At 65.6% G+C, this 113,064-nt stretch carries 99 protein-coding genes and 18 pseudogenes (2 of these 117 running past the window's edge); 41 read left to right on the top strand and 76 right to left on the bottom strand.

Going from position 1 to position 113,064, the window contains the following annotated elements; genetic code table 11:
* Nucleotides 1-914 carry the 3' portion of a c-type cytochrome gene (locus tag ACFQE0_RS23695; RefSeq protein WP_378974007.1) on the top strand. The gene continues 16 nt to the left of window position 1, outside the view, so the window shows 914 of its 930 coding nt (coding positions 17-930); its start codon lies off the left edge, out of view; the stop codon is at nt 912-914.
* A 26-nt stretch (nt 915-940) separates the two neighbouring features.
* Nucleotides 941-1,951 carry a hypothetical protein gene (locus ACFQE0_RS23690; protein WP_378974004.1) on the top strand — a complete coding sequence of 337 codons (1,011 nt, stop codon included), beginning with the start codon at nt 941-943 and terminating at the stop codon, nt 1,949-1,951.
* Between the two features lie 76 nt (nt 1,952-2,027).
* Here the strand turns inward: ACFQE0_RS23690 and ACFQE0_RS23685 are convergent, their stop codons facing one another.
* Both ACFQE0_RS23685 and ACFQE0_RS23680 read right to left on the bottom strand, forming a co-directional pair.
* The gene (locus ACFQE0_RS23685; RefSeq protein WP_378975662.1) at nt 2,028-2,528 is read right to left on the bottom strand and encodes an ureidoglycolate lyase; all 501 of its coding nucleotides are present in this window, start codon (nt 2,526-2,528) and stop codon (nt 2,028-2,030) included.
* A gap of 21 nt (nt 2,529-2,549) precedes the next feature.
* Nucleotides 2,550-3,365: pseudogene (locus ACFQE0_RS23680) on the bottom strand (bifunctional allantoicase/(S)-ureidoglycine aminohydrolase); the annotation flags it as partial.
* 142 nt (nt 3,366-3,507) lie between these two features.
* On the opposite strand from ACFQE0_RS23680, the gene ACFQE0_RS23675 reads away from it, so the two are divergent.
* Complete coding sequence (locus tag ACFQE0_RS23675; RefSeq protein ID WP_378974001.1) at nt 3,508-4,437, top strand: LysR family transcriptional regulator; 930 nt, start codon at nt 3,508-3,510, stop codon at nt 4,435-4,437.
* Nucleotides 4,438-4,445: 8 nt separating this feature from the next.
* On the opposite strand, the gene uraD is transcribed toward ACFQE0_RS23675, so the two are convergent.
* The 3 genes from uraD to ACFQE0_RS23660 are packed head-to-tail and all read right to left on the bottom strand — an operon-like array spanning nt 4,446 to nt 7,181.
* A complete protein-coding gene (uraD, locus tag ACFQE0_RS23670) occupies nt 4,446-4,955 on the bottom strand; it encodes a 2-oxo-4-hydroxy-4-carboxy-5-ureidoimidazoline decarboxylase (RefSeq protein ID WP_378973999.1) in 510 nt (169 codons plus the stop codon).
* Nucleotides 4,956-4,969: 14 nt separating this feature from the next.
* Nucleotides 4,970-5,890 carry an allantoinase PuuE gene (puuE, locus tag ACFQE0_RS23665; RefSeq protein ID WP_378973997.1) on the bottom strand — a complete coding sequence of 307 codons (921 nt, stop codon included), beginning with the start codon at nt 5,888-5,890 and terminating at the stop codon, nt 4,970-4,972.
* Between the two features lie 43 nt (nt 5,891-5,933).
* Nucleotides 5,934-7,181: a urate hydroxylase PuuD gene (locus tag ACFQE0_RS23660; protein ID WP_378973994.1), complete on the bottom strand. Its 1,248-nt coding sequence runs from the start codon at nt 7,179-7,181 to the stop codon at nt 5,934-5,936.
* A 276-nt stretch (nt 7,182-7,457) separates the two neighbouring features.
* Between ACFQE0_RS23660 and uraH the strand changes: the two genes are divergently transcribed.
* Nucleotides 7,458-7,811 (top strand): hydroxyisourate hydrolase, encoded by a 354-nt coding sequence (gene uraH, locus ACFQE0_RS23655; RefSeq protein WP_378973991.1) that lies wholly within the window; start codon nt 7,458-7,460, stop codon nt 7,809-7,811.
* A gap of 30 nt (nt 7,812-7,841) precedes the next feature.
* Here uraH and ACFQE0_RS23650 read toward each other — a convergent pair whose 3' ends face one another.
* Together ACFQE0_RS23650 and ACFQE0_RS23645 are read right to left on the bottom strand one after the other, a co-directional pair.
* Nucleotides 7,842-8,996 carry a GNAT family N-acetyltransferase gene (locus ACFQE0_RS23650; RefSeq protein WP_378973989.1) on the bottom strand — a complete coding sequence of 385 codons (1,155 nt, stop codon included), beginning with the start codon at nt 8,994-8,996 and terminating at the stop codon, nt 7,842-7,844.
* 102 nt (nt 8,997-9,098) lie between these two features.
* Entirely contained in the window at nt 9,099-9,668 is a 570-nt protein-coding gene (locus ACFQE0_RS23645; RefSeq protein ID WP_378975660.1) for a hypothetical protein, read from the bottom strand.
* A gap of 303 nt (nt 9,669-9,971) precedes the next feature.
* On the opposite strand from ACFQE0_RS23645, the gene ACFQE0_RS23640 reads away from it, so the two are divergent.
* Together ACFQE0_RS23640 and ACFQE0_RS23635 are read left to right on the top strand one after the other, a co-directional pair.
* A complete protein-coding gene (locus ACFQE0_RS23640; protein WP_378973986.1) occupies nt 9,972-10,226 on the top strand; it encodes a hypothetical protein in 255 nt (84 codons plus the stop codon).
* A 144-nt stretch (nt 10,227-10,370) separates the two neighbouring features.
* Nucleotides 10,371-10,622 carry a hypothetical protein gene (locus ACFQE0_RS23635; protein ID WP_378973984.1) on the top strand — a complete coding sequence of 84 codons (252 nt, stop codon included), beginning with the start codon at nt 10,371-10,373 and terminating at the stop codon, nt 10,620-10,622.
* Nucleotides 10,623-10,627: 5 nt separating this feature from the next.
* On the opposite strand, the gene ACFQE0_RS23630 is transcribed toward ACFQE0_RS23635, so the two are convergent.
* A complete protein-coding gene (locus ACFQE0_RS23630; RefSeq protein WP_378973982.1) occupies nt 10,628-11,536 on the bottom strand; it encodes a DNA-3-methyladenine glycosylase family protein in 909 nt (302 codons plus the stop codon).
* Nucleotides 11,537-11,563: 27 nt separating this feature from the next.
* Nucleotides 11,564-12,007: a PACE efflux transporter gene (locus ACFQE0_RS23625; RefSeq protein ID WP_378973979.1), complete on the bottom strand. Its 444-nt coding sequence runs from the start codon at nt 12,005-12,007 to the stop codon at nt 11,564-11,566.
* Nucleotides 12,008-12,096: 89 nt separating this feature from the next.
* Between ACFQE0_RS23625 and ACFQE0_RS23620 the strand changes: the two genes are divergently transcribed.
* From ACFQE0_RS23620 to ACFQE0_RS23600, 5 genes and pseudogenes are all read left to right on the top strand, one after another.
* Complete coding sequence (locus ACFQE0_RS23620; RefSeq protein WP_378973977.1) at nt 12,097-12,996, top strand: LysR family transcriptional regulator; 900 nt, start codon at nt 12,097-12,099, stop codon at nt 12,994-12,996.
* A 140-nt stretch (nt 12,997-13,136) separates the two neighbouring features.
* Complete coding sequence (locus ACFQE0_RS23615; RefSeq protein WP_378973974.1) at nt 13,137-13,580, top strand: hypothetical protein; 444 nt, start codon at nt 13,137-13,139, stop codon at nt 13,578-13,580.
* A gap of 570 nt (nt 13,581-14,150) precedes the next feature.
* Nucleotides 14,151-16,309 (top strand): annotated as a pseudogene (locus tag ACFQE0_RS23610) (sensor domain-containing protein); the annotation flags it as partial.
* Between the two features lie 57 nt (nt 16,310-16,366).
* Nucleotides 16,367-17,170, top strand: coding sequence for a putative bifunctional diguanylate cyclase/phosphodiesterase (locus ACFQE0_RS23605; RefSeq protein WP_378975658.1), 804 nt, complete (start codon nt 16,367-16,369; stop codon nt 17,168-17,170).
* 29 nt (nt 17,171-17,199) lie between these two features.
* Complete coding sequence (locus tag ACFQE0_RS23600; RefSeq protein WP_378973972.1) at nt 17,200-17,754, top strand: pilus assembly protein PilZ; 555 nt, start codon at nt 17,200-17,202, stop codon at nt 17,752-17,754.
* A 47-nt stretch (nt 17,755-17,801) separates the two neighbouring features.
* Here the strand turns inward: ACFQE0_RS23600 and ACFQE0_RS23595 are convergent, their stop codons facing one another.
* The 6 genes and pseudogenes from ACFQE0_RS23595 to ACFQE0_RS23570 form a co-directional block, all read right to left on the bottom strand.
* Nucleotides 17,802-18,263, bottom strand: coding sequence for an AMP-binding enzyme (locus ACFQE0_RS23595; protein WP_378973969.1), 462 nt, complete (start codon nt 18,261-18,263; stop codon nt 17,802-17,804).
* Nucleotides 18,264-18,364: 101 nt separating this feature from the next.
* Nucleotides 18,365-19,408: pseudogene (locus ACFQE0_RS23590) on the bottom strand (AMP-binding protein); the annotation flags it as partial.
* 14 nt (nt 19,409-19,422) lie between these two features.
* Complete coding sequence (locus tag ACFQE0_RS23585; protein ID WP_378973967.1) at nt 19,423-20,811, bottom strand: hypothetical protein; 1,389 nt, start codon at nt 20,809-20,811, stop codon at nt 19,423-19,425.
* Nucleotides 20,812-20,835: 24 nt separating this feature from the next.
* A complete protein-coding gene (locus tag ACFQE0_RS23580) occupies nt 20,836-21,567 on the bottom strand; it encodes a Coq4 family protein (RefSeq protein WP_378973964.1) in 732 nt (243 codons plus the stop codon).
* A gap of 13 nt (nt 21,568-21,580) precedes the next feature.
* On the bottom strand, nt 21,581-23,146 hold the full coding sequence (locus tag ACFQE0_RS23575) for an oligosaccharide flippase family protein (protein ID WP_378973962.1): 1,566 nt from the start codon (nt 23,144-23,146) through the stop codon (nt 21,581-21,583).
* A gap of 3 nt (nt 23,147-23,149) precedes the next feature.
* Complete coding sequence (locus ACFQE0_RS23570; RefSeq protein WP_378973959.1) at nt 23,150-24,127, bottom strand: thioesterase domain-containing protein; 978 nt, start codon at nt 24,125-24,127, stop codon at nt 23,150-23,152.
* 330 nt (nt 24,128-24,457) lie between these two features.
* On the opposite strand from ACFQE0_RS23570, the gene ACFQE0_RS23565 reads away from it, so the two are divergent.
* The gene (locus ACFQE0_RS23565; protein ID WP_378973956.1) at nt 24,458-24,676 is read left to right on the top strand and encodes a hypothetical protein; all 219 of its coding nucleotides are present in this window, start codon (nt 24,458-24,460) and stop codon (nt 24,674-24,676) included.
* A gap of 30 nt (nt 24,677-24,706) precedes the next feature.
* Here ACFQE0_RS23565 and ACFQE0_RS23560 read toward each other — a convergent pair whose 3' ends face one another.
* The 3 genes from ACFQE0_RS23560 to ACFQE0_RS23550 all read right to left on the bottom strand — a co-directional run bounded on the left by ACFQE0_RS23560 (nt 24,707) and on the right by ACFQE0_RS23550 (nt 27,390).
* A complete protein-coding gene (locus tag ACFQE0_RS23560; RefSeq protein ID WP_378973953.1) occupies nt 24,707-25,045 on the bottom strand; it encodes a hypothetical protein in 339 nt (112 codons plus the stop codon).
* Between the two features lie 226 nt (nt 25,046-25,271).
* Nucleotides 25,272-26,690, bottom strand: a complete 1,419-nt coding sequence (locus tag ACFQE0_RS23555; protein WP_378973951.1) for a TadE/TadG family type IV pilus assembly protein — start codon at nt 26,688-26,690, stop codon at nt 25,272-25,274.
* A 229-nt stretch (nt 26,691-26,919) separates the two neighbouring features.
* Nucleotides 26,920-27,390, bottom strand: a complete 471-nt coding sequence (locus ACFQE0_RS23550) for a PAS domain-containing protein (RefSeq protein WP_378973948.1) — start codon at nt 27,388-27,390, stop codon at nt 26,920-26,922.
* Nucleotides 27,391-27,612: 222 nt separating this feature from the next.
* Between ACFQE0_RS23550 and ACFQE0_RS23545 the strand changes: the two genes are divergently transcribed.
* Entirely contained in the window at nt 27,613-29,094 is a 1,482-nt protein-coding gene (locus tag ACFQE0_RS23545; RefSeq protein ID WP_378973945.1) for a methyl-accepting chemotaxis protein, read from the top strand.
* 159 nt (nt 29,095-29,253) lie between these two features.
* On the top strand, nt 29,254-29,409 hold the full coding sequence (locus tag ACFQE0_RS23540) for a hypothetical protein (protein ID WP_378973943.1): 156 nt from the start codon (nt 29,254-29,256) through the stop codon (nt 29,407-29,409).
* Nucleotides 29,410-29,447: 38 nt separating this feature from the next.
* Here the strand turns inward: ACFQE0_RS23540 and ACFQE0_RS23535 are convergent, their stop codons facing one another.
* Entirely contained in the window at nt 29,448-30,233 is a 786-nt protein-coding gene (locus tag ACFQE0_RS23535; RefSeq protein ID WP_378973941.1) for an SDR family NAD(P)-dependent oxidoreductase, read from the bottom strand.
* A gap of 105 nt (nt 30,234-30,338) precedes the next feature.
* On the opposite strand from ACFQE0_RS23535, the gene ACFQE0_RS23530 reads away from it, so the two are divergent.
* Nucleotides 30,339-31,235 carry a LysR substrate-binding domain-containing protein gene (locus tag ACFQE0_RS23530; protein ID WP_378973938.1) on the top strand — a complete coding sequence of 299 codons (897 nt, stop codon included), beginning with the start codon at nt 30,339-30,341 and terminating at the stop codon, nt 31,233-31,235.
* A gap of 6 nt (nt 31,236-31,241) precedes the next feature.
* Here ACFQE0_RS23530 and ACFQE0_RS23525 read toward each other — a convergent pair whose 3' ends face one another.
* Genes ACFQE0_RS23525 through mdoH form a run of 3 tightly spaced genes read right to left on the bottom strand, consistent with a single transcriptional unit; the run spans nt 31,242 to nt 33,012 of the window.
* On the bottom strand, nt 31,242-31,547 hold the full coding sequence (locus ACFQE0_RS23525; protein ID WP_378973936.1) for a hypothetical protein: 306 nt from the start codon (nt 31,545-31,547) through the stop codon (nt 31,242-31,244).
* Nucleotides 31,548-31,555: 8 nt separating this feature from the next.
* On the bottom strand, nt 31,556-31,822 hold the full coding sequence (locus ACFQE0_RS23520; RefSeq protein WP_378973933.1) for a hypothetical protein: 267 nt from the start codon (nt 31,820-31,822) through the stop codon (nt 31,556-31,558).
* An 8-nt stretch (nt 31,823-31,830) separates the two neighbouring features.
* Entirely contained in the window at nt 31,831-33,012 is a 1,182-nt protein-coding gene (gene mdoH, locus ACFQE0_RS23515) for a glucans biosynthesis glucosyltransferase MdoH (RefSeq protein WP_378973931.1), read from the bottom strand.
* A 78-nt stretch (nt 33,013-33,090) separates the two neighbouring features.
* On the opposite strand from mdoH, the gene ACFQE0_RS23510 reads away from it, so the two are divergent.
* From ACFQE0_RS23510 to ACFQE0_RS23495, 4 genes and pseudogenes are all read left to right on the top strand, one after another.
* The gene (locus ACFQE0_RS23510) at nt 33,091-34,017 is read left to right on the top strand and encodes a zinc-dependent alcohol dehydrogenase (RefSeq protein ID WP_378975656.1); all 927 of its coding nucleotides are present in this window, start codon (nt 33,091-33,093) and stop codon (nt 34,015-34,017) included.
* A 28-nt stretch (nt 34,018-34,045) separates the two neighbouring features.
* Nucleotides 34,046-34,449 (top strand): annotated as a pseudogene (locus tag ACFQE0_RS23505) (6-pyruvoyl trahydropterin synthase family protein).
* Nucleotides 34,446-35,498 carry a glycosyltransferase family 4 protein gene (locus tag ACFQE0_RS23500; protein WP_378973928.1) on the top strand — a complete coding sequence of 351 codons (1,053 nt, stop codon included), beginning with the start codon at nt 34,446-34,448 and terminating at the stop codon, nt 35,496-35,498. Before ACFQE0_RS23505 ends, ACFQE0_RS23500 begins: the two are co-directional and overlap by 4 nt.
* Nucleotides 35,495-36,373 (top strand): class I SAM-dependent methyltransferase, encoded by an 879-nt coding sequence (locus ACFQE0_RS23495; protein ID WP_378973926.1) that lies wholly within the window; start codon nt 35,495-35,497, stop codon nt 36,371-36,373. Before ACFQE0_RS23500 ends, ACFQE0_RS23495 begins: the two co-directional genes overlap by 4 nt.
* Here ACFQE0_RS23495 and ACFQE0_RS23490 read toward each other — a convergent pair.
* The 4 genes and pseudogenes from ACFQE0_RS23490 to oxlT form a co-directional block, all read right to left on the bottom strand.
* Nucleotides 36,347-36,883 (bottom strand): cytochrome b, encoded by a 537-nt coding sequence (locus tag ACFQE0_RS23490; RefSeq protein WP_378973923.1) that lies wholly within the window; start codon nt 36,881-36,883, stop codon nt 36,347-36,349. The genes ACFQE0_RS23495 and ACFQE0_RS23490 overlap by 27 nt on opposite strands.
* A complete protein-coding gene (locus ACFQE0_RS23485) occupies nt 36,880-37,671 on the bottom strand; it encodes a RibD family protein (RefSeq protein WP_378973920.1) in 792 nt (263 codons plus the stop codon). The genes ACFQE0_RS23490 and ACFQE0_RS23485 overlap by 4 nt, the downstream gene beginning before the upstream one ends.
* Nucleotides 37,672-37,867: 196 nt before the next feature.
* The gene (locus ACFQE0_RS23480) at nt 37,868-38,050 is read right to left on the bottom strand and encodes a hypothetical protein (RefSeq protein ID WP_378973918.1); all 183 of its coding nucleotides are present in this window, start codon (nt 38,048-38,050) and stop codon (nt 37,868-37,870) included.
* Nucleotides 38,051-38,153: 103 nt separating this feature from the next.
* Nucleotides 38,154-39,471: pseudogene (gene oxlT / locus ACFQE0_RS23475) on the bottom strand (oxalate/formate MFS antiporter).
* 715 nt (nt 39,472-40,186) lie between these two features.
* Between oxlT and ACFQE0_RS23470 the strand changes: the two are divergent.
* On the top strand, nt 40,187-40,450 hold the full coding sequence (locus ACFQE0_RS23470) for a hypothetical protein (RefSeq protein ID WP_378973916.1): 264 nt from the start codon (nt 40,187-40,189) through the stop codon (nt 40,448-40,450).
* A 51-nt stretch (nt 40,451-40,501) separates the two neighbouring features.
* On the opposite strand, the gene ACFQE0_RS23465 is transcribed toward ACFQE0_RS23470, so the two are convergent.
* Complete coding sequence (locus ACFQE0_RS23465) at nt 40,502-40,711, bottom strand: hypothetical protein (protein ID WP_378973913.1); 210 nt, start codon at nt 40,709-40,711, stop codon at nt 40,502-40,504.
* A 210-nt stretch (nt 40,712-40,921) separates the two neighbouring features.
* Here ACFQE0_RS23465 and ACFQE0_RS23460 point away from each other — a divergent pair, with 210 nt between their 5' ends.
* The 5 genes and pseudogenes from ACFQE0_RS23460 to ACFQE0_RS23440 form a co-directional block, all read left to right on the top strand.
* Nucleotides 40,922-41,572 (top strand): NAD(P)-dependent oxidoreductase, encoded by a 651-nt coding sequence (locus ACFQE0_RS23460; RefSeq protein WP_378973910.1) that lies wholly within the window; start codon nt 40,922-40,924, stop codon nt 41,570-41,572.
* Nucleotides 41,573-41,631: 59 nt separating this feature from the next.
* Nucleotides 41,632-42,096 carry a hypothetical protein gene (locus ACFQE0_RS23455; protein ID WP_378973908.1) on the top strand — a complete coding sequence of 155 codons (465 nt, stop codon included), beginning with the start codon at nt 41,632-41,634 and terminating at the stop codon, nt 42,094-42,096.
* An 81-nt stretch (nt 42,097-42,177) separates the two neighbouring features.
* Complete coding sequence (locus ACFQE0_RS23450; protein ID WP_378973905.1) at nt 42,178-42,588, top strand: FixH family protein; 411 nt, start codon at nt 42,178-42,180, stop codon at nt 42,586-42,588.
* A pseudogene (locus ACFQE0_RS23445) lies at nt 42,585-44,049 on the top strand (efflux RND transporter periplasmic adaptor subunit). Before ACFQE0_RS23450 ends, ACFQE0_RS23445 begins: the two are co-directional and overlap by 4 nt.
* Nucleotides 44,046-46,615 (top strand): annotated as a pseudogene (locus ACFQE0_RS23440) (efflux RND transporter permease subunit); the annotation flags it as partial. The pseudogenes ACFQE0_RS23445 and ACFQE0_RS23440, both read left to right, overlap by 4 nt.
* Nucleotides 46,616-46,761: 146 nt before the next feature.
* On the opposite strand, the gene ACFQE0_RS23435 reads toward ACFQE0_RS23440, so the two are convergent.
* The 4 genes from ACFQE0_RS23435 to ACFQE0_RS23420 form a co-directional block, all read right to left on the bottom strand.
* Nucleotides 46,762-48,105 carry an IS1380 family transposase gene (locus tag ACFQE0_RS23435; RefSeq protein WP_378968723.1) on the bottom strand — a complete coding sequence of 448 codons (1,344 nt, stop codon included), beginning with the start codon at nt 48,103-48,105 and terminating at the stop codon, nt 46,762-46,764.
* A 72-nt stretch (nt 48,106-48,177) separates the two neighbouring features.
* Nucleotides 48,178-48,798: a dihydrofolate reductase family protein gene (locus tag ACFQE0_RS23430; protein ID WP_378968789.1), complete on the bottom strand. Its 621-nt coding sequence runs from the start codon at nt 48,796-48,798 to the stop codon at nt 48,178-48,180.
* Between the two features lie 5 nt (nt 48,799-48,803).
* A complete protein-coding gene (locus tag ACFQE0_RS23425) occupies nt 48,804-49,340 on the bottom strand; it encodes an SRPBCC domain-containing protein (protein WP_378973903.1) in 537 nt (178 codons plus the stop codon).
* A 13-nt stretch (nt 49,341-49,353) separates the two neighbouring features.
* Nucleotides 49,354-50,145 (bottom strand): VOC family protein, encoded by a 792-nt coding sequence (locus tag ACFQE0_RS23420; RefSeq protein ID WP_378968785.1) that lies wholly within the window; start codon nt 50,143-50,145, stop codon nt 49,354-49,356.
* Here ACFQE0_RS23420 and ACFQE0_RS23415 point away from each other — a divergent pair.
* Complete coding sequence (locus ACFQE0_RS23415) at nt 50,145-50,939, top strand: winged helix-turn-helix transcriptional regulator (protein WP_378968782.1); 795 nt, start codon at nt 50,145-50,147, stop codon at nt 50,937-50,939. The genes ACFQE0_RS23420 and ACFQE0_RS23415 overlap by 1 nt on opposite strands.
* Before the next feature lie 189 nt (nt 50,940-51,128).
* Here the strand turns inward: ACFQE0_RS23415 and ACFQE0_RS23410 are convergent, their stop codons facing one another.
* From ACFQE0_RS23410 to ACFQE0_RS23365, 10 genes are all read right to left on the bottom strand, one after another.
* Complete coding sequence (locus ACFQE0_RS23410) at nt 51,129-52,106, bottom strand: 5'-methylthioadenosine/S-adenosylhomocysteine nucleosidase (protein ID WP_378968780.1); 978 nt, start codon at nt 52,104-52,106, stop codon at nt 51,129-51,131.
* Between the two features lie 680 nt (nt 52,107-52,786).
* A complete protein-coding gene (locus ACFQE0_RS23405; protein ID WP_378968778.1) occupies nt 52,787-54,523 on the bottom strand; it encodes a patatin-like phospholipase family protein in 1,737 nt (578 codons plus the stop codon).
* The gene (locus ACFQE0_RS23400; RefSeq protein ID WP_378968775.1) at nt 54,520-55,704 is read right to left on the bottom strand and encodes a DUF3095 domain-containing protein; all 1,185 of its coding nucleotides are present in this window, start codon (nt 55,702-55,704) and stop codon (nt 54,520-54,522) included. The genes ACFQE0_RS23405 and ACFQE0_RS23400 overlap by 4 nt, the downstream gene beginning before the upstream one ends.
* Before the next feature lie 82 nt (nt 55,705-55,786).
* Nucleotides 55,787-56,086 (bottom strand): hypothetical protein, encoded by a 300-nt coding sequence (locus tag ACFQE0_RS23395; protein WP_378973901.1) that lies wholly within the window; start codon nt 56,084-56,086, stop codon nt 55,787-55,789.
* Nucleotides 56,087-56,590: 504 nt separating this feature from the next.
* Nucleotides 56,591-57,844: a cytochrome P450 gene (locus ACFQE0_RS23390; RefSeq protein WP_378968771.1), complete on the bottom strand. Its 1,254-nt coding sequence runs from the start codon at nt 57,842-57,844 to the stop codon at nt 56,591-56,593.
* Complete coding sequence (locus ACFQE0_RS23385; RefSeq protein WP_378968769.1) at nt 57,837-59,156, bottom strand: NAD(P)/FAD-dependent oxidoreductase; 1,320 nt, start codon at nt 59,154-59,156, stop codon at nt 57,837-57,839. The genes ACFQE0_RS23390 and ACFQE0_RS23385 overlap by 8 nt, the downstream gene beginning before the upstream one ends.
* Nucleotides 59,153-59,359, bottom strand: a complete 207-nt coding sequence (locus ACFQE0_RS23380) for a ferredoxin (RefSeq protein ID WP_378975379.1) — start codon at nt 59,357-59,359, stop codon at nt 59,153-59,155. The genes ACFQE0_RS23385 and ACFQE0_RS23380 overlap by 4 nt, the downstream gene beginning before the upstream one ends.
* A 62-nt stretch (nt 59,360-59,421) precedes the next feature.
* Nucleotides 59,422-59,610 (bottom strand): hypothetical protein, encoded by a 189-nt coding sequence (locus ACFQE0_RS23375; RefSeq protein WP_378968767.1) that lies wholly within the window; start codon nt 59,608-59,610, stop codon nt 59,422-59,424.
* Nucleotides 59,607-60,896 (bottom strand): glycosyltransferase, encoded by a 1,290-nt coding sequence (locus ACFQE0_RS23370; protein ID WP_378968764.1) that lies wholly within the window; start codon nt 60,894-60,896, stop codon nt 59,607-59,609. The genes ACFQE0_RS23375 and ACFQE0_RS23370 overlap by 4 nt, the downstream gene beginning before the upstream one ends.
* A gap of 735 nt (nt 60,897-61,631) precedes the next feature.
* Entirely contained in the window at nt 61,632-63,005 is a 1,374-nt protein-coding gene (locus ACFQE0_RS23365; protein WP_378968762.1) for an IS701 family transposase, read from the bottom strand.
* Between the two features lie 278 nt (nt 63,006-63,283).
* On the opposite strand from ACFQE0_RS23365, the gene ACFQE0_RS23360 reads away from it, so the two are divergent.
* A complete protein-coding gene (locus ACFQE0_RS23360; protein WP_378968760.1) occupies nt 63,284-63,553 on the top strand; it encodes a hypothetical protein in 270 nt (89 codons plus the stop codon).
* 156 nt (nt 63,554-63,709) lie between these two features.
* The gene (locus ACFQE0_RS23355) at nt 63,710-64,636 is read left to right on the top strand and encodes a LysR family transcriptional regulator (protein WP_378968758.1); all 927 of its coding nucleotides are present in this window, start codon (nt 63,710-63,712) and stop codon (nt 64,634-64,636) included.
* Between the two features lie 30 nt (nt 64,637-64,666).
* Here the strand turns inward: ACFQE0_RS23355 and ACFQE0_RS23350 are convergent, their stop codons facing one another.
* From ACFQE0_RS23350 to ACFQE0_RS23315, 8 genes are all read right to left on the bottom strand, one after another.
* Nucleotides 64,667-65,803 (bottom strand): aminotransferase class I/II-fold pyridoxal phosphate-dependent enzyme, encoded by a 1,137-nt coding sequence (locus tag ACFQE0_RS23350; RefSeq protein ID WP_378973898.1) that lies wholly within the window; start codon nt 65,801-65,803, stop codon nt 64,667-64,669.
* Complete coding sequence (locus ACFQE0_RS23345; protein WP_378973895.1) at nt 65,800-66,270, bottom strand: glycosyltransferase family protein; 471 nt, start codon at nt 66,268-66,270, stop codon at nt 65,800-65,802. The genes ACFQE0_RS23350 and ACFQE0_RS23345 overlap by 4 nt, the downstream gene beginning before the upstream one ends.
* Nucleotides 66,237-66,512, bottom strand: a complete 276-nt coding sequence (locus tag ACFQE0_RS23340; protein ID WP_378973893.1) for a glycosyltransferase — start codon at nt 66,510-66,512, stop codon at nt 66,237-66,239. The genes ACFQE0_RS23345 and ACFQE0_RS23340 overlap by 34 nt, the downstream gene beginning before the upstream one ends.
* Entirely contained in the window at nt 66,500-67,555 is a 1,056-nt protein-coding gene (locus tag ACFQE0_RS23335) for a radical SAM protein (protein ID WP_378973891.1), read from the bottom strand. The genes ACFQE0_RS23340 and ACFQE0_RS23335 overlap by 13 nt, the downstream gene beginning before the upstream one ends.
* Complete coding sequence (locus tag ACFQE0_RS23330; RefSeq protein WP_378968745.1) at nt 67,555-68,898, bottom strand: MptA/MptB family glycosyltransferase; 1,344 nt, start codon at nt 68,896-68,898, stop codon at nt 67,555-67,557. Before ACFQE0_RS23330 ends, ACFQE0_RS23335 begins: the two co-directional genes overlap by 1 nt.
* A 94-nt stretch (nt 68,899-68,992) precedes the next feature.
* The gene (locus tag ACFQE0_RS23325; RefSeq protein WP_378973889.1) at nt 68,993-69,661 is read right to left on the bottom strand and encodes a TIGR04282 family arsenosugar biosynthesis glycosyltransferase; all 669 of its coding nucleotides are present in this window, start codon (nt 69,659-69,661) and stop codon (nt 68,993-68,995) included.
* Nucleotides 69,658-70,431 (bottom strand): molybdopterin-dependent oxidoreductase, encoded by a 774-nt coding sequence (locus tag ACFQE0_RS23320; protein WP_378973887.1) that lies wholly within the window; start codon nt 70,429-70,431, stop codon nt 69,658-69,660. The genes ACFQE0_RS23325 and ACFQE0_RS23320 overlap by 4 nt, the downstream gene beginning before the upstream one ends.
* On the bottom strand, nt 70,428-71,102 hold the full coding sequence (locus ACFQE0_RS23315; RefSeq protein ID WP_378968740.1) for a cytochrome b/b6 domain-containing protein: 675 nt from the start codon (nt 71,100-71,102) through the stop codon (nt 70,428-70,430). Before ACFQE0_RS23315 ends, ACFQE0_RS23320 begins: the two co-directional genes overlap by 4 nt.
* Nucleotides 71,103-71,307: 205 nt before the next feature.
* On the opposite strand from ACFQE0_RS23315, the gene ACFQE0_RS23310 reads away from it, so the two are divergent.
* The 8 genes and pseudogenes from ACFQE0_RS23310 to ACFQE0_RS23275 form a co-directional block, all read left to right on the top strand.
* On the top strand, nt 71,308-71,745 hold the full coding sequence (locus ACFQE0_RS23310) for a hypothetical protein (protein WP_378968738.1): 438 nt from the start codon (nt 71,308-71,310) through the stop codon (nt 71,743-71,745).
* Between the two features lie 73 nt (nt 71,746-71,818).
* Nucleotides 71,819-72,523, top strand: coding sequence for a hypothetical protein (locus ACFQE0_RS23305; protein WP_378968736.1), 705 nt, complete (start codon nt 71,819-71,821; stop codon nt 72,521-72,523).
* A gap of 347 nt (nt 72,524-72,870) precedes the next feature.
* Nucleotides 72,871-73,371, top strand: coding sequence for a hypothetical protein (locus ACFQE0_RS23300; RefSeq protein ID WP_378968733.1), 501 nt, complete (start codon nt 72,871-72,873; stop codon nt 73,369-73,371).
* A 370-nt stretch (nt 73,372-73,741) separates the two neighbouring features.
* Nucleotides 73,742-74,380: a hypothetical protein gene (locus ACFQE0_RS23295; protein WP_378973885.1), complete on the top strand. Its 639-nt coding sequence runs from the start codon at nt 73,742-73,744 to the stop codon at nt 74,378-74,380.
* Nucleotides 74,380-75,522, top strand: a complete 1,143-nt coding sequence (locus ACFQE0_RS23290) for a phospholipase effector Tle1 domain-containing protein (RefSeq protein ID WP_378968728.1) — start codon at nt 74,380-74,382, stop codon at nt 75,520-75,522. Before ACFQE0_RS23295 ends, ACFQE0_RS23290 begins: the two co-directional genes overlap by 1 nt.
* A 132-nt stretch (nt 75,523-75,654) precedes the next feature.
* Nucleotides 75,655-76,350: a hypothetical protein gene (locus tag ACFQE0_RS23285; RefSeq protein ID WP_378968725.1), complete on the top strand. Its 696-nt coding sequence runs from the start codon at nt 75,655-75,657 to the stop codon at nt 76,348-76,350.
* Between the two features lie 489 nt (nt 76,351-76,839).
* Nucleotides 76,840-78,183, top strand: a complete 1,344-nt coding sequence (locus ACFQE0_RS23280; RefSeq protein ID WP_378968723.1) for an IS1380 family transposase — start codon at nt 76,840-76,842, stop codon at nt 78,181-78,183.
* A 151-nt stretch (nt 78,184-78,334) separates the two neighbouring features.
* Nucleotides 78,335-78,967 (top strand): annotated as a pseudogene (locus ACFQE0_RS23275) (efflux RND transporter permease subunit); the annotation flags it as partial.
* 36 nt (nt 78,968-79,003) lie between these two features.
* Here the strand turns inward: ACFQE0_RS23275 and ACFQE0_RS23270 are convergent.
* The 4 genes and pseudogenes from ACFQE0_RS23270 to ACFQE0_RS23255 all read right to left on the bottom strand — a co-directional run bounded on the left by ACFQE0_RS23270 (nt 79,004) and on the right by ACFQE0_RS23255 (nt 83,444).
* Nucleotides 79,004-79,378, bottom strand: coding sequence for a response regulator (locus ACFQE0_RS23270; protein WP_378973883.1), 375 nt, complete (start codon nt 79,376-79,378; stop codon nt 79,004-79,006).
* The gene (locus ACFQE0_RS23265; protein ID WP_378975654.1) at nt 79,366-80,649 is read right to left on the bottom strand and encodes an ATP-binding protein; all 1,284 of its coding nucleotides are present in this window, start codon (nt 80,647-80,649) and stop codon (nt 79,366-79,368) included. Before ACFQE0_RS23265 ends, ACFQE0_RS23270 begins: the two co-directional genes overlap by 13 nt.
* A gap of 77 nt (nt 80,650-80,726) precedes the next feature.
* A pseudogene (locus ACFQE0_RS23260) lies at nt 80,727-81,189 on the bottom strand (response regulator).
* A 4-nt stretch (nt 81,190-81,193) separates the two neighbouring features.
* Nucleotides 81,194-83,444 (bottom strand): annotated as a pseudogene (locus ACFQE0_RS23255) (ATP-binding protein).
* Nucleotides 83,445-83,912: 468 nt separating this feature from the next.
* Here ACFQE0_RS23255 and ACFQE0_RS23250 point away from each other — a divergent pair.
* Nucleotides 83,913-85,391 carry a hypothetical protein gene (locus tag ACFQE0_RS23250; protein WP_378973881.1) on the top strand — a complete coding sequence of 493 codons (1,479 nt, stop codon included), beginning with the start codon at nt 83,913-83,915 and terminating at the stop codon, nt 85,389-85,391.
* Between the two features lie 174 nt (nt 85,392-85,565).
* Here the strand turns inward: ACFQE0_RS23250 and ACFQE0_RS23245 are convergent, their stop codons facing one another.
* The 10 genes and pseudogenes from ACFQE0_RS23245 to solA all read right to left on the bottom strand — a co-directional run bounded on the left by ACFQE0_RS23245 (nt 85,566) and on the right by solA (nt 93,128).
* Complete coding sequence (locus tag ACFQE0_RS23245) at nt 85,566-85,802, bottom strand: hypothetical protein (RefSeq protein ID WP_378973879.1); 237 nt, start codon at nt 85,800-85,802, stop codon at nt 85,566-85,568.
* On the bottom strand, nt 85,799-87,208 hold the full coding sequence (locus ACFQE0_RS23240; protein ID WP_378973877.1) for a sensor domain-containing diguanylate cyclase: 1,410 nt from the start codon (nt 87,206-87,208) through the stop codon (nt 85,799-85,801). The genes ACFQE0_RS23245 and ACFQE0_RS23240 overlap by 4 nt, the downstream gene beginning before the upstream one ends.
* Before the next feature lie 295 nt (nt 87,209-87,503).
* Nucleotides 87,504-87,709: pseudogene (locus tag ACFQE0_RS23235) on the bottom strand (IS110 family transposase); the annotation flags it as partial.
* 171 nt (nt 87,710-87,880) lie between these two features.
* Complete coding sequence (locus tag ACFQE0_RS23230) at nt 87,881-88,429, bottom strand: formaldehyde-activating enzyme (RefSeq protein ID WP_378973875.1); 549 nt, start codon at nt 88,427-88,429, stop codon at nt 87,881-87,883.
* A 185-nt stretch (nt 88,430-88,614) separates the two neighbouring features.
* Nucleotides 88,615-89,367, bottom strand: a complete 753-nt coding sequence (locus ACFQE0_RS23225; RefSeq protein WP_378975652.1) for an amino acid ABC transporter ATP-binding protein — start codon at nt 89,365-89,367, stop codon at nt 88,615-88,617.
* Nucleotides 89,368-89,380: 13 nt separating this feature from the next.
* Nucleotides 89,381-90,226 (bottom strand): amino acid ABC transporter permease, encoded by an 846-nt coding sequence (locus tag ACFQE0_RS23220; protein ID WP_378973873.1) that lies wholly within the window; start codon nt 90,224-90,226, stop codon nt 89,381-89,383.
* Nucleotides 90,223-90,639 carry an ABC transporter permease subunit gene (locus ACFQE0_RS23215; RefSeq protein ID WP_378973871.1) on the bottom strand — a complete coding sequence of 139 codons (417 nt, stop codon included), beginning with the start codon at nt 90,637-90,639 and terminating at the stop codon, nt 90,223-90,225. The genes ACFQE0_RS23220 and ACFQE0_RS23215 overlap by 4 nt, the downstream gene beginning before the upstream one ends.
* Before the next feature lie 8 nt (nt 90,640-90,647).
* Entirely contained in the window at nt 90,648-90,968 is a 321-nt protein-coding gene (locus ACFQE0_RS23210) for an ABC transporter permease subunit (protein ID WP_378973869.1), read from the bottom strand.
* A gap of 90 nt (nt 90,969-91,058) precedes the next feature.
* Nucleotides 91,059-91,874, bottom strand: a complete 816-nt coding sequence (locus ACFQE0_RS23205) for a transporter substrate-binding domain-containing protein (protein ID WP_378973867.1) — start codon at nt 91,872-91,874, stop codon at nt 91,059-91,061.
* An 84-nt stretch (nt 91,875-91,958) separates the two neighbouring features.
* Entirely contained in the window at nt 91,959-93,128 is a 1,170-nt protein-coding gene (gene solA, locus ACFQE0_RS23200; RefSeq protein WP_378973865.1) for an N-methyl-L-tryptophan oxidase, read from the bottom strand.
* A gap of 129 nt (nt 93,129-93,257) precedes the next feature.
* Here solA and ACFQE0_RS23195 point away from each other — a divergent pair, with 129 nt between their 5' ends.
* Nucleotides 93,258-94,208: a LysR family transcriptional regulator gene (locus ACFQE0_RS23195; RefSeq protein WP_378973863.1), complete on the top strand. Its 951-nt coding sequence runs from the start codon at nt 93,258-93,260 to the stop codon at nt 94,206-94,208.
* A gap of 514 nt (nt 94,209-94,722) precedes the next feature.
* On the opposite strand, the pseudogene ACFQE0_RS23190 reads toward ACFQE0_RS23195, so the two are convergent.
* From ACFQE0_RS23190 to ACFQE0_RS23145, 10 genes and pseudogenes are all read right to left on the bottom strand, one after another.
* Nucleotides 94,723-95,013, bottom strand: a pseudogene (locus ACFQE0_RS23190) (site-specific integrase); the annotation flags it as partial.
* 98 nt (nt 95,014-95,111) lie between these two features.
* Nucleotides 95,112-97,129: pseudogene (locus ACFQE0_RS23185) on the bottom strand (glycosyltransferase family 2 protein).
* On the bottom strand, nt 97,111-98,358 hold the full coding sequence (locus ACFQE0_RS23180; RefSeq protein WP_378973861.1) for an HlyD family secretion protein: 1,248 nt from the start codon (nt 98,356-98,358) through the stop codon (nt 97,111-97,113). Before ACFQE0_RS23180 ends, ACFQE0_RS23185 begins: the two are co-directional and overlap by 19 nt.
* A 516-nt stretch (nt 98,359-98,874) precedes the next feature.
* Nucleotides 98,875-100,877: pseudogene (locus ACFQE0_RS23175) on the bottom strand (family 2A encapsulin nanocompartment cargo protein cysteine desulfurase).
* A pseudogene (locus ACFQE0_RS23170) lies at nt 100,864-102,254 on the bottom strand (family 2B encapsulin nanocompartment shell protein). The pseudogenes ACFQE0_RS23175 and ACFQE0_RS23170 overlap by 14 nt, the downstream one beginning before the upstream one ends.
* 420 nt (nt 102,255-102,674) lie before the next feature.
* The gene (cysE, locus tag ACFQE0_RS23165; RefSeq protein WP_378973859.1) at nt 102,675-103,523 is read right to left on the bottom strand and encodes a serine O-acetyltransferase; all 849 of its coding nucleotides are present in this window, start codon (nt 103,521-103,523) and stop codon (nt 102,675-102,677) included.
* Between the two features lie 8 nt (nt 103,524-103,531).
* Nucleotides 103,532-103,738 carry a hypothetical protein gene (locus tag ACFQE0_RS23160; RefSeq protein ID WP_378973857.1) on the bottom strand — a complete coding sequence of 69 codons (207 nt, stop codon included), beginning with the start codon at nt 103,736-103,738 and terminating at the stop codon, nt 103,532-103,534.
* A 345-nt stretch (nt 103,739-104,083) separates the two neighbouring features.
* A complete protein-coding gene (locus ACFQE0_RS23155) occupies nt 104,084-105,421 on the bottom strand; it encodes an LLM class flavin-dependent oxidoreductase (RefSeq protein WP_378973855.1) in 1,338 nt (445 codons plus the stop codon).
* 14 nt (nt 105,422-105,435) lie between these two features.
* Nucleotides 105,436-106,479 (bottom strand): LLM class flavin-dependent oxidoreductase, encoded by a 1,044-nt coding sequence (locus ACFQE0_RS23150; RefSeq protein ID WP_378973853.1) that lies wholly within the window; start codon nt 106,477-106,479, stop codon nt 105,436-105,438.
* A 4-nt stretch (nt 106,480-106,483) separates the two neighbouring features.
* Complete coding sequence (locus ACFQE0_RS23145; RefSeq protein ID WP_378975650.1) at nt 106,484-107,458, bottom strand: ABC transporter substrate-binding protein; 975 nt, start codon at nt 107,456-107,458, stop codon at nt 106,484-106,486.
* 428 nt (nt 107,459-107,886) lie between these two features.
* Here ACFQE0_RS23145 and ACFQE0_RS23140 point away from each other — a divergent pair.
* The 3 genes and pseudogenes from ACFQE0_RS23140 (at nt 107,887) to ACFQE0_RS23130 (ending at nt 110,888) form a co-directional block, all read left to right on the top strand.
* Nucleotides 107,887-109,108 (top strand): annotated as a pseudogene (locus ACFQE0_RS23140) (acyl-CoA dehydrogenase family protein).
* Nucleotides 109,109-109,117: 9 nt separating this feature from the next.
* Entirely contained in the window at nt 109,118-110,359 is a 1,242-nt protein-coding gene (soxC, locus tag ACFQE0_RS23135; RefSeq protein WP_378973851.1) for a sulfite dehydrogenase, read from the top strand.
* Entirely contained in the window at nt 110,346-110,888 is a 543-nt protein-coding gene (locus tag ACFQE0_RS23130) for a c-type cytochrome (RefSeq protein WP_378973849.1), read from the top strand. Before soxC ends, ACFQE0_RS23130 begins: the two co-directional genes overlap by 14 nt.
* A gap of 126 nt (nt 110,889-111,014) precedes the next feature.
* Here ACFQE0_RS23130 and ACFQE0_RS23125 read toward each other — a convergent pair.
* The 3 genes and pseudogenes from ACFQE0_RS23125 to ACFQE0_RS23115 all read right to left on the bottom strand — a co-directional run.
* Nucleotides 111,015-111,173, bottom strand: a pseudogene (locus tag ACFQE0_RS23125) (TauD/TfdA family dioxygenase); the annotation flags it as partial.
* Nucleotides 111,174-111,228: 55 nt separating this feature from the next.
* Nucleotides 111,229-111,537, bottom strand: a pseudogene (locus ACFQE0_RS23120) (diacylglycerol/lipid kinase family protein); the annotation flags it as partial.
* 74 nt (nt 111,538-111,611) lie between these two features.
* Nucleotides 111,612-113,064, bottom strand: the 3' portion of a protein-coding gene (locus tag ACFQE0_RS23115) for a hypothetical protein (RefSeq protein ID WP_378973847.1). It continues 236 nt past the right edge of the window; only the last 1,453 of its 1,689 coding nucleotides appear in the window; its start codon lies beyond the right edge, outside the window — the gene reads right to left on this strand; its stop codon occupies nt 111,612-111,614.

Genomic DNA, 113,064 nt, shown 5'->3' with positions numbered 1-113,064 from the left:
ACCGGGGCCTCTCGACGGAGGATGTGGACGCGCTCTACGCCTACCTGATGACCCGCACGCCCATGGCGGTGGCGAACAAGGCGAACACGCTCGGCTTCCCCTTCGATCAGCGCTGGACGCTGGCGGCCTGGAACGTCCTGAGCCTGCTCGCAAAGGTGGCTGAGCCCGATCCGAACCGGTCGGACGTGTGGAATCGCGGACGCTATGTCGCCGAGGCCCTCGGCCATTGCGGCGAGTGCCATACGCCCCGCAACCTGATCCAGGCGATGCGCGCTGACGCCAGCTATCGCGGCGCGACGATCGAGGGAGTCGAGGCGCCGGACATCACGCCGGACGGCCTGCGCCGGATGGGATTCGACCCGCACGGGCTCGCGCAGTTCATGCGGCTCGGCCTGTCGGCCCAGGGCGGGGCGACACACCAGATGTTCGACGTGGTGCATTTCTCGACGCAGCACATGGATGAGGCGGACCTGACCGCCCTGTCGGCCTATCTCTTCGATCGCGACGCCCTGCCGAGCGAGCCGGAGAAGCCGGTCGCACCGACGCCCGTCGCGGTTCCGCAGGCCGTGGCGTCCCGCGCCCAGGCGACCTATGCCGGGCTCTGCGCCGGATGCCATGGGCAGGCGGGGGAGGGTATTCCCCACGTCTCCGTGCCCCTTCGGACCAACGCGCTGATGCGCGTGGCGAGCGGCAGCGGGCTCGTGCGAGCGACCCTGCACGGGCTGCCCGCGCAACGCTTCCCCGGCAACGAGCGGATGGAGGCCATGCCGCCCTTCGCGAACCTTCTCGATGACACGGCGCTCGCGGAGCTCGGAACGTGGATGCGGGCCGAGTGGGGCGGGCAGAGCGCGCCGGTCTCCGCGGAAGAGGTGGCGCGCCAGCGCGCGGGGTTAAGGGCCGACGCTTCGAAGTGAAGGCGGCCGGTGGAATGGGGGCGACAATGAAGTTGGTTCGTCGATGGGTGGCGGCTCTGGTGCCGCTCGGAATGTCCTACGCGGTCCACGCGACCGAGATCGGAGCGTCTTCCACGGCGCCGGTCACCCCGGCGGAGAAGCCGGTCGATGCGCCGTTCTTCCTCTTCGCGGATACGCAGATCAGCTACCGCTACCAGTTCCCCACCGTCTCGCCGGGCGTCCAGATCCAGCGGGCCGATGGCAGCTTCGTCTCCCGCGAGGCACCCAAGCAGATCCTCAACATCTCCCACGCCGACGCCTGGGCCTACGGCACCAACTTCTTCTCCCTCGACATCCTCAAGTCCGGCTCGCAGTTTCCCGCAGGCACGACCAATCCCCCCGGAACGATCGCCAACCCGTTCTTCGCCGATTACGGCAACACCGAAGCCTACGGCCTGTATCGCGGCACGCTCAGCCTCAACGCCCTGTCCGGCACCAAGGCCTTCACCATCCCCGGCCTCGTCAAGGACGTGTCCCTGGCCTTCGGCTTCGACGCCAACTCGCAGAACGACGCCTTCGGCTCGAAGAAACGCGACGTGGTCGGCGGCCTGAACTTCGCCTTCGACGTGCCCGCCGGGTTCCTCAACCTCTCCGTCCACGCCTACAAGGAGTGGAACCGCAACGGCTTCAACGTCCAGCCCGATCGCGACCAGAGCTTCGACACGGTGCCCGAGTTCGAGGTGGTCTACAGCTTCCCGCTGACCTTCACCGGCCTGCCGCTCAGCATCACGGGCTTCAACAACATCGTCCTGCCCAAGGGCCGAGGCGTGCAGAACGTGGCGGCCTTCCCGTTCAACCCGCCGCGCGGCCTGGAATTCCTGTCGCGGACCAACCTCGTCCTCGACCTCGGCAAGCTCGTCTACGACCAGCCCAACCGGGTCGATGTGTTCATCGGCTTCCAGTACTGGCTGAACAAGTTCGGCAACGTCGAGACCGCAAACTTCAAGGGCACGGAAGAGAAGAGCTTCCTCGCCGGTGTCGCCTTCCACGTGTTCTGATGGCCGATCGTCATTGCGAGCACACGCGAAGCGATCACCCGGGATTACTTCGCTGCACTCGCAATGACGGCAGCTATCACTCTGGCAGCGAGACCGTCCAAGGCTCGTCGTAGGTGAACTCTTCCAGGTTCACGCCGCCTCCGGCGCGGTCCACGACGACGAAGTTCTGCGCCTGTCCGAACGGCGTCAGCACGCCGTGCCACGTATTGGGGGCGTAACAGACGCCCTGCCACGGCGCCGTGAGGAACGCCTGCGGGCGGCCCGGCCGCCCCTCCTCGTCAAGGCACGTGATCACGAGGAACGGCGCCGCGCTCATGGGGATGAAGGCCTGGCTGCCGAAGGGATGCCGCTCCACCAGGGAGAAGACCAGCGGGACGGGATAAGGCTCGGCCTCCACGAGGCCGACCACCGCACGGGCCTCCTCGCCGGAGACGAGGATCTCGGCGAGGTCATGGAAGCGGCGCGCCTTGCCCGCGTTCATCGGGCGCGGCGAAACGGTTTTCGTGTCGATGACCGTTCCGAAGGGCGCGAAGCTTTCGGCAGTCAGGGGCCGCGCGGTCAGCAGACGATCACTCAACGAACACCTCCCCTGGACGCGCAGCGCAGGATGCCGGTTAACGTCCTTATAGAGCAGATACCGGAACGGGCCGGGGCCGCCCGCGTAGCAGGCCTGAGGGCAGAAGGCGCGCAGCCACATGAAGTCGCCCGCTTCGACCTCGACCCAGTCGCGGTTCAGCCGGTACACGGCCTTGCCCTCCAGCACGAACAGGCCGTGCTCCATCACGTGGGTCTCCTCGAAGGGGATCGAGGCGCCGGGGCGCAGCGTCACGATGTTCACGTGCATGTCGTGGCGCAGATCGTCCGGCGAGACGAAGCGCGTCGTCGCCCAGGCGCCGCCCGTACCAACCATGCCCAGGGGCTCGACCGCCGATTCATGGGTGACGAAGGTGGTCGGCGCCTCAAGGCCCTGCACCGGTTCGAACGCCTTGCGCACCCAGTGGAAGCGCAGGGCCGCGCCGCCGTCATTGCGCAGCGTCCAGGCCGTGCCGGGGGCGAGATAGGCATAGCTGCCCGCCCGCAGCGGATGTGTCCCCCCATCGGCCGTGAGGGTGCCCTGTCCCTCGACCACGAACACCACGCCCTCGGCCTGGGGATCCGGCTCCGGCCGGTCACTCCCGCCACCGGGGGCAACCTCCATCAGGTATTGCGCGAAGGTCTCGGAGAAGCCCGAGAGCGGGCGCGACAGGATCCACGCCTTGGTGCCGGTCCAGAAGGGCAGGGCGCTGGTGACGATGTCGCTCATCACCCCGTGCGGGATCACGGCATAGGCTTCCGTGAACACGGCGCGGCCGGTCATCAACTGGGTCTGGCCGGGGAGGCCGCCGCTCGGCGGATTATAGGGGGAATGCGCCATGGTCCGATCCGTCGAAGGTTGGTCCGCCCGCTTGAGGCAAGGTCGAACGGGTGCTGACAGGACCGCAGCTTAGCGGCGTAAACCGCAGGATGTGCGGGGAAATTTCGTTGACAGTTTCAAACGCCTTCTGAAGATCCTGCCTATGATCTCGCTCGAGAGCATCCGCATCTTCATGCGCTCGGCCGAGAGCGGCAGCTTCTCGGCAGCGGGACGCTCATTGAGGCTCTCGCCCTCGGTGATCAGCTACCGCATCCAGACGCTGGAAGAGCATCTCGGCTGCCTCCTGCTCACCCGCACGACCCGGCGCATGAGCCTGACCGAGGCCGGCCGCATCTTCTACGATCGCTGCCTCGACATCACGGCGGCCGTCGAACAGGCGGAAAAGAGCGTGGAGACGGCGGGTGCGGCCCCGCGCGGCGTCCTGAAGGTCACGGCGCCGATCGGCCTCGGCCGCCGGGTGGTGGCGCCGCTCGTTCCGCTCTTCCGCGAGCGGCATGGGGAGACGGATGTCCGCCTGCGCCTGTCCGAGCATCTGCTCGACCTCGTGCAGGAGGCGGTCGACGTGGCGATCCGCCTGTCGCAGATGCGCGATTCCACCTTCACCCTGCGGAAGGTGGCCGAGATCGAGCGCATCCTCTGCGCGGCGCCGTCCTACCTCGATCGCAATCCGGCGCCCGCCGAGCCGTCGGATCTGCTGCAGCACGATTGTTTGTTGCTGCGCTTCCCCGGCTCCGAGCAATTCCGCTGGACGCTGGTCGATGGCGACGAGACCGTGACGCTGCCGATCTCGGGCCATATCGACGCCGATGACGGCGACACCCTTACCGAATGGGCGCTGGCGGGAGAGGGCATCGTGATGAAGCCGCTCTTCGAGGTCGCAGCCCACATCGCGGAGGGGCGCCTCGTCCCGGTGCTCGAAGGGACACCCCCAACCTCCGCGACGCTCGGCTTGCTCTACCCCTCGCGCAAGATGCTGTCCGCGCGGACCAAGACCTTCGTGGACATGACGCATGAGGCCTTGCGCGCCCATGTCACCGGCGAGCTCGCGCGCGTGGGCAAGCGACCGGCCTGAGCACCGGCTCAGCCCTCGATCAGGGCTTCCAGACGCAACGCCGCGATGCGCCCGACCTGCCGGAGGGCTTCCGCCCGCTCGGCCTCGGCATCGTTCTCGAGTCGCTCTTCGAGCCGCGCGAGGATCGTCTCGCGGTCGAGCCCTTTCACGGCGATGATGAAGGGGAAGCCGAACTGGTCGGAATAGGCGCGGTTCAGGGACTGCATCCGCGCCACCGCATCGACCGGCGCGGCAAGCAGTCCGCTGCCGTCCTGCTCGCTGCGGGAATGGGCGGTCAGTTCGCCGCGCTGGGCCGCGCGCCCGGCGAGTTCCGGGTGGGCGCGCAGCAGGGCGAGCTTCCTGTCCTCGTCGGCCCCCGCGACCACCGCCTCCATCGCGCCGTGCAGCGCCTCGCGCGAGGCGAAGGGCCGTTTCGCGCACGCCGCTTCGGCGACCCACGGCGAATGTTCGTAGATCTCGGCGAGACGCGCCACGAAGGCGTCCTGAGGCAGCGCATTGAGTTCGGACAGGGCGGTCATGGACGCAAGCGTTCCTACGCGGTCGCGGGGTGGTGGGTCGCCCAATGGCGGGCGATGTCGATGCGGCGGGCGACCCAGACGTCGGGATGGCTCAGCACATGGTCGATGAAGCGGGCGAGGGCGGGGAGGCGCGCGGGCCGCCCGACGAGCCGACAATGCAGGCCGATCGACAGCATCTTCGGGGCGTATGCGCCCTCCGCGTAGAGACAATCGAACGCGTCCCTGAGATGCGCGAAGAACTGCTCGCCGGAGGGGAAGCCGCCTGGAATGGAGAAGCGCATGTCGTTCGTATCGAGGGTGTAGGGCACCACGAGGTGGTCATTGCCCCCGACGCGGACCCAATAGGGCAGGTCGTCGGCGTAGCTGTCGGAATCGTAGAGGAAGCCGCCCTGCTCGACCACGAGACGGCGGGTGTTCGGGCTGTCGCGCCCGGTATACCAGCCGAGCAGCGTCTGCCCGGTCAGGCCCTGGATGGTCTCGACCGCGCGGGCGAGATGCTCTCGCTCAAGCTCTTCCGGCACGTCCTGGTAGGGCAGCCAGCGCCAGCCGTGCCCGGCGATCTCGTGCTCGTCACGCAGGAAGGCGTCCATCACCGCCGGGTTGCGCGCCAGCGCCTGGGCTACGCCGAAGACGGTGAGGGGCAAGCCGCGATCCCGGAACAGGCGCAGGATCCGCCACACCCCCGCGCGGGAGCCGTATTCGTACAGGCTCTCCATGCTCATGTGGCGGCTCGGGAAGGGCAGGGCGCCCGCGATCTCCGAGAGGAAGATCTCCGCATGGGGGTCGCCATCGAGGACGGAGCGCTCGCCGCCCTCCTCGTAATTCAGGACGAATTGCACCGCGACGCGGGCGCCGCCGGGCCAGCGGACGGTCGGCGGGTTCTCGCCGTAGCCGAGGAAGTCGCGCGGCAGGTCATCGAATGGCTTGTCGGTCACGGTTTTGGATCCTGTAACGCTCGAACGGGGCCCGAGCGGGATATCACTGCGCGGCGAGCCAGCGGGCCAGTTCCTGCCGCTCCTCGGGTTGCATGTCGGTGATGTTGTTCGGCGGCATCGCGTGGGTGAGCACGGCCTGGGTGCGGATGGCGGAGGCGAAGCGCGCCACATGCTCCGGCGTATCGAGCAGCACGCCCTTCGGCGGGGCGGCGAGATCCGGCCAGAGCGGCTCGGGAGCGTGGCACATGGAGCAGCGCGAGCCGATCACGCCCATCACCGTGTCGTCGACCAGGGCCACCTTCGAGGGCGTGACGCTGGCGGTCTGGGTCGGGGAGGCCGTGGTCGCCTCCCGCTCGACAGCGAGGCCGACCCGCTCGCGGACGCCGGGCGAGGTCAGGACGCTGATCGCCACCGCCGCCGCGACGCAGGCGCTCGCCACGCCCCAGGTCCACCAGCGGTCGCCGCCGCCCGCATTCCGCACGTTGAAGAAATGGCGCACGACGCCGCCCGCGATCACCACGAGGCCGACGATCATCCAGCTGAGGGAGGACGACCACGCCAGCGGGTAATGGCCCGAGAGCATGAAGAACAGGACCGGCAGGGTCAGGTAATTGTTGTGGGACGACCGGTTCTTGGCCTGCTTGCCCCAGGCAGGGTTGGGCACGCGGCCCGCCACCAGCTCGGCGATCGCCTTGCGCTGGTTGGGCATGATCACGAAGAACACGTTGCCCGTCATCCAGGTGGCGATGACCGCGCCGGTATGCAGCATCGCCGCCCGGCCGGAGAAGACCTGCTGAAAGCCGTAGGCGAAAGCGACGACGGTCGCGAACACGGCGCTCGCCAGGATGAGCGGGCGGTTCGCCAGCGCCGAGCGGTTCAGCCCGTCATAGATGAGCCAGCCGAGGGCGAGGGCGCCGAGGCCGATGAACGCGCCCGTGGCCGGGGTGATGACCCGCACGGCCGGGTCGATCAGGTAAAGGTCGGCCTGCCCATAGTAGACCCAGCAGAGCAGGAAGAAGCCCGACAGCCAGGTCGAGTAGGATTGCCATTTGTGCCAGATCAGGTGCTCGGGCATCCGGTCGGGTGCCACGAGGTACTTGCGCACCTGATAGAAGCCGCCGCCATGCACCTCCCAGGCCTCGCCGCCCTTGCCCGCGGGAATGGCCGGGATGGCGCGCAGGCTGGCATCGAGGTGCATGAAATAGAACGACGCGCCGATCCAGGCGATCGCGGCGACGACATGGGTCCATCGAATGAGGAACCCGCCCCATTCATGCAGGATCGGATACATGGGACGGATATCCTCCGTTATCTGTCGCCGGGGCCGGGGTCGGCCGCGCCGTCGGCTCATGGTTGGGCCTGAGCCGCAGCAATAGATGTGCCTCGAACCGGGCCGGCCCGCGAGCCGCCCCCGCGCCAAGGACCTTCAAAATGGTTCGGAAAATGCGGGGCGCTTTTCGGGTTGCCGGAGCCCCCGGCGCATGGTCGTCTCGCGTGGCTTCACAGGCCCGGCAGAGATCACCCCACGAGGGCGACAGGTGCGGGCGTTTCCACTCCAGAGGGCGCCATGGGCCATCTCTCGACACATGTCCTCGACACCGCCTCCGGGAAGCCGGCGGCCGGCATCGCCATCGAACTCCGGCGCCTCGCGGATGACGGCACGGGCGAGACGATCGCCTCGGACGTGACCAATGCCGACGGCCGTACCGACGCCCCCCTGCTCGCGGGCGAGGCCCTGACGGCCGGGACCTACGAACTCATCTTCGCGATCGGCCCGTATTTCGCCAAGGCGGGCCTGACCGCCGGGCAGCCGTTCCTCGACCGGGTGCCGGTGCGGTTCGGCGTCTCGGATCCTGAAGCGAAGTACCACGTGCCGCTGCTCATCACCCCGTGGAGCTATTCGACCTATCGCGGGAGCTGAGCCCAAGCGCCACCGTCGCGGGGGGCGAACTCAGCCGGGGGAGGGTTCTCCGCGCGCCGGGGTGGCGCTCGCTTCCCCGTCCCGGCCGGGACGGCGCACAAGGTGGCGCATTCGCGACAGGGTCTTGCGCAGGGCATCGATCGCGGCGCCCCGCTGCGTGATCGTCAGGCGGAAGGAGAGGATGTCGTGGCAAGCGCCCCGGCTCCAGAACCTCTTGTTGATCTCCGCGCCGCGTCCGAGTTCCACCGTCAGCCCGCGCTCGTGAGCCCAGCGCAGGCCATGCTCGTTCAGTACGAGGCCCGGGGAATGATGGCTCCAGGCAGGATCATAGCCCGCGATGATCCAGTCCATGTGCCGGGTGCTCATGCTGGTCAGCATCGCGGCGACCACCTCGCCGTTCACCGATAGGGCGAATACGATGCAGTCCGTCGCGGAGGAATCCCCTGCCAGGTCACGCAGGAAGCCGTCATAGGCCGCAGCCGTCAGCCAAGGGCCGTGCTTGCCGGTCTTGTCCGCCCAGTGACGCTTCTGTTCCAGGATCCAGCGGGCGAGACTCGCCCTCCGCTGCGGGTCGGTTTCCGCCGCGAACGTCACCTCGCCGGCTTTGGCGAGGGCCCTGTGCTTCTTGCCGAGGGTCCTGCGCGTGTTGGCACTGAGAGACGCATAGTATTCGTCGAAGCCCATCGTCTCGGGCCAGCGCACGTAAGGGGCGATGTCCGGGTTGATGCCCACCCCGCCGATCCGCCGTGAATCGGTAGTTACGACCTGATGAAGCGGCGAGCCGAGCTTGATGTAGTCGAGCCAGACGATGTCGGCGCGGGAGGTCCGCTTCATGAACGCCCAGGCCGCTGCCGTTCGTGGCACCGCTTCCGGCCCCGGCTCCGTCAGCACGGAGGTCAGCTCCCCGGCCTGAGGCCCGAGCTGGGTTACCATGGACCACAGGCCATGCCGCCGCCGGACGACGAGGGGCCAGAGGAAGACGAGGCGCCCCTCCCGCCGACCGGCAATGGCGTGGAGGCGGCGCGGGGAGGGGTCCCCGTCGTTGTTCCAGGCATGGAAGCAGGCGCGCTCCGTCTGGACGTGATCGCCGTCGGCGGCGCGCCAGAGGGCATCCCAATCTGGTTTCAGGCGCCACAGCTCGGCGGGGTCCGTGACGGCTTCCCAGACGAGAGGCGACGTGTCCATCGTCGAAGTCTCACACGAGCGGTTGGCAACCCGATTATTGGCCAAACTAAAGACGATGGGCGTTGAGGATTCATTGCGACACGCCTGCGGGGCAGGCGGCCTCTACGGCGTGCGGCACTCCATCGCCGCCGCCGCCTCGATCACGCTGAGAGCCCGGCGCCGGACCTCCAGCGAGGCCTTCGGGCTGTCCGAGACGAGGGTAGCTTCCCGTTTGAGCGTCGCGTCACAGGCGCATGAACTGTATCCGGCCGTGTCATAGCAGGCATCGTGGCGCATGCAGGCGGCGTCGAGATCGTCGGTCGGAGGCAACCCCTCGCCGCGCTGTCCCTTCCCGCAATAGTTGCCGTGGAACAGTTCCTTGCCCGCGACGACTTGGCCGAGGTCGCCCTTCGGCGGAGCCGGCTCCTCAACGCGCCCGCTGGGGTTGGGCTCGTTGGCTGGTCCGCCCGCCCGGGAGCCCGACGAGCGCAAAGCCTTGGGGATGCCGGAGCGTTCGCCGGGCTCGCCCAGGGACTCGCCCGCGCGTCCGTTGGGGTCCGAGAGATCGGGCAGGGGAGGCGGCGGGCCGGGGCGAGGCTCGCTGTCCTCGACCGCCTGCGGCTCGACCGAATTCTGTGCGAGCGCGCCGTGCGCGGACAGCAGGGCAGTGGCCAGCAAGACCAGACTCAACACGCGCACCATGGACGATTCCCCGCAGCGGCTCCGCTTCGGGCCATTACGGCGTACGGCCCGAAACCGTTCCGCGCGGGACTACGCGGCTGTGTTGTCTCCCATTCGGCTCTTCGATGCGATTGAGCCACCTAGAGAACGCCAAGATGAAGCTCGGCTCCAATACGACACGCAGATGAAGTCAGGCGCCACCGCTCGCCAGATGAACTTCACATGAACGCAAATTAAGTGACAATGATCATTGAATTTGGAACAATATCATTCCTGTAAGCATTGATCGCTCAAATTCGTAATTGGAGACTGAGCATGAAGAAATTCGTCATGACCTTGGCTGCCGGTGCCGCGCTCCTGGGCGCGGCCTCCTCCGCCCAGGCCCACGAGTGGGGCAGCGGGTACGGCTACGGTGTTGCGCCGGGCTACGGTCACTCGCGGGTCATCGTGCGCGAGGGTTATCGGGACGGCTACCGCGGCGCGCGCTTCCGGGACCATGATTGGGACCGTCCCGCCGTGCGCGTGATCGAGCGCCGCAGCCACCGTCATTACAACGATTGGGACGACTGATCCCGGTTCGAACCGGATTAAGGCTCGAGGGGCGCCCTTCCAAAGGCGCCCCTTTTTTGTGGGCCTGACAGCCTCTCAGCGTGCAACGCTTTCCCGCCCCTCCGGCTTTCTGCCCCGTTCATCGATATGAGGAGGGGCGCCATCATGCTGGTACGTTCGATCACGACCGCGCTGTTTCTGTCTGCGACGACCATTTCCGCCCTCGCCGCCCCGATGTCGGCCGACGACAAGGCCGCGCTTCAGCAGCAATGCATGGGCGATTTCACCACCTTCTGCGGAGACATGCCGCCTGAGGAGGGCCCCGAGACGCAGGCCTGTTTCGAGAAGAACATGGCCAAGCTCTCGCCCGGCTGTCAGGGCGCGATCCAGAGCTTCAAGCAGGGCAAGAAGGGCTGAACGGCTCAGGCCGCCGGTCCCTTGAGAGCCGTGCTGTGGAGCCGGGCGGCGTCATGCGCCCAGAGGTGCAGCACGGCATAGGCACGCCACGGCCGCCAAGCCTCGGATCGCGCGTCCAGGGCCTTGGCGGTCGGGCGGCCGGCCTCATTTTCGAGCGCGCGGAGCAGGCCGATATCCCCCGTGGGGAGGGCATCCGCTTCGCGTAAGGCACGCATGGCGATGTACTGCGCTGTCCAATCGCCGATGCCGCGCAACGCCTTCAGGCGGGTAACGGCCTGAGCGAGACCTTGGCCGGGATCGAACAGGTCCGGTTCCGCAAGAATCGCGGCGGCCAGCGCACGGATGGCAGCTCCTCGCGCCCTGGGCATGTTGAGCGCCAGCGCGACATCGGCCTCAACGAGGGAGGAGGGTGGCGGGAAGAGATGGCTCAACCCCGGCTCGGAGACGCCATCCAGCGGCGTGCCGAAGGCCGCGACCAGCTTCCCCGCCAGACGGGTCGCGGCTGCGACCGAGACCTGCTGCCCGAGGATGGCACGAACCGCGAGTTCGAACCCGTCCCAGGCCCCCGGCACCCGCAAGCCGGGACGGGCCGCGACCAGCCCGGCCATGAACGGATCGCTCGACAACGCCCGCCCGATCGCCTCCGGATCGGCTTCGAGATCGAGCAGACCCGCGGCCCGCGCGGGAGCATCGCAAGCCGGCCCCGTCACCGTCAGAAGGACGGCATTCCCGTCCGTGAGCGCGATCCTGACGACGCCGTGCGTCCCGCCCGAGGCGAAGGTGCGGGCGTAGAAACCGGGGCCCGCGAGTTCCACGCCCGGAATGGCGCGGGCGGCGAGATAGCCCTGCACCCCGTCCCAGTCGTAGGGCGCCTTGAACGGGAGACGGATGCTCTCGGTCGCGTTGGGCTGCATGGCTCCTTCGTTAGCGCAGAACCCACCTCAATGGGACGGCTTCGCCTCGATCTCGTTCCAGCTGGGAAGCGGGAATGTCCAATCGTAGGCGAGATTGAACACGAAGGCGTAGGCCACGTAGAAGGCGGCGATCGCCAGATCCATGAAGAACGCCTCGACCAGGCCGATGCCGAGGTACCACGCGATCGGCGGCATCAGGATCATCAGCAACCCCGCCTCGAACAACACCGCATGGGCGACCCTCAGGACGAGGCTCTTGCGGGTGTGCCCGATCAACCGCTGCATCGTCCGGTCGAAGCCGAGATTGTAGACGTAGTTCCAACTCGTCGCGACAAGGGCGCTGCCGACGCCAATGACGCCCATGTCGGAGGCGTGCAGGCCGAACACCGCACTCCCCAGGGGAATGATCAGAAGGAGGCCCACCACCTCGAACAGGATGGCGTGCCGGATTCGGTCTCGCGTGCTGCGCATGGTCTCGCTCTGGAAAGCTGGATTTGTTGGCCGCTTTCTATCTGCGATAACCCGATCAGCAAGTTGGGACGTATCTGAGAAACAGATAGATGGCGATCTCGCTGGATCAGCTTCAAGCGTTCGTGGCAGCCGCCGAGGCTGGATCCTTTTCCGGGGCGGCGCGGGCCTTGCGGAAGGCACAATCGGCGGTCAGCACGCAGATCGCCAACCTCGAGACGGATCTCGGCCTCGTCCTGTTCGATCGGACGGGCCGGAATCCGGTCCTCACCCCGGCGGGGGAGCGGCTACTGCTGGAAGCGCGCGTGGTGCTCGACCGGCGGGAGCACCTGATCGGCGTCGCGAGCAGCCTCGAGCAGGGGATCGAGAACCGGCTGGTCGTCGCCATCGACGAACTCTATCCGGAGCATGCCCTGGGCGCCCTCTTCGCCGATTTCGCCCAGGTCTTCCCCTTCGTGGAACTGGAGTTGCTCTTTCCGCTGATGGAGGATGTCAGCCGGATGGTGCAATCCGGCGCCGCCGACCTCGGCGTGATGTGGCGACAGGAGGTCCTGCCCACGGAACTCGGCTTCCAGACCATCGGCTGGGTGCCCCTGAAGTTCGTTTGCGGCCGCGATCATCCGCTCGCGAAGGAGCGGGTGGAGTGGGAGGAGTTGAAGCGCCACCGGCAGATCCTCGTGGCCGCGCGCGGCGACGGGCCGGAGAAGCGGCGCCTTCGGGTGGCTGCCGAGGTGTGGTGGGTGGAAAGCCACTGGGTCATCCTGGAAATGGTGAAGCATGGCATCGGCTGGGCCTTCGTCACCGACCACGTGATCGCCGCATCCCTCACGGCGCCGTATCTCGTCACGCCGGAGCTTCGGTTCGATCAGGGCGACTGGCCCATCGCCCTTGAACTGGTCTGGCACAAGCAACGCCCCTGCGGCCCTGCCGCAGCCTGGCTTCGCGAACGCTTTGCGGCGCAGAGGATCGGCGCACAGCCGGGGGAGGGTTGACCGGAACTCGGGCCGGGGGGATGCGCCTCGTCTCGCCCCGGTGCGGCCTCAACCACCCGGAACGTCCCCGTCTCCGCACTCTTGAAGCTGCGCCGGAGCCTTTCCTGGCACCGCATGATCGTCCGCAAGAGGGAACCCGGATGAAGGTCACGACCTGCGCAATCCTGGCATGCTTGGTGGCATCCGGTGCCGCCGCCCAGTCTGCGGGCCAGCCCATCGCCAGCGAGGGAGACTGGATCCTCAGGAAATCAGACGACGCCTCGACCTGTATCGTCACACCCAAAGCGCAATCTCGGATCCAAGTCACGCAAGACCGGCTCGAAGTGACGGGACTTCCGAAGAAATCGATCTTCAACTATCAGTTCAGGATCAATGATCAGTCCGTGTCCAACTTCATGATACCTACGGCGGACATGCAGGATGCTGGTCTCGTCGCGCTGGATGGCGAAGCCTTCAAAGCGATCCTCGACGGGCAGCGTTTCAGAATTCGCATTCTGGACAAGTGGCACGAAGCGATCACGGAGGATGTCGGCCTCGCGGGGTTGCGTAGCCTTCATCGGAAAATCGCGAGCGACTGCCGCTGAGGACAGCGCCGGTAGCCAAGCAAACTTCATCCGCGCCGGCTGCACAGACAGATCGTCGCAGCGGATGCGCAGCTTATGTCCGAAACAATACTTGGGCAATCACAACATAAGTCAGCTATTGTACAAAAATCGCCATTTCCACGGGACGGAGCTAGTTCATCGACACCGCCCTAGTAGAAACGCATCATAGTAGAAATTATGTATTCACTTCTTTACAGCAAGCCTATCCTGCCACGTTAACGGTCGTTCAATTGTCGACGACCAAGATCAACGTCAGGTTTTAGATGCCGGGAACGTGTCCCGGGCCACCTAGGGCCGGGTTCTCGACGGTAGCATCCAAAACAATTTCGGATTCGAAGGGCCATCATGCCGAAGCCGGATCGAGGTCTCCTGGTCAGGCTCTTGGTCCGTGTCGGCGCACGTATGGCCTCGATAGTCCGGACAATCGCGGGCGGCGTCTCCGCTCAATTCGTCGAGCCGTTCAGGCTCGACAGCTTCGATAATCGTGTCCGGCCATAAGGCACCAACCGGACCGGTTCACGTCGCAATCGGCGACACAGACGACGACTGATGACGGGTCTGACGATGGACGACTTCCGCGCTCCGACGATACCGGATGGCACAGCACACCGACCGGAATCGGCGCCGACGGCGAGACGGGACGGCCGTCTCGATACCATCTGCCGGATCGCCGCCAAGCTGTTCGGAACGCGGTACGCTTTCGTCGGCTGGTACGATGCGGGACGACACCTCATCATCGGCCACGCGGACTTGGCACCGGACGGCTCTCAGGACGTCAGCCACGACTGGCCCGGAGCGGAAGACGCGGCTGAGCGCCCCCTCGTCATCCTCGATACGCAGGGAGATCCACGCTTCCTCGCCGGTATCCCTGCGGGGCTGACCGGGCAGGGCCATAGGGCCATCCTCTGGATCGCCGATGTGAAGCCATGGGCTCGTTTCGAGGCCGAGCAAATCCGCCAACTGAGCGAGATCGCGACGCTGGTCGCCGGCCATCTGAGCCTGAGCGATCTGCACGAGCGGCTCGCCAGCAAGGTTCAGGTGCTGCTCGACATGGGCGTGCGCCACGCCATCGATGAAGCCGTGCGCGACAGCGAGGCACGCCACCGCGCGCTGGCCGAGGCACTGCCGCAGATGATCCTGATCAGCAGCGTGGCGACCGGAGAGACGACCTACGTCAACCGGAACTTCGAGGAGTATCACGGCCCGATCGGCTCTTCCCGGGAGGCCCGGCTCACGCTCGTCCATCCCGATGACCTCATGAGCCTGAACCGGGTCTGGGGTGAGGCGCAGACCAGGGAGGTTCGGTCCGAAATCGAGGTGCGGCTGCGCCGCTGGGACGCAACCTACCGCTGGCACAAGGTCGTGGTGGCGCCGATCCTTCTCAAGGGGAACATCGTCTCGGTGCTCGGCACCGCCCTCGACATCGACGAGAGCGTGAAGGCGCGGCGTGACCTCGAGCAAACGACGGAGCGTCTACGGCTGACCCATGTCGCTGCGGGCGCAGGCGAGTACGTCTGGGACATGCGCACCGGCCTCGTCAGCCTGTCGCCGGTGAGCGCGCGGCTGCATGGCCTGCCGGTCCCCGACGATGCACAGGATGCACCCGTGATCGTCTCGATGGCGCAACTGAAGACCCGCATCCTCGCCGCAGATCTGCCCCGGGTCCGGCGGGCGATCAAGCGCGCCGAGGCGGGACAGGCGACGAACATCACCGAGTACCGGACCCGGACAAGCGATGCTGCCGGAGGGCAACGCTGGATTGAATCGCATGGGCGCGCCATCGCCGAGGGGAACGAAGACAAGCCCCTTCGCTTCGTCGGGCTGCATCTCGACGTGACTGACCGCCATCGCGCCGAGGAGGCGTTGCGCGCGAGTCGCGAGCACCTGCGCATCAGTGAGGAGCGTCTGGCGCTCGCCCTGAACAGCGGCGGGGATGGCCTGTTCGACTGGAATCTGACGACCGACGCGCTCTGGACCTCCCGGGGCTGGCTGTCGAAGCTCGGCTACGACAGCGACGAATCCACCGGATCCGGCGGCTTCTACCTGTCGACCGTCCACCCCGACGATCGGGAGGCCGTGAGGGCCCAGCTCGTTGCGCATCTCAAGGGCCAGATCCCCGCCGTGGAGACCGAATACCGGTACCTGAGAGCGGAGGGAGGTTTCGTCTGGGTGCTCAACCGGGCCCGCGTGGCGGCGCGCGACGCGGCGGGCCGTGCCCTGCGTCTCGTCGGCACCTTGATCGATATCTCGCGCCGCAAGGAGGCCGAGATGCACATCGCCCATCTGGCCCACCACGATGCTCTGACGGACCTGCCCAATCGCACCCTCTTCCGGCAGAACCTCGACCGGATGCTGGCGCAGACGGAACACGGGCGCGACCACTTCGCCGTGCTCGCCTGCGATCTCGACGGGTTCAAGACCATCAACGACACGCTCGGCCACCTTATCGGCGATGCGGTCCTGCGGATCGTCGCTAGCCGTCTCTGCGCGATGGTTCGGGCGAACGACACGGTTTCCCGGCAGGGGGCGACGAGTTTGCGGTCATCCTCGGCAACATCGACGGCGAGGCCGAGGCCTGCGCCGTCTGCCAGCGGATCATCGCAGCCATCGATGAACCGATCCAGGTCGATGGCCTCTCGATCGACCTCACGATCAGCATCGGCGTCGTTCTGGTCTCCGGCGCGGAGGTTTCGGCCAAGGATGTCCTGACACGGGCCGATACGGCGCTGTACCGGGCCAAGGCCCTGGGCCGGAACACTTACAGCTTGTTCGAGGCAACGGCGCATGCGCGCACCGCCACACGCAACCTGCTGGCCCTGGACATGAAGGAGGCGATCCGCCGGGGTGATTTCTTCCTCGTCTACCAGCCGGTCATCGATATCGCGAGCGGCGCCGTCACCAGTTTCGAGGCGCTGATGCGCTGGCAGCATCCGGTCCACGGCATGATCTCGCCGGCCGACTTCATCCCGGTGGCCGAGGAAACCGGGATGATCGTCCCCCTCGGTGCCTGGGCGCTGCAGGAGGCCTGCCGCGAAGCGCAGACTTGGCCGGAGCAGGTGCGGGTGGGCGTCAACGTCTCTCCGGTCCAGTTCCGCGGCGGCCTGGAGGAGCACGTGAAGACGGCGCTGGTCAATGCGGCCATGCCGGCTCAGCGGCTGAAGCTGGAGGTCACCGAAAGCGTGCTGATGCGCGATGCGGACGACGCCTTGGCTTGCCTTCACCGGCTGCGTGCCCTGGGCGTGCGGATCGCCCTCGACGATTTCGGCACGGGGTATTCGTCGCTCAGCTACCTGCGCCGTTTCCCGTTCGACAAGCTCAAGATCGACCGCACCTTCATCCGCGACATCGCCGACCCGGACGCGGCGGCGATCGTCCGGGCCGTGGCCGGGCTCGGCGAACGGCTAGGGATGGTGATCGTTGCGGAAGGGGTCGAGACCGAGGAGCAACTCGCCCTCGTTCGCCGGGAAGGATGCACCGAGGTTCAGGGCTTCCTGTTCAGCAAGCCGCTTCCGGCGGAAGAGGCGCGGGCTTTCCTGAGGTCGCGGCGCTGTGAGCAGGATGCGGCATGAACGTGATCGACCCTGCGGAGTCCTCCCCCATGAAGCCGGTGAGAGTCGCCGGACGGCTGTCGCTCGACGGCGGAGGCGATCATCCCTGTCAGGCTGACATCACCTCGCCCGAGCGCGTGGTGATCACGGCGGCGGAGCCGGGCCGCGGCGGCGAGGCCGTCCTGTGCCGCCTCGATGGAATCGGCCTCATTGCCGGCCATGTCGCATCCCCGACAGGGACGGGCTTCACCCTGATTCCCGACCTGTGCGAAGCCCGCCGGGACCGCGTGGCGGCGCGCCTGATGTGGCTGCGGAACGGCATCGATCAGCGGGCCGCGCCGCGTATCGTGCCGTTGCACCGGACGGTCGTGATCCGCTCGGCTCACGACATGATCGCCGAAGGCGAGATCGACGATCTGTCGAAGTCCGGGGCGAGGATCCGTCTCCTGTCCCCGCCCGCGAGCCACCGTCTCTGGATGCAGGGCCTGCCGGTCGCGGTCGGCAAGCGTTTCTCCGTCATCGTGCGGACGGAGCCGGGCCGGATCGCGGTTCGCTTCCACCTGCCGTTCAGCGACGAGACCTTCAATCCCAGCGTGATCCTGTAGCAGGCCTCGATAGTCGCCGGCGCGACCTTGCCCGAACGCGGCCGGTTCTACCCCACCGTGCGGGCGAGCTTGACCAGATCGGCTTTGAAATTCGCAAGGCGCGGTATCTCGTCGACGTAGACGATCCTGGACGGGACCATGTGTTCCGCCGTCGCGGCGGCGATGGCGGAACGGATGACCTCCTGAGACGGACGGGACGGGCCGCCCGCCTTGACGTAGACGGCAATCGAATCGGCCTCTTCCTGGCCTGCCGTCGCGACGGCCACGGCTTCATCGATGCCCTCGATGCCATGCATCGCCAGTTCGATCTCGCCGAGATCGGCCCACAGGCCGCGAACCTTGATCCGCCTGTCGATCCGGCCGACATACTCGTAGAGCCCATCGGGGCGCCGCCGCACGAGGTCGCCCATCGGATAGATCCGCGACGACGGATCTTCGTGATCTTCCAGGAACGGCCCGCTGGCGATGCGCCCGTTCTGCCAAGCCCCCAGCGCCATGGCGCCGCGCACGAGGAGCTGACCGGCGGCCTCATCGCCCCCGCCTCGGCGGCCGGCAACAGCGCAACTTGGCGGCCGGGCAGGAGATAGCCGACAGGGACCGTCTCGCCCTCGATCTTGCCGTCCTCGACGAACCAGCTGAACACCGCGCCCGCTTCCACCGACCCCATGGTGACGCTGATATGGCAGGTGGGGGGCAGCTTCTTCCGGAACAGGACGATGTCGCTCGCCAGGATCCGTTCTCCGTGCAGGTCGAGCACGCGGAGCGACCGGAAGGCCTGCTCGATGCCGTCGATTGCCAGGATCATGCGCAACGCGGACGGCACGAAGCTGAGGATCGTGACCTGTTCGCGGGCGATGATCTGCACGAGCTGTGCGATCCCGCCATGGACGTCCAGAAGCCGGATCTTCGCGCCCGTGCCGAGGGCGGCGAACGCATCGCGGCTACCACCGGTGCTGAGGGACGCCAGCCCCAGAATCACGTCGTCCTGATTGACGTGGAACATGTCGATGAACTGCCGCAGCGCCTGTCCGCCATAGCGACCGCCGCTGACGATGCCCTTGGGACGCCCGGTGCTTCCCGACGTGAAGCTGACGAAGAGGGGCGCATCCGGATCGTGGCGGTGGTCCGGTCGCGGCGCGTCAGCCTTCTCGTTCAGTTCGACGCGGACGACCGGCAGACCCGACGCGGCGTAGAGGTCGGGGAGGGGCGCCTGCTCGGGGAGCAGGATGAGCGCCGCACCGGATTGGTCGAAGATGGCCTTCTGCCGCTCGATCGGATGACCCGCGTCGATCGGGACCAGGATGCGGCCCGACATGGCCACCGCCATGATGATGACGGTCGATGCGCAGGTGTGGCCGCAGACGGACACGACCACGTCGCTCGGCTTCGTCGCGTCGAGGATCCGGTGGCACAGGGCGTACACGTTGTGCAGGAACACGCGATACGTGAGCGAGCGCGTGCCGTCATCGACCGCGATCTTATCCGGATAGCGGGCCGCTACCGTCTCGATCACGGCAATGCCGCCGATGTCCGGGAATGCGGCGGCCAAGGCGGCGTCGTAGGCCCGCTCCTCCGGCCCGGCATGATCGAGGGGCTTCGCGCCGCCCTTCTCCCACGCAAGTTCGCTGGCCGGAGTGGAGGTGTCGGATCGCATCTGAATGTCCTGAATCAGGCTGAGCCCGATGAGAGGGGAAGACCGCCCGCCTGTGCGGCGCCCACCTGAGCGTCCTGGGCTTGGCGCGCGCCCCACGGCCGGAGGGTGCGGGCCTTCGGCAGCGGTGTGCCGGCCATTCCGGCGGCATCGTCCAGAGGCTCCCCGGCATGGAGGCACCGGACCTCGGCCTGTACATGCAGAGAGCGGAGCAGGGCCGTGAGCGCGTTGGCCCGTGCCGTCTCGGACAAACGGCTCGTGAGGCTGATCGACAAGCCGTCATCATCGAGATGAGCCGAAACGTGCGTTCCCCGGGATGCCGCGAAGCATGCGACATCCCGCACGCCGGAATGGCCACCGAGGGAGGCCGGCCGCGATTTCCATGAGACGGTGAGCGCCGGATCGCAGGTTTCCCGTCGCTTGAGCCATGCCATCGCATGGTGCCTGCGCGGGTCACGCCCGATCAGCCGGTTGAGATTGCCGTCCCAATCCTCGTCGGCGAGGCGCCGCGCGCGGGCCGAGATCGTCCTCGCCATGGCGTAGGGATCGTCCGTCTCCGTCACCCGCACCGGCATCATGATCGATCCGGCGCCGAAGCCGAAGCCGTTGAGGGCCTCGAGACGGCTGCGCAGAACCTGAAGGTTCAAGAGGACGGGGGAGGCGAAGGGATCCGGGCTCGTGCGCGCGATGGCGAGGCTCGCCGCCGCCGCCAACAGGCTGCCGAACCCGCCTCCCTCCACACGCGCCGCGTTCAGGAGTCGAGCCGCCTCGGGCAGGGGTATTGTCGTCCCGGTGATGCCCGGCCCATGCGCCTCGATCGCGGAGGTCGAGAAGCCCCGAAACTGAAGGGCCAGGAATCCCGGAAGCCACGAGTGGAAACTCCGGGGCATCGAAGCCTGACGGGGCGTAGGCTGCGCGGGTTCGTGGGACGAGCCCTTGAGATACCGGGCCAGGTTCCCGACGAAATGGAGCATCGAGTAGCCGTCGGCGATGGCGTGGGCGAAGACGGCCTTGAACAGGACATCCTCTCCCACCGTCTCCAGCGCATAGGACCAGGGCCGCCCCTCGGGCCCGACCTTGAAGACCAGCGAGAAGCCCGCGTCGCAGGCGGGTCGCGGCGATAGGGAAGCATCGCCCACGGACCAGACGCGTCCATCCCGCCAAGCCAGATGCCGACACAGCAGGGGATAGTCGAGCGAGGCACGCCGGATTGCGGCCTCGACCTCGGCAATCCCGTGGCCCTCGAACCGCGCGATGATTCCGCAGGGCATGCCCACGCCCGCCGCATCCAGCGCCGCGTGCATGGAGGAGAGCGGGCCCAATGTGTCGAGCAGGCAGAGATCGTTCGTCTCAAGCCGGTCGCACGCGCGATGGCCATTGGACGCCGTGGCGACCATGGCGATCACGCGATCCCCCTGGCTGCGCGGTGGTCATAGCGGCTGTCTGTAGTCCTGGGTGAATTCGGGGAAGGCGTAGAAGCGCGGCGGAGCGATCGCGAGTTGCGCGCGGATCTCCGCAAGCGACTGATTGAGGCGGCCCTCCCAGGGGAGAAGGTCGAGCAGGCGCGAGGCCTTTCCCCGGCGATACGCCTCTTGTACCGCACGCCATGCGGGCACCTCGCCGTTGCGGCGCGGATGCAGCAGCCCGAGCAGCGCGAGAGCGCCGATGCCGAGATGGCCGGTCTGGCCGTAGCGGAACGCGAGGAGGCAGATCTCGCCGAGTTCGTCCGGCCCGTAGCCGGTCAGGACGTGGCGCAGATCGTGGCAGCAGTTCCAGCGCTCGCGGAACCACGCCTTGTCGCCGGTTTCCCCGGGACGCTTCAGCGTGGCGTTGACCTTGAGGTAGATGCCCTCGTCGAAGGCGTGCCTCTGCATGAATTCGAGATAACGCCGCCCGAGCGATCCCTCGGGGCAGCTCGCCAGCTTGGCACGATCCGCCAGCAGACCGATGCTCTGCGGCTGGCTTTGCAGCAAATCACGGCCTTCTGCCGTAGCCGCGAACTTGTTGTACATGGTGCGGAACGTGTTGCCCTCGGTGGCGAGGATGAAGCACGATCCATTGAAGAGGCGCCGCTTCGGGCTGACGACCAACAGCGCGAAATACTTCACGGAATCGATGGCGTTCCGGTGCCATGCCACCTCGGCGAAGGTGCCTGTGCTCATCCCGTCCTCTGAACTACGGAGACGTTGTCCCCCTCTGACGAACATCAGTTCCATTAAACATTCTGATTTTTAGCGTCAATGATTGGCGAAGATTTGACAGATCCGCAGCCAATTCATCCTTAAAAATCGTCGCTACGATCTTATGATGGTGGATTGCAACGAATACAAATGCAGACATGAGTGCGGCGTAGGAAATTACGCCGACCACGAACATAATCGTCGCCTGCCACCAATACGATGAAAAACTTTCAATCACGGCAGGCTTGATGATCATGAGCGCCGCCAGCATCACGGCTGTTGAAATCAACGCCGGAAGGGCGATCAAAACAAGAATTTTCGGATCAAGAGCCACATCCCGCAACATCCACCGCCATGTGAGCGGTATCAGAAGATAGACGCGCAAAGATCCGGCGGCAGCGATGCCGATGATCCCAAAATTGCTACCGATCGCTCCGACGACGATTGTCGCGATCAGCTCAAAGATCGAAATCTTGAGCAAGAGATCGTTTCTATCACTGCCGAAGAAGGCGGCGGACATGATCACATGGTAGTAGAGCGCGGGGGCGATCAAGCTCATGAACGGGAGGATCGCGGCCAGCGAATTCCACTTCTCGCCGAGCACAGCCGGAAGAACGACATCGGCCAGGGCAAACAACCCTGCGAAGATCGGAAAGAGCAAGGTCGAGCACAACAGTGCGGCGACCATCAATTCTGCCTTGAACCGGTCGGGCTGGCCGCGCAGCCGGGGCAAGACTGCGTAGGCGACCGCCAGTATCGGCCCGATCGTCACCTGGATCAGCAGCAGGACGATCTGCCCGCCAATTCGCAAAGCCGCCAGCGCCGCCGGACCGAGGCTGAGCCCGGCGATGAAGTCGAAGCCGCGATTGTTCAGGAAACCGACGATGCCGCTCATCCAGAGCCGGAAGGACCGCGGTCCGATCCTCTTCCATTCGTCGCCGCTCGGACGAGGCCGGGGACGGTAAGGTGCCAACACCCATGAGAGGCCGCCGACGAGGCAGGCCTGGACGAGAGCCGAAAGGACGAGGGCATAGTCCGGGCTTCCCTGCCGAATCGCGCCGAAGCCGACACCGGACGCTGCGACGGCGGTCGCGACGGTCCTGGCCGCGATGAGGCGGAAGCGCTTGCGCCGCTGAAGCAGCGCGTCGGACACCTGCCCGAGACCGGTGACGACGGGAACGATTGCGAGCAGCCGGAGCAGGGGCTCGATCCGCGGCTCGCCCATCAGGGAGGCCAGCGGGCTCGCGAAGGCGAGCATCACGGCGGCGATGACGAAGCCGTTGCAGGCCGCCAGCGTGAAGGCCGTATCGACGGTGGCACGGCGCAACCGCTTCTCCTGAAGCAGGCTGCGATGGAACCCGAGATCGGTCAGGGTCTGGACCAGTTCGGTGACCAGCAGGGCCAGGAGAGCCACGCCGAGGCCCGAGGGGCCCGCCGCCCAACCCGTGATGGTCAGGAGCAGGAAGCGCAGCATCCGGTCGATATAGGTGGCCCCGATCATGGCCAGGGTCACCGGGATCGGGCGCGCCCAGCGATGCCGGGACATCCTCACGCGCATCATCGCCTAGGCCCTACCGAGCTCTGCGCCGCGATGCGTGGCCTTAAGGAACAGCGCCCGGAGCGTCGGGACATGCTCGGGCATGAAGAGGGAGAAGTGATCCGCCTCGATAGGCTCTACTGTCAGATGGGGACACAGGGCGCGCCAACGTTCGAGGGACGATTGTGCGGTGAAATCCGTACCCGCGATGATTGTCGTCGGCACGTCGCAGACGCCGCCGGACCAGCGCCGGATCGCCCTGCCGCGGGCAATCGCGAAATACTCGCGCGTCCGCTGGATGATCCATTCGGGATCGCGCCTCCCGTAGGCTCCGATGATGAAGTCGCGCGCGCGCCGGTAGGCCCCGACGCCCATCAGGCCAAAGAACGTCAGTGTCGCCAGCCTCTCGCCCGGCGCGACGGCGCGCGGCGTCCCCGCACCCGCCATCGGCCCGGTTCGACGCCCGGCGGATCGCAGGGCTCGTTCGGCCGCGCGCTTGAGCGGGGCGATCCTTGAGGGGGCGAGCAGAGGGTCGATCAGGATCAGGGTTCGGACGGACTGGCCCCGCTCCATCAGTTTCCGGGCGATCTCGTGAGCGAGGACGGCTCCGTAACTCACCCCCGCGAGGGTCAGATCCCCCTGTACGCCCCGCTCCATGATCTGCTGCACCAGATGTCGAGCAACGGCGTCGATATCCGTTTGTAATTCGCAATCCGCCTCGATGCCAGGCAGCGGCTCCGAAGAAAACCGGGTCGTGTCCGGGAGGTCGTCGAGAAAGGCGAGGAAGGTGAGCTCCTCACCGAACAGCCCGGAGAGGATGATGCGCGTATGGCGAGAGGCCTCAGGGCCGGGAATGGGCTTGGCGCCGCCCGCCAGATTTTCGATCACGTCTGAGATCGTGCTCGTGGCGCCGATCTTGGCCAAGTTTATACTCATGCCGAGGGCCATCTCGAGCTTGAAGAACATCTCCATTGCTTTGAGCGAGGTGACACCCGCCTCAAGCAATGTTGAGTCCTCACGAAAATGATATCCCGGCATGCATTCGGACCAGATCCTCCGAAAAGCTGCGTCGACCTCGTTAATAGTCATGAAATCGATCTAACTGATTGATTTCACGCGGTCCAGATACCTCGCGGACGTAAGGTCCATGCCGCGTTTCTACCGAGGGCGCCCCGTCGTGTCTGTTTCCATTCGCCATGTCGGCGGCAGGGACAGGTCTTCTCTGTACAAGGAGCGGGGGTGGAATCGCGGCCGGGACCGGGCTCGGCGAAGCCGTGTTGCCACGCGGCCCCGGCCCGTCTACACGCGCCGCTTCCTTGGGCGAACGGGGCAGAGATGGGCGACGACGTGGTTGCTCTGCTGCTGGCTTTGGCCACCGAGAACGCGGAGCTGCGCGACCAGCTCGCCGCCGCTCAGGACATGCTCGTGGAAACGGCCATCGATGCCGGCAACCTGCACGCTTTGATCGAAGCCGTGCAGGTCGAGCGCGACGCGTGGCGCGCCCATGCGGAGGCTCTGATGCGGCAGGACGGGACGTCCCTGCCCAGGGCGTGACCCGAGCCAGGCACTGAGGCGGACAATTCCCTAGAAGGCAGGGACGCGCCACCAAAGCGATGTCTGGATTGTGCAGGTCGTCAGCGACTGGCCGCCGACAAGGCCCGTCGTCTGCTGCATGCGGTGGCAATGCAGGTAGGACGGCCAGATCACCGCACAGCCGATTACGACGGCCGAGAACAGCACCAGACCGATCATCACGTTCGCAACGACGTCCCACCGATGAGCGCGACGATCGACGGAAGTCTTCACACCGAGATTGTGGTTGGAGAGAAATCCCTCCCGGTCGGATCGCGACGTCCCACCCCAGGTGGCCTGCCTCTGCGTGGTCGGCCCGCGAGCGGGGGAGGAGGGAATCTTGGTCATCATCGAGTGATCCGGGATACGGCCCTCACTCTGGTCTGGCCGCGCTAAAATACGATTATCATCGAAGCATCCGCCGCGATCGACGTGAATGAAATAAACTCAGATCGCCGAGGCTATTCACGAAGATTGTGGTTGGCGGGTAGCAAGCAGAGCTTAAAGCAACGAAAGTCGGCATTGCCCGTCGTCACGACATCCGGCACCGGCCCTAGCTAAAGAGGGCTCAGCGCCCTCATTCCGAGAGCACGACCCTGCCTCCGAGAGGGCCCACGCCCTTCGGCACCGGCACGCTCGTGCCCTCGTAATTGGCGTTGAGGTACAGGTTCGGTCCCTCGTAGAGGTTGACCTGTCGCGCGACGACGACCGTGTAGGCCGATTGATCCGCCACCGGCTTGTCGGCGTCGATCACGAGACGGCCCGCCGGAAGATAAATCGTGCCGAGCATCGTCCGGGCATTGTTGCTGATGATCCGATAAATTCGCATCGGACTCGTCTGCCCCAAAGGAGCAGGCGTCGGAGACACGGGCGCACCGGTGAAGTCGTCGGCAACCCCGATCGCCGGATCCAGCGGATTCCAGACGAAAGTCTGCTCGGACATCAGCATCCCCGCCATCACGCCGGTCGTCGGCGCCGCGAGGCTGATCGTCGTCTTCTTGTCGAAGAGCAGTCCGGCCTTGTCGCCCGCGAAGTAAAGCCCGACATCGACGCCTGTCAGCGTCGCATTGTCCTTCACGATGAGGGGCCCATCCTTGAAGACGTAAATGCCGGGCTTCATCGTCGCCACGGCGTTTTTCTTGATCGTGAGGCCCGCACAATAGGTGCCGGGCTCGAGCGTCACGTCCTTATCGATGACGGGCATCTGGCCGAGCGGCAAGAGGTTGAAAGGGTAGGGCAGTGTGAGGCACGCGCCGACCGGCGGCGCGGGCCTGCCCTGCAGGGGATCCTTGATCACAGGACATCCTGTCTGAGGTGGTGGCGAAAAGTTCGCGCGGATGCCGGAATAGCCTCCCACCGAGCAGATCGTCTCCGCCCGGGCCATGGCACTGGCGCCGCCGACCATTCCGGCCACGTTCGCCGAATCCGAATAGAGCGCACAGCCGAAGGCGGTGACCTGCGCATTCTTCTGAAGGTTGAAGGCGCCGGGAGCCGCCGGATCGAGGGTGAGCATGCACAGGCGCATCTTGCCCACGATACTGACCTTGGCCTGCGCCGAGACGGTCTGGTTGCTCATGCCGATGAAGCGGCCGAAGGTGAGCGAGACCGTATCGACCGCCTTGGCGAACACGCTGGTCTTGTCGCTCGCGACATCGACGGTGATCATCACCTGCCCCCCGCTCGGCGCCGGAGCGTGGGTGACGATCATCTGCTCGACCACGCCCTTGACCGAGGCCGCGTTGGACGAGGCGAGCTTCAGGGCGTTGCCCCCTGCCAGAACTCCGACATCGACGGCGTTCTGCAATTGCGAGCGCCGGGCGACCAGGCGCGCATAGTCGATGCCGCCGCCCACTAAGCCGAATAGAACCGGCGACGAGAGCGCGAAGGTCAGAGCGACACCGCCCCGGCGGCGCCTGACGAAGGACGAGGCGAGTTCGGTCCACCAGCCGAGGACACGCCGACCGCGACGAACCGTGGTGCTGCCCCTGCTTGCCATCTCATACAAGTTCGAAAGGTGGATTTGACGGACACCTAACGAAGGAAAGTATGCGCCCGGTTAAGTTCGCTAGGTGATTTCTGCACAAACAGCCTTAGCTTCAGCCATAGTTCAAGAGTTCATAAGACAATCATATGTTACAAGCCGCTCTGGGCAAATCGATGAGAGAAATACGATCTTCTTCCTCTAAGATGAGGGGCCGGCATCAAGGCCGCTCATCCCGTTGCCGTCATCCGAACATGGGGGTTTTGAGGAACGGGATGATGCCAGCCTCCTGCAGGCCGACGGCCTTGTAGCGTCCGGCGCCGCCCTCGGTCGGCCGCCCCCGCCTGCGCACCACCTCGCGCTCGAAGGCGATGTAGGCTTCCGTATGCCCGTCCAATCCTTGAATCGGCCGGATGTCGAGTTCGCAGAGGTAGGGCTCGCCGGTCATCCGATAGTTTTGCAGCCGTCCAACGAAGCGGCCCTCCGTCCGCAGCGCCCGCTGGACCTGCCGCACGCCCTCCCGGCTCGTCCCCGCGCCCTGAAGTATGCGGGGCGTCCTGCCCAGGACATCCCGCACCTCGTACCCGCTCATCTGCGCGAAGGCGTCATTCGCGTACAGGATCGTGGGTCCAGGGCGACCGAGTTCGGCGTCGGTGACCAACACACCGACCTCAAGCGGATCGGCGAGATGACGGACGAGATCGATGAGGTGCATGGCTCCGCTCCGTGGGAGCCCGGGGTATATTCAGAAATTGTTAAGCGTCGTTTAATGGGCAAGATACGAAATCGATCACCTTTTTTCCTAGAAAACCCACGAAATTCAGAAATCGTTAGAGGTTCGCTCGCTAGCTATTAGCAAGCAGAGCTTCCAATGAAATCGCCTGACCCATCGGCGGCTCCCCTCTTTGGTGCAGCGTTCGAGGCAGAGATGCGTGGGATGACGTGGAGCTGGAAGAACAAGTCGGCCGGGAGATCGAGCGAGATCGCCGCCCTTGCTGCGCTACGCACCAATGTCATGATCGCCGACGCGGCCATGAACATCACGTACATGAATCCGGCGCTGACGCACTTCATGCAGGAGGCTGAGGCCGACCTGAAAACGGAATTGCCGCGCTTCGATGCCGCCAAGCTCATCGGCAGCAACATCGACATCTTCCACAAGGACCCTTCGCATCAGCGCCGCATGCTCGCTGCCCTCGACAAGCCGCATGAGGCCACCATCCGGGTCGGCAAGCGGGTGTTCGATCTGCTGGTGACGCCCCTTTCCGAAGGCGGTCGGCGCATCGGCTTCGTCGTGGAATGGGCGGACGCGCAGGAGCGGCTCCTGAACCTCGACTACTCGTCGCAGATCGCCGCCATCAGCCGTTCTGAGGCGGTCATCGAATTTCAGCCCGACGGTACGATCGTCACCGCCAACAGGAATTTCCTCGATCTCATGGGCTACGAGCTCGACGAGGTGAGGGGTCGGCACCATGGCATCTTCGTCGAGCCGGAGGCCCGCGCGACTGGGGAATACAACGCCTTCTGGGATCGGCTGCGCAAGGGCGAGTACCAGGCCGCCCAGTTCAAGCGGATCGCCCGCGACGGGCGACCGGTCTGGATCGAGGGCTCGTACAACCCGATCCTCGACCGCCACGGCAAGGTGGCCAAGATCGTGAAGTTCGCCAGCGACGTCACCGACGACGTGAAGCGGCTGACCGAGTTGAAGGTACTCATCGATAAGAACTTCGCGGAGGTCGACCGGGCGGTCGGCCTGTCGAACAGCGAATCCGAGGAGGCTCGGCTCGCGGCCGGCAAGACGTCCGAAAACGTCCAGTCCGTAGCGGCGGCCGCCGAGGAGCTCGCCCATTCCGTCGATGAGATCGCCGCCAGCATGAGCAAGGCGCGGGCGAGCAGCGACGAGGCCCAGTTGCAGACCCAGGCGGCGGGCGAGTTGACGCAGAGGCTGAGCGCAACGGCGACGGCCATGAGCGGCATCGTCGGCCTGATTCAGAACATCGCCAGCCAGATCAACCTGTTGGCCTTGAACGCGACGATCGAATCCGCGCGCGCGGGCGAAGCGGGCCGGGGCTTCGCCGTCGTGGCGCAGGAGGTGAAGAACCTCGCTAACCAAGCCTCCCGCGCGACCGATCAGATCGCGGGCGAGATCGGCAACATCCAGGCGGTGTCGACCCAGGTGGTCGGATCGCTGGAGACGATCCTGGCCTCGGTCGAGACCATGCGGGACCTCGTGGTGAGCACGGCGGCATCCGTCGAGCAGCAGAGCGTGGTCACGCGGGACATGTCCGCGAACATGCAGGACGCCGCCGGGGCCGTCGGGGCGATCGCGCAGAACATCGGGGCGATCGTCCAGGCGGTCGGCAGCGTGTCCCAGGCCGTCGAGACGACCAAGGGCGCCGCGCGCGTCCTGGCACGCTGAGGGCGACGCCATGGGCTGTGTTCACCGACTGCCCGTCGTGCTTCAGGGTGAGGCCGGTCAACGCTTGGCCGGCGAACTCGCCGCCCTCGTCGGCGCGGGGGAGACCCTGGATCGCGGCACCATCAGATTGCAGTCCTGCGAAGGTCGATCACCGAGGCCTTGCAGGCGCTCCCGGATGCGCTCGCCGCGATGCTGTCGAAGCTTCCGGCCGACGACCCGAGAAGGAGCGCGGTCGAGGACGCCGTGTTCAAATTCATGGGCGAAGTCGAGGTGCTGGTCGCGATGGTCGAACCCGGCCGCAAGCGCGAGCACTGAACCTCGTCGCCACCGGCCACACCAGCCCTCGTCCGACGTCAGGCGATGGTCGGCACGATGCCGCCCTCGACGCGGAGCGCCGCGCCATTGGTGGCCCCTGCCAGCGGACTCGCGAGATAGGCGACGAGCGCGGCGATCTCGTGCGGCTCGATCATGCGCTGGATCAGCGACAGAGGCCGGTGAACGCGGAAGAATTCGGCCTCCAACTCCTCGGCCGTGAGATCCGGCCGCGAGGCGACGCTCTTCAGAAAATCGACGATGCCCTCAGAGCGGGTCGGGCCGGGCATCACCGTATTCACGGTCACAGCGCTGCCCTTCGTGAGCTGCGCCAACCCGCGGGCGATGGTCAGCTGAGCCGATTTCGTCACCGCATAGTGGATCATGTCCGGCGGCGGCACGAGGCCCGATTCGCTCGAGACGAACACGATCCGGCCCCAGCCTCGTTCGCGCATGCCGGGGAAATAGGTCTTCGCCAAGCGCGCGCCGGACACGACGTTCACCTCGAACAGCCGGTGCCAATCCTCGTCCCTGATGTCCGTGAAATCCTTGGCCTCGTAGATCCCGAGATTGTTGACCAGGATGTCGACCTTGGGGACCAGTCTCGCGAGCGTCGCTGCACCCTCGGCCGTCGCGGCGTCGGCGAGGATCCCGCGCACCCGCCCGGCTTCGTGGATCGTGGCAACGGCCGCGTCGAGCTTGGCTTGCTGGCGCCCCGTGATCAGCACGTCGGCGCCCTCTGCGGCGAGACGCTGGGCGATGGACAGCCCGATTCCCGCAGTCGCCCCCGTGATGAGGGCCCGCCGTCCTGTGAGTTGCAGATCCATGATGACCTCCGTGTTGCTGGCAGGGAGATGGATCCGCCCGCTTTTCGTGAATAGATCGCAGGAGATCACGTCACTCGTGCATCAGAATCACGGATGGGACGCCCGATGGATAATCGGCTCGGCGAGATGGAGGCCTTCCTTCAGGTCGTCCGGTGCGGCAGCTTCGCAGCGGCGGCCAAGGCGCTGCGCCAGACACCCTCGGCACTCAGCCGATCGGTAGCCCGTCTGGAGGCCCGATTGGGCGTCGCTCTCCTGCGACGGACGACCCGCGCACTGACCCTGACACCGGAGGGAGAGACGTATCGGGACCGGGCCGCGCAACTCATGGAGGATCTCGAAGCGGTCGAGCGTGGGCTTACCGACGATGCGGCCGAGCCGAGCGGCCGGCTCCGAGTCAACGCGTCGGTTCCGTTCGGAACCCATGTGATCCTGCCGGTTCTGCCGCAATTCCTCGCAAGGCATCCCCGGATGAGCGTCGATCTCGCGCTGACCGACGAGGTGATCGATCTCGCCGTCACCCCGGCCGATATCGCCATCCGCGTCGGCCCGCTGCGCGATTCCCGATTGCGGGCACGCCGCCTCGGATCCAGCCGGATGGTGGTGGTCGCCTCGCCCGCCTATCTCGGCGCGCACGGCACGCCGACGCATCCCGACGAACTCACCGAGCACAATTGCCTGAACTTCAGTTTCCGGCGCTCCATCGACACCTGGCCATTCCGCGTAAGTGCGGGGGTGAGCCAGCGGCCGATCCAGGGCAACTTCTTCGGAAATTCCGGCGAGGTGGTGCGCCTGATGGCGGTGGGCGGCGCCGGTCTCGCGCGGTTCGGCCGGTTTCACGTGTCCGCCGACCTTGCCGCAGGGCGCCTCGTGCCGGTTCTGGAACCGTTCAATCCCGGCGATACGGAGGAGATCCACGCCCTGTATGTCGGGCATGCCCGGCTGGCCCTGCGCATCCGCGCCTTCGTCGACTACCTCGCCACCCATGCGACGGTCGAAGGCTGAGCGCCGCTATCGGTTGGGACTCTCGGTCACGAGTTCCTCGGGCGTCGCGCAGAGGGCGCTCCGCTTCATTGCACGACCGAGTGACGGCAGGCTGGTCGCCACGGCGAAGGGGACGCATAGGAGCAGGCCCGCCAGGAGAGGCAGGCTCCACAGGAACGCGGCCGGATTGAGCCAGAGCGTAAGGAGGGCGGGCACCATCCCGATCCCGAAACAAGGCCAGAGACGGCGCCACGCCAGGGCGAGGGAGACGCGCCCTCCGTCCCGATCCTGCCGGTTCCAAGCGGACCGGTGGCCCGAAAGGGCACGACACATGGCGATCGTCAGCCAGACGCAGAGCACTGGGAAGAGCAGGAAGGAGAAGACGAGCCCACCACGGCGCCGAGGGCGACGCGCGCGCGACCACCGTAACGGTGCGCGGCCGATCCAGAGGTGAGGATCTCGGCATAGCCCGCGAGCGTCGGGGCCATCGAGCCCGCGAGCCACGCAAGGTAGAGGGTGCCCGCAAGCCCTGCCGGGAACGACGCCCCCGCCTGCATCGTCGCCAGCGGAGACAGCAGCAGCGCGAGCGTGAGCGCGGGTGCGGTCATGAACATCATCACCGCCGCCACGAGCGGAAGCGGCTCGTCGGCGCGATGCCTGGCAGGCCGAGCAGCCGGACATATTGCAGGTTGCCAAGGCACCAGCGCGCTTCGCGCTCGACATGGTCGAGCAGCGTCGGGGGGTTCTCCTCGAAACTCCCGCCCTCCGTCGGCAGGACCCGCACCTCGTAGCCCGCACGACGCATCAGCACCGCCTCGATCTGGTCGTGGGACAGGATCGGCCCGCCGAACAGCCCCGGCGAGAGCACGGGAAGACGGCAGAAGGCGCCGAAGGGGGCGATGCGGACGAGGGCATTGTGACCCCAGAATGGCCCGCAATCGCCCGACCACCACGCGGCTCCCATCGTGTAGGGGCGCATGCCCTGGCGCATGCCGAACTGGAAGATCCGGGCGAAGGGGCTGGCCGACGCGGTGCCGACGACGAGGCTCTGAAGGATGCCGATCCTCGGATGGGCCTGCATGATCCGCACGAGGTCGAGGATGCGCGATCCGTCCATGGCGCTGTCAGCGTCTAGCGGCAGCATCGCTTCGTACCGTTCCCCGGTCTCCCGACAGAATTCCTGAAGGTTCCCGGCCTTGAAGCCCGCATTGTTCGCCCGCCGCCGGTAGGCGATCCGATCCCCGGCCTCGGGATCCCGTGCGGTCCAATCCGCCATCGCCCGCTCTTCGGCGGCGATGATCGCCGGATCGTCGCTGTCGCTCAGCACGTGAAAGGCGAAGCGGCTGCCCCATCCGGTCGCGTCGAGGCTCGCCTTCACCCGCTGCAGACGGGCCAGCGCCCGGCCCGGATCCTCGTTGCGCAGGGGCATGACGATGGCCGTGTCGATCCGGATCGGGTCGTCCATCGGCGACGCGAACGGCGCGGCGGCGGCGAGGCCGACGGGACCCCGCGCGATCAGCCACAGGCCGATCAGCCCGTTCCAGACACCCATGATCGTCCAGGGCAGAATGAGGGTGCAGCAGACGACCAGGACGAGATCGACCGGCTTCCAGCCCCCTGAGCCGAGCACGGCGCCCACGAGGCCGAGGAGGCCCGCGAAACTCAAGAAATTCAGGAGGAAGAAGATCCAGCGGCGTCGACGAAGGACCGTCGCCGATTGAAGGCCCGCCGGTGTCGTGGAAAGGAGACTTTCCTCGAATTCCGGAACCCTGTGCGGCGGGCGGGCGACGTGCATCATTCTGAAGGGTCCGGCACCGGAGTCGAGGAGGGGGACCGGGCGAGGGCGCTCTGGTACAGGGCCGCCGGCTGCGCCGAGTTGCGGCACGAAGTCCTGCCGCCCGCAGGCCCGGGCGAGGTCGTCGTCGAGACCCTGTGGACCGCCCTCAGCCGGGGAACGGAACGGCTCGTCTTCCACGGGCTCGTCCCGGACACACTCCACGAGCGCATGCGCGCCCCGGCGCAGGAAGGCCGTTTCTCCTTTCCGGTCAAGTACGGCTACTGCGCGGTCGGCCTGATCGCGGCGCGAGGCGAGGTGGCCTCGCCCTACGTGTTCGCGCTGAAGCCGCACCAGGAGCGTTTCGTCGCTTCCCCCGACAGCCTTCATCCGATCCCTCCCGGCGTCCCGCCGCGCCGGGCCGTGCTGGCGGCGAACATGGAGACCGCGCTCAATGCGATCTGGGATTCGGGCGCCGGGCCGGGGGACCGCATCGCGGTCGTCGGCGCGGGCGTCGTCGGCCTGCTCGTGGCCTATCTCGCGGGCGGGATCGTCGGCTGCGAGGTCACGGTGATCGACCGGCTGGCCGAGCGGGCCGCGCTCGCCCAGCATCTCGGCACCGACTTCGCAGAACCCGGCGCCGCCACGAGGGGCGCGGCAGACATCGTGTTCCATGCAAGCGCAAGCCAGGAGGGCTTGGCCGAGGCTCTGTCCCTCGCGGGCGACGAAGGCCGCGTGGTGGAACTGAGCTGGTACGGGACGCGCGCCGTGACGGTGCCGCTGGGGGAAGACTTCCACGTGCGCCGCCTGAACCTCGTATCGAGCCAAGTGGGGCAGGTCTCGGCCTCCCGCCGCCCGCGCTGGACCTACGCACGCCGGATGGGCAAGGCCCTCGACCTCCTGACCGACCCGCGCCTCGACGCGCTGATCACCGAAGAGGTCGCCTTCACCGATCTGCCGGAGGCGCTGCCCCGGCTGCTCGCACAAGACGCCGCCGGTCTCTGCACGGCCGTCCGCTACCGATCCTGACAGACCACGCCGTCACCGGAGCCGAACCATGTACGCCATCGAGGTCCGCGATCACGTCATGATCGCCCATAGCTTCCGGGGGAGTTGTTCGGCCCGGCTCAGGCGCTGCACGGCGCCACCTTCGTGGTCGATGTCGCCTTCTACCGGCCGACGCTCACGGAGGAGGGGGTCGTGGTCGATATCGGCCGGGCCGGAGAGGCGCTGAAGCGCATCCTGGCACCGCTCACCTACCAGAACCTCGACGCCCTGCCGCAATTCGAAGGCATCAACACCACCACCGAGTATCTGTGCGGCTACATCCACCGGGAGATGGCCGCCGTGGCCCGGGCGGGCGGTCTCGGACCGGGCGGGGAGGGCATCGCGCGGATCCGCGTGATGCTGCACGAGTCGCACATCGCGCGGGCATGGTTCGAGGGGCCGGTCCAGGCGTGATCGAGGCCTGCTTTTGCGTTCCGGGGGACCTCGACACGCCGACCGGGGGCTACGCCTATGCCCGGCACCTCCACGCCCGCCTGCCGGAGGCGGGAGTAATCGTCTCGCCGGTCACCCTGTCGGCGGCCTTCCCGCATCCGGGCGTCGCCGACCTCGCGGACACCGCGACGCGGCTCGCCTCGGCTCCGGAGGGGACTGTGCTGCTGATCGACGGGCTCGCCTATGGAGCCCTGCCGACGCCCGTGATCGCCGCCGCCGGGAGGCGGCCGATCGTGGCCCTGGTGCATCATCCGCTCGGCCTCGAAGCGGGGCTGAGCCGCGACGAGGCGAACCGCCTGATCGGCACGGAGCGGGCGGCGCTGGCGCTGGCGGCCCGCGTGGTGACGACGAGCCGCTTCACCCGTGATCTCCTCGCGGCCGAGTTCGCCGTCCCGGCGAACCGGATCACGGTGGCGGAACCGGGCACCGAACCGGCGCGGCGGGCGAGAGGCGGGAACGGCCATCCCGTGCGTCTCCTGGCAGTGGGGGCACTGACGCCGCGCAAGGGATTCGACATCCTCGTCGCCGCACTGGAACGCCTGCCGGATCTCCCCTGGGATCTGACCATCGCGGGGGCGCTGGACCGGGCGCCCGACCATGTCGCAGCCTTGCGCAGGGTGATCGCGGAGGCGGGGCTCGATGCGCGGATCACCCTGGCAGGGGCCGTCTCGGCGACCCGGCTCGACGCCCTCTACGACGGGGCCGATCTCGTGGTCTCGCCCTCCCTGTTCGAGGGCTACGGGATGGCGCTGGCGGAGGCCCTGGCCAGGGGCCTTCCGGTCGTGTCGACCACGGGCGGCGCGGCAGCCGATACGGTCCCGGATGCGGCCGGGTTAAAGGTGCCGCCGGGCGATGGCTCCGCTCTCGCCGAGGCCCTGCACGTCCTAATCAACGGATCCACCCGCCGGGCCAAGGCGGGCCAGGCGGCCTGGGAGGCCGGGCAACGGCTCCCGCGCTGGTCCGACACGGCGCGCTGCGTGGCGCGAGTCTTGAGGCAGGTGCGGCCATGACCGGTTTCAGCCACGAATGGCTTGCCCTGCGGGAGCCCGCCGACCACCGGGCCCGCGACACTGGCCTGGTCGATGCGCTGGCCTCCGCCCTGGCGGCACGCTCATCGGGGAATCGGGCGCAGACCATCATCGATCTCGGCAGCGGCACCGGATCGAACCTGCGCGCCCTCGCGCCGTCCCTCGGGCCGCATCAGACGTGGACCCTCATCGACAACGATCCCGCCCTCCTGGCGGTAGCCCGCACGGTGCTGGCTGCCTGGGCCGACCGGTCGGAGGAGGACGGCGGGGATTTCGTCATGGAGAAGGGCGAACGGCGAATCCGTGTGGCCTTCGCAACGGCCGATCTCAACGCCGCCCCCGCCGGGATCCTCGATCCAGCACCGGACCTCGTGACCGCCGCCGCCCTGTTCGACCTCGTTTCGGCAGGGTGGATCGATCGCTTCGCCGAAGCGACAGCGGCCTCGGGCGCACTCTTCTATACGACCCTGAGCTACGACGGGTCGGAGACGTGGCATCCACCACACCCCGCCGACACGGCGATGCATGACGCCTTCCTCGCGCATCAGGCGGGCGACAAGGGGTTCGGCGCGGCCCTCGGTCCCGGCGCCACGGCGGCGCTGGAAACGGCTTTCCGCGAGCGAGGCTACGGGGTGCGAACGGCCTCGAGCCCGTGGCGGCTCGGGCCTGACGAGAGCGATCTGATCGCACAACTCAAGGACGGCAAGGCGGGGGCCGTCGCCGAGACGGGCCGAGTGCCGGCCGATGTCGTGGCAGCCTGGGCCGTCGCGCGGGGCAAGCCCGGCACCAAGGCCCTCATCGGCCACAGGGATTGTCTGGCCGTGCCGGGATCAGTGCCCGGCGAGCATGCGCCGTAGGGTCCCGTCGCGGCGGACCACGTGATGGTGGATGGCCGCCGCCACGTGCAAGGCGACGAGGGCGACGAGGGCGAAGGCCCCGGCGGCATGGACCTTCAGGATCGCCCCGCCCACCGGCATGCCGCCGGTGATCGGCAGGGTGAGCGATGGCCCCCAGAACAGGTTGACCGGCGCGCAGCAGGCGGAGGTTCCCGCCCAGCCGAGGATGGGGACGATCAGGATCAGCAAGTAGAGCGCCGCGTGGGAAACGCGCGCAGCCCGTCGCTGCCAAGCCGGGATGCCGGCCTCCGGCGCCGGAGCCCCGCGCGACAGGCGCACCAGCAGGCGGGCCAGGACCAGGGCGAGCACGACGAGGCCGAAGGATTTATGCCATTCGTAGAGTTGGTTCTGCAGCGGTCCCTGGCCGACATTCGTCATCGCCAGAGCCACGATCACCTGCTCCACGATGATCAGGGCGACTGCCCAATGGAGCAACTTCTGCGTGGCCGAATATGAAGCCGGTTGCGTCATGACGGATGTCCCTCCCCGACAGTGCGACGCAAGTCGCAATCGAAAAGAACCTCGCCCGCGCCAAGCGGGTAAGTCGTCGTCACCGGCCGCATGGCCTCGCTGAGGGCAGAGATCGGCCGAAGGTCGAGGCCGGATCGCCCGGAGCCTAGGAGCAGCGGCGCGACCATTAGATGGAGCCGGTCGATGGCCCCGGCATCGATGAAGGCCGAGACGGTGCGGGCGCCGCCCTCGACCAGAAGGCGGGCGAAGCCCAGCGAGCCGAGCCGGGCGACGATCGCCCGGGGGCAGAAGATCTCGTCCTCGCCCATCCGGACGGCTTCCACGGAATCCGGCACCCAAGCGTCCGTCCGGCAGACGACGATCCTGCGCGCCCCGTCCTCCGCGAGGCAGCGGGCCGTCGGCGGGATCCGGCCAGAGGGATCGATGACGATGCGGGCCGGGTTCGCGCCTTCCACCCGGCGGACCGTCAGCAGGGGATCATCCGCGAGCACCGTGCCGATGCCGACGATGACGGCATCAACCCGGGCGCGGATGCGGTGCAGGTGATCCAGCGCCGGGCACAGGTTGATGTATTTCGAATCCCCCGACGGGGTGGCGATCCGGCCGTCCAGCGATTGGCCGAGCTGCGCGACGACGAAGGGGCGCCGCTTCGTGCCGGCTTCGAACGGCGAGAAGATCGCGCACGACGTCGTACCTCTGTCGTCACCGCGAGCGCGCAACACATCGAGCGTGGCCGGAGCAGGCGGATCGGCTTGGCAGGGACCTCCCGACCCCGTCACGACGGTCATTCGCTGAGCCCCATCGCACGCGAGAAACGGAAGGCGCCGTCCGAGGATTCCGATGGCTACGCTTTTGAGATTCCTAGAACGTCGTGAGGACCGGGAATAGGCGGCTATTGCGCGCGCGGTTGCAGAAGTGCGCGCTGGTCTCACTCGCAGCGCGAGAGGCAGGACGCTCGCCCTCGCTGCCCAAACACACGACCCGCTATTCGGCGAGCACGAAGACGAGCCCGAGGATGGCCACCAGAAGCGAGCCCCCCGCGAGGTAGTCTCGCGGATCCTCCACGGGGCGCTTGCCCTTGCTCGCACCTGCAATGCCGGCCCCCGCGAGCGCGATGAGAAGAAAGCCGAGCCCGAGCAGGTCGGTACTCTGAACGAACGGCGGCATCGGTCGGTCCTCCGCTGGTGTCGATGAGCTCCTTCATCATACGCAAAGGGCCCGGACAATCATCCGGGCCCTTCACGCATTCCGGTAAGGCTTGCCTCCCGGCTTAGGCCGTCGCGACCTGGCTGATCGGAGCGACCTTAGCGGGGAGCTGCGCTTCGGCCACGACGCGCTTGCGCCAGGGCTTCAGCACCGCGATCGCCAGGATCGAGGCCAGGATGTTGGCTCCCGCTGCGGCCAGGAACACGCCGTCCCAGTTGCCGGAGCTCTGCTGCAGGTAGTTGGCGAAGGGCACGAGCAATGCCGCCGTTCCCTTGGCCGTGTAAAGCAGGCCCGCATTCGTCGCCGCGAACTTCGCGCCGAACGTATCCGTGCAGGTCGACGGGAACAGCGAGTAGATCTCGCCCCAGGCGAAGAACACGAAGCCCGACAGCAGCACGAACCACACCGGATCACTGCCCCACAGGTAGAGCATGTAGATGCCGAAGCCTTCCATCGCGAAGGCGATGAACATGGTGTTCTCGCGTCCGATCCGGTCCGAGACCCAGCCGAAGAACGGACGCGTCAGGCCGTTGAGCACCCGGTCGATCGTGGCGGCGAAGGTGATCGCCACCATCGTTACGCCGAACAGCGTCACCGGAACCTTGTCGACGTGGATGTCGGCCGCGATCGGCTTCAGGTTGGCCGTGATCATGAGACCACCGGCACCGACCATGACGAACATGACATACATCAGCCAGAAGATCGGCTGACGGACCACCTGGGCCGGCGTGTAGTTGCGGCGCGTCTGAATGACGTTGGCGTTGTTCGACACCTCAGGGATCTGACCGCTCTTCGGGGATGCCAGGAAGAAGGCGAGCGCAGCGACGATCAGGCCCTGGCCGAGTCCGAAATACAGGAACGCGGACTGGAAGCCCTGGTCGGCGATCATCCACTGGATCGGCGCGACGGTGAGGGCGGAGCCCGCCCCGAAGCCCGCGGCGGTGATGCCAGAGGCCAGACCGCGCTTGTCCGGGAACCACTTCAGCGCATTGCCGACGCACGTGCCGTAGACGCCACCAGCGCCGATACCGGCGATGATCTGGCCGAGGTAGAACATCCCGAGCGTATCGGCGTAGGCATTGATCACCCAGCCGATACCACACAGGATGCCGCCGAACAGGACGACGACCTTGGGGCCGTACTTGTCCACGAACCAGCCCTCGACCGGCACCAACCAAGTCTCGAACAGCACGAACAGGGTGAAGGCCCACTGGATCGCGGCGCGGTCGAAACCGAATTTCTTTTGGATCTCGGGGACGAAGAACGTCCAGCCGTATTGCAGGTTGGCGATCATGACCATGCAGACGACGCCGAGCACCAGCTCGCATCCAGCGATAACCGTCGCTGACGCGTTGCGGGTCTGCCTCAGTTGGTTTTGGCATTGCAAATCCTCCCTGCTGAGTGACTGGTAAGCAGTCCGCAGCGGCTATTTTGAATTTTGATAATCTTACCGAAGCTTGCGGGCGTGCGCGATGCTGAGATTGCGTATTTCGGGCATAAACACGTAACAATACTGCCGATCTGAGGCAGCACTGAACGATTGCACAAGACTTTTCCCCATCCGGAGCGTGCCGGACCAGTATCCCCATACGGCGACGAAGCCACCCCTCGAGCCTTGTATGTGGTATACCAACGATACCGCATGACAGGTCTGCGTCAAGCGAATGCCGCAACAATTCGTTTTTGCGCTGCAAAAGACTGCAGCTGCAAGACCAACATACCGCAAAATCTGATTTCAGCCGCGCTCGCCGCGAGAGCGCGCGCCATCGGATGGCATTGCCTCATCCTGGGAGACACTTAAGACTCCGCAGCGGTCAGGATTTGGCATTAAGGTCTTCGGCGACTTCTCGGGTCGCAAGTTCTTCACCGACGGATTTAGTTACCGTTAGAACCCCGATTCGATTTTGCCATGACGAGCATGAATAACGAGATAAACGTTGTTATCGGCGCCGCAGGGGAACCACTCGTGCGATCGCGAAGGATCGGCGGGATCAGCGACGGCGGCCGAGGCGCTCCGGCACAATGGCAATTCCCAGCATCCCTGGCTTTTGCGATTCGCACGCCTAAGTCCAAGGCGCTCGGCTTCAGGAACCGCCCATGCTGTCGCGATCTGCCCTATTGGGTCTGTGTGCCTTGGCGCTCGGCGCCGGTTCAGCCCATGCGCAGCAGCCAACGGGTCAGATGGAGGTGAACTGCTCGCAGTTCACGCACAATCCGGATGGATCGTGGAGCGTGAAACAGCCGATCGAACTCTTCAGCGAGACCGGTCGTGTTCGCATCACGCCCGGGCCGCCGTTCAAGCCCGGAATGTCTTTCGGAGGGCTGGACATCGCGAAGATGCTCGACCGGCAGTGCCGCTAGGCGCGGGCATCGACCGCCAAAGCGTGGATGCCCGTCCCGTCGCAGGCCGTCCTAGCGAAGGGTCGGTGATTCGCCCGGCTTGAGATGGCGATCTCCACCATCGGGACCGGTCGGTGAGACGTGGTCGTTCAGGCGTCCCAGGTGCTCGAAGACATGCTCGAAGGCAGCGGTGACGGCCGCCTCGAACGTACCGTCGCCTTTGCCCTGTGCATTCCTCAAGGCCGCCAACAGGTCGCGATGCTTCTCGGTATCCGTGGACATGGCTTCCTGCTCCCCTTGGGCCTGGATCGGTACCCAAGGCAAGCCTCGGCTCTCGGCCGCGGTTCCGAATGTCATGACGGGGCCCTGCTCGGTTCCGACTTTTGCGCCGGTCGCGAGCGGGGCGCAGGGGCAAGGGGCCACATGGCGGATCATCGCGAGCGCCCGATCTTCTGGGGATCCCGTCATCCTTCCAGCTCATCAGGCATCGCAATGGCCCACGTTCTCGTCATCGGTGCCAGCCAAGGTATCGGCTTCGAAACCGTGAAAGCGGCCCTGGCCGCAGGGCATCAGGTGCGGGCCTTCGCCCGCTCGGCGGAGAAGATCGCCCTGTCCGACCCGAATCTCGAGCTTCGTCAGGGTGACGCCCTGAAGGAGAACGACATTGCGGCGGCACTCACGGGCATCGACGTGGTGGTGCAGGCGCTCGGCGTACCCGCGCGGGAGCTGCTTGGGCCAGTCCGCCTCTTCTCGGAGGCAACCGGGATCCTCGTCCCCGCGATGGAGAAGGCTGGAATCCGCCGGTTGGTGGCCGTAACGGGATTCGGCTCCGGCGACAGCCGCCAAGCCATCAGCCTCTTGCAGCGCCTGCCGTTCCGGCTGGTCTTCGGACGCGCCTACGACGACAAGGATGCCCAGGAGATGCGCATCCGCCGGAGCGGCTTGGACTGGACGCTCGTGCGGCCGGGCGTGCTGACCGGCGGACGGGCCACAGGCCGCTACCGTGTCCTCGATACCCCCTCATCCTGGCGCAATGGGCTGATCGCGCGGGCCGACGTCGCGGACTTCATCACGGGACAGATCGAGGACAGGAGCCGGATCGGCAAGGCCGTCGTGCTGATCCATCACGCACTGCCGGTGTAAGGTCAGCCGCCACGCCGGGTGGACTTCCGCACCGGCCCGGAATTTGGCATTGTTGCGCCGTGACCCTCTGGCTCGCCCTCCGGCGACTGTTGCCGCTTCTGGCGGTTCTCAGCCTCGCCCTGACGCCGGTGGCCGCTCCCGCGGCCACCGCGGGTATGCATGCATCGATCGCGCATGCCATGGCGGGGATGGACCCTTCCGCCATGGCGCCCCACGAGGCCGCGTCAGCCGGAATGGACATGGCGGACGGCATGAGCATGGACGACATGCCCTGCTGCCCCAAAGCCGATGCCCCCAAGTCAGACGCTCTCACGGCACACGCGCCCAAGCCCGTCTCCTCCAAGCCGGATTGCGCGAAAGGGTGCCCGCTGATGGCCCTGTGCCTGGCAGGAGCGGCGTCCTTGCTGCCCACTTCCGTGCCGATCCCCGTTCCCGCTGCGACCCGCGCCAAACGAGCTTGGCCGGAGCCCGGGCGCTTCGCCAGCGTCCACGGGACACCGTACCCGGAGCCTCCCCGAGCCTGAACCCGATGCCGCCGGCGCCCGCGCCGGCTCGCTGACGCGCGCCCGCGCGTCGCCCTCCATCGCGTTCAGGAGACAAGATCCGTGACCAAGAACCCCTTCGCGCGCGCCCTGTCGGCTGCGCTGCTCGGCGCTGCTTTTTCGGCGTCTGCGACGATCCTGCCCGCCCAGGCGGACATCAAGGACTACCAGTTCCAACTCGTGCAGCAGGAGGCGAAGGTCGGCGAAGCCGTCGTCGCCGTGCGTCTCGTCGACAAGCGGACCGGCAAGCCGGTGCCGGACGCGGTGATCTTCGCCAAGCGCCTCGACATGGCCCCCGACAGCATGGAGGAGATGGTCACCCGACTCGAGCAGCTGCCCTCGACGGAGCCCGGGATCTATCGCTTCAAGGCCAAGCTCTCGATGGCGGGCGGCTGGCGTCTCTCGCTCGGGGCCAAGGTCCAGGGCGAGACCGGCACGGTCGAAGACAAGCTGGTCTTCCAGGCCGTCAAATGAGCCGAGCTGCCTGGCTTGCCGGGACCCTCGCCGCGTTCGCGGCGGGGGGCCTCGGCTACGTTGCCGGACATGGGGGAAACCCCGTGCCGGCCTTCGCGGAATGGGCCCCTTCCCAGGCCGCGGCCGCGTCTCCCCCGCGAAGGCGAGCGGGCCGGTGGTCTATTATCAGGATCCGGATGGGAAGCCGGTCTATTCGGCGTCGCAGATGGCGACAGAGGATGGACGCGCATTCCGCGCCGTGCGTACCAGCGAAGACGTCAGCTTCGAGGACGCGGACGATGCGGAGCCCCTGCCGACGGAGAGGGCCGCCCTAGGCATGGCGCAGGGGGAGACGGGCAAGGCCGCCGGGGCCTCCCGTCGTATCCTCTACTACCGCAATCCGATGGGCCTGCCGGATACCTCACCGACGCCGAAGAAGGACTCGATGGGGATGGACTATATCCCCGTCTATGCGGGCGACGACGAGGGCGGCGACGTCGTGACCGTCTCGCCCGGGCGCGTCCAGCGCACCGGCGTCCGCACGGAGACCGTCGACCGGCGGGTCGTGGCACAGCCGGTGCGCGTCCCCGGCACCGTGGCGCTCGATGAGCGGCGCGTGACCGTCGTGGCGACCCGCTCGGACGCCTATGTCGATCACGTCGAGAACGTCACGACAGGAGATCGCGTCCGCAAGGGGCAGGCGCTGGTCCATGTCTACTCCCCCGACATCAACGCGGCGGCGGCCCAGCCATCGCCAATCCGGGCTTCGACGGGGCCCGGCGGCGCCTGCAGAATCTGAACGTCTCCGAATCCGTGATCGATGAGATCGACCGCAGCCGGAAGGTGCCGATGGCCATCACCTGGGCCTCGCCGCGCGACGGCCTCGTCCTGCAGCGGAACGCCGTCGAGGGCATGAAGGCGGCCGCGGGGGATATCCTGTTCCGGATCGGCGACATCTCGACCCTCTGGGTGCTGGCGGATGTCCCCGAGCGTGACCTTTCCGGGGTCAGGGTCGGCCAGCCCGCCACGGTGCGTTTGCGGTCGGCCCCGGGCCGTAGCATCGCGGGCAAGGTCGCGGTGATCTACCCGCAGGTCAGCCCCGACACCCGGACCACACGGGTGCGGATCGAGCTGCCGAACCCCGACGGGACCCTGCTGCCGGACATGTACGCCGACGTCGAAATCGCCACCGGCGATGGAAGGCCAGTCGTGGCGGTGCCGAGCGTTGCGGTGATCGACACCGGAGAGCGGCAAATCGTGCTCATCGATCGCGGGGAGGGCCGCTTCGAGCCGCGGCCGGTGACGATCGGGGTTCGCGGCACGGATTACACGGAGATCCGCGACGGCGTCGCCGTCGGAGACACAGTGGTGACGTCGGCAAACTTCCTGATCGACGCGGAGAGCAACCTGAAGGCGGCGCTGCAATCCCTCGCCTCGGCAAGGGACGACCGGCAGGCCGCGAAGGCGGGAGGCACGCCGTGATCGCGCGCCTCATCGGCTGGTCGGCCCGCAACCTCGTCCTCGTGCTGGTCGGGACGGTCTTCGCCGTCGCGGCGGGCGTCCTGGCGCTGAGGGCGCTTCCCCTCGACGCAATCCCCGACCTCTCGGACGTTCAGGCCATCGTCTACACCGAGTATCCGGGGCAGGCCCCCCAGGTCGTCGAGGACCAAGTCACCTACCCCCTCACCACCGCCATGCTGACAGTGCCGAAGGCGAAGGTGGTGCGGGGCTTCTCGTTCTTCGGCGTCTCGTTCGTCTACGTGATCTTCGAAGACGGCACCGATCCGTATTGGGGCCGGTCGCGGGTGCTCGAATATCTCAACGCGGCGGCGAGCCGCCTGCCGCCCGGGGTGACGCCGACGCTCGGCCCCGATGCGACCGGTGTCGGCTGGGTCTACCAATACGTCGTGGTGGCCAAGGAACGGACGCTCGCCGAACTGCGCTCGATCCAGGATTGGGTGATCCGCTTCGGCGCCTCGCGCGCCGAGGGCGTGGCCGAAATCGCCAGCGTCGGCGGCTTCGTGAAGCAGTACAATGTCGTCGTCGATCCGAATCGCCTGCGGGCTCAGGGGATCTCGCTCAACAAGCTGCGGGACGCAATCCGCGCGAGCAACGCCGACGTCGGCGGCCGCACCGTCGAGCCTCCGAGTTCGAGTTCATGGTGCGGGGGAGGGGCTACCTCAGGAGCATCGCCGACATCGAGAACATCGTGCTGAAGACGGCCGGTGGCACGCCCCTGCGGGTGCGGGACGTCGCCCGCGTCGAACTGGGGCCGGACGAGCGTCGCGGCATCACGGAGATGAACGGTGACGGCGAGGTCGCCGGCGGCATCGTTCTTCAGCGCTTCGGCGCGAACGCGCTCTCCGTCATCGACGGGGTCAAGGCGAAGCTCGCCGAAATCGCCAGAAGCCTGCCGGCCGGAACCGAGATCCTGCCGGTCTACGACCGCTCCCAACTCATCGACGCGGCCATCGACACGTTGCGGCACACGCTGATCGAGGAAAGCGTCGTCGTCTCCCTCGTCTGCGTCGTCTTCCTCCTTCACGTCCGGAGCGCGCTCGTCGCCATCCTGATGCTGCCGGTCGGCATCCTGATGGCGCTCGGCGGCATGAAGGCGCTCGGCATCGGCGCTAACATCATGAGCCTGGGGGGCATCGCCATCGCGGTCGGCGCGATGATCGACGCCGCCATCGTCATGATCGAGAACGCCCACAAGCATCTGGAGCGTGCGCCCGAGGGCAAGCCCCGCATCGAGATTCTGATCGAGGCCGCAGGCGAAGTCGGGCCGTCCCTGTTCTTCTCGCTCCTCGTCATCACGGTCAGCTTCCTGCCGATCTTCACCCTGGAGAGCCAGGAGGGACGGCTGTTCGGGCCGCTCGCCTACACCAAGACCTTCGCCATGGCGGCGGCGGCGTTGCTGTCGGTGACGCTGGTTCCGGCGCTCATGGTCCTGTTCGTGCGCGGGCGGATCGTCCCCGAGCACCGCAACCCGCTCAACCGCCTGCTCATCTGGCTGTACCGGCCGCTCATCGCCGGGGTGCTGCGGGCCCGCCTGCTCACCATCCTGATCGCCATCGGCGTGCTGGCGGCGACCGTCTGGCCCGCCCGGCAACTCGGCTCCGAGTTCATGCCCGACCTCGACGAGGGGAGCCTGCTCTATATGCCAACGACGCTGCCGGGCCTCTCCGTGACCAAGGCCGGCGAACTCCTGGCCACCCAGGACCGCATCATCAAGAGCTTCCCGGAAGTCGCCTCGGTCTACGGCAAGGCGGGCCGCGCCAACACGGCGACCGACCCCGCGCCAATGGAGATGTTCGAGACCGTCATCGCCCTGAAGCCGAAGGCGGAGTGGCGGCCGGGCGTAACCCTCGCCGGCCTGAAAGCCGAGATGGACGCGGCGCTTCAGTTCCCCGGCGTCTCGAACGCCTGGACGCAGCCGATCCGCGCCCGCATCGACATGCTCTCCACCGGCATCCGCACGCCGGTCGGCATAAAGGTCATCGGGACGGACCTCAAGGCGATGGAGGGCATCGCCCGGCAGGTCGAGACGGTCATCCGCGCCGTGCCCGGCACGTCGAGCGCCTATGCCGAGCGGGTCATCGGCGGTTACTTCCTCGACATCACCCCGGACCGCGAGGCGCTGGGGCGCTACGGCCTGATGGTCGGCGACGTGCAGGACGTCATTGCGACGGCCTTGGGCGGGCAGGCCGTGACCAACACGGTCGAGGGCCGCGAACGCTACACGGTCAACGTGCGCTACCCCCGCGCCTTCCGCTCTGACCCGCGCGCCATCGCGGACGAGGTGCAGGTGCCGCTTCCCGCAGGCGGCACGGTGCCACTGCGCGAGGTCGCCAAGGTCGAGTTGGCTCGGGGGCCGACCTCGATCCGCACGGAGAACGGGCAACTCGCAGTCTACGTTTTCGTCGACATGGCTGGCCGGGACCTTGGTGGTTACGTGGCGGAGGCGCGCAAGGCGGTGGCCGATGCCGTCACGCTTCCGCAGGGCATGACGCTCCAATGGAGCGGGCAGTATGAATACCTAGCCCGACTTATTCATTGGGCTTCGGCGGACGGTGCGTTTTGGGCTGATGGCGAGCGGGATCGCACGTCTGTTCTGACGCGTGTGGATCTGGAGTGTTCTGTCGGCGCTGGAGGGATGGAAGCGGGTTCGTCGGGGCGTCACAGCCCCGTGGTTCAGGCCGGGGCCGGAGCAAACGCGGTCGCGAGGTGGCGTAGCAGGTCGGCCTCGGGACAGGCGGCAGCGAAGGCAAGACGGACACGGGCAGCGGTCTCGCGGATGCGGGCCCCGAGCTTGAGTAACCGCAGCCGGATCGTCGCGAACTCGGCTCTGGCGAGACGATGGGTCTTCGGGATGGCGTCGCGGACGGTCAGCATCAGCCAGTAAGCCGCCGTGTGCAGCACGAGCCGCATCTGGTTGGCGGCAGGGTTCCGGCAGGAGGTGCGGTCGGAGGCCAACTGCGTTTTGTGGAGTTTGATCAGGTTCTCGGCCTGACCGCGGGCGCAGTAGAGGTCGGCGTAGAGCCATTCGGGCGTGCCGGTGGTGATGTTCGTGACCACGTAGCGGATGTCGAGGCCGAGCCGCGTGGCCTCGATGCGGGCAGCGACGCGGCGTTGCTGTCGCCAGGACTTGGCCGCGTGCGTGGTCTCGGCAAAGCCGCGCACCGCATCCTTGTCGTCGATGGCCCGCGCCACCCGGATAGGGTCGGCGGTGTCCTCGACCTTGGCGGCGAGCGCCTTGGTGCCGGTCAGGCCGAAGACGTAGGTGACCCCATTATCCTCGCACCAGTCCATCGCCTCCGGCCGGCCGTAATGGCCGTCACCCCGGATGGTGATCGCGGTGTTCGGCCAGTGGCGGCGGATCGCCCGGACGAGCCGACGCAGATGGCCCCGCACCTCGCGACCCGAGGGCGTCTTGCCCGGGCGCAGGATCATCGCGACGGGACGGCTGGTGGCGGTGTCGTAGACGTGGATCGGCAGAAAGCAGCGCTCAGCGTGATGAGCGTTGAACAGCGACAGTTGCTGCTGGCCGTGCACCACATCACAGGTGTCGTCGATGTCGAGAGTAACGGCGGCTGGCGGCACGGCGTAACTGGCGCAGTAGAGGTCGACCAGCACCCGCCCGAGCCGGATGAGGTCGCGCAGGCCCGGCGTGTTCTCCAGCCGCGAGACGGTGGGTTGGCTCATCAGGTCCGCGCCGCTGTCGGGCAGGCGGCCGCAGGCGAGCTTGAAGGCTGGATCGGCGCGCAGATGGTCGAGGTCATCGGCATCCTCGTACCCGCAGGCGATGGCCAGGATGCGTGCCAGCAGGATCTCGGGCAACGGATGCAGAACCCGGCTCGGATCACGCCGGTCCGGGATCACCGCGGCGAGCTTCTCGGCGATGCCCAACCGTCGGGCAGCCTGGGCGAGCAGCAGGACGCCGCCGTCCGAGGTCAGGCGTCCGCCGTCAAACGCAGCTGTGAGCTTCTTGCCCCAGACGGATGGAAACGCGAACGGGAGACACGTAGGATCGGACATGGCGGGCGTGGCGGGCTCGATGCGGTCTGAAGGCTTGGCAACAGCACCCAATCCCTAAGCCATATCAATGGCCTACGCTACGCTCGCCACCTCAGATCCACTGCCCTCATGAATAAGACGGGCTAGGCTCGGCAGGTCGATGCCTGCGAACAGGTGCTCGCCCCGGCCCATAACAATGGGCGACACCGCCAGGTGCATTTCGTCGATCGCCCCAGCGAGCAGATACTGCCGGACGGTGGACACGCCACCTCCGATCTTGACGTCCAAGTCGCCAGCGGCGGCCTTGGCTTGGGCGAGCGCCGCCTCGATCCCCCCGGTCACAAAATGGAAGGTCGTCCCGCCCTTCATCACGATGGACGCGCGAGCGTGATGGGTGAGGATGAAGGTCGGCGCATGATACGGGGGATTGTCGCCCCACCAGCCCTTCCAGGCGTCGTCCGGCCATTCGCCTCGGATCGGGCCGAACATATTGCGGCCGAGGATGAAGGCGCCAAAACCTTCCATCCCGGTTTCGGCGAAGCGATCGTCAGTCCCGCCGTCTTGCCCGATCATTGATCGAAAGGCTCGCGTCGGGAAGAACCAACGCATCAACTCCGGCCCGCCTTTGCCGAGCGGATGCTCCATGCTCTGGTCCAGGCCGGCCCCGAAGCCGTCGACGGACACGGCGAAACCTCTTACGCGCACCTTGCTCATAGCGATCAGACCTTCGCGTCCAGGCTGATGATAAGCTCGTCCAGCTGTTCGAATTGCTCACTCCACCCGCTGGTGCTTCCGGAGGCTACGGCGTCATCAAGCGCTTCCTTCGAGGGATAGAGTTCGTGCACGACGATGCGTGTCGCGCCATCAGTGTCCTCGAACGCCACTGTGGTGATGGGCCCGTCTTCGCCCCCTTCGTCGTTGGTCCAGACGAGGCGGGTATGGGGCGCCACCTCGATGTATCGGCCGAAGAACGCCATGGGTCGTTCCGCTGAGGGGTGGCCCATCAGCAGACGGTACGCTCCACCCGTGACGATGTCGGCCTCGAAGGAGATCAGGGAGACGCCACAGGATTTGGGCACCCACCATTTCTGGAACAGCTCCGGCCTCGACCATGCTTCGAAGACGATCTGCGCCGGGCCGTCGACAATTCGCATGACGGCGAGCCCCCTGTCCGATGCCCTCTCTACCGTCGTGCGTGCCTTGCTGGCCGCGGGCGCACTCTGTCTGCCTGCGTGCATCAGCGTCTCGTTCGTCATCGCTAGCCTCCGTTCACGCTGCCTGGCGCGGGCCGGCAAGCCCGAGTCTGTTGCCTGACGGATCGGCAATGTTGGCTGAGTAGCTGCCTCCGGGGATCGGATCTGGTCCCTGAAGCACCGTGCCGCCCTTATCGCGGACCGTCGCGAGCGCGGCATCAATGTCGGCCACGTGTACGTACCAGTTCCAACGGGATGGCGCTCCAATAGCGGCACTCGACATCACGGCGCCAGGCCGTAAGTCGCCCCGGCCGATGAAGGCGTACTCGCCCATCCCGCCCATTGGCATGGCCCCGAGCTTCTCCCAGCCGAACAGCGCTCCGTAGAACGCGAAGGCAGCTTCGGGATCAGGGGTCGCGAGTTCGATCCAGACGCCGTGCCCGAGGGTTTGCTCCATCCCGAGGGGCACCGGCCCAAAAGCCCGGCTCTCGCCGGGGCTCGTCGCAGCCATCAGGGCGAAGACCACGTCCTGCGGGTCGCTGACCATGACGAAACGCCCGACATGGGGAATGTCGACAGGCCCGAACCGGATCCGGCCGCCGAGATCCACCACCCGAGAGACCGTGGCGTCGACGTCGCGGGTCGCGAGATAGACCACCCAGCCGGGCAAGCCGGGCGCCTCCGGCATCGTTTGCCGGATCCCTGCGACGGGGCGTCCGTCCGCCTCGGCGATCCGGTAGCCACCATGCTCGGACATTGGCGACGGCGCGACGCACCAGCCGGTGATAGCCTGGTAGAAGGCCTGCGCCGCGTCCTGGTCCGTCGCGTTCAGTTCAAACCAGATGGGTGTACCCTCGACAGCTGGCATTGAGCGTATTCCTCCATGTCGATGGGCCCGTCGTCCGCATCGCGGCACCGCTGAAGGCTCCGCTTTGCCAAGGCTGGCATTCTCGGTTACACAAGACAACCATGAAGTTAGATAAAATAACTAACGAGGCATCTGCGCCACGAGAGCGTCGGTACGACGACGCGTGCGGCACTGCGCTCGCCCTGGAGTTTGTCGGCGAGCGCTGGTCGTTGCTGATTATGCGCGAACTGGTCTTCGGTGCGCGTCGCTTCGGTGAGATCCGGGCAAACCTCCCGGGCATCAGCGCGAACGTTCTGACCCAGCGCCTGGAAAGCCTGGAAGATGCAGGCATCGTCCAGCGCTATCGATTGCCATCACCGGCCAACGTGCAGGTCTACGATCTGACGGAGTGGGGCCGCGAAGCCGGGCCGCTGATGCGCGACCTGGGTCGCTGGGCGGCTCGCTCGCCGCGGCATGACCGGAGCCTCTTCATGTCGGCGGCCTCAGCCATGATGTCGCTCCAAGCCCTGATCGACCGAAAGCGCGCTGCAGAACTCCCAGTGTCGGTCGCTTTCCACTTTCCCGGTGAGGACTTTGGCGCGACGGTGACTGGCGGCGAGATCCTTGTGAGCCGTGGTGCCATAGAGGCATCCAACCTCGCTTTTACCGGAGATACGATGGCGATGCGCCGCACGATCTATGGCAAGGCGCCCTTAGCCAAAGACGGTGCAGGCGGCACGCTTGCTTTCGTTGGCGAGGCCGATCTCGCACGGTCCTTCGTCGATCTCTTCTATCTGCCGGCCAAGATTTCTTGAGGAGCGACTTAGCGGGTTGCTGGGATTTGACGCCGTACCTGATTGCAGAGCAAGCTGCACGAAGGCAATCCGGAACGCATCTTCGCGGGTGCGGACGCGCCGCTTCCAGTCCAATTCGGTTGCCGCTGCGCTACGGAGCGCGACCCAAAAGCGGCTATGCATTCGGGACCGAGGACTGTCTCTAATCGGCTATCGTTCAGACCGCAGTTGTACGAGGAGCGCGCGCAGAACCGCCAAGGCGTTCCTAGATGCCAGGCTCTGGAAAGCCTCCATCTCGTTCGAGCCGGCATTCCCGCCAGCTAGGTCTGACAAGCTGCGGATCGATAGGAACGGCACCTTGTTCATGTAGGAGGTGTGCGCCACCGCAGCGGCCTCCATGTCGACGGCTTCGGCCTGAAAGGCGCGGCGCGTGAATTCACGGAAAGCGGCGTTGTCGACGAAGGCCGGCCCCGAGATGCCATTGCCGCCCACGATCACGCGGGGCTTCGATGGCAGGCATTTGCGGTCGGCCGTGCAGTTTTCCAGAGTCACGTCGGCCGACACCTTCCGAGCAGCGTCCAAAAGACGGGCATCCGCCGGGAACCACGTGTGAAGATCGGTTCCGCCCATAGGCTTCTGGATCCGCACGGGCTGCGGGAAGATCATCCCGAAGTGCTCGGTCTGCGGCACCGCGAAGTAGCTCGGCAAGGTGTATTGGCCATTCTGCTCCCGAGCGAACACGGAGTCCAGATATTCGCGCCATTGGGTCGGGACGACGACGTCACCGACGTGCAGATCGGGGTCGACCCCGCCCGAGATGCCCATCACGATGATGCCGTCGAGGTTGTAGTGGTCGATCGCGGTCTGTGTGGCTATGGCCGCGTTGACCTGGCTGATGCCGCTCTCGATGAGCACGACTGGCGTGCCCTCGATCCGCCCGAGGACGAAGGTCACACCAGCATACGTCGCATCTTGCCGGTCCGTGAGCGATGGCAACAGCGCCTGCCATTCCGGCTCGTAGGCGCACAGGATCGCCGTGCGCGAGCCGTGTCTGGCGCCTGTCTCGGCGCTGGCCGGCGCGAAAGTGGCGAGGGACGCCAGCATGAGCAGCGTCGCAGTCATGCTTCCGAGCGCGGCACGAATGCTCCGACGTTGGGCCACAGAGCCGGCGCTGATGTCATGTTTCATTTGGATCTTGGCTCCGTCCGGATTGAGAGCGTGAGGCCCGGTCGGCCACAGGCTTGGGGTGTGGCACGCGCTTCTCCCCGGCCATCGAGGTTCAATGCTGGCCTCAAGCTACAAAATGATTTCAGGCCGCGGCCGGCGGTCCAAGTCGTGAACCCTCAACAGCTGGCATGCTTTGGGCAAGGCGTCGTTGGGCCTCTGAGCGGATGAACGAGGATGGCGCCGCTTAATCTGACGGACGCGGAATGGCGCTGATCAAGACGGATCTGCCGACGGACGTACATGACGAGGATCGTGTGCACGACCGGCGGGGGCTCACGATCTTCCAGCGGCAAACCACGGACGTATCCTTAGGCCGACATCCCAGCGCACTACGGATCCGACACGACCTACGACAACCGGTCCCGGCGCTGACTGACGGCCAGGTGGCGGAACAGGGCCGTCATGGTGGGAAGGGCGGCGCCTACTGGTCGAGCGGCGGCCTCGGTGTTCGGGCGTTGGCGAGGGATGCCGATCCCATCAAGGTGAGGCCGACGAGGAACGGGCGGATGATGGTGATCATGACAGGTCTCCCATTGTCGATGCTTGGAGAAGTGGTCCAGGGCTGCGCGCTACCTGAGCGGCGGCCTATCGCGGTGAACCCGCACGATCACCATGCTCGGCAGTGACGGATAGTGACGGATTCACTCGCCAGGATCGGCCCAGGCCGCAAGTCGACCGGACGCGAGAGCGTCACGGGTACATTCCGCCCCGAGCGCGGCGATATTCTCGAAGCTGGACCAGGCGCGAAGGTCCACGCCGGCAAGGGCTGGTTTCAGCACGACGGTCGCCTGGCTGACCGCCATCATGCTCTGGGCGTCGCTCGAGACGGTTGCGGCCCTGAGGAGCAGAGGGGCGATCGCGGGCATCGCGTCGGGAGCACCGAGCCAGCGACGCAGGGTGCGGCCGCGCCAGGACCGCATCGGCATGGACTGGAACGCGAGGTCGCTCCCGACATCCACCGCGAGAACCCGGCCGCGCTTCAGGCGTGCCATTACGTCGGCGGGAAGATTGTTCATCATCCCGCCGTCGACGAGGACGCCCTCGGGCGAACAGACCGGCGGCAGGAGGCCCGGAATTGCGATGCTGGCGCGCAGGGCAGCCGCGACCTTGCCCGCGCGATGGATCATCGCGCTGCCGGTGGTCAGATTCGACGAAATGCAGAAGAACGGCAGCCACAGGTTCTCGATCGTGGCATTTCCGAACCGTTCGGCGAGCCCGGCATCGACCTTCGCACCACGCGTCAGGGCAAGATACGGCAGCGTGTAATCGTTGAGTGGGTTTCGCCCGACGAAGGACTCGATCGTGCGCTCGCGGATCTCAGCCAGGTTCCATCCCATGGCGACGCTTGCGGCGATGATCGCCCCCATGCTTGTGCCCCCGATCAGGTCGATCGTCAGGCCCGCCTCTTCGAGAACCTCGAGTACGCCGAGATGCGCCAGGCCACGCGCCCCGCCCCCGCCGAGGACGAGCCCACGCGCGCAGCCGCTGACGAGCCTCGCCAGACGGACCAAGTCGGGCGCACGCCCCTGGCGGACATGGATGGTGAGCGAGGCGGAAAGGGCTGCAATCTCCGGATGGAGCGGTCGTGGCAGGCGCGCCGCCTCATCCTGGCAGACGACGAGGTCCGTCTCCACCCAATCGGAACGGATGCGGGCCACGTATTCGGCCACCCCGGGTCGCGGCGGCGCACCGGCCGCGGCCAGCAGCAGGACGTGGTCGGCATGGCGCAGGCAGAGCTGGCACCAGGGGCAGTCGATCTGCTGGGCGACGAAGATCGTACGGGCATGCGCCGCCTCGAAGGCGTGAAACCACGCCTCGTCCGCCTCGGCCGGCCAGTCCGCGAGGCATCCGGTCGTGCCGGGCAGAACGGCATCGAGCGCTTCGGCGAGGCGATGACCGAACCCGGTCGTGGCAGGGCCTTCCGTCACGGCCAGTACCGCGAAGGTGCGCGGCCGGTCGTCCAGGGGCCTGCCCTCGTAAACGCTTCGCAAGCGCTCGACGAGCAGACGGCTGAAGTAGAGCAGCGTCTCCGGATGCTGCGCGATGATTCGTTCGAAGGCCGGCCGCGCTAGGTACAGAACATGGCTGTCGCGCAGGGCGGTCGCGGTCGCGGAGCGCGGCGCGGAGGAGAGCAGGGCCATTTCCCCGACGGTCTCGGGCGGGTTGAGGCGGGCGATCCGCTTCAGGGTGCCGGTGTGCGGATCGCGCATCGAGATCCCAACGCATCCCGAGACCAGCGTATACAGCCCGTCGCCTGCATCGCCCTCATCGAAGAGCGTGGCTCCGCCGGGGATTGCGAGGGACACCATGTTGGCGGCGACGGCCTCCGAGATTGCGGGGTCCAAACCAGCGAGAAACGGGATGTCGCGAAGGCTCATGCCAGGTCGGCCTTCAGCTGCTGCGCGGCTCGTGCATAGCCACCGTCGGCTCCGTCGACAAAATGTACGTGGCCCGCGCTCATCACCGAGGGGCTGATGCAGGTCACCACGGCCGAATCCTGTCGGGTCAGGCCGAACCGGAGCAGGCCTGCTGCCCGGGCGGCGGTAAGCTGCGCTTCGATCGCATCAGCGGTCGCGTGGGGGCAGGCGATGGTCAGGCGAAGGCCGTCGTCGAACTTTCGAAAATCGGCGTTGGCTGCGAGATGGCGGCGGTAGGTGCGTGGTGAGAATCCGCCGAGTGGCAGGCCGATCCGGAACACGGCATAGGCGAGGCAGGCCCGGACGAAGACGGCAACGCGCCGGAGGATGCGCGATCCGGCAAGGGGGCCCGCCGCGGCGGCCTCCGCCTCGATGCCCGACCAGGGCGGGCGCATCGATGGTCCCTGTGGCGGCAGCGGCCGCCCCGCGGCCGGGCTCGCCTCCACCGCGGACAACACTGCCGCGAGGGTCTCTCGGACTCGGACGCGATCTGCACCCTGCCTCGGGACGACGATCAGCGAGAGAACGACCCCGTCCTTCACCGCAAGGGGCTCGAAGCGGCAGGATAATCCGGTGAGATCCGGCCGCGGTCCGTCGGCTGTGGGTTCCAGGGTGTAGTCGCCCCGCTTCATCAGCGTGTCGGCGAGAGTCAGACCACCGCCCGTGAACATCGCGTAGTCGGCATGTTCGGACGCGGAGTAGCGGGCTACCCGCAGGTCCATTCCAGCGGCCCGCAGGGCTGCGACGGGGATCAAGGCCGTACGCAAGTCGAGCTTGAGTTCTGCGCGGACCCAAGCCGCCGTGGCGGCGAGCGCTGTGCCAACCGCCGCGCGATCTGACGGTGCCACGAGAATACTCGCGCCGTCGCCTCCGAAGGCGAAGCCGAAAGGAACACCCTTCAGCGCATTCCGGACCGCAGCAATCACGGCCGCGCCGGCGAAATTCACGGCGCGGTAGCGCCCCTGCGCGATCGCACCGGTCGAATCGACCACGTCGCAGAGACCGACCGCCCAGTCGTTCGGCACAGGCGCGTACCGGCTCTCGTCGAGGACGTCGGCAAAGTACCGCAAATGTGGCAGGGACGCGTAGGAAAATGGAGGGTCGCCCTCTCCGATGCCCCGAAGGCTCACGTGCTGGCGCATCGCCCGCCACCCCCAGGAAGCTCCGGTCGCCGCCTCCTCCATCTGTCGAACGCGGAAGGCACGAGCCCGGAGCCGCGACGAACTATCGGGTCGAACCTTTGGTGCCGCCGAACATCATCTCCGAGTCGTCGGCATAAGGCGAGAAATTCTTCACTTTCTCCACCGGGAGCAGGACCATCATTTTTCCATTCGGTGCTTTGACGACGTTGAATTTGCGGCCGTTCCTGTCGGATGCGACGGCGACGGACGCTTCCATCTTCTCGAACGGTGTCAGCTCGAATTTCGAGCCGTAGGCATCGATCGATCCGTAGGTTTGAGCCAGAACCGGGGATCCTCCCGTCACGATGACTGAGAACCCCATCGCGAGTGCCGTGCGCTTCATGTCTCACATCCTTAGGAAGAGTTGTGACCTCGAAAGGGCAAGCCGCTCACGCATCGGATTGACGCCGAGGCGACCTGCCCCGCTTCGCGGTAGCGGTTCGATGGCTAGTCCGTACAATGCCGAGTTGGTATCGTGGCGATCAGATTCCCTGCAGATACCAATCCCGATTCAAATCACCGAATCGGAAATCAACCAACTCTACAAAGGCAAGATCGCTGCAGACACCGGGTCGGGCTTCTATGCCTTGCTCTGCGTGCTTGCCCCGGGATGAGGACTCAGTCGCCCTTCCGCTGAGACGTCAGGCTGGTCCTATTCATGGGCAAAATTGCCTTGCGGCGAACGCCGGCGGATCGGCGTTTCCAGACCACAACCATGCCTGTCCGCGTCGGCTTGCAATCATTCATCAGGGGCGCCTCGAACGCGTTCGCTGCGCCCTGAGGCAGCTTGGATTGAGGCATATCGGGCAACCCGTGCCCAGGAGACGCTTTTCACCGAAGCACCTCCTCAGGAAATCCCTACCGCAATCCCTCCAATTCGGATGCCGAGGGTCTCGGGACCGCGCAGGGACGCACCGGGACGATACGGAGGCGGATCGGCCAAGAGCCGCGGAGCGACGAGGCGGCGGCAGAGGGCCACCAGGGCGATCTCGGCCTCGATCCGCGCGAGCGGCGCACCCATGCAATAGTGCAACCCGCCGCCAAAACCGAAGTGCTGGTTGTCCTCACGATCCGGGTCGAAACGGTCCGGTTCCCTGAAGCGGTCCGGGTCTCGGTTCGCGGCGGCGAAGAGCAGGATGACCGGCGCGCCCTTCGGGATGGTGCGTCCCGCGATCTCGATCGCCCCGAGGGCCTTTCGGGTCCGGAAATGTACGGGTGGCTCGTAGCGGAGAAGTTCCTCGATGACACGCGGCGCGCGCTCGGGATCGGCGCGGAGGCGCTCCAGTTCTCGGGGGTGGCGGAGCAGGGTCAACATGCCGTTGGTGATCAGGTTCACCGTGGTCTCGTGGCCCGCCACCAGCAACAGGATCGCCGTCGAGATCAGATCGAAATCACCCATCACCGGCTTGCCGGAGGGACCCGGTGCGGCGAGTGCGCTGAGCATGTCGGCCGTTGGCCGTCGCCGCTTCTCGCGGATCAGGGCGCGCATGTAGCCGGAGATCGCGTCGAAGGCCGCGACCGTCCGGTGCCGGCTGGCCTCGTCGTGGCGGGCATCGGGCTCCAGAGCGGTTGCCAGTTGCGTCGCCCAGGCCTGAAACTGGGGCTCGTCCGCCTCCGGTACGCCGAGCATGTCGCAGATCACCGAGACCGGGAGCGGATAGGACAGATCCTCCACGAGGCAGACCTCCTCGCGCCCTTGGCATGCGTCGATGAGGGCGTCCACGTCCCGGACGACGCGCTGCTTCAGGCCCTGCACCCGGGCCACCGAGAACTCGCGCATCACGGCGTGGCGCAGGGTGTCGTGATCGGGCGGATCGCGGAAGATCAGCGGGCGATGGGCCGTGGCGATGCGGTCCTTGATCGGATTGAGGAACCAATCCTTGAGTGGGTTGCCGGTACGCGGTCGGTGGGAGGGCGGCAGGTCCTCGGAACTGAGGCGTGGATCGAAGATCAGGCTGCGGATGGCCGCATGCGTGCTCACCACGATGCTGCCGTCGCGCTGAAGCGCGACAGGATTCTCGCGAAGCCGCGCGTAGATCGGATAGGGATCGGCCCGGTTGGCGGGGTCGAGCACCTCGGAAAACAGCGTGTCCTCAGCCATGGCGTGCCTCGATGGGATGCGAATCGGCACGCGGCGGCGGGAAGGCGGGTGCCCTGGAGAGGAGTTCGCCCTGGTCGCTCGCATCGCGGATCGGTGGAAATGCCTGGCCGGCCTCGATCGCCTCGGCATAGGCGGGAAGCCACCGCGCCTGATCGAACGACACGGCACCGATGCTGCGGCCGGCGCGACCGTAGACAGCGAGAAAGCGATGCGACGAGCGCGAACCCTGCACGATCGCGACCGAGTCCGCACCTTCCGTCAGGCCCACGGCCTTGATGTTGATGCCGAACTGGCTCGACCAGAAAGCCGGCAGGTGCCGGTAGGCCTTCTGGTCCTCGGCGGGCGCCAGCATGTTGCGGGCGGCGTGCGCGGATTGCGCGACGGCGTTGCCCCAGTGCTCCACAGCCATCAACCGGCCGCCGTAGAGGGGGTTCGGCCAGCGCGCCACGTCTCCGGCCGCGTATATGTCCGGACATGGCGTCCCATCCGTGGTGAGGACCCGGCAGGCGCCGTCGCAGGTCACGCCGCGGGAATCGGCCATCAGCCCCGCGCCCGAAAGCCATTCGGTGGCCCGCGTCGCGCCGAGCGCCACGATCACGAGGTCGGCCTCCACCACGTTCCGGTCCGCGAGATGGGCACGAACGACCCGACCCGCCGGATCGCCCTCGAAGCGAAGAACTTGTGCGCCTGGGCGAAAGGCCACGCCGGCATCCCTCAGGCAATCCGCGATCACGCCGCCGACCCAGGTGCCCAGCGAGCGGGCGAGCGGCGTCGGGTTGGGATCGACCAGCGTGACGGGCAGTCCGAGATCGCGGCAGCAGGACGCCGCCTCGCAACCGATCAGACCAGCGCCGACGATGAGGACGCGGCGGGGCCCCTCGGCCAACGCGGTTCGCAGGCGGGCGGCATCGTCCCGGCCGCGCAACGTGAAGATCCCGGCCAACCCGCCACCGGAGGGTACGGGCCAGGGGCGCGCCTGCGCGCCGGTGGCGACGAGCAGGCGCTCGTAGGCGAGCACCGCCCCATCAGCGAGGCGGATCCGGTGCGCATCGCGCTCAAGGGCGACGGCTCCATGCCCCAGGCGCCAGTCGGCCTCAAGGGCGAAGAGTTCCGGCAACGCGGTGGCGTCCGGTGTCAACGCGCCCGACAGCACGTGCTTCGACAGCGGGGGGCGGTCGTAGGGACGATGTGGTTCGTCGCCGACGATCGTCAGCCGTCCGGCGTAGCCGTTGCGGCGCAGGGCCTCCGCGCCCCGGAGGCCGGCGAGTGAGGCGCCGACGACGACGAAGCCGGCCGACTCCGCTGTGCTCACGGTGCTTCTCCGAAGTCGACCTGAAGACTGATGGCGCGGACGGGGCAGGCCTGGACGGCCCGTTCGATCTCACCTCGTCGCGCGCGCGGCGGAGCAGGATCGTAGAACAGGATTTCGTGACCCCGAACTTCGAAGGCCCCGGGTGCCGCGTAGCAGCATTGCGCGTAGCCTTGGCATCGGTTGAGGTCGACCACGACCCGCAGGGGAGCGGGCTGGCCGGGCGTCGCATCGGCGACATGCGTCATGGGTCGTGCCTCGCTCATCGTTAGATACCGATGAAGGGATCGGTGTGATCGTCCGCCTGCGGAACCAGGCGGGCGACGGAAGTCCAAGGCAGGCGCGTAGTGCTGACCAGAACCAGAGCGGCAATGAAGCCGACCACTCGCGGCGCGCGCAGCGCCCATGGCCGGTTCGTATCGGCTCCGAGATCACTGACGAACGTGAGCGCGCTCATGCGACGGCCTCCTCGACCGCGGCGTGCACCCCAACTACCTCGTCGATCGCGTCGAGGATCTGCCGGCTCGAATCCAGCCCCTGGAAGTCGCGCGCTAGGGCTGCGGCGCGGGCTCGGAAGCGGGGACTCCCGAGAACCGTGTCGATCGCCGTGCGAAGGGCGCCCTGCGTCGGGGTGTTGGTCGCGAGATTGAGGCCCGCTCCTGCCCAGCCGATGCGGGCACCGACTTCGGCCTTGTCCTCGGTGAGCCCCGCGGAGACGATGGGCACACCGACCGCCAGGGCCTGCGAGACGCTGCCATAGCCGCCGTTGGTGACGAGAAGGTTGATCTGCGGAAGGAGAGCGTCGAACGGCAGGAACGAGGCCGCGCGAGCGTTGCCGGGCAGCGGCATCTCGAGGGCTTCGACCGGGCGCCCTCCTGTCGTGACGACGACAAGGAGATCGTCGCGGTCGGCGAGGGCAGCCAGGGTCGGCTCGATCAACTCGCCGAAATCCGCGTTTGCCAACGTGCCCTGTGTGACCAGGACGACGGGCTTGGCGGGATCGCGCGCATGCCACCAATCGGGCAGCGGGGCTTCAGACTTGGGCGCCGGGAGCAGACCGACGAAGCGGAGATTGAGCGGCAGTCGTCCGAAATCATACTCGAAGGCTGGAACGGTTGGTTGGAGGAACAGGTCCGGCAGGACGGCGATCGAGTGCGGGAGCGAGGCCGGCAGGGAGGAGGCTCCCAGGCGCGCAAGCTGCGTGTCCGTAGCAGAGCGGACGGGATCTGCGAACGCCGCGTCCATGCCGACCTTCAGAAGGGCATAGTGGGTGCGCTCGGCCTCGGTCCGCGCCGGCGGGAGACCGAGGCCGACGGGCGCTTGGTCCGGCCGATCAAGGAACAGGAAGCTCACGTTCAGGACGATGATTGGTGGACGTCGGTCAGACGCGAGCAGCAGCGGCAGAACCCCGAGCATCATGCTTCCGGCGATGATGACGTCGGGTTCCTCCGCGGCGATCAGTGTCCGCAACACCCCGGTCTGCAGAGGAATGGGATCGATGAAGCGGCGGGCGAACTCGATGCGGTAGCGCTCCGGGCCCGCTGGCAGGGCCGTCTCCCGATACTCGGCGGCGTCGCCGTCGTCGTACGGCGCGAACCGGAGGCCGGATGCTTCGATCTTCGTCCGGAACCGCTCGGCGGTCATCACGACGACATCATCCCCTCGCGCAGTGAGCCGCCGGCCGACGGCGAGAAGGGGATTGATATGCCCGGTCAGGGCCGTGGCTGCGATCAGCACCTTCATGGCGAAACGTCCTCGGTTCACCTGTTGCAATGCTGGGTTCTCGCGATTGGACATCGAATGGTTACGCCGGCGCTGTTTCGTGCGTGCGCCTCCGCACCCTGTTCCGCCCTCTTGCTCGGACGCGGTCTAATGCCGGCCTTCGCCAGTCATCATGCGCGCGACGACATCCGGCGCGGTTTGCGACGAGGCCTCTTCACACCGTGGGACCGGGTGGATCCATCGGTCGGGCATCGAAGGCTGAGGCAACGACTGGCGCTGTCACGTTCGACTGCCCAAGTGCCGGCATCGGAACGTTCATCGCGACAATCGGCGGCGTGCCACGTTCGAGTTTCCCATAAATGTATCGATCCTCGTTCAGTGGGTCATGAGATCTCCAGCTTAGCCATTGCGCAGGCTCGATGCTCATGCCTTTTAAGCATCGAAATCATAGGCGTTGCTTATTTTGAGCCGTCCCCTGCCAAAGGCGCGATAGTGTCGGCTGTGGCATCCGGAACGATCAAGGACGTGCGCAAAAGAGCAGTGGCCCACCGAGTGGTGGGTTCAGAATCGTGTATGCCCCGACCACGATCTTTGTTGCATGGAGCAACGATTCCCGTGCCCGGGGCGACACTCGTATGCCGCTGCAAATTAGCGACACAATCCGCCTTCTTGCTTGGGCGTGCCCAGATCCGTGCAGTGGCGAGCGATCGTGCATGGTGTGAATAAGCGCTTTTCCTATGCGCTTCGACCAGGGACTTAGCTCGACTTTGGCCATTCATGCGGCGTGGCAGAGCGCATAGAGCCAGGGTGCAGGCAATCGGAAGGGGTGTTTTGTTCGAGCGCGTCGGCGCGGTGATGTTGCCAAAGTCCTCTCGCGCCAGATCGCACAGCGCACGGCGGCGAGCGCATCGGCAAAAGTCGGGCGCGGTTTTGGGTACCACGCGGCGGCTGCGATGCGTCGCCGTTGGCGGGCCGGGAGCCGTGCAGCCAGCAGTGTGATGATCGAGAACAGGGCGAGTAGGCAGGGCGTGGTGCGGGCAATCGCCTTGTCGGACCACTGCCGCTCTCGTCTCGACGCCGAGGTGGGCGCGCACTTCCTGGAACGTGACCTCGACGTTCCCGCGCTGCACGAACCATCCTACGATCTGCGCGGGCTCGCGCATCGGATAGGTGCAGAGCAGGGCCTGGGGCGGGAAGCGCGCCTCGGGATCGCGGATGAGTACGAGAGCGGATCGGTACGACGGGCAGGCCCCCGTGCCGCCACACTGCGGTGTCCGGGGCGATCTCGATCGTGCGCTCACCTGCTCCGTACCGGCCCGGCACCACAACTGCGTGCCAGCGCGTGTCCTTGGACGCGAGGGTTGCGGCTGGCGTCGGCAGCCGTGCGCCTTTGGTGCGCGGGCGTCCGATCGTGCCGCGCAACCGCGGCGGAGCGGGGTCGTAGAGGGCTGCGTCGAGCCGTAGGCGGGTGATCGCTGTTATGCGGGCACGGCGCATCGCGTCGAGGAACAGCAGGGCCGAGAAGCCGCCATCACCGACTAGCACGAGGTCGCGCCCCGGTAGCCAGCGGCGGGCCTGGAGGGCGAGTTGACGTCCGACGTCGAGCAACGGCTTGTGCCGACGGCCTCGTTCGCGACAGGCACGCTCGGACGGCACCAGCGCGGTCAGGAACGGCAGCGCCCAGACGCGCCCCGCCCAAGGGAGTGGGGCGAGCAGCATCAGGCTCATCCAGCGCAGCCCGCTCGCCTTGACGAAATGGCTGTTGGAGGAGCGAACCGGATCTCGGTAGAGGCCCTTGGCGGTGATCCGCTTGCCGCGGCGGCGCTCGCTCGTGTCGTCCAGTCCCAGGACCACGGGGCCGCGTTGCGCGAACGCGTTGACTAAGAGACCGAGCAGGATGCGGCTGCCAGTGCGCGGGCACCACGCTGCCCGATCGAGGACGCGGTGGACGTTCACGAACCGTCGCTCCTGCGCACGGCCCATGATCCGCAGGACGCTGGTCACCGTGCGCCGACCGAGGGTGAGGATCGCGCCGATCAGTAGAACCTGAGCGTGTCGCCACGAGCGATGGACGAACAGCGGCGCGAACGCCAGGATGAGTTCGGCGAAGCGGGCGGGCAGATCAGGCATCAGGTGTTTCTTGGTCGGGACGCCCCGAACCTACCCGTCATGTCCGCTTCGTCACCCCACCCCTCAACCGCCCGTCAAATTGGCCAAAGTCGAGCTTAGATCGCCGAGAGTACGCATGCGCTTACGACCACTTCGCCGCCCTCTGATCACGGCGCCGGGGCCAGCGGCGTGACGCGGAAGCAACCGCCCAGAGGTGCGAGACCGCACGGCCTTCGCGTTCGTCGCGTAACGCGTGGCCCCCACCTGCGAATTCCCGGCAGATTCCCAGGAGACATGCCATGATCGCCGTTCGTCGCGCCGCGCTACTTGCCGCCGCCCTGACCCACGCGACGGCCTTCGCCCTGTTCGTCGGTCCGGCCTCCGCGAAACAGCCCGGGCCCTTGCCGGTTCCGGCGGCTTCAATCCTGTTCCGTCATATGGTCGCCGATCAAGCGACAAAGGTCTCCGGTGCCGTTCTGAACACCCGTCCGGTGTTCGGAATGGTTCGGGCACCAGCCGACAGGCGCCTCGACCGAGTTGTGCGCGCGGCCGTATGCACCGGCTGCTGAGATCGTTTACGGATAACGGCCCCAATTCGCCGCTTCTTTGCCTTACGCCCGCTAAGGCCGCAGAAATCGCGATATCCGCCAACGTTCCAATCGCTCCCGCGCGGGAAGCTCTGCCGGAGCCGGCTGGCGAAGGCGAGATCACGGAAGGTCAGGGAAATGGAATTTCACGAGATCCGCTACTTTCTGGCGGTCGGTGAGACGCGCAACTTCACCAAAGCCGCAGCCGCCTGCCGCATCACCCAGCCCGCGCTGACGCGCGCGATTCGCAAGCTCGAGGAGGAGCTCGGCGGGATGCTGGTGTCGCGTGAGCGAGGCAACATCCATCTCACCGATCTCGGCCGCCTCCTCGAGCCGAGCCTGCGGGAGATGATCGTCCAGGCGGGAGAGGCGAAGCGCACTGCCGAGAGCTTCCTGAGCCTGACCGGTGCACCGATCCGGCTCGGGGTGATGTGCACCGTCGGACCGGTCCGGTTCACTGGCTTCCTGAATGAGTTCCGCGTCTCGCATCCCGGCATCGAGCTGACGCTGATCGAGGGGATGTCATCCGAGCTCAAGGATCTCCTGCGCAGCGGCGACCTCGATGTCGCCGTCATTTCCGATCCCGACGGATTCGAGCCGCCGCTCCTTGCGAGGGTGCTCTACGAGGAGCCCTTCGTTCTTGCCTGCGGACCGACCCATGCCTTCGCCGCACGGAAGGCGGTCACGCCGGAGGACCTGGAGGGCGAGATCTACCTCCAGCGCATCCATTGCGAGTACCGGGACCGCCTCGCGCAGATGCTGGCCGACCGCGGCATCACCATCCGGCGCGCTCATCGTAGCGAGCGCGAGGACTGGATCCAGAGCATGGTGGCGGCCGGCATGGGCGTCTGCTTCCTGCCGTCGTTTTCGGCGACGGTCCCCGGCCTCGTGCAGTTGCCCGTCGTCGACCCTGGAATCTCGCGCGAGGTCTGCATCGTCACGATCGCCCAGCGACGTCCGTCGCCGCCGATGGCGGCCCTGCTCTCGGCACTCGACCGCTACGTCTGGACGAACGACCGAATGGAGCCGGACAGGCTCGGCGCGGGCGAGCTGCCACACATCTGAAGGCGGTTCGCGGGTCGGCCAAAAGTCACGCTACTGCACAGCCACGAAGAGGTATCGATCCAGCGCATCGAAAGCCGGAACCGCCCCGAGACGGCCGAGGCCGATGCGCAGGTGATCTGTCGGGACCTGTCCCAGCCGCGAGCGCCACAGGCTCGCCGGCAGGACGAGGATATCGGCCCGGCCGGCGAGATCGTTGGCAAAGCGGTCAGCGCCTTCGGTTCCGAGATAGCGTGGGAAGGCGAAGGCGAGGTTGTGCGAGGCATCCGCCCCGAAGGTTTCCGGATGCTGGGCAATCAGGGCATCGAGGCGTGCGCGGCTCCGCTCACCCACGGAGCGGCTGCGGGCAAGGATGCGGTCCTCCGCGCGGAGGGCCACCTGGGCCAGGATCTCGCTCGCCGCGGACAGGCAGCTCGACATGCGGTTCTTGGCATTGAGGGCGGCGGCCAGGAGCCGCCGATCGCGGCACGCGATCCAGCCGACGCGGAGCCCCGCGAGCCCATACCCCTTCGACAGGCTGTCGATGGAGATGCCGCGCTCGTAGAGGTCGGCGACCGCAGGGGTTGCACCAAGCCCGTGCGAGCGGTCCAGGGTATGCCGATAGACCTCGTCGCTGACGAGCCAGAGGCCGCGGCGGCGACAGAGCGCGACGAGATCGTCCATGGTCGCCGCGTCGAGGGTCGCGCCGGTGGGGCTGTTCGGCATGTTCATCAGGACGAGCTTTGTCTGCGGCCGGAGCGCGGCTTCGACCGCGCCGACATCGAGGCACCAGCCATCGGTCGCGCGGAGCGCGACGCCCGTGGCGGTGCAGAGCGCGGTGACAGCCTCCTCGGAGGGCTGGTAGATCGGGAGCACGACCACCGCATGGTCGTGCGGAGTCAAAAGCGCTGCCACCACCGCGGCGAGTGCCTCCTGCGCCCCAGCACAGCAGACCACGTCGTCGGCCGCCAGCCGCTCATGACGAGCCGCCACGGTGTGCCGCAGCCACTCCGCCCCGCGCGGGTCGAGGTAGCCGAAGCCGAGCTCGTGCCAGCGCTCGAGATCGTCCTGCCCCGCCAGATCGAGGAGGTCGGAGAGGGTCGTCGTCTCGGAATCCGAGGAGGCGAGGTCGTGCCGGACCGAGGGGACCCACCGGCTCAGGAAGTTTGCCAGGGCGAAGGGCTCTCTCACGGTCGCGCCACCCCGTGGGGCGGTGCCGGCGTCGCGGCCACGCGCAGGAACGTCGTGACGATCTTGGTCCCGGCCCGAATCGTTCCCTTGACCGAGCCCGCGACCTTGGAGTCGCCGGCCATCCGGCAGCGATAGGGCAGCGGCACTTCCTCGATACGCAGGCCTGCCCGAGCCGCCTGCATCTGCATCTCGATGTTCCAGCCGTAGGTCATCTCGCGCAGGGCCAGCCCCTGCAACGCGCTGCGCTCGATGGCGCGAAAGGCGCACATGTCGCTGTAGCGCGCGCCGTAGAGCGCGCCGATGCCGAAGCCCGCCAGCCGACCAGCCAGAACCTGGTGCCAGAGCATGGCGCCGGGCTCTCGATCTCCACGTGTGCGGGAGGCGAGGACGAAATCCCGTGCGCCGTGCAGCACCGGGCCGGCGATCGTCGCGATCAGGTCGCCACGATCGGCGCCGTCGCCATCCATGAAGACGATGACGCGGCTCGCCGGATCGGCGGCAGCGACACCGCGGGCACAGGCACGGCCGTAGCCGCGTCCTCCGTCGATGACCCGCGCCCCGCTTCGCGGGCGATGCGGGCGGTGCCGTCTTGGCTGCCGCTGTCGGCGACGATGATGTCGCCGGCATAGGCTGCTGGGATCTCGCGGATGACGCTGCCGATCGAGCCGGCCTCGTTCAGCGTGGGAATGACGACGCTTACAGGCTCCATCGCATCCCGCAATTCTGGCAGGGCGCGGGCGGCGCGCTCGAGAGGAGCGAGGTGCGGAAGTCGCGATAGGCCGGGCTGTTCCAGATCTCGCGCAGGCTCTGCTGGGTGGCGTCGCCCAGCGTGTAGTTGCTGTAGCCGCGCACCGAGAAGGGGGCGATGCAGCAGGGCAAGGCCCGGCCATGAGCGGTGAAGTACATCAGCGACCACGGCCTTCGGCAGGTCGCCCAGGGCTGGTCCTCGCTCTGGCGCTTCAGGCTCATGCCGGGCTCGGTGGCACCGGAGGCGTCGAGGCTGACGCCGAGGTCACGTCCGAGAGCCTGCGCCGCCTCGATCGCCGCCAGTTCCTCGCCTTGCGTCGACTCGAACAGCGACAGGTCGGCGCGGGCCATGCCGTACCCGACCTCGTCGAAGACGAGGCGCTGGAGATGGACGTCGGTGACGCCCATCGTGGCGGCGAGGCGGACGAAGGCAGGGAGCTGGTCCACCGTCTCCTTCATGCCGGTCAGCCACAGCGACACAGCGGGAGTCGCAGCTCCGACCTGCTTCTTGAAGGCGATGAATTTGCCGACATCGCGCACGATGCGGTCGAAGAAGTCCTTGCCGCGCACCTTCGCGTAGGACTTGCGGTCTGCCGCATCGAGGGAGACGCGCAACTCGTCGAGGCCCGTATCGATGAGCTCCTGGAAGCGTTTGGGCTGCATCAGGGTGCCGTTCGTATTGAACAACACGTAGGTTCCACGGTCCTTGAGGTAGCGGATCATCCGCTGCAGGTCCGCGACCAGCATCGGCTCGCCGACCCCATGCAGGACCACGCGGGCGACATTCGGAACCTGGTCGACGATGCGGGTAAACAGCTCCCAGCTCATGTCGGCCGGCGGCTCGAGTTCCTCGAACGTGCGCGGGCAGGTCTCGCAGAGGAGATTGCAGCGGTTCGTCACCTCCAGGTAGAGGCAGACCGGCGCGCTCTCCGTAGCGCCGGAACGTTCTCGACCGACCTCCTCGAAGTAGCGGCGGGGGTCCTTGATCGCAGCGGAGGCTGACATCAGCGCGGTCCTTCCGGGCTTGGAACTGGGGTGACGGCGCGGGCCTGGAGCAGGCCGCGAAGGGCGAGCGCGAGCGCGGGCACGAAGACGAGGCTTGGCCAGAGAAACCGCTCGTTGAAGGGGTCGACGTAGAACAGGACCGGCGCGGCCGAGAGCCAGACCACCGCCGGAATCGGCGCGACGACCGCCGGCAGGGCAAGCCAGGCGTAGTACCAGGCATAATGGGGGTTCGCCGCCGCGGTGGTGCAGGTTACGAGGATCGCGGTGTCCCGGCACAGGGCGATGGTCGCGGCCGGCCCCCGCAAGGCCGGCCTGCGAGCGATCCAGAAGGCCAGGGCCCCGAGCAGGATCGCGGCGCAGATCAGGTAGATCCGTCCCGCTCCGTCCGGCAGGGGCACGAGATGGGACATGCCGGACAGCAGCCAGAACCCCTTGCCGGAGCGATAGCCCTCCTCGTCACCATAGGCGGAGAGGAAGCCGAGGACGCCTGAGCCCACCGAGAGGTAGGGTGCGTATAGGAGGACGATGACGAGGAGGCCGGCCAGCACCGGTTTCCAGAACCGCCCGCCGCGCAACAGGGCGGGGGCCGCGGCCACCGGCAGGAACTTGACTAGAATAGCCGCCGCCAGCATCGCGCCGGCAAGGCCTTCTCGTGCCCGCGCCCGGCACAGGAGCGCCACGGCCAGCAGACCAATGGCGATTGCGTCGACATGGCCGTCGCAGGCGAAGGACCAGAGCGCGAGGGGATTCCACGCATAGAGCAGGACGCGTTCCCGAGGGAGCCGTGCCAGCGCCAGCACTCGGAGGAGGCAGAGGACGGCCAAGGCCTCGAAGCAGACCATGGCGACCTTCATTCCGAGCACTGTCGGCGTGATCACGCCGACGAGGGCGAACACGGCCTGGGCCGCCGGCGGGTAGATCGTCAGCGCGTAGGTCGCGCGGTTGATCCAGGGAAACACCGCCGGGTCGCGCAGATGCGCGAGTGCCGGATCGACGGGCAGGTAGCGGTAGGGATTGATGCCGGCGGCCTGGACCTGGCCGTCCCAGACATAGCGGTAGATGTCGCTCGACAGGAACGGCAGCGAGGGCAGCAGCGCCGCGCGTAGGGCGAATGCGATGCCGATGATGATCCAAAAGGCCTGAGGCGGGAGAATGGTCCGCAGCACGAGCCGTACGGCGACGAAATAGACGGCGACGCCTAGGGCCAGCACGGCGACGAAGATATTTGCCCGCTCCGGTGAGCCGACGGTGTCGGCGCCGGGCACGTGCAGCATCAGCGCACCGAGCATGATGAGGGCGAGCAGAAGACCGAGGCCGGTCAGACGTGCCAGCGGCGAGGTCATGCGAGGGCCACGAGCTCTGCGAGACCCCCGGTTCGTTCAAGTTCGCCCAGGACCGCCCGTGTGGCCGGAGCCGCGTAGCCGTCGGTCTCGGCGATCAGGACGGACAGGGACGGCGCGTCATCGACATCGTACCAAGGATCGAGCCGATCAAGGGGAGGCCGATCCCGCGCGCCCGCTCCCGTGTCGCCTCGGCGACCGAAGCCGTGCTCCAGGCGATGTCGGCGAACATCTCGGCATGCGCCGCCTTCAGCCCGAGGATGTAGTAGCCGCCATCGTCAGAAGCTCCCAGCACCGCCCGATCGCCTGGGGCGAGAAGGTGCTCGGCCGCTTCGATCAGGAGGCGCGTCGGCAGGGTCGGGATGTCGGAACTGAGTACGCAGGCCGCCGCGTGGCCGCGCTCCAGCATGCCCTTGATTGCGTGAAGCAGGCAGCGGCCGAATCCCTGAACGTCCCCGGGCATCGGGGCTGTGCCGTCGGCAAGAACGAGGCCAGTTTTGGCACCGACATGGGCTGCGATCAAGGCCTCCGTCCCGCGCGGCGCATAGGCGGCGTAGGCGGCGATTGGCGCGGATCGCGATGCGTCCGCGATGTTGGCGGCGGTGTCCCGGAGGAAAGCTCCGCTGAGCGCGGCGGCCTCGTCCGGAGTCAGCGGCGGGCACAGGCGGGTCTTGGAGCGGCCGGCCTGGGGCGCCTTCGCCATGATGCCGATGGCGCAGGTCGGAGAGCGCGTGCCGTCGGCCGCGGGGCGGTCGGCGGCGCTCACAGGCCGCTATGCCAGTTGAAGCCGCGGCTCTCCCAATAGCCGGCCTGGTAGACGTTACCGACCTCAATCGCGGTGATCCATTTCGGGTTCTTGAAGCCAAGCTTCGTCGACGTGCGCAGGCGTAAGGGGTAGCCGAACGGGTCGGGCAACGTCTCACGGGCGTACTTGGTCGCGAGCAGCGTCTGCGGGTGCAGAGCGGTCGCCATGTCGATGCTGCTCGGATAGTCGTCGGCGGTCCTGAAGGACACGTACTTGGCCTTCAGGTCGGCACCGATCCGCTCAAGGAACGTCCGCATGGGCACGCCCGACCATTGGCCGATATAGTCCCAGCCCTCGACGCAGATGTGCCGGACGATGATCTCCTTCTCCGGCAATGCCGCGATGTCCTGACTCGTCCAGGGACGCTTGTTCTCGACGAGGCCCGCGACTTCGAGGCGCCAGGTCTCGCCGTTCACCGGGCGCAGCTCCTCGATCGGATAATAGGCGTTGAAGCGCGGCGGCTTGAGCACCTGGCTCTCGGGATATTCGGGAGCGAGCTTGTTTGGATCGAACAAGGCGGCCTGGACGCCGTCGTTGAGGGTCGAGACCGCTCGCAAGGCCTTGCCGATGGCGCTGGAATCGCCGACGTCGCAGCCCGTCAGCATCGTCAGCGCCCCTAGCGAAAGGCCGCCCCGCAGTAGACCGCGCCGCTCCAGTGAACGGATTTCCGGACGGTGGTCGTCGAGGATCCGCGGGTTCGGGAGCGTTTGGGGACGGAACAGCGACCTCATCGATGCTCTCCAAGGGTGGGGTTCCGGAGGCGGGACGGGGCGAGGCGCGGACCGCCGCTGAGCATCGCCCAGATTGTTTGGGGCACGAGGAGGGCCAGAGTGACATGCACCAGCAGGAAGCCGACGATGACGGCCATGCCGAGGAAGTGCGCCAGGCGCGCACCCTGGAAGCCGCCGAACAGGTCGACGAGCCAGGAGAACTGGACCGGCTTCCACACTGCCAGACCGGTGATCACCTGCGTCACCCCGGCGATCATGACGACGAGGTAGAGGATCTTCTGGACCGCGTTGTAGACGGTGAGATCGTCGTGCGAGATCTGGAAGCGCAGCGTCTCGCGCACGGTCTGGATCAAGTCGGCGATACGGATCGGGAAAAGCCGCTCGCGAAACCGTCCGGTGACGAAGCCGTAGACCAGGTAGGCGACGCCGTTCAGGGCCAGCACCCACATCCCGGCGAAATGCCAGAGTAGGCTCTCGGCCGCCCAGCTGCCCAGCCGGATTGGCTGCGGGAAGTACAGCGATCCGAAGATCACCGAGTCGTTGTAGATGCCCCAGCCCGATCCGATCATCACGATCATCGCGACCGCGTTGATCCAGTGCATGATCCGCACCGGCCAGGGATGCAGCCGTTTTCCGCCAGAGGCGAAGTGATGGGAGATTGTCACGCTCATAACCACCTTTTCGTCGTGAAAACGCGGTTCGTTACCATGCGAGCTGAAATAAGAATGATGACATTTTGTAATCGTGAAGATGCACAAATATTATCGTTGTTGGGGCCTCGTCACATCTTGCTAAAACAAGCTGGTCTGGCCGATCATGAAGCCCCTTCGGTGCCAAGACCGACGCTTGTGCGCCGCGCGCCGACGGAGCATCCCCATGACCCTTCGCCTATCCGTGATCGCCCTGACTGCACTGGTCTCGACCGCCATCGTCTCCGAAGCGGCCGTCGCCACCTCGACGCTCACGGACAAGTCCGCCCGCCGCTACCCGCAGCCGGTCCGGGTCGGCGACCTCATCGGTCGTCAGGTGCTAGAGCCGGTTCCAGCTCAGCACGTGCTCGGACGCGTGGCATCGGTTGATCAGAACGCGCGAGGCGGAGTCGACATCGTCGTTCGGTTCGGAGGATTTCTCGGCTTCGGCACGAGGCTGATCGCCGTGCCCGTCGAGGCCGTCGCGCTCCTCGGTGAGCATCTCGCCGTGCTGGACTTCACGCCGGAGCAGCTGCGCGAATTCCCGACCGCGGATGAGGCCGCCGAGCGTGCCCTCGCGCCCGACAGGAGCATCCGCGTTGGGCTGACCAAGCCGTTTCACTAGCCGGACGGTCCGATCGGTAACGCGGCTGAGGAAGTCGCGGGTGAGCTGGGCGCCCTCGCCGGCGTCAGGCTGCATGGACCTGGGGCAGGTCCGCCTCTTGGAGGACGAGGCCGCGGCGGACCCGTCGCTGAAGGAGTTCGTGCGGGACATGCGGACCAGGCTGGCGCCGGGCAAGTTGGCCCGGCACGAGGTGCTCCGGCAGGTTTTCGACGTCTACGGGGAGGCCCTGGTCTGTCGCCTGCTCTGGGAGCGGCTCGGGGGCCGCCTGAGGATCACCAAGATCCCGGAGACGTCCGAGCCCGGCCCGGACTTCGCGTGCGAACTCGATGTCGTCCGGCAGGGGCGGACGGTGACGCTCTACTTCTACCTGGAGGTCAAGTCGCGCGACATCGTCACGGCGCCGCAACGGCTCCCCGAGATGATGATGGAAGCGCTGGAGGTCGAGATCGAGCTGGAGCGCCAGGTCGGCGAGGGCAGGCGCATCGCGATGGCCGAGGGTGTCATCGAACCCTACCGGCCGGTCGGCGACGCCCCTGACTACGACCCCCGGTCCGTCCGGTCGCCCATCGAGGCCATCGCCGGGAAGGCTGCGGGCAACTTCAAGGGCGCCCAGTTCCGGCGCGGACCGACCTTCGCCCTGGCGAACCTGCTTCGGCTACCGCTACCCCAGCCTACGCCCACCTCAACCGGCTATTCGCGTATGGGGAGATGTTCACACTTGCGAAGGCAACAATTACCCAAGCGGGTAAGCCGCTCACAACACGCGAGATCGCACTAGCGATTATCCAAGCGAAGCGCTGGGATGAACGGGATATGATGCTTCGGAAGGCAGTGGCTTACCGCCTAATTCAGTCCCTAACGACAGCATGCCGCCAAGGGCGAATTGGGGATGCCGGCAAGCGAGCTAATGTGCGCGTATGGCGACTGCCCTAGGGCATCTATGTTCCGGCGATATCAGAGGCCGAAAGCCTCGCTTCCACAAAAACACCAAAGTCGGCGGCGTCGACCAGAGGCGAAAAATTCAAACTCGCAATTGACAATTAACGATTGACTCTGTCGGATGCAGCCCCACATGCCAACCTGCTTAGCAGCTGAACCGCTGACTCGTCGACCCATTGGACTGTTATGCTAGTCACGCCTTCGAACCACGGCACCATCACCAAACGCGTCAACGCCTTGAGCGCGGATGCGCTTTTTTCATTAACTGATATCGACGAGTTACTGGAGCTACGTAAAGGCAAAGCTCGATCGCACGTAGGCTCCGACGAAACCTTCTTCCCGACCAAGGAAAAGGGCAGCAGGAACAAAAAACAATATTCAATCGGAGTTCTTAAGCGCTACGTCCTGCTCCTCGCTCTTACTGACGGCATAAACGACACGTTTTTCAAATTCCCAGATGCTAAAAAACGAATTCAATCCATCGGGACAGATAAAGCTTGGGAAGCTTTTTGTGAAAGCAACATTGCATTGCTACAACTATGTCTGATCGCTTCAATGCCTGCTCAAACAAATAGTGCAAATGACCAAAGTGACGCACCGGTCGTTCAAACCGAACCATCGGCCAATCCGTCCGTCTCTACTGGCGATGTAATAAATATCTCACAGTCGTTTAGAAAAAGAACGTGAGGCTGGCCATGGGCGGAACGTTTCCACACAGATTTAGTGAAATCAAAGTTTTTACCACTAGTCGAGATCTTAACTTATTTTTCCATGCCATTAACTCGCGTTAGTCAAATGCCAAATTTCCTATTATCATATTTACGTCTCTTGAAGGCAGTCAGATCGCTTCCAAGCGCTGAAGCTTTGGAGCAACGCATTAAAGAGCTGCACGAAGCACGCTCTATTGATGTAACGAAGCGATTTTCGCGTGGTAACGTATCTCTTCAAGCGGGCCAGTACATAACTGCGACAGAACTAGATGAATGTTACGGCGGAATTGCTCCATGGCGGGCTCATTAAAACTCACGCGCAGCTAACATAATCAAAGAGACGGTTAGTGAATATTCTTGAATTTGACAATCGTCTTGAGGCAATCCTGGTACGGTGGGACAATGTTGAGGCCTCTATTAAATCGGCCGAGTTATTTCAAGGCAAGGTAACGGTTCCCGCAATCAACGAGCTTAGGTATGCTGGTCGCCAGATTATTAGAGCGATAAGCCAAAGTAGAAATTTAGCAGACAGAGATGTATATGATAAAGCTCTATATAATGCTGAGCAGTGCTTGACCAATGCGGATCATGATATTGCCGACTCCTTGGTTATGTTTATTGGAAGACGAATTGACGATTTAAATGCGCGATTTGGCGGCCTTTCGATTGAGCGAGCATATCCACCATACAGAGAGTTGCGTTCTGCTATTAGAGAATGCCAAAAAAAGATTGAACAAGCCAGAAAAGATAGCGAAAAACGGCACGAGCTATATGAGTCACTGAAGAAGAATTACCTGCCAAGATTGATGGCCGGTTATAAAGATTTATTCGACGCTGAGCTTTTTATGGCTGTAGAAGTAGAAAAATACAAATCGGAAATCACGAAACAAAAGCTAACAATTTATACTCTGGCGGGGGCTTTATTGCTCGCATCTGTGCTTGCGCTCACCCTAGTTGCTTATATCTTTTATATCAAGTTTCAATAATGACAAATATTATTGTCATTATTGATGGGACAACGAACTCTGCTGCGCGTGGCAAGCGGCAATATTTTACAAATGCATTCTGCATAGCAGAAGCTTGTATTTTAGGCGGGCGATCTGTCGGCGATGAGCCCGTTGTACTTTATTACCCGGGCCCTGCAAATCGAGATGTATACGGCAAGGTACTGAATGCAGCCACGGGCGCCGAAATGGAGGCCTTGGTTCGCGAAGTATACCTAGCTTTATGTCTCAATCTAAATTCGATGGAACATGATAAGATATATATATTTGGCTATTCTCGAGGCGCTATAGTTGCAAAAGCGTTGATATCGATGATTGATGCCTCTGGTATACTTCAAAGATCTCAAATAGAATATCTTGATAGGGCCTACCAGTACTATATGAACCGCCTGGATATAGACAGGCTGTTCCTGGTAGACAGAATACGAAAGATGCCTATAGAATTTGTGGGATTATATGATCCTGTAATGGGTCCAGAGAATTACAGAATTAGTATTCGAATAGACGACAACGTGAGTAGCCTTGTGCGGCACGCCGTTGAGATATTTGCTCTCAACGAGAGGAGAGATAGTTTCATCCCAAATATATGGTTCGCGTCAAATTCCAATTACGATCCATTTCAGAGCATCGCAGAAGAAGACTCAATCAATCTGCCTGTCAATCTCGAACAGATTTGGGTACCTGGATGCCATGGCGACGTCGCTGACTTTACGACGAATAGTCTTATAACTGACATTGTGCTCTTAACAATGTTCCAGCGCATAAGGCTGCGAAGCCAGTTGGTTATCTGTCAATCTTATATCGACTCTGTTTTCAAGAGAACGATTTCACAATCAAGGAAACCAAGTATATACGATAAGAGTAAATTAGGCTGGAGGGCGGATCGCCTAATACCACAAAATGGAATTTCCGAGATCCATCCACTCTGCCTTCAATTTGAGAATAACTACATCATTCGTAACGGATCGAAAAAAATGTACTCGTTAGGTCCTAGCGCTGATGCTAATAACGGAAGTTTTTTCAAAGAATTCGATTTTTCTTTGAATGGTATCGTAACAAGTACAAATCCGACCCCGGAAGCTGACATAGCTATGTCAGTACAAAATGCGCTTAACAGTGTATGATGATTTGGGTTAGTCGCTGAGCTTTCCTGCGTAGCAAGCCTCTCCTCCTGCAAAGTCGTCGAGGCGCAAGGACGCTGTTCAAAGCCAGGAGACTGAAGCAACAGACCTCAACCTCAACGCTTTTGGGTGAGGTTGCTGCATAATACCGCGAAGTTCCAGCACGAGCCGGCCGCCTTCAAGGGCGGCCCGCGACCCGAGCTCCTCGTGGTCGCGCTCGAGGAACGCCTTGTCGTCGAGGTGAAGACCCCATCGCTCCTGGCGCACGCCCGCCAGCGCGGGGAGAACGGCGTGCAGTTGCCCTACCGCGAGGGCTTGCCGCTGGAGGGGGCGCGGGAAGCCTTGGGGGCCGGCGGACTGACGCTACCGAGGGACAACCCGATCCTGGATTTCCTGAAGGACGCTGACCGGAAGTTTCGGGGTTTCCGGTCCGACGGCCAAACCGCGGGCCTGCTCGTCATTGTCTGGGACGACCACATCTACGAGCCGATATCGACGTTGGTGAACCCCCGGTCCGGCCTCCTGACGCCGAACAGCTTCGCCAAGGGCGAGGACGGTGCCGCCCTGCGCTTCCCCGACGTCGATGCCGTCGTCGTGGTCCGACACCTGCACAACTTCGTGCGGGCGGCGGGGGACGCGCCGCTGTTCGACCGGCGCCATGGGCTGGATTTCGGCGACGACCGGGCGCTCCCCAACGTGTTGTTCGGCGGCGATGGTGGCAGGCCGATCCCCGGCGAGGTCCTCACCCGCCTCCGGGCTTGGCCGCACGACGACCCGAGGCTTGCGAACATGGCCGAGTACAAGCCGAATGACGTCGTCCTCTGGGTGTAGGACCACCAATCCCTAGGCGATGAACAATCCGACGTCCGGCAAAAGGAAACCCCGCGGCGCGCATCTGAGGCGCAGCGGGGTTCGAGGCCTCAGGGAAGGCGCCGGCGGCATCGAGCCGTCGGCGGGTGTTTCCGGCGCGGACCTGCAGCCCAAATCTGCCATTCCATGCCAATGGCAGCTTTCGGAAGCTAAGCGGCCATTCCAGCTGCTCCATTCGGAAGACCGCTTATGGCGCAGAGCTGCCTAGCGCCGCCATCAAGTGAACTTTGGCTTTCCTGTCTTGCCAGGCGAAACTGGGCTGGCAGGAATACACCCATCGCGTTCGTATCAGCAGTTTAGCTGACCGGCCGAACGCGAACGCTTCTAGCCCGTCTTATTCATGAGGGCAGTGGATCTGAGGTGGCGAGCGTAGCGTAGGCCATTGATATGGCTTAGGGATTGGGTGCTGTTGCCAAGCCTTCAGACCGCATCGAGCCCGCCACGCCCGCCATGTCCGATCCTACGTGTCTCCCGTTCGCGTTTCCATCCGTCTGGGGCAAGAAGCTCACAGCTGCGTTTGACGGCGGACGCCTGACCTCGGACGGCGGCGTCCTGCTGCTCGCCCAGGCTGCCCGACGGTTGGGCATCGCCGAGAAGCTCGCCGCGGTGATCCCGGACCGGCGTGATCCGAGCCGGGTTCTGCATCCGTTGCCCGAGATCCTGCTGGCACGCATCCTGGCCATCGCCTGCGGGTACGAGGATGCCGATGACCTCGACCATCTGCGCGCCGATCCAGCCTTCAAGCTCGCCTGCGGCCGCCTGCCCGACAGCGGCGCGGACCTGATGAGCCAACCCACCGTCTCGCGGCTGGAGAACACGCCGGGCCTGCGCGACCTCATCCGGCTCGGGCGGGTGCTGGTCGACCTCTACTGCGCCAGTTACGCCGTGCCGCCAGCCGCCGTTACTCTCGACATCGACGACACCTGTGATGTGGTGCACGGCCAGCAGCAACTGTCGCTGTTCAACGCTCATCACGCTGAGCGCTGCTTTCTGCCGATCCACGTCTACGACACCGCCACCAGCCGTCCCGTCGCGATGATCCTGCGCCCGGGCAAGACGCCCTCGGGTCGCGAGGTGCGGGGCCATCTGCGTCGGCTCGTCCGGGCGATCCGCCGCCACTGGCCGAACACCGCGATCACCATCCGGGGTGACGGCCATTACGGCCGGCCGGAGGCGATGGACTGGTGCGAGGATAATGGGGTCACCTACGTCTTCGGCCTGACCGGCACCAAGGCGCTCGCCGCCAAGGTCGAGGACACCGCCGACCCTATCCGGGTGGCGCGGGCCATCGACGACAAGGATGCGGTGCGCGGCTTTGCCGAGACCACGCACGCGGCCAAGTCCTGGCGACAGCAACGCCGCGTCGCTGCCCGCATCGAGGCCACGCGGCTCGGCCTCGACATCCGCTACGTGGTCACGAACATCACCACCGGCACGCCCGAATGGCTCTACGCCGACCTCTACTGCGCCCGCGGTCAGGCCGAGAACCTGATCAAACTCCACAAAACGCAGTTGGCCTCCGACCGCACCTCCTGCCGGAACCCTGCCGCCAACCAGATGCGGCTCGTGCTGCACACGGCGGCTTACTGGCTGATGCTGACCGTCCGCGACGCCATCCCGAAGACCCATCGTCTCGCCAGAGCCGAGTTCGCGACGATCCGGCTGCGGTTACTCAAGCTCGGGGCCCGCATCCGCGAGACCGCTGCCCGTGTCCGTCTTGCCTTCGCTGCCGCCTGTCCCGAGGCCGACCTGCTACGCCACCTCGCGACCGCGTTTGCTCCGGCCCCGGCCTGAACCACGGGGCTGTGACGCCCCGACGAACCCGCTTCCATCCCTCCAGCGCCGACAGAACACTCCAGATCCACACGCGTCAGAACAGACGTGCGATCCCGCTCGCCATCAGCCCAAAACGCACCGTCCGCCGAAGCCCAATGAATAAGTCGGGCTAGAGCGAGCCGAGGCGCGGCTGAGGATCGTGGTGCCGCTCACGCTCATCGTCGTGTTCCTCCTCCTCTACCTGAACTTCCGGCGGCTGACCGAGACGCTCATCGTGATGCTGTCGCTTCCCTTCGCCCTGGTCGGCGGAGTGTGGCTGCTGTGGTGGATGGGGTTTAACCTCTCGGTGGCGGTGGCGGTCGGCTTCATCGCGCTCGCTGGCGTCGCTGCGGAGACCGGCGTCATCATGCTGGTCTATCTCGACCATGCCTGGGACGAGGTTCGGACCATCTGCGCGCGCGAAGCCAGGCCCCCGACGCGGGCCGATCTGCGCCGCGCCATCATGGTCGGTGCGGTCGAGCGGGTTCGACCCAAGATGATGACGGTCGTCGCGATCATGGCCGGGCTCGTGCCGATCCTCTGGAGCCAGGGCGCGGGTTCGGAGATCATGCAACGGATCGCCGTGCCGATGATCGGCGGGATGGTCTCCTCGACCGCGCTGACCCTCGTCGTGATCCCCGCCGTCTACGCGCTGGTGAAGGGATGGACGCTGGAGGCCGGGAGCGAAGCCGCGGCGCCGGGGAGGGCGCCACCACGCGCCGTGGCAACCCTTTCGGAGCAGGCGGATATTCGCCAGTCATAGGTCATCGCCGCCCGGCGGCCCGCTGGCGCGATCCGCTCAGACGATCTTGGTCCGGTCCGAGACCAGGCGAAGGCCCGCTGTCGTCCTGCTGCCCAGGGCCGTCGCCACCTTCCGTTCGAGTTCGCCCTTGCGAAAGGGCTTCAGAACGATGGCATCCGCGCCGTTCGCCCCGGCATCGGCCAGCGCCGCGGTGTCCGCGAAGCCGGTTACGAACAACACCGGCATGGCCTGCCAGCGCCTTCGGATCTCGGTCGCCACTTCGGCCCCGTTCATGCCCGGCATCGCGAAGTCGAGCACCACGAGGTCGACATGTGGATCGGCTTCGAGGGCCGCGAGCGCCTGTAGGCCGGACGTGGCCTCCCGAACCGTGTACCCCACCTCGGAGAGGCGCGTGACCGTCACCTCGCGCACGCCCGCGTCGTCATCCACGACCAGGATGACGGCTTGGCTCCCGTGCGAGTGGGCCGTTGCGGTCTCGGGGGAGGCGCCTCGGCCCACACCTCCGCCTCGGTCGCCTCGACGCGGGGAAGGTACACCTTGAACGAGGTGCCCTCGCCGAGAACCGTGTCGATGCGGATGCCGCCGCCGGACTGCTTGATGAAGCCGAAGACCTGCGCAAGGCCGAGCCCCGAGCCCTTACCGGTCTCCTTGGTCGTGAAGAACGGCTCGAACACCCGCGACAGCACCTCGGGGGGCATCCCGGTCCCGGTGTCGCTGACCGAAATCATCACATAATCGCCGGGCTGCGGCTGCTCGGGCCGGGTCGGCTTGCCGGTGATGGTGACGTTGGCCGTCTCGATGGCGAGCCGCCCGCCGACCGCCATGGCGTCCCGGGCGTTGATCGCGAGATTGAGGATGACGAGTTCGATCTGGGTGGCGTCGATGAGCGCGGGCCAAAGCCCGTCCTGCAGCGTCGTCTCGATCTGGATGGAGCCGCCGATGGAGCTTTGAAGCAGGTCGCGCATCGATACGACCGTCCGGTTCAGGCTGACCGGGGTCGGGACCAGCCGTTGGCGCCGGGAGAAGGCCAGGAGCTGCGCGGTCAGGTTCGCGCCGCGGGCGGCGGCCCCGCGCATCATGTCGAGCCGCCGCTTCGAGCGCTCGTCGGTGACGGCGCGTTCGAGGAACTCGATGTTGCCCGCGATGACGGTGAGCAGGTTGTTGAAGTCGTGCGCCACGCCGCTGGTCAACTGCCCGACCGCCTCCAGCCGCTGGCTGAGCCGAAGGGCGTCCTCCGCCCGCTCGCGCTCGACGATCTGGTTCTCAAGGGCCGAGTTGGACACCGCGAGTTCGCGGGTGCGCTCAAGGATACGCGTCTCGAGCGTATCGTTCAGGGCCTGCAGGGCGGCCTCGGCGGCGCGCTTGTCGTGGCGGGCGCGCCGTTCGGCCAGGGCCCGGACGATGGTCCGGGACATGCGATCGAGGCGCTGCTTCGTCACGTAGTCGGTCGCGCCGTTCTTGATGGCCTCGACCGCGACTTCCTCGCCCAGCGTCCCCGAGCAGAAGATGAAGGGCGTGTCCGGACATTGCTGCCGGGCGATGCCCAGCGCGCTCACGCCGTCGAAGGTCGGCAGGACGTAGTCGGCGAGGATGATGTCGTGGCGGCCTTCCACGGCAGCGGCGGCGAACTCGTCGCGCGTAATCACGCGCTCGATCACCACCGGGTGGCCGAGGTTCTCCAGCTCCGCCTCGATGAGTTCCGCGTCGAGGTCGCTGTCCTCCAGGTGGAGGATGCGCAGGGGGCCGGCTGCGGGCCCGATTATTCGTTCGATGGCCAGCCTCCCTTGTGCGGGGGCGGCTCGTTCAGGAGCGCCCAGAACACGCCGATCTCCTTGATGGCCGCGAAGAACTCGTCGAAGGCCACCGGCTTCACCACGAAGGCGTTGACCCCGAGCTTGTAGGAACGGACGACGTCGGCCTCTTCCCGGGACGAGGTCAGCATCACCACCGGGATGCCGCGGGTCGTGGGGTCGGCCTTCACCGTCTCCAGCACCTCCAGCCCGTCGACCTTCGGCAGCTTCAGGTCGAGGAGCACGACGGCCGGGTCCTGCACTTGGCGGGCTTCGTGCGGGCCGCGGCGAAAGATCCAGTCGAGCGCCTCGGCACCGTCTCGGCAGATGACGATCTGGTTGGCGAGTTGGCTCGATTCCAGTGCCGCCAGGGTCGAGCTCGATGTCGTTCGGATTGTCCTCGACGAGGAGGATGGGCTTCAGTCCCGCCATGTGGCTACGCCTCCTCCCGGATGGGTAAGGTGAAATGGAAGGTGGCGCCTTCGCCGGGCTTGCCCTCGGCCCAGGTCCGGCCGCCGTGACGCTCGACGATCCGGCGGACGTTGGCGAGCCCGATGCCGGTGCCCTCGAACTCCTCGACACGGTGCAGGCGCTGGAACACGCCGAACAGCTTATCGACATAGGCCATGTCGAAGCCGGCGCCGTTGTCGCGCACGAAGAACACCGCCTCGCCGTCCTGGGGCGGCAGGCGCCCGACCTCGATGACCGACTCTGGCTTGCCGCGGGTGTACTTCGCCGCGTTCGAGAGCAGATTTTCGATGACCAGCCTCAGCATGATCGGATCGCCGTGGACGCGACCGAGCGCGCCGATCTCCCAGCGCACCGTCCGCTCGGGCGCGACGTCGCGCATCACCTTGCGCCGGACCTCCTCGACCAGGGCGTTCAGGTCGCCGCTCACCTTGTTCAGCGAGTGGCGCCCCATCTGGGAAAAGGTCAGAAGGTTGTCGACGAGGGTGCCGGCCGAGAACGCCGCCTCGATGATCGTATCGACGTAGTGCCGACCCTTCTCGGAAAGGTTGGCCCCCTCCTTGTTCTTCAACAGGTTCGAGTAGCCGACGATGTGCCGGAACGGCGCTCGGAGGTCATGGCTGACCGAGTAGGAGAACGCTTCCAACTCCTTGTTCGAGCGCTGGGCTCCTCGCTCATGGCCGCGAGTTCCTCGGCCCGGCGCAGCACGATGCCGAGGACCGAAGCGCGCAGGTCCTTGGCCGCCTCTGCCTCGGGCACAGACCAGGGCAGCGAGCGGCCCTTCACGGTCTCCTTCCAGATCTCGAACGACTTGCGCGGGTGCAGCCGGTCCGGCCCCCCATCGGGATCGGGCTGGGCGGCCTTCACCGGGTTGCCGCCCCACTTCACGGTGCGCACCACCTCCGGCCTGAACCAGAGGACGTAGCTCGCGTACCGCTTGGAGATCGAGATCGCGAGCAGGCCGCTGGCCCTGTCCGCGAAAGCCTCGGCCCGGGGGAACGCCTCCGCCAAAGCGTCGGTCGCGAACATGTCGTCGGAATCCGAGCGGGCCGACAGCCAGTCGTAGAGGGCGCGGACCTCACCCTCGGCCGGGGTCGCGCCGAGCAACCGGCACCGGTCGCTCGTCACCACCGCCGCACCCGAAGCGTTCACCAGGGCGAGGACGTCGTCGGGGTGGTTCAGCAGGCCGTCGATGAAGCTCTCTTCCTCGGCCATGTAGCCGAGCAACCGGGACTGGACCGCGCCGAGTGCCAGGCGCTGCTCGGCCTGCTCGCCGCGGACCTTGGCGGAGAGCTGCAGGGCGAAGATCTGAGTAAGGAAGTCGCAGGCATTGCGGGCCAGGAGCGGCACCCGCTTGGGATCCTGGTTGTGGCAGGAGACGAGCCCCCACAGCGCGCCATCGACGAGGATCGAGACCGACATGGACGCCATCGTGCCCATGTTGCGCATGTATTCGACGTGCACCGGCGAGACCGAGCGCAGCACCGACTGGCTCAGGTCGAGGGGCTTGCCGGCCGGGGTCATGGCCGGCCTGATCGGCACCGGTACGTAGGCCGCATCCGGGATGATGCGCAGCCGGTTGCGGCGGTAGAGTTCGCGCGCCTGGGCCGGGATGTCGGAGGCCGGAAAGCGCAGATCGAGATAGCTCGGCAGGACGCCGTTGCCGTCCTCGGCCAGCACCGTCCCGTGCCAATCCCGGTCGAACCGGTAGACCAGGGCCCGGTCGAAGCCGGTGACATGGCGGATGTCGACAGCCAATAGGTGGCAGAGATCCTCGACGGATCGCGCGGCGTGGAGGCGCTCGACGAAGGCTCGGAGCCGGGGGTGAGCGCGTCGAGGCCCGCATCGCCTGAGAGGTCGTCGGTCTCCTCAAGTTCCAGGATGACGAAGCCGTCGACGCCGTGGGCGGCAACTTCGTAGGCTTGGCGGACGCCCCCGATCTCCAGGGTCACTGTCCGAAGGTAGACCGCTCCGTCCTGCCGGGCCTCCCCGGTGAGGTAGCGGCGAACCAGCGCCGCGAGTTCCGGATAGGCCGCTTCGAGACCGGTTCCGACCGTGGCGGTCGCAGGTGCGTTGGCGCTGGCCTGGAGGATGGTCAGGTCAGGCACGTCGAGGGCCAGCAGGAAGCCGTGCGGCTGAACGCTGCCCACGATGTGAATGGGCTCGCGGTCGCAGGCAGACAGGTCGATTCGCTGGTGGGCCGCGTTGCTGCTCTGTATCAAACCCGATCCCGCGTTCGGACGGTCCCGGGACGGGGCCGTCGCGCGTGTTACCAGTCGGGGACGGCGGCCGATATAGGTCAAAAGCACCGGTGCAGAGGCCTGTCCTCCGCCTTCTGGCAAGGTGACGCCCGGGCGAAATCACTCCGGCTTTTCGACGGCGGCACTCAATGGCGCATCGCCAGCATACCGACGGTCATGGCGACCATGGCGCCCATCATCGCGTTCTCGGTGCTGGAACGCGCAATGCGCGATGAAAAAGTTTGTCTATGGCGTTGCAGCCCAAGCCGCGTTAGGCGGCCACCTATGTCTATTGCACCGAGCCGCCGGGCGATTCTTGCCGGCCTTACCGCGGTCGCAAGCGCGAGTACCGCTTGCCTAGCGCTTGAGGGCTCACCGTCTGACCAAGCCTATCGCCCGTTCGGCCCTTGGCTTAAGCGCCCAGACGATTGGTCTGGCCTCTACAACTTGGCCTGGGCCGCCGATGCGGGCTTTGCAGTCCCCCTCAACGGCATGGACGACGACAGCGTCGGCATCCAGAAGATCATCGACAAGTTCGGGTGCCGCCTGTTCAACCCAGGCCGTTACGTCAACATCAAGACGCAGGGGCTCGTCTACGAAGGCGGCGGCGCCGTCATCATGGGCGCCAACCCCGAGTACTCGATCTTCGCGCGCAACGTCGCTCTTCAGACGCTTGAGAGCGTGACGATTCCTTACCCGGTCTCCGGCCCGGTGACCTCGACGCGCGGCGTAGCTGCCATCCGGCTCGGTTCCCGCACCGATCAGGCGAAGTCGGCCGGGCGCGGCCTCGTCCAGGGAATTCGTTGGGAACACCCGGGGCGCCTCTTGGGCGCGCTCGTCGGTAACGAGACCCTCGCCGGGCAACTTTCCCACAGTGAGGCGATGCTCGAAGTGTGGGGTGGCGCCGGCTTCGCGGTCGAAGACTGCCAGCAGGGCGGCGCTGTCTACACCTATGCGTTCTACGGCGGCGACAGCAAGCGGATGCTCCGGTGCCGAAGCCTCGCGCAGATCTGGGATCGGCGAAACCCGCGGATGCAGGAAGGTCAGGCTGCCGTCCTGCTTGCGCACGGTGGAACGGCGCACGGGGCCGGGACCTCATTCTGGGCCGACTCCTGCACCCTCTACGGCGGCGCGACCACCGTCCCGCAGACCTACACGGTGCAGGACGGCATCACCCAAGCGAGCGCCGTCGCTTGCTCAGCGAGCAACGTCGCAGTTACCACGACGCGGCGAGCCGGCCCGGTCTGCATCTTCGAAATCCAGAGCCAGGAAGACTTTCAGATCCTCGATTGTTTCTCGGCTGCTGCGGATCGGTACAACATCAGGATCGCCGCCGTCCGTCCGGACGACATACTCCTGAATGGTAGCATCATGGGTGGCGACCACGACGAGAGCAACGAAGCCAACATCGCCACCTTCTGCCAGGGCGCGAACTTCGCCAGCCTGCGGCGGATGACCATCGCCAACACCAGGTTGAACGGTCAACTCATCGGCAAGCGAGCGCTCGACATCAACGGCGATCATGGCTTCACCAGCGTCGCCTTCCTGCAGATCATCAACATCTTGACGACCGCCCATCTCGGCGGGGCAGTTCGGATCAGCGGCGCCGATGGCGGCTTCCTGCGCTCGTCCATGATCTGCGGCTACAACACCGCCGGTAACGACATGACCTCACCGAGTAAAGGACGCCTGTCCGACGTCTGCGGCATCGACATCGGCGGCCAGACCCGGAACTTCCGCACCGAGAGCGTGACGTTCATCGGGGGTGTCAATGACACCACCAATGCCGGGAAAGCCCAGATCGGGTACCTCGACGAAACCACCGGCCGCAACAACACCTATACCGGACTCAAGTCGGTCGGACTGAAGGCCGGCGGGCGGTCCGTCTGGAGCGGCACCAAGTTCGTCGAGGACACGGCGCCCTAAGCGTCCGACAACTCCGCGCAACCCTGATAACTTCGTCCGCTCGGCATCCGCCGCGGCGAGCAATATCGTGTCCGCATCACTAATTTTCGGTTGCGTACATAAATTTATCGATTTTTACTGACCTGATTTTCAACCTTATAAATCACATCGGCACTATTTTAAGCTTCATCTCTATCAAAGTTGTTCAATGGCGCCGGACTCCTTCGCGATCATTGCTGCCCCCGGCATTCCGGGACCTGCCCCTTTTTTCTGGAAACTGATTTTCACCACGCTCGGCAATCGCATTGTCAGTGAGACCTTGTTTCGGCCCGGCGGCATTGGGGTGTGGATGCGACGCCCATCCTCACCATTCAGATCAGTGATGGCCCAACTTACGTCGCAGGAGGCTTTGATATCGTGCGAGTGGATCAAGCACTCGTCCTGATTGTATTTCGACCAGCATTTTTGGCATCGTACAGCGCTCGGTCTGCGCGTCGGGCAACTCCTTCGTAAGTCTCACCTGGCCGGGCGGAGGCAATGCCTATGCTCAGCGAAATCGTGGTCACAATCTTATCGTCGATCTCAAGAGGCGATGTCCGGGCAGCGTTGCGCACGCGCTCTCCGACCGCCTTAGCTAGTTCCAGATCGCTGTCAGGAAGCGCGATCATGAATTCGTCGCCCCCAATTCGGCCGACAATGTCAAGCGCGCGGGTATTGCTCGCAAGAATAGAGCTGAGATGCTTGAGGGCCTGATCACCGGCGTGATGCCCCCAGCGGTCGTTAATTTGCTTGAAGTGATCCAAGTCGATCGCGATCAGGCTGATGCGGGCGTCCAGTCGGTGCAAAGCTTTCTTCTGAAGTTTAGCTTCAAAGCCTCCGCGGTTAAGCATTCCGGTCAGAGGATCCGTAATGGCGCTTAGCGTCATTTGCTGACTATGCGCAGCGAGGGCTGCCGTAAGACGCGCCCGGGCAGTGACCTCTGCAGCGACCGGCAAGCATATCAGCAGAGTGACCGCGAGAAACGCTTGGAATGCCTGTGCCTGCATGAAGGGGCCAGGAAACAGACGTGAGATGGGTCCGTAACCGTTCATGGTCGCAATACCGCCGATGATGGCGATCAGCATCACTGCTGCTTTCGTGCCGAGGCGGCCCACTCGGAACGTGACCAGCATCAGAGGCAGAAAGATTGCAAAGATCGCCGGATAAGGCGAAATATAAAATACCCAGTATGTCACAGAGCAGACGAACGCTAGTAGAAGTAAACACTCAAATCTCTGCAGCCAGCTTTTTCTTTTAAAACAAACGACAAAATCTCCACGAAATGTGGCGTGGAAGAATGGGGTAAAAACCAAAAGACCAAGGCTGTCGCTGGCAAGCCAAGTTGAAAACGATTTCCAGAATGGCTCCCCATAAACGGAGCATGCGGCAGCGGCTCCGATGACTCCACTCAAAGTGGGCGCGGCAAGTCCAGCCATTGCGATGAACCTCGCTACTGCTGGGGTTGATTGTAGGATTCCATCCCGATTAGTTTCACAACGCAGGCAAGTTGCTGCGATCCATATCTCAACAATGTTGCCCAATCCGAAGGCTATTGGACCTATCAGCGTTCCGCGCATGACATAATTGGCGGCGACACCGCCAATAAATCCCGCTGAAAGCACATTCGTCCAGCGTGGGCGATCCTCTGCCAGCAAAAGCGCGACAAGAATGGCGTTTGCAGGCCAAATCGTTGCAATATCTTTGCCGTTACTCGTCAAATGGATTGTGAGAGCTGCGGCTGAAAAATACGATAAAGCCGCCATCGACCAAATCTGGCTGTTCTCTTTGGCGACCTTCATGGCTTACCTTTTAGCAGCTTCTACTCGCATGCTAACGGTCTCCTAACTAATCGTTCGTCCCACTGCCCATCATAAGCAGTTCAGTTTCGGTCGCAAAGGACTCGAAAATGATCGCAAACTGATCACAAACGATGCCAATTCAGCGGGTCAAGCTACGAAATTTCGCATCAAGGATTGTACTTTAGCCTAGAATGAGGCTGCGGAGCCTCTGGCTCAAGCAACTTCTGTGAGACCCCCGCACGTCTTGATTGGCCCTATACGAAACGGTTGTTCCCACTAGCGGCGACCGTCTGCTGATGGCAGCGGCATCGTTCGCATCGGTCTTGCCACGCTTCATGAACGGCTTCACGTAAGCCGGCGGCATCAGCCTCACGTCGTGACCGAGCTTGGTCAGTTCACTGGCCTAGTGGTGCGCCGTGCCGTATGTCTCCATGGCGCATCGACGGCGTAAATCTGGAAGATGATCTTGGCTAGGTCGATGCCGACGGTGCCGATCTCCAGAGGGATGGCTCCTGCATCTGTGTGACTCCGGCTTCGGCAGCGACCACATCCTGGCACCAAGATGCCGTCAGCCGAAGCGGGAGCAATCCACCCCATCCGCTCTAAGGCGCTAGGCACCGGAGAGCGGACGTTACACTATCGATCGCTGGGCTAAGGCTCACTTTCGAATTGCTAAATTTTTCCTTCTAAGCCCATCTGGTAATACTTGTGCGTGATCTTATCCTGGTTCTCCAGGAGCCAGTCGATCGACGGTTCGTTGGTCATGGCCTTGCGGATCGCCTCGGTCATGCCTTTGCGCTGGATCTCGAACAGCGCCTTGTGGTCGACCGTCTCGGCCTGGATGACGCCCGGGCTCAGCCAGACCGAGCAGATGATTCCGAGGTCATTGGCCTTCTCCTTCGGGATGTAGCCAGCCCGCACCGCGTCAAGGACGCCGTTGGCGATGGCGAACTGCACCGTGCCCATCAGGATCGAGGTGTACTTGCTCTCGGTCACGCTCACCTTTGAGACGCAGAGCGTCACCGGGCGAACCATGATGTCGGTGTTGAGCAGGGCAAAGACGCGGCTGTGACCGACCACTTGGTCGCCGGTCAGAGTCGCGAGCGCTGTGCCGACTGGCCCGTCGAGCTCGCCGATGATGACCTCGGGCTCCGAGGCGGTGTTGGGCGGGCCGCCCGCCACGAGGGCCTCGCCGGCGCGGAGGATGATGCGTTCGCTCATGAACTCTTCCCACATCTTGCAACGTTGGCTTGATAAGGCCTGTCGCCCCTGGATCAACCAGATTGTTGCTTCAAGTTTCCGACGCGGGGCGAGTCACGCCTCTGGTCGCAGATTTTGCGTCTAGTCCTTACTTCATTACCGGTCAGTGACTGCATCAAGAAAGGGTGCAAACTGATCTCTCGGGTCTACAGCACCTGCGAAAGAAATCGGCGTGTGCGCTCATCCCGCGCGGAAGTGAAGAAGGTCGCAGGTGGCCCATGTTCTACGATGACGCCACGATCCGTGAAGTAGATGTGGTCGGCCACATCCCGAGCAAAGTTCATCTCGTGGGTCACAAGCATGCACGTCATGCCCTCCTCGGACAGTTCGCGGATCGTGACAAGTACCTCCTTGACTGTTTCGGGGTCCAAGGCGGCGGTGACCTCGTCGAACAGCATAATATCTGGCCGCATCGCCAAGGAGCGGGCAATGGCGACACGCTGCTGCTGCCCGCCTGAAAGTTCGCCTGGATAGGCATTCTCCTTTCCTGCCAGCCGAACCTTGGCAAGGAGGGCACGGGCACGCCCCTCAACCTCGTGCTTGTCCTGCCCGAGGACATGGATGGGGGCCATCATCACGTTCTGCAGCGCCGTCTTGTGCGGGAAGAGGTTATATTGCTGGAACACCATGCCGACCTTACGGCGCAGGGCCAACTTGTCGAGCTTCGGGTTGGCAACCTCGATGCCCTCAACCAGGATGGAACCGGAGGTGATTGGCACGAGTGCGTTGATGCACCGGATCAGGGTCGATTTGCCGGAGCCCGATGGGCCGATGATGCAGACGACTTCCCCTTTCTTGACCGAAAGGCTGACACCTTTCAGCACGTCAAAGGTGCCGTAGGATTTCTGGATGTCGGTGCACTGAACGATAGGCTGGTCAGATGTCCAAGGCATGGTCATTATCTTGAGCTCCTCAACGGATGTGGAACCGGCGCTCAAGATGAGCTGTCCATAGATTGATTGGATAGCAGTAGACAAAGAAGCAAAGCAGCGCGAAGCCGTAGAGCGGTGCGAACAATTCCGGCCGTCCGCCCTCGGCCGCATGAACCTGCGCGGTCAACGTGAGCATCTCGGAGACGCCGACGATCGAAGCAAGTACTGTCGCCATCGTCACGAGCGCATAGATATTCATCCATGGCGGCAGCATCCTCTTGATGCATTGCGGCAGGATGATCCGCCACATGGTCTGGCGCCGCGTGAAGGACAGGGCTTCAGCCGCTTCCCACTGAGTCGAAGGCACGGACCGGACGGCGCCCCGCACGACCTCGGCGACATTCGCCATGACCGGCAGCGCGAAGCCGACCGTCGCCTTGACCCAATCCGGCAACGGAATGACGATGTTGAACACCGTGATCTGGAATGGGATCAGAAACATCACAAAGAAGAGCAGGACCAGCCAGGGAGCATTGCGAAAGAACTGTGTCACCATCCAACTCGCCCTCGCGAGGGGCCGAACGTCGGAGAGCATCGCGAGGCCCAGGCCGAGACCGGCGATGGTGCCCAGCGCCATCGCAAGTACGGAAATCAAAACGTTGAAGGCGAAACCCGAGAGCAGGAGCGGCGCCCACTTCACGATGACTTGCAGGGGTGTCATTGTTGCCGGTCCCGTCTGCGCCCAGGCCGTTGACGCCACCATGACAGCGCAGAAGCACAGTCCGACGCCCGAAGGCAGGCTGAGCCGAGGATGTATCCGGGTCTGGACGACCCGATAGGGAAGCAGCACGGGAAGAGCGGGCGAACCGTTTGAGGTCGTCTTCATCGGCCATATCCCGGAATGCGCAGCGTCCGCTCCCACCGATGCATCAGCCAAACAAGAATTCCGACGAGGATGCCATAGGTCGCCAGCAGTACGACCATCATCTCGGAGACGTTCTGCGACTCGGACCAGATCTGTTTAACGGCGTAGAGGGTTTCTGGAACGGCGATGGCGTAGGCGAGTGTCGTCGTTTTGAGGAGATTGACCAAATTATTGTTCAGCGCGGGCAGGCAGACGCGGATCGCCAAGGGCAGGACGATGTAGAGGTAGGACTTGAGCCGCGTATACCCGAGCGCCTCAGCCGCCTCGACCGTCGTCCTCGGAACAGCTTCGATACCAGACCGGAAGATCTCGACGTTGAAGGCAGCTGCGAACAACGACAGCGAGATGATCGCCCACTGGACGTTGTTGACCATCGGAACGTTCATGCCGCTGGCTGTTTCAACTGATGGTAGCAAAGAGCCAAGGCCGAAGTAAAAAAGAAAATCTGTACCAACGGAGGTGTATTGCGAAACACGACGACAAAGACGTTGACGAATGTCCGCAAAACCCTCGAGGGGCCGCTTTGGATCAAAGCACCTGCCGCTCCCAGAATCACGCTAGCGATGATAGTCGTCAGACCGAGAAAGACGGTCATCTTGAGACCGTTATAGTATCTCATCCAATCGTAGCTGTCGTAAAAGATCGTAAAATTAAAGCCGGACGACACATAAAGCCGCTGGAACCAGTCTGGGATCGAGCCCATCGCATGACCTCGCCGTTTCGAGGCCGAGCGCCTCGGTTCATTCCATCATTGCAGCGTGGTGTCCTGGCAGGCCGTTGCCCCGCCTTGCCATCAATTGCTGGCCTTGTACTTCTCATACATGGCCTGCGAGTATTCAGTCGGGTTGATGTCCCATTTCTTTTCTTCGTCAACGATGAAGCCGGTCTTCATCCAATCTTTCGTCGTCGTCTCCAAAAATTGCTGGAGGCCGGCATTGCCCTGCGCCACTGCGATCATCCACGGCGCTGAAAATACGCCTTTAAGGGGCATGGCGTAGTCCGCCTTCCACTCGTCATCGAGCAACTTACCTTGTAGAAAAGTCTGATCGTACACGTAGCCAACGCAATTGCCCTGCTTCATGGCGAACAGGGGCTTCTCCGAGCCATCGAACGCCATGATTTCGGCGCCATAGGTGCGGGCGATGTCCTTGTTGTACCAAGCTCCGGAGGTCGCGCAGACGGGCTTGCCCTTGAGATCAGCCCAATCCTTGATCCCGGTCTTCTTGTTGACCAAGACATTGACGAAATCGGAGTAATAGAGCGGCTCGATCACCTGCACGACACGGCGGCGCTCCGGCTTGTCCGACATGGTCGCTATCAGTACATCGACCTTGCCCTGCTGAAGAAACTCGATCCGATTGGCTGAGGCGACGGGCACGAGTTCGAGTTTGACCCCGAGCCGCTTGGCCACGTCTGCTGCTAGATCCGGTTCAATGCCGACGATCTGGCCGGCGGGGTCGCGGAAGCCGAAGGGGCGGTAATCGGCCTTCACGCCAACAAGCAAGGTGCCTCGCTTCTTGATGGCATCGACGCCATCGGCGGCCCCGGCGCTCTCCAGTAGCCACGTCGTAGCGGCCCCTAAGGCCACGAATCGAAGAACGCCTTGCATGGATCTCACCTCTCTCGTGCGTGCTTACGGGGATGCGCGGTCGGCGCGGTCGTTCCGAGCCGCGGGTGGCGTCATCGGTTCGCGTTAATGGAAGCGGCGGACGGAAAACGGCGTCGTGGGAATGCCGCTGCGGCCCTCGGTCAGCAATTCGGCTGCCACTCGGCCGATACCAGCCGAGTGCTTGAAGCCGTGTCCCGAACACGCCGACACGACCAGCACCCGGTCCTGATGTGGATGCCAGTCGATGATGAAACCCCGGTCTGGTGTGACGGTGTACAGGCAGGCGGCGGCCTGGGCGACGCGTGGTGTCGTTCCAGCCAGGCGCCCGGCGACATGGCGCCGGTACATCTCGGCCGACTCGGCGGGATCGACCGTCCGGTCGAGCGTGTCGGCGGTGGTGCTGGTTTTGTACTGCTCGGTGGCCACCTTGAGGCGCCGATCCCCCGGTAGCGGCGGGAAGCCATAGAGGTAATCGACGTCGGTGGCGCCGTGCATCCAGATGAAGACGGGGGCATCGGTGCGGTAGGACGAGGTATCCTCTAGCTCGTACCAGTGCAGCACCTGCCGATTCACAGTCAGTAGCCGGTCGAAGGGCTGGCCAAGCAGCGCGGCATTCCAACTGCCGGCCGACACCACCACCCGGTCGGCCGCAAAGGCCCCTGCCGATGTCTCGACGCGGACGCCATCGCCGTCCTGAACGATTGAGAGAACCTCGACGTCAGTGCGTATCGTGGCGCCGAGCTGCGCAGCGCGGGTCAGCTGCGCCTTAATGCAACGCTCTGGATAGACGAAGCCGCCGCCGGGCTCAAAATAGGCCTTCTCGTTCCCTTCGAGGTTCAAGAATTGAGGGAAGCGGCGCGCCACCTCCCGGCCGTCGAGCATCTCGTGGGGAATGTCGAATCTCCGAGCGGCTTCCTGGGAGCGGGCCACGAAATCCGGCTTTCCGTGATGAGAAGTCTCACCCACGCCGGGTGCCATGACCAACACGCCACAAGCATTGAGCAGGGTGTCACCCGTATCGGCTTCCAACTCGCGCCAGATGCGATGCGTATCGAGAACGAGCGGGACGTAGTCGCGCCCCTCGCCGACGGCCTGTCGCGTGATGCGGGTCTCGCCATGGCTCGATCCCATCGTGTGTGGCGGCGCGAAGCGATCGAGGCCGATAACCTTCGCGCCTCGCTTCGCTAACTGGTAGAGGGCGGCGCTGCCCATAGCCCCCAGGCCGATCACCAGAAAGTCCGCTCGCTCGCTCATCAGAATGCCGAGATGCCTAATCCGTGAACACAACTCGAATTGACTGCATCGGCGGCTATGAAGCAACGAAATTGCTGGATATGAAGCAAAACTGAAGATCTATGTGAAAATCGCTTAATCGGTTCCGTCGTGCAGCCAACTTTTGATCTGAGGACCCTGCAAATCGTCGCCGCGGTGGCGGAAACCGGCAGCATGTTGGAGGCCGCTCAACGCTACGGCATCACGCAGTCAGCGGTGTCCCAAGCTGTGCGCCGGGCCGAGGCCACCGCTGGCGTCAAGCTGCTCGATCGCACTAAGCGTCCCCTCGTACCGACGCGGGCGGGGCGGATGCTGGCGAGCCGGGTGATTGACTTGAGCCGCGATTACGAAGCGCTGCTCGGCACGCTGCGGACGGTTGCAGCTCTGCCTGAGCGAATCGACCTGCGACTTGGCCTCGTGGACTCCTATGCCGGCACGGTCGGCGCTTATCTGGTGAAGGAACTCGTGACCGGAGCGACGGCCCTCAGCCTCTCCGCATGGTCGGGTCTAGCGGCGTCTCATGGGGAGGCGCTGCTGCGCCGTACGATCGATGCGGCCATTACCTGTGATGCAATGGAGGACTTGGATGATGTCGAGCGGTACCCATTCTATCGCGAGCCGTATGTCCTGATCGTGCCCAGGGCGATCGCAGCGACACTCGAAAACCAGGGGCTGGAGGAAATTCTCGCGAAGCACCGCTTAGTCAGGCACAGCGAGCGCTCCTTTGTGGGTAGTCAGGTCGAAAGGCACTTGAGCCGGCTCGGCATTCGGCCGCCACGGGCGTTCGAGTTCGACACATCCGACAGTCTGATCGCCATGGTCGCGACTGGGATGGGCGTGGGCATCACTACTCCGCTTTGCCTCTTGCAAGGTATCGCCCATGCCGCGCAGGTTGGCGTATTGCCACTGCCCGGACCGAGCTTCTCCCGAGACCTGCTCCTCGTCACACGACGGGACGATCTTTCATCCCTAGCACCACGCATCGTTGACATTGCACGGTCGACAATCACGAATTTCGCTATGCCACGCATCCAGACGCTAATCCCATGGTTTAAAAAATAAATTTAGAGCACAAATGGCAATATAAAATCTATATTTCGAAATATACTAAAGAAATGTCATCGAATTTGCGGGCCATGTAGCACGATTGTTTAAAAAATATGATGAAAATCAGTATTTATTTGAAGTGAAAAAGTATGCATCGACATGAACGGCCGGGCCGGGTCGGCAGCGGAATAGCTGCTGAAGGTGGATGTCGACCGGCCCGCTTCGGTGACGCGCGGTGTGAAGGGAACATCGACCTCGCTTTGGGTGACGTCTTACTCTGAATCGCAGCTAGTCCGATTTTCATTTCCTCAGAGGCTCCTGCCTGCGCCCGCCATGAAGCCCGATCGAGGCGGAGCGACCGATCTGGGGAACAAAGCCAATCCGCGTACCATCCAGAGCAGACAGGGAAGGACGAAACGCTTGAGGCTGCTTCTGGCCCCCCCGGCCGCTCTCAGCACGTCCGACATAGGTGCTTTTCTGCCGGTCTGCGGTGAAAGCCCCTCGAAATCGATTCCACGGGGCCGAACGCTCAAATCTCAGTACGTTCGGCCAGAGACAGAGCATCCTTGACGTCGACGCCGAGGTACCTGACCGTACTCTCGCTCTGAGTGTGGCTGAGTAGGATTTGGTTGTCATCCAAGTTACCGGTCCGTTTGTAGATCAACGACACCTTCGTGCGCCGCAGGGAACGGGTTCCACCGTACTCACTGCGCAGCCCGATGCCCGCGACCCGCTCATCGACCAGGCGCTCATACTGCCGGGTGTTGATGTGCGTGACGCCGTCGAGCCGGCTAAAGAAGACATGGTCGTCGAGCGCTCCGCTCGTGACCGTTAGCCATGCGGCGGCCGTCCGGTAACGTTTGCTTTGAGTGATCAGAAGCAAAGGCATGCTTTCGCGCCCTGCAGCACCAAGACACGCTAAGCGGCTTGCGGGCGCCTGCCGAACATCCGAGACCAAACACCGCCTGCGATAGCGGATTTGTCGAGTTCGTGGATGTCCTGGTTATAGCGGCCTGTGTAGAGCTTCACGATCATGCGGTCGCGGCATTCGCCGCCGAGTGTAAAGCTGAATTTCACGCAGACCGGTTTGCCCGCCTCCGACTGCGAGACCCTTTCGACCTTGCAGCGCAGATGCGGGAACGCGTCCATCTCGACCCACATAAACTCGCCTTGACGCACGTCTGGGGGCACGGCGAACTCCGCGATGCCCCCTCCAGCGAAAGGCTGACGATGCGCGCCTCACGATACCGTTCGCTCACCCCCAGCACGAGCGCGCGCTCATGCGTGGAGAAGGATTCCACCAACGGGCGCGGCCGCTCGAAGCAGATCAGAGCGGCGATCATCAGGACCACGATGTTGACTACAGCCCAATAGGCCGAGACCACCGAGAACTCGCCCTCGCCAATACGCGCCCACTCGGGAACGATGTTGACGATGAGCCCCAGTGCCGTGACGGCGATCCAGAACGCAATGGAAAAGAACGTGTAAGCGTCGAATTCCGAGTCCTCGTTGCCCGACCCCTTCGGCGTCACCTTGAAGGGCACACCGAACGGCTTGATCAGACTGGAGAGCACGACGGGCAGCATGCGAAATGTCGCGAAGGCGCCGACCGCGGATGAGATCAGCGGCAGGTAGCGCGTCGGCGTGAGCCAGGCCATCAGAAGGAAGTAGCCCACCAAGACGGGCAGCTGGTAGAGCACGATGTCGGTCGTGCCCGTGAAGTAGAGCGGGGCCGCCCCGGTCCATAAGTAGACCGCCGGCACGACGAGAATGACGAAGCGGACCGTGTATTGCACCAACCAGGACAGGGGGATGAACATCACCCGCTGGAAGAGGTTGAGGCCGGGGCCGCGCAGCGGTCCGTTGTGCAGGTAGATCGTCTGAATGCCGCCGCGGCACCAGCGCCCGCGCTGCACGAAATAGCCCTTCAGATTTTCGGCCGCCAAGCCCATCGAGAGCCGCTCGTTGAGATAGCGGGTCTTATAGCCCTGGTTCAGCATGGCGAGCGTAGTGAGCAGATCCTCGGTGATCGAGTCGTGCGGAAAGCCGCCGATGGCGTCGATGGCCGTGCGCCGGGCGATCGAGCAGGAGCCGCAGCAGAAACTTACATCCCAGGCGTCACGGGAAGTGGCCATCTCGTCGAAGAACAGCCGCTGCTCGTCGGGCCAGACCTTCTCGAGACCAAGGTTCGACTGCACCGGGTCCTTGTTGAAGAAGTGTTGCGGCGTCTGGACGATGCCGATGGTCGGGTCTTGGAAGAACGGCACGGTACGCCGGAGGAAGTTGCGATAGGGCACGAAGTCTGCATCGAAGATCGCGACGAAATCACCCGATGCGACCGTGAGGCCGTTGTTCATGTTGCCCGCTTTGGCGTGGCTGTTGTCGGAGCGCGTGACGTGGATCGCGCCCTTGGTCTCGCAGAATATGCGCAGCCAGTCGCGGCGCTTGTCGTCGAGGACGTAGACCGTCAGCTTGTCCTTTGGGTAGTCGAGCGCGAGCGCCCCGACGATGGTCCGTTCCAGGACGTCCAAGGGCTCGTTGTAGGTCGGGATGAACACGTCGATACGCGGCAGATCCTCCGGGGCGCGGGCGAAGAACGCACGCTCCAGGCGGTCGGCCTCGGCATGTCGATCGACGTAGCGGCTCATTGCCACGAGGAAGAGCAAGATGTCGGCGAAAGCTCCGAGTTCGACGCAGAACACGAACCACGTCCAGAAGAAGCCGAAACTCCCGTCCGCCGGGTAGGGTAGGACGGTGTCGAAGAGGCGCCAGCAGAGGTAGCGCAGGGCGACCAGCAGCACGAAGCTGCAGGTGACCGCACGCGTCCATGTACGGTCCCGGGGCAAGTTCAGGGTGAACACGAAGAAGAAGGCGGCGACGAAGAGCGTCGGCCCAAGTGTTGTGAGGTTCTGCAGCGTCACGAGATGCTGAACCACAGGCCCTTGACCCAATTCACCACGGGATCGAGGGCAATCTGCCAGGATGGGGCCCGCGCGAACCGAACTTGAACTGTGCGGCCGACCTGACAAAAGTTGGCGTAGTCCGTCTGCATATCGCTTTGTTCGAGCGCGACCCGGATGCGCGCATTCTTGCCGCGGCTCTGCGGCGGGATCGCCGCGAGCACCGGCTCCTCGACGGCTGCCGCCGATCCGCGCACGGACCGGACCTCCCCTCCGATCACCTGGGACGTGCCTAGGAGGCGCACGTCCGCCCTCTCGCCCGGCTTGATCTGATCGTAGTTCACCTCGTCCACGAGGATGTCCACGAACAGGTCGCGGCAGTCGAGTAGGCGGAGCAACTCGTTGCCGACGAGCACGTTCGAACCTGCCACGACGTTGTTGCGCCAGATCACCCCTTCGAACGGGACCTGTATTGCGGCAAAGGAGAGCCGGTCGTTGCGTGAGCGTTCCATAGAAAGCTGGAGACTCAGCTGCTGGGCGCGCGCCTGCTCGATGCGGATCTGCGCCTCGACATTGGCGAGCTGGATCGCGACCTCGTCGGTGCGCTGCTGCGAGTAGGGCACGTCGTTGCGACCTTCGCCAACGAAGGTGCCACGCTTGAGCGCATCCAGTTGGCGTTGGAGTCGCTCGAGTTCGGCTTTCGCGATGGTCTGCTCGCTGCCGGCGCCGACGGAGGCGGCACGCGCCTGCTCGACCGAGCTGCCCGCGACCACGCCGGTCGCACCCAGTGTCTGCTTTCTAGCGAGGTCTGCCTCGGCCGAGGCCTTGTTCGCCTGCGCCGTTGCGATGCGCTGCTGACGGATGACGATTTCCTGTTGGATGCTCGTTATGCTTGCCTGCTGATACTCCTTGAGGCGGTCGACGAGGTCGGTCTTCAGCGCGGCGAGATCCTTCGCCTGCCTTTCCAACGCACGCAGTTTTTCCTTGGAAGCGTTCAGGTCGGCATCCAACTGCGCCTCGGCGGTCCGCGCAATGCGGTCGTTGTTGATGAAAAAGACCGAAGTATCCTGGGTCAGTGCCGTGCCAACCTTCGGTGGCGTATCGGAGACGACGCCTTCGATGGGCGCCGAGACGAGGGCGAAGCGGGCATTCACCGTGCCGTCGAGGCTCGTGTATCCCGTAAAGCTTGGAAGGATGGCAAGGATCGCGGCGCTAAGCAGAAGCAGGCCGACGAGTACGCGGATCGAGCGATTGTTCCAGGGCATTTGTAAGCTCAAATTTGAACTAACATTCGCAAAATCGGCAACAAAGCTACCTGACCAATGCGCAAACCCCAGATATTGGCCGAAGTTCCGGGTCTAATCACTTGGGCAGGGCGCGGGGCGCGCAAAATACGCCCCAATATTATAGTTAATCATTTGCGAATATAGACCAGCCGTATCTCCGGGTTTTTCGGCTTGGCACGCTGCCAAGCCTGCTGCGCCGGCCAATGACTGAAGAGTACGATCAGGACACACGTCCGGTTTTGTGGCGTCAGCTGCCGTTACCAGACCGTCAGAAAACCACCCCGAACGGGCTTTTCGCTTCGGACCCCAGTGAGACAAATACCCGGGCTTTCGGTATTGGCCGCTACTGGCCGGAAGCGGCCAATCTGCTGATGAGATCGCTTACTGCCAAAGCGGACGAAGCGAAAATCTATCAGGTCGAGCGAAAGCCATTCGTTCGGGCTCGTTAGTTTCCGGACTCGTTCCGCGCCGACCCGTTCAGCCGGCGCGGAACGTTCAAGGCCGCGGCAGGGTGTGCAGCGCCCGCAGGAACACGTCCACATCCTCGCGGGTGTTGTAGAAAGCGAGAGAGGCCCGCACCGATTGGTCCACGCCGAAGCGGCGGAGCGCGGGGAGGGCGCAGTGGTGGCCCGAGCGCACGGCAATGCCGTGGGCGTCGAGATGGTGGGCCACCGCCTCGTTCTCCTGGCCCTCGACGGTGAAGGACATGACGCTCGCCTTCTCCCGGGCGGTGCCGATCAGGCGCAGGCCCTTCACCTCGGCGAGACCGGCCTGTGCATACTCCAGCAGGTCGTGCTCGTAGGCCGCGATGGCCGGTAGGCCGATGCTCTCCAGGTAGTCGATGGCCGCTCCGAGCCCGACGGCACCCGCGATGTCGGGGGTGCCCGCCTCGAACTTCTCCGGCGCGCCCTTGTAGACCGTCTTCGCGAAGGTCACGTCCTCGATCATGTGGCCGCCGCCCTGCCAGGGCGGCATCGCCTCGAGGAGGGCGCTCTTGCCGTAGAGGGCGCCGATCCCCGTCGGCCCGAACACCTTGTGACCGGAGAAGACGAGGAAGTCGGCGTCGAGCGCCTGCACGTCGAGGGGAATGTGCGGCGAGGATTGCGCCGCATCGACGAGCACCGGCACGCCGTAGGCATGGGCCAGCGCGATGATCTCCCGGATCGGGTTCACCGTGCCGAGGGCGTTGGCGACATGCGTCACCGAAACGATCTTCGTCCGCCCCGAGAGCAGGGCGGCGTATTGCTCGAAGATGATCTCGCCCCGATCGTTCACCGGGATGACACGGATCGTCGCCCCCGTGCGCTGCGCCAGCAATTGCCAGGGCACGATGTTGGCATGGTGTTCGATGGTCGAGAGGATGATCTCGTCGCCCGGCCCGATATTCGCCCCGCCATAGGAGGCGGCCACGAGGTTGATCGCCTCCGTCGTGCCCCGCAGGAAGACGATGTCGTCCTTGGTCGGCGCGTTAAGGAAGCGGCGCACGGCCTCGCGCCCGCCCTCGAACAGGTCTGTCGAGCGTGCTGCGAGCGTATGAGCGGCCCGGTGGATGTTCGAGTTGTGCCGGGCGTAGAACTCGCTGGTGGCGTCGATGACCGATTGTGGTTTGTGGGTCGTGGCGGCATTGTCGAGCCAGACGAGCGGGTGGCCGTTGATGCTCTGGTGCAGCGCCGGGAAGTCCCGGCGGACGCGTTCCACGTCGAAGGGCGCCGCCACCGGGCTCGACCCGTGCGACAGCACGCGTGGTGCGGGACCGGATGAGCCGGTCGGCTCGACGCGGGGGCTCGCCGGGGCCTTCCGGACCGGGCCGGGGCCGAGGTTCAGGAAATAGTAGTCGGAGAGATTCAGCCCCGCTGGCTCGGGCGCCCGCGGCAGGCGGCCGGTCCTTCGAAAACTCTCCTGCGCCTCGTCCACCCCCCTTGCGACGGGTCGGCCGGGACGAGATGCGGGGCCAGCGCGTGGGCGAAGGCGTTGGCGCGGGGGTGATCCGCCGCAATCTGCCGGTGCAGCTCGGGCCCGCCGGGGAGGGCCGCCGCGAGCGAGGGGATGCTCGGGAACGAGAAGTCCGGCAGGACCGGCCGGGGGCTCGCCGGGTGGACCGGCGGGACCGCGCCGACCTCGGCGAAAGCCGGGCTCGCAGGGGCGAGGTTCGGCACGGTCGGGCCGCTCAGGCCCGGCACCCCGAGCGGCGGCGCCCCGAAGGAGCGGGCGCCGAACGCCGAAACGTCGGGCTGAAACCCGGCGGGCAGCCCTCCGGCCGGAGCCGAGGGCGTCTCCACCGAGCCGCTCGGCAGCGGGGTGCCACCGAAGCCCTGCGGCAGGCCGTCGAGGGCCTGCGGCGCCTGGGGGCTCGCCGGCAGCATCGGGGCGAAGGGCTGGCTCGCCGCCTGACCTTGGCCATAGATCTCGCGGGCGAGGCGCCCGACGAGATCCGCATGGGCGAGCTCGCCCGTCGTCCCCGTGGGGAAACCCGACACCGGCACCTCACGCATAGTCATGGTAGTTGCCGAGCAGCACGTTATCGAGACGGGCGATCGCGTCCTCGACCAGCACGGCGGCCGAGAAGTAGCGGGTCACGAGGTGCGAGGCGATGGAATGGTCGTTGGTGCCCATGTAGCGCACCGACAGGCCGGGCTCGATCTCGCCGGTCACACCCGACTTCTGCAGGCCGACGACGCCCTGCTCGCCCTCGCCGACGCGCAGCAGGAGGATCGACGTTGTCTGGGCGCCCGTCACCTGGTCGATGTCGATCGGCAGCTTGTCGCTCGGCACCAGCGGCACGCCGCGCCATGTGATGAACGGGGCGCCGAACAGATGCACCACCACCGGCGGCACGCCCCGGCGGGTCGCCTCGCGGCCGAAGGCGGCGATGGCGCGGGGATGGGCCACGAAGAAGGCGGGCTTCTTCCAAACCAGCGTCAGCAATTCGTCGAGGTCGTCCGGGGTGGGCGGGCCGCCCCGGGTCGGGATGCGCTGGCGGCCCGTCACCTCGTTGAGCAGGCCGAAGGCCGAGTTGTTCAGGAGCTCCCACTCCTCCCGCTCCTTCACCGCATCCACGGTGAGGCGGATCTGCTCGCGCAGCTGGTCGATCTCGTTCGAATAGAGATCGGTGACGCGGGTATGGGTGTTGAGGATCGTCTGGATGGTCGAGAGGTGGTACTCGCGCGGATCGATTTCGTAATCGACGAAGGTCGTCGGCAGGCGCGGCTCGCCGGTATGGACGGCCAGGGCTCTATGCCCTGCTCGCCGTAGGAATTGGTGTGGCCCTTCAGCCGGTCGCGCTCCTCGCGATACTGGCCGATCCGCGAGCGGATGCTCTCGTCGTCCAGCGCCGAGCGGTCGAGGGTCAGCAGCGTGACGGCCGAGAGCGCCTTCACCGCCGGAACCGGCGCGCCCTCGTCGAGGAGATCGCCGTCGCCGAAATAGTCGCCCTTGGTGGCGAGCCCCTGGCGCAGGCGGCCCTTGTAGGGGCCGGACAGGGTCAGTTCGACGGTGCCGTCGGCGACCACGACGAGGCTGCGGTCGGCGGCGCCCTCCTCGCGGATGACGTCACCGGCCGCATGTTGGCTTTCCTTGAACTTGCCCGCGAGGCTTGCGAGTTCGGCATCGCCCAGGCGGCTGAACAGCGGCACGGAGCGGAGCGATCCGGAACGGATGGTGCGGCCCTGATCCTCGGTGGCGAGGTCGATCCGCCCACCCTTGGCGAGCACCACGGCGCGGCGGTTCACCCGGTAGACGCCGCCTGCCACATCGACGAAGGGCAGGAGGCGAAGAAGCCACCGCGGGGTATTCGCCGCGTTCTGGACCGAGGTGACGGTCGCCGTCGCTAGGTTGCGTGCCGCCGTGGCGCTGACGCTCAAACCCGGTCCGCTCATCGTCGTTCGTCTCCAGGAGGTATGCAGGCGCGCCGTTTCGGCCCGCGTGGAAGCGGGCAGTTCCGCAGTAAAAGCGGGCCGGTCGCAAATGTTCGAAGGATCGAGCGGCCCTTTATGGCCGCGAACGATCCGGTGGATCATAGAGTTGTAAGCGGAGCTACATTCGCTCATCACTGAATGGCCAGACTCGCTTTTGAGCCTTGCCAGCGATGCTTGACTATGCCGGGGCGCTGCCCGCGGTCAACAAAATGATCTTCTATATCTAGAGATAATTTGGAAGTTCGGTCCGTTTTGCTGGCTCATATCAAAACGAATTCTACGGCATCGGCGGTCTTTGAGGAAATTCATTCTCCAAAGACGCCCTTTGAGGGCAGAACCACGACGACATCGTTTTACGAGAAGGATTTTTCAGTCTGCAAGTCAGATCCCGTCCCCGAAGCCGAAGGACTGGTCCATGCTCTGCGCGGGCTCCTCGTCGGGCCGCAAGCGCGAGACGACGCGAGCTGGGACGCCCGCGACGGTGGTGTGGGCGGGCACGTCGCTCAACACAACGGCGGCGGCGCCGATCTTAGCCCCCTCGCCGACGCGGACATTGCCGAGCACCTTGGCCCCGACGCTGAGCAGCACGCCGCGGGCGATCTTGGGATGCCGGTCGCCACTCTCCTTGCCGTTGCCGCCCAGCGTCACCGATTGGAGGATCGACACGTCGTCGGCGACCACCGTTGTTTCGCCAATCACTACCCCCGTGGCGTGGTCGATGAACACGCCGGAGCCGATCCGCGCAGCGGGATGGATATCGCAGCCGAAAACCTCGGAGATGCGGCTCTGGACATGCAGCGCCAGCGTCGCCCGGCCCTGATGCCAGAGCCAGTGCCCGACCCGGTAGGCTTCGAGGGCGGCGAAGCCCTTGTAGAACAGGAACGGGTCCAGGTAGCGTCGGCAGGTCGGGTCGCGCTCGCGGATGGCGACGAGGTCGCGCACCGCATGAGCACCGGCCTCCGGATCTGCCTCGAAGGCCGAGAGGCACAGGTCGCGCATCGACAGGCGCGCGAGGTCGCCGTCGCCGAGCCGGTGGGCGAGGCGGTAGGCCAGCGCCTGGGCGAGGCTGCGCTGGTCGAGGATCGTCGCCTGGATGATGCCCGCGTAGAGCGGCTCCTCGATCAGGGCGGCCTCCGCCTCGGCGCGTAACTCCGCCCAGACCTCGGTCTCGGCGGTGCTGCGGCTGATCGCCCGGAGGGGCGGCTGGAGCGCGGCGAGGGCGGCGGTCATTGCGGCGATCAGTGCACCCGCCGGAACAGGTCCGGCAGGTAGCGTTCGAGCACCTCGTGACCTTCGAAGGCGACATCCACCGTGGCCGGATGCCCGCCCTGGCCGTGGATGCCGACGATCCGGCCCCTGGCGTGCCGCCAGATCCCGAGGGCTTCCGCGAGGTCGAGGCGCTCGAACACGACTTCATCCCCTCGCCTGATCGCCGATGCCGCCATGGCGTCCTCCTTTGCGTCCCGGATGAAACCCGCGCGATGTCCGAGCCGTGACCCTCGCGACGGGCTCTGGAAATGCCCTTCTGCCCCATCCTGGTCGGAGGGGAAGGTTTCGTTCGAACCGTGCCCGAAAGAGAGCATGATCTTCGCTAAATCGTTGTTATAACTCGATAATTATCGATCAAACCCAGTTTGGCAAGGGTTGTTCCGGGCCAGGGCGGCACGGAATCGGTCCGAATGGACACGGATCGTCCAGCCCTCGGAGGCGGGCTGATGATCGCCCTGACTGTCGGGCCGCCACTCTTGGCGGCGAAGCCTTTGATAGCCGGTCGGTCGCAGGCGCTCCGCTCAAGCCGAGAGCGAGCGCCCGGTCGCGGCGTAGCGGTTCGCGGGGCGGGCCAGCCCGAGATGGTCCCGCAGGGTCGCCCCGGCATAGTCCTGCCGGAACAGTCCCCTGCGCTGGAGGATCGGCACGACCGCGTCGACGAAGGTCTCCAGCCCGTCCGGCAGAACATCCGGCATCAGATTGAAGCCGTCCGCCGCGCCGGCCCGGAACCACGCCTCGATGTCGTCGGCGATGGCCTCCGGCGTTCCGACGACGATGCGGTGGCCGACGCCGCCGCCGAGCGCCCGCAGGAGCCGACGCACGGTCAGCTTGTCCCTCCGCGCAAGGGCCACGGTTCCAAGGAACATCGTGTGGTTGGCGTCCGGCGGGAGGGGCAGCGGGTCGGGCAGGGGCTTGTCGAGATCGAGCCGGGCCGGGTCGATCCGCAGCGTGCCGGCGAGCCGGGCGAGGCTGTACTCCACCGGCACGAGATCCCAGAGTTCGTCCTGGCGCCGCTGCGCCTCGGCCTCGGTGGAGCCGATCACCGTGGCGAGGCCCGGCAGGATCACCAGCGCGTCCGGGGGGCGCCCGTAGCGCACCGCCCGCGTCCGCAAGTCCCGGGCATAGGCCGCGCCGTCCTCGATGGTCTGGGCCAGGGAGAACACCGCGTCGGCGGTGGCGGCGGCGAGTTCGCGTCCATCCTCTGAGCCGCCCGCCTGAAAGGTGACGGGGCGTCCCTGCGGGCTTCGCGGCACGGTCAGCGGCCCCGCGACGGTGTAGTGCGCGCCGCGATGGTCGATCGCGTGGACCTTGGCCGTGTCGACGAACCGGCCGCTCGACTTATCGCCGACGAAGGCGTCGTCCTCCCAGCTGTCCCACAGGGCGTGGACGAGGTCGGTGAATTCCCGCGCCCGGGCGTAGCGGGCCCCGTGTTCGGAGGCGCCCGCGAAGCCGAAATTGCGGCCGGCGGCGGCATCTGCCGTCGTCACCACGTTCCAGCCGGCCCGGCCCCGGCTCACGAGGTCGAGGCTCGCGAAGCGCCGGGCGAGATTGTAGGGCTCGTTGTAGGTCGTCGAGGCGGTCGCCACCAGGCCGACATGGCTCGTCGCGGCCGCGACCGCCGCCAGCACGACAGTGGGTTCGAGGGCGTTGAACGGACGGTAGTCGATCCGGTCGTTGATGGCCGGCGTGTCGGCGAGGAAGATCGCGTCGAGCTTGCCGCGCTCGGCAATGCGGGCGACGCGCACGAAATGGTCGATGTCGATGAAGGCGTCGGGCCGGCTCTCCGGCAGCCGCCAGGCCGACGGGTAGACGCCCGAATGCAGCAGGTTGACGTTGAGGTGCAATTGGCGGCCGCTCATCGAAGCCCTCGGGGTCAGCGGATGCGGGGAATGACCTGCTCGGCGAAGCGGCGCATCTCCGCCTCGAAGGGCTGGAACTGCAGCATGAACAGCTCGATGCCGGCGGCATGGAAGGCGCGGATCCGTTCCGCGACAGTCTCGTAGCTGCCCACGAGCCCGGCCGCCGTGCCGCCATTGGTCCCGACATGACGGGAGGCCGCCGCGTCGGTCTTCGCAAACATTACGCTCGCTGCGTCCGTGCGGGCGCGGGTGTCGGCGCGAAGATCCGCGTCGCGCTGGGCGAGGGCGAGGAGCCGGGCGTGCTCTTCCTTCGCCTCCACGTCGGTGTCCCGCGCGATCACGAAGGCCGAGAGGCCGTAGCGTAGGGGCCCGTTGGCGGCCGGGCGCCGGGCGACGTCGGTGATCAGCGCGGCGACATCCTCCAGCGGCTGTCCGTTGATGAACCAGACATCGGCGTGGTCGGCGGCGAGCGCCCGGGCGGGCTCGGATTCGCCGCCGAGATAGATCGTCGGCCGTGACCGGAACGTGCCGGCGGGCCGGAGCTGGTAATCCTCGATGCGAAAGTGGTCGCCCTCGAAGGTCACGCGCTCGCCGCGCATCAGCCGGTCCACGAGGCCGATCCACTCGCGGCCATAGGCGTATCGGTCGTCGTGGGCAGGGAAGGGCAGGCCGGCGCGCTCGAACTCAGCCTTGTTCCAGGCATTCACGAGGTTCAGGGCAAAGCGCCCGCGGCTGATATGCTCGATCTGGAGGGCCATCTTGGCGAGCACCACGGGGTGGTAGAGCCCCGGCTTGATCGCCGCGATGATCTCGATCCGCTTCGTCAGCGCCGCGAGCGCGGCCGCGCCGGTCCAGGCTTCCAGCTGGTCACGCCCCGGATCGTAGGGATTCATCGTGTGCTGGGCGACCAGAACCGAATCGAAGCCAAGGGCTTCGGCCTCCAGCACGAGGGCGCGGTTGCGCCCCCAACTGGCGTCGTCCGGCTCGTCGGGATCGTGGTGCGAGGCACGGGAGCCGTGGACGGCGGCCCAGATGCCGAAGCGGGGAGGGCTCGTCACGGCCTCAGCCCCGGCCCGTCGGGATCGCGAAGATCGGCACGTCGGTCGCGTCGATCCGGCGGGGGATGAGCTTCGCCTCGTGGAACACGTCGGCGATGGCCTGCTGCTCGCCGAGCTGCGCCCGCTCCACTGGCTCCACCGCGTAGGTCCGACGGCTATTGGCGGCGGCCACGACGGCCGGCGGCAGGTCTCCCCAGATCGGGGCCAACAGGGCCACGGCCTCCTCCGGGTTCGCCTTCATCCAGGCGCCCGCCTCGACGAGGGATCGGTAGACGATCGCCACCACCTCGGGCTGCGCGGCCACGAAGCTGTCGTTGACGAGGTAGTAGCGGTGGTAGCTCGTCAGCCCCGTGCCGTCCGCGATGACCCTCACCGGGCGCTTGGCCTCGGCGAAAGCCAGGAACGGATCCCAAATCGACCACGCGTCGAGGGCGCCCTGATCGAAGGCCACGGCCCCCTCCGGCGCCTGGAGATAGGCGGGCTTGATATCCGCCAAGGTCAGGCCGGCGCGCTTGAGCGCGGCGGCCAGCACGTAATGACTGCCCGAGCCGCGTGAGACGCCGACCGTCTTGCCCTTGAGGTCGGCGACGGTGCGGATGGGGGAGTCGGCCGGCACGATGATCGCCTCGGCCGAGGGCGCGCCCCGCTCGCGGGCATAGAAGGTGAGGGGAGCCTTCGCCGATTGGGTGAAGATCGGCACGGCATCGGCCACGTCGGCATGGATGTCGACCGCGCCGGCATTCATCGGCTCAATGACGCTGGTGAACAGGTGCCAGGTCGGGGTGAAGCCCAGCGGGGCGAGGCGCTCGGCCAGCGTGCCCTTCACCTTAAGCACGGTGAACAGAACCGACGACCGCTGCATGCTGATCTTCACCTCGCGGGGCGCCGCGATGACGGGCGGAGCGCCGAGCGCAAGAACAGCCGCACCACCGAGGCCGCCGCGCAGGAGCGTGCGGCGGGAGGGGCCGAACCGGCCCATCATGTCGTCGGTCATCGGGCACTCGCGAATCGTGAAATGAACACAGGGGCAGGGCGCCGGAGCATCACGACCGGCGCGCGCCGTATTGAAGGCCAGCAAGGTGCGCCGGATCAATGAAACGAGTTTTCGATTCGTGGCACGAACGGAGGATTCTGTGCTCCGAAAGGAACATTATGAAAGACACCTCACTTTTCTATCCGCATTAGCACGACTCAATGCGCATTGAATTTGCACAAATGCGTCGGGGGAACGGTCTTTCAGCAGAGCGTGCCGTAGTAAAACGAAAATCTTCTTGTCGGGCTGCTCACGATGCGTCGATCCCAAAGACGAAATCTGACCGTGAATCCGTCTTGAGATCAGGGGCCGGCTCGCCGATTCCTCCGACAAAGGCCCCCGGGGCGATGTCGAAAGATCGGAAAGTCTAAGCCATGTCGCAGACGGATTTGGGCTGGGGTGCGGGGCCGAGCGGGCGCTACGAGACCCTGGCGAACCGATTTCGCCCGGTCTTCGCCGAGATCCGCGCCACCGCTGTCGAGCGAGACCGGGAGCGCCGCCTGCCACATGCCGAGATCGGCTGGCTGCGGGAGGCGAATTTCACCACCCTACGGCTCTCGCCCGAGGCGGGCGGCCACGGTGCCAGCCTGCCGGAACTCTTCGCCCTGCTGATCGAGCTTGTCGGCTGCGGATTCGAACGTGACCAATGCGCTGCGGGCGCATTTCGGCTTCACGGAGGATGCGCTCTGTTCCACCTCGCCCGAATGGCGCGCAGCCTGGATCAAACGGATCGGTGCGGGCGAAACGATCGGCAGCGGCGTCTCGGAGACCGGGCCCGCCAAGGTCGGCGCCTTCGACACGGTCGTGCGGCGACGGGACGGCGGGTTCGTGGTCGACGGGCGAAAGTTCTACACGACCGGCTCACTGTTCGCGGACTACATCCACCTCTCGGCGGAGGATGAGGCGGGTGGGCCGGTGACGGCCGCCGTGCCGGTGCGCGCGCCGGGCGTCACCATCGTCGACGATTGGGACGGGTTCGGGCAGGCGCTCACCGCCAGCGGCACCGCATCCTTCGAGGGCGTGGACCTCGACCCCGCGCTCATCAAGCCGGACCCGGCCCGCTTCCCCTACGCCATGGCGTTCTTCCAGCTGGTGCACCTCGCGACGCTCGCTGGCATCGGCCGGGCGGCGGCGGACGACGTGGCGCGTCTCGTGGCCGAGCGCACCCGCGTCTACAGCCACGGCAATGCCGGCCGCACTGCCGACGATCCGCAGATCCAGGCCGTCGTCGGGCGGGTGCGGGCCAACGCCTACGCGGCGGGCGCCGTAGTGCTCAAGGCCGCCGAGGCGGTGCAGAGGGTCCACGATGCGCACCAGGCCGGATCGCCGGAGGCGGAGCGGCATGCGACGCTCGCCGATGTCGAGGTCAACCAAGCGGTGAGTGTGGTCACCGACCTGATCCTCTCCGCGACCACGAGCCTGTTCGACGCGCTCGGTGCCTCGGCGGTGAAGGTGGGCGCCGGGCTCGACCGGTACTGGCGCAACGCCCGCACCATCGCCTCACACAACCCGCGCATCTACCGGGACCGCAGCGTCGGTACCTTCGCGATCTCCGGCGAGGCGCCACCCCGTCAGTATCGCGTCGGATCGGCGTGAGACGAGGCCATGAGCGACAACGACACGACGATCCCCGCCCGGCGGCGCTTCCTCGTCCAGGGTGCGGCGGCGGCAGTGGGCGCGGTGGCGGGTACCGCCCGCGCTGAGGAGACGACCCCGCCCGGTATCCCGGACTGGATGAAGGTGCCGGGCGCCGACACGGGCAGCCAGCCTTACGGCACGCCCTCGCGCTTCGAGGCCGGGATCATCCGCAACGTCCCGAAGGGCCTCAAGCAGTCCATTTCGGCCTCCACCCGCACGCCGCTCCAGGAGCTCGACGGCATCCTCACGCCGAACGGCCTGTTCTACGAACGCCATCACGGTGGCATCCCGGACATCGACCCGGCCCGGCACCGGCTCATGATCCATGGGCTGGTGGAGCGGCCCCTCGTGCTGACCATGGAGGATATCCGGCGCTTCCCTTCGGAGTCGCACATCCACTTCCTCGAATGCTCGGGCAATCCGGGCTTCGAAGCGATCAAGGGAAAGACGGCCTCCGATCTCGTCGGGCTCGTCAGCTGCGCCGAGTGGACAGGCGTTCGCCTCGCGACGGTGCTGCGGGAGGCTGGGCTGAAACCGGAGGCGAAATGGGTCGTCGCGGAAGGCGCCGACGCCGCTGCGATGACCCGTAGCATCCCGATCGAAAAATGCCTCGACGACGCGCTGCTGGTCTACAGCCAGAATGGCGAGCGGCTGCGCCCGCAGCAGGGCTACCCGCTGCGCGTGTTCCTCCCCGGCTTCGAAGGCAACATGAGCGTGAAGTGGCTGCGCCGTCTCAACGTGAGCGCGGAGCCGGCCTATTCCCGCGAGGAGACCGCCAAGTACACTGACCTGATGCCGGACGGCACGGCCCGGCAATTCACCTTCGTGATGGAGGCGAAATCGATCATCACCCGGCCCTCCGGGACCCAGCGGATCGGCCCCGGCTTCCACGAGATCACCGGCATCGCCTGGACCGGGCGCGGTCGCATCCGCGCGGTGCGGGTCACGACGGACGGGGGCAAGAGCTGGCGGGAGGCGGCGTTGCAGGAGCCGGTCCTGAACCGGGCGCTGACCCGCTTCCGCTTGCCCTGGACCTGGGACGGCCAGCCGACGACCATCGCGAGCCGGGCCATCGACGAGACCGGCTACGTCCAGCCGAGCTTCGAAGACCTGACGGCGGCCCGAGGCCTCAAGTCCTTCTATCACAACAACGCGGTGGTGCCCTGGCGCATCGCCGCGGACGGTGAGGTCGCCAATGGCTACGCGTAACGTCCGGGTCCTTGCAGGTGCCCTCCTTGCGCTCGGCATCGGCGGCGCGGCGAGGGGCGCGGAGCGTTTCGGAATCGGCCGCCCGGCGACCGAGGCTGAGATCGCGGCCTGGAACATCGACATCGACCGTGACGGGCGGAAACTCCCGCCCGGAAGCGGCAGCGTCGCCCACGGCCGCGAGGTCTTCGAGGCCCAATGCGTCTCCTGTCACGGCAACCGGGGGGAGGGCGGAACGGGTGAGCGCTTGGCCGGGGGACAGGGCACGCTCGCCTCTGAGAAGCCGGTCAAGACGGTCGGGAGCTTTTGGCCCTACGCGCCGACGCTGTTCGACTATATCCGCCGGGCGATGCCGATGAACGCCCCGCAATCGCTCAGTGACGACGATGTCTATGCCGTTTCAGGCTACGTTCTCCACCTGAACGGGCTCGCGCCCGAGGACGCCGTGTTCGATGCGCAATCGCTCGCGGCCACGCGCATGCCGAACCGTGACGGTTTCGTCCCGGACCCCAGGCCGGATGTGAAGCCCTGATCGGTGGGCCGTGGAGAAATGTGTTCCGCCACCCCGAGGATCGCGCGGCCCGCACAGGGCGGAGAGGCCCGCCCTGTGCGGGCCGCGCGATGGTGTCTTCGCGAAGCCCTCGCGCCAAGGCAGGCCTCAAGCAGCCTTGCCCGCCTGAGTCTCGCGGGCCCGGCTGCGGCGCCCGTCGGTGCTGACCGGAGCGACACCCTGGATCGTCACCCGGCGCACCACGCGGGGTTCGTCGTCGTAATCGTCCACGGCTCGATGCACCGTCGCCCGGTTGTCCCAGATCGCCGATGTCGATGCGTCGCCTGACGCCCGTCGCGAGCGTGGCCAGCGCGGCGTCGAGGTCGAGGGGGAGCCCGAGATCCCTGGCGAGAAGGTTCATCGTTCCCAAGGGCAAGATCCCGAGAGGCAATTCGCGTCCTGCGAGGGTCGCCGCCGCGCAGGACAAGGTACCGTCCCCTCCCGCGACGACCACCGCCCCGATCCCCGGCCGGTTCGCGGCTTCTTCCAGGCGACGAGGCAGAGGGGCCGTGTCGTTGGGTTCCACTACGACCTCGAAGCCGGCATCGGCGAGGCGCTGCCTGAGCTGCGCGGGATCGACGCCATTCCCGAGGCTGCCGGAGGCGGCGTTGATGACGAGGGCGATCCGCATCGGCATGTCCCACCAGGAGCGGACCTCCTGCCAGATGCCGGCGTCGGTCTGATGTCAGTCGGATGCCGCGGAGCTCAGAACGGGTAGTAGCGCAGGGAAGTCAGGCCGGTGACGAGGTGCGTCGAAGGTTGGATGCCTTGCGCTCCGCGAAAGGCGTCGCGCTCTGTGTAGGACACCTGCGCGCCGGCGACGAGGCGGCCGTAGGAGCCTTTGTAGAGATCGTGCCAGAAGCCGCCGGTGATCTGGCGGATGTCGCGAGTCTCGGCCTGGCAGCTTCCGCTCGCGGCACCTTCGATGTTGCAGCCGGTGGCGACGAGGGTTGGTGAACCGTAGCCCGTGGTGTTGAATGCGCCCGTCCGGGTGGCATGCTCCCAGCCGGCGTAGACGTAGACGTCGGTTCCAGGCTGGACGTGGTAGACACCGCCCGCCAGAAGCTGAAACACAGGAATAGTTGCAATCGAGCCGTCGGCGCGCAGGGCGAAGTCCGGGAGCTGCGACGAGCCGTAGCGGCCGATGCCCTCGCCGATGAGGCCGCTGACCTGAATGTCGAGGTGCTTGTCGATCACCGGCAGGGTCGCCGCGCCGCCGACGCCGTAGCCGACCGCCGTCTCCGAGCGACCGGAGGTGCGCAGCCCGCCGGTCAACGCGGCGGGCGCGATCCGGTCGTCGAAAAAGCGCACCAGCCCCTTCACCTCGAAATGGCCGAAACCCGGCTCGAAAACGAGCTTGCCGGCGATGTCGGGGATGCTGTTGTTCGAGTAGGTCGTGGAGTTGTTCAACTGCCCGGCTGCGTCGCCTGTGTTGTTGACGTTGACGTTGGAGGGCGCCGCGAAGGGGCTCGGCGGTAGGACGCTCTGGGGCGACTCGACCGATAGGCCCGCCCACAAGCCCGGAGCAAGGTCCTTCACCACCCGGACCTGCGGATTACGGGTCCAGTTGAAGCCCGGCACATACTGGGCATCGATAGTGAGCGGGATCTGCTCCTTAAGGGGCGTGATCCCGGCCAGATCGGTGGTGATCAGGCTCCAGGCCTGCCCCGCCAGGATGTGCCAGCCGGTATCGAGGGAATCGACGGTGGCGAAGATCTGGCGGATGCGCGGAACGTAGCTGTTGCTCTCGCGGGAATTGGAGGTGACGCCGGCGGCCAGGAAGTCGATCTCGTAGTAGCCGGAGATCTGAAGCGTCGGCTCGACACGGGCGGTGAACAGGCCTGAGAGCCGGCTCTGGCGGGCGGAGAAGCGAAACTCGTTCTCCCGCGATTGCGGGTTGTTCCGGAACGGAATGCCGTTGAAGTCCGTCGCGACGTCCGAGACCGTGTTGGCGCTGCGGTAGAACCCCGCCAGCTCGACGAAGCCGCCTGGTGTGAAGCAGATCGCCGATCCCAAGGCGTAGCTGCCGGAATTGCAAACGAGGTCGTTGGCGAGGATAACCGGCGTATGCTCGCTTGGCGCAGGTCGCGCCCCACCGGGCCCGCCGGCCCGCGCCACCTGTTGCTGCCGGGCCTGGCGCTCGGCCAAGCGAGCCTGC

It is taken from the genome of Methylobacterium komagatae, assembly GCF_042661665.1.
Classification (GTDB): Bacteria; Pseudomonadota; Alphaproteobacteria; order Rhizobiales; family Beijerinckiaceae; genus Methylobacterium; species Methylobacterium komagatae.
The sequence above is the reverse complement of the archived record's forward strand: the minus strand, read 5'-3'. Positions and strand labels throughout refer to the sequence as shown.

Coding starts and splice junctions, on each gene's coding strand:
- ACFQE0_RS23345 (WP_378973895.1), bottom strand. CDS start 66,270: ATGGATGGCGACGGCGCCGATCGTGGCGACCTGATCGCGACGATCGCC.
- ACFQE0_RS23580 (WP_378973964.1), bottom strand. CDS start 21,567: ATGAGCACAGGCACCTTCGCCGAGGTGGCATGGCACCGGAACGCCATC.
- ACFQE0_RS23620 (WP_378973977.1), top strand. CDS start 12,097: ATGGCGATCTCGCTGGATCAGCTTCAAGCGTTCGTGGCAGCCGCCGAG.
- ACFQE0_RS23550 (WP_378973948.1), bottom strand. CDS start 27,390: ATGCACCTCATCGATCTCGTCCGTCATCTCGCCGATCCGCTTGAGGTC.
- ACFQE0_RS23635 (WP_378973984.1), top strand. CDS start 10,371: ATGCTGGTACGTTCGATCACGACCGCGCTGTTTCTGTCTGCGACGACC.
- ACFQE0_RS23180 (WP_378973861.1), bottom strand. CDS start 98,358: ATGCCCTGGAACAATCGCTCGATCCGCGTACTCGTCGGCCTGCTTCTG.
- ACFQE0_RS23490 (WP_378973923.1), bottom strand. CDS start 36,883: ATGACGCAACCGGCTTCATATTCGGCCACGCAGAAGTTGCTCCATTGG.
- ACFQE0_RS23660 (WP_378973994.1), bottom strand. CDS start 7,181: ATGTATCCGATCCTGCATGAATGGGGCGGGTTCCTCATTCGATGGACC.
- ACFQE0_RS23525 (WP_378973936.1), bottom strand. CDS start 31,547: ATGTGTCGTGCCCTTTCGGGCCACCGGTCCGCTTGGAACCGGCAGGAT.
- ACFQE0_RS23375 (WP_378968767.1), bottom strand. CDS start 59,610: ATGAGCGCGCTCACGTTCGTCAGTGATCTCGGAGCCGATACGAACCGG.
- ACFQE0_RS23640 (WP_378973986.1), top strand. CDS start 9,972: ATGAAGAAATTCGTCATGACCTTGGCTGCCGGTGCCGCGCTCCTGGGC.
- ACFQE0_RS23315 (WP_378968740.1), bottom strand. CDS start 71,102: ATGAGCGTGACAATCTCCCATCACTTCGCCTCTGGCGGAAAACGGCTG.
- ACFQE0_RS23430 (WP_378968789.1), bottom strand. CDS start 48,798: ATGAGCAAGGTGCGCGTAAGAGGTTTCGCCGTGTCCGTCGACGGCTTC.
- ACFQE0_RS23335 (WP_378973891.1), bottom strand. CDS start 67,555: ATGTCAGCCTCCGCTGCGATCAAGGACCCCCGCCGCTACTTCGAGGAG.
- ACFQE0_RS23480 (WP_378973918.1), bottom strand. CDS start 38,050: ATGCCGCCGTTCGTTCAGAGTACCGACCTGCTCGGGCTCGGCTTTCTT.
- ACFQE0_RS23340 (WP_378973893.1), bottom strand. CDS start 66,512: ATGGAGCCTGTAAGCGTCGTCATTCCCACGCTGAACGAGGCCGGCTCG.
- ACFQE0_RS23240 (WP_378973877.1), bottom strand. CDS start 87,208: ATGAAGGTCGCCAAAGAGAACAGCCAGATTTGGTCGATGGCGGCTTTA.
- ACFQE0_RS23395 (WP_378973901.1), bottom strand. CDS start 56,086: ATGAAGCGCACGGCACTCGCGATGGGGTTCTCAGTCATCGTGACGGGA.
- ACFQE0_RS23420 (WP_378968785.1), bottom strand. CDS start 50,145: ATGCCAGCTGTCGAGGGTACACCCATCTGGTTTGAACTGAACGCGACG.
- ACFQE0_RS23485 (WP_378973920.1), bottom strand. CDS start 37,671: ATGACCGTCGTGACGGGGTCGGGAGGTCCCTGCCAAGCCGATCCGCCT.
- ACFQE0_RS23330 (WP_378968745.1), bottom strand. CDS start 68,898: ATGACCTCGCCGCTGGCACGTCTGACCGGCCTCGGTCTTCTGCTCGCC.
- ACFQE0_RS23460 (WP_378973910.1), top strand. CDS start 40,922: ATGGCCCACGTTCTCGTCATCGGTGCCAGCCAAGGTATCGGCTTCGAA.
- ACFQE0_RS23405 (WP_378968778.1), bottom strand. CDS start 54,523: ATGAGCCTTCGCGACATCCCGTTTCTCGCTGGTTTGGACCCCGCAATC.
- ACFQE0_RS23225 (WP_378975652.1), bottom strand. CDS start 89,367: ATGACCATGCCTTGGACATCTGACCAGCCTATCGTTCAGTGCACCGAC.
- ACFQE0_RS23615 (WP_378973974.1), top strand. CDS start 13,137: ATGAAGGTCACGACCTGCGCAATCCTGGCATGCTTGGTGGCATCCGGT.
- ACFQE0_RS23545 (WP_378973945.1), top strand. CDS start 27,613: ATGACGTGGAGCTGGAAGAACAAGTCGGCCGGGAGATCGAGCGAGATC.
- ACFQE0_RS23520 (WP_378973933.1), bottom strand. CDS start 31,822: ATGACCGCACCCGCGCTCACGCTCGCGCTGCTGCTGTCTCCGCTGGCG.
- ACFQE0_RS23305 (WP_378968736.1), top strand. CDS start 71,819: ATGGACCTGGGGCAGGTCCGCCTCTTGGAGGACGAGGCCGCGGCGGAC.
- mdoH (WP_378973931.1), bottom strand. CDS start 33,012: ATGATGCACGTCGCCCGCCCGCCGCACAGGGTTCCGGAATTCGAGGAA.
- cysE (WP_378973859.1), bottom strand. CDS start 103,523: ATGACCGCCGCCCTCGCCGCGCTCCAGCCGCCCCTCCGGGCGATCAGC.
- ACFQE0_RS23290 (WP_378968728.1), top strand. CDS start 74,380: ATGACAAATATTATTGTCATTATTGATGGGACAACGAACTCTGCTGCG.
- ACFQE0_RS23555 (WP_378973951.1), bottom strand. CDS start 26,690: ATGGCAAGCAGGGGCAGCACCACGGTTCGTCGCGGTCGGCGTGTCCTC.
- ACFQE0_RS23280 (WP_378968723.1), top strand. CDS start 76,840: ATGTCCGATCCTACGTGTCTCCCGTTCGCGTTTCCATCCGTCTGGGGC.
- ACFQE0_RS23215 (WP_378973871.1), bottom strand. CDS start 90,639: ATGGTCAACAACGTCCAGTGGGCGATCATCTCGCTGTCGTTGTTCGCA.
- ACFQE0_RS23435 (WP_378968723.1), bottom strand. CDS start 48,105: ATGTCCGATCCTACGTGTCTCCCGTTCGCGTTTCCATCCGTCTGGGGC.
- ACFQE0_RS23400 (WP_378968775.1), bottom strand. CDS start 55,704: ATGCGCCAGCACGTGAGCCTTCGGGGCATCGGAGAGGGCGACCCTCCA.
- ACFQE0_RS23220 (WP_378973873.1), bottom strand. CDS start 90,226: ATGAAGACGACCTCAAACGGTTCGCCCGCTCTTCCCGTGCTGCTTCCC.
- ACFQE0_RS23130 (WP_378973849.1), top strand. CDS start 110,346: ATGGCTACGCGTAACGTCCGGGTCCTTGCAGGTGCCCTCCTTGCGCTC.
- ACFQE0_RS23600 (WP_378973972.1), top strand. CDS start 17,200: ATGAAGCCGGTGAGAGTCGCCGGACGGCTGTCGCTCGACGGCGGAGGC.
- soxC (WP_378973851.1), top strand. CDS start 109,118: ATGAGCGACAACGACACGACGATCCCCGCCCGGCGGCGCTTCCTCGTC.
- ACFQE0_RS23320 (WP_378973887.1), bottom strand. CDS start 70,431: ATGAGGTCGCTGTTCCGTCCCCAAACGCTCCCGAACCCGCGGATCCTC.
- ACFQE0_RS23410 (WP_378968780.1), bottom strand. CDS start 52,106: ATGAAACATGACATCAGCGCCGGCTCTGTGGCCCAACGTCGGAGCATT.
- ACFQE0_RS23650 (WP_378973989.1), bottom strand. CDS start 8,996: ATGGACACGTCGCCTCTCGTCTGGGAAGCCGTCACGGACCCCGCCGAG.
- ACFQE0_RS23300 (WP_378968733.1), top strand. CDS start 72,871: ATGCTAGTCACGCCTTCGAACCACGGCACCATCACCAAACGCGTCAAC.
- ACFQE0_RS23205 (WP_378973867.1), bottom strand. CDS start 91,874: ATGCAAGGCGTTCTTCGATTCGTGGCCTTAGGGGCCGCTACGACGTGG.
- ACFQE0_RS23625 (WP_378973979.1), bottom strand. CDS start 12,007: ATGCGCAGCACGCGAGACCGAATCCGGCACGCCATCCTGTTCGAGGTG.
- ACFQE0_RS23360 (WP_378968760.1), top strand. CDS start 63,284: ATGATCGCCGTTCGTCGCGCCGCGCTACTTGCCGCCGCCCTGACCCAC.
- ACFQE0_RS23575 (WP_378973962.1), bottom strand. CDS start 23,146: ATGATGCGCGTGAGGATGTCCCGGCATCGCTGGGCGCGCCCGATCCCG.
- ACFQE0_RS23390 (WP_378968771.1), bottom strand. CDS start 57,844: ATGGCTGAGGACACGCTGTTTTCCGAGGTGCTCGACCCCGCCAACCGG.
- ACFQE0_RS23370 (WP_378968764.1), bottom strand. CDS start 60,896: ATGAAGGTGCTGATCGCAGCCACGGCCCTGACCGGGCATATCAATCCC.
- ACFQE0_RS23210 (WP_378973869.1), bottom strand. CDS start 90,968: ATGGGCTCGATCCCAGACTGGTTCCAGCGGCTTTATGTGTCGTCCGGC.
- ACFQE0_RS23470 (WP_378973916.1), top strand. CDS start 40,187: ATGCTGTCGCGATCTGCCCTATTGGGTCTGTGTGCCTTGGCGCTCGGC.
- ACFQE0_RS23560 (WP_378973953.1), bottom strand. CDS start 25,045: ATGATGACCAAGATTCCCTCCTCCCCCGCTCGCGGGCCGACCACGCAG.
- ACFQE0_RS23160 (WP_378973857.1), bottom strand. CDS start 103,738: ATGGCGGCATCGGCGATCAGGCGAGGGGATGAAGTCGTGTTCGAGCGC.
- ACFQE0_RS23535 (WP_378973941.1), bottom strand. CDS start 30,233: ATGGATCTGCAACTCACAGGACGGCGGGCCCTCATCACGGGGGCGACT.
- ACFQE0_RS23690 (WP_378974004.1), top strand. CDS start 941: ATGAAGTTGGTTCGTCGATGGGTGGCGGCTCTGGTGCCGCTCGGAATG.
- ACFQE0_RS23355 (WP_378968758.1), top strand. CDS start 63,710: ATGGAATTTCACGAGATCCGCTACTTTCTGGCGGTCGGTGAGACGCGC.
- uraD (WP_378973999.1), bottom strand. CDS start 4,955: ATGACCGCCCTGTCCGAACTCAATGCGCTGCCTCAGGACGCCTTCGTG.
- ACFQE0_RS23425 (WP_378973903.1), bottom strand. CDS start 49,340: ATGACGAACGAGACGCTGATGCACGCAGGCAGACAGAGTGCGCCCGCG.
- ACFQE0_RS23145 (WP_378975650.1), bottom strand. CDS start 107,458: ATGGGCCGGTTCGGCCCCTCCCGCCGCACGCTCCTGCGCGGCGGCCTC.
- ACFQE0_RS23230 (WP_378973875.1), bottom strand. CDS start 88,429: ATGAGCGAACGCATCATCCTCCGCGCCGGCGAGGCCCTCGTGGCGGGC.
- ACFQE0_RS23675 (WP_378974001.1), top strand. CDS start 3,508: ATGATCTCGCTCGAGAGCATCCGCATCTTCATGCGCTCGGCCGAGAGC.
- ACFQE0_RS23155 (WP_378973855.1), bottom strand. CDS start 105,421: ATGAGCGGCCGCCAATTGCACCTCAACGTCAACCTGCTGCATTCGGGC.
- ACFQE0_RS23565 (WP_378973956.1), top strand. CDS start 24,458: ATGGGCGACGACGTGGTTGCTCTGCTGCTGGCTTTGGCCACCGAGAAC.
- ACFQE0_RS23495 (WP_378973926.1), top strand. CDS start 35,495: ATGACCGGTTTCAGCCACGAATGGCTTGCCCTGCGGGAGCCCGCCGAC.
- ACFQE0_RS23530 (WP_378973938.1), top strand. CDS start 30,339: ATGGATAATCGGCTCGGCGAGATGGAGGCCTTCCTTCAGGTCGTCCGG.
- ACFQE0_RS23310 (WP_378968738.1), top strand. CDS start 71,308: ATGACCCTTCGCCTATCCGTGATCGCCCTGACTGCACTGGTCTCGACC.
- ACFQE0_RS23465 (WP_378973913.1), bottom strand. CDS start 40,711: ATGTCCACGGATACCGAGAAGCATCGCGACCTGTTGGCGGCCTTGAGG.
- ACFQE0_RS23365 (WP_378968762.1), bottom strand. CDS start 63,005: ATGCCTGATCTGCCCGCCCGCTTCGCCGAACTCATCCTGGCGTTCGCG.
- uraH (WP_378973991.1), top strand. CDS start 7,458: ATGGGCCATCTCTCGACACATGTCCTCGACACCGCCTCCGGGAAGCCG.
- solA (WP_378973865.1), bottom strand. CDS start 93,128: ATGAGCGAGCGAGCGGACTTTCTGGTGATCGGCCTGGGGGCTATGGGC.
- ACFQE0_RS23630 (WP_378973982.1), bottom strand. CDS start 11,536: ATGCAGCCCAACGCGACCGAGAGCATCCGTCTCCCGTTCAAGGCGCCC.